Origin of the sequence: Mesorhizobium australicum WSM2073 (assembly GCF_000230995.2) — a bacterium.
GTDB classification, from domain to species: Bacteria; Pseudomonadota; Alphaproteobacteria; order Rhizobiales; family Rhizobiaceae; genus Mesorhizobium; species Mesorhizobium australicum.
The window spans coordinates 2,313,034-2,423,222 of record NC_019973.1; the positions used below are offsets into that span (position 1 = coordinate 2,313,034).

At 63.7% G+C, this 110,189-nt stretch carries 111 protein-coding genes, 1 tRNA gene and 2 pseudogenes (2 of these 114 only partly in view); 64 read left to right on the forward strand and 50 right to left on the reverse strand.

Annotated features, from left to right (window positions below):
* Both MESAU_RS11120 and MESAU_RS11125 read left to right on the forward strand, forming a co-directional pair.
* Positions 1 to 896 carry the 3' portion of a type I secretion system permease/ATPase gene (locus MESAU_RS11120; protein ID WP_015316144.1) on the forward strand. 841 nt of this gene lie to the left of the window's left edge, so the window shows 896 of its 1,737 coding nt (coding positions 842-1,737); its start codon lies beyond the left edge, outside the window; the stop codon is at positions 894 to 896.
* A 1-nt stretch (position 897) separates the two neighbouring features.
* Entirely contained in the window at positions 898 to 2,217 is a 1,320-nt protein-coding gene (locus MESAU_RS11125; RefSeq protein WP_015316145.1) for an HlyD family type I secretion periplasmic adaptor subunit, read from the forward strand.
* A gap of 67 nt (positions 2,218 to 2,284) precedes the next feature.
* Here the strand turns inward: MESAU_RS11125 and MESAU_RS11130 are convergent, their stop codons facing one another.
* Together MESAU_RS11130 and MESAU_RS11135 are read right to left on the reverse strand one after the other, a co-directional pair.
* Positions 2,285 to 3,595 carry a hemolysin family protein gene (locus tag MESAU_RS11130; RefSeq protein ID WP_015316146.1) on the reverse strand — a complete coding sequence of 437 codons (1,311 nt, stop codon included), beginning with the start codon at positions 3,593 to 3,595 and terminating at the stop codon, positions 2,285 to 2,287.
* 159 nt (positions 3,596 to 3,754) lie between these two features.
* Positions 3,755 to 4,461 (reverse strand): annotated as a pseudogene (locus MESAU_RS11135) (LssY C-terminal domain-containing protein).
* Between the two features lie 111 nt (positions 4,462 to 4,572).
* On the opposite strand from MESAU_RS11135, the gene MESAU_RS11140 reads away from it, so the two are divergent.
* A complete protein-coding gene (locus MESAU_RS11140; RefSeq protein ID WP_015316147.1) occupies positions 4,573 to 5,283 on the forward strand; it encodes a gamma-glutamylcyclotransferase in 711 nt (236 codons plus the stop codon).
* Positions 5,284 to 5,290: 7 nt separating this feature from the next.
* Here the strand turns inward: MESAU_RS11140 and MESAU_RS11145 are convergent, their stop codons facing one another.
* The 3 genes from MESAU_RS11145 to MESAU_RS11155 form a co-directional block, all read right to left on the reverse strand.
* Positions 5,291 to 6,097, reverse strand: coding sequence for an extensin-like domain-containing protein (locus tag MESAU_RS11145; RefSeq protein ID WP_015316148.1), 807 nt, complete (start codon positions 6,095 to 6,097; stop codon positions 5,291 to 5,293).
* Between the two features lie 116 nt (positions 6,098 to 6,213).
* Positions 6,214 to 7,440, reverse strand: coding sequence for an extensin family protein (locus MESAU_RS32370; RefSeq protein WP_015316149.1), 1,227 nt, complete (start codon positions 7,438 to 7,440; stop codon positions 6,214 to 6,216).
* Between the two features lie 17 nt (positions 7,441 to 7,457).
* Positions 7,458 to 7,847: a DUF3775 domain-containing protein gene (locus MESAU_RS11155; protein ID WP_051041255.1), complete on the reverse strand. Its 390-nt coding sequence runs from the start codon at positions 7,845 to 7,847 to the stop codon at positions 7,458 to 7,460.
* A gap of 178 nt (positions 7,848 to 8,025) precedes the next feature.
* On the opposite strand from MESAU_RS11155, the gene MESAU_RS11160 reads away from it, so the two are divergent.
* Both MESAU_RS11160 and greA read left to right on the forward strand, forming a co-directional pair.
* Positions 8,026 to 8,562, forward strand: coding sequence for a tetratricopeptide repeat protein (locus MESAU_RS11160; protein WP_015316151.1), 537 nt, complete (start codon positions 8,026 to 8,028; stop codon positions 8,560 to 8,562).
* A 269-nt stretch (positions 8,563 to 8,831) separates the two neighbouring features.
* Positions 8,832 to 9,305, forward strand: coding sequence for a transcription elongation factor GreA (gene greA / locus MESAU_RS11165; protein WP_015316152.1), 474 nt, complete (start codon positions 8,832 to 8,834; stop codon positions 9,303 to 9,305).
* A gap of 106 nt (positions 9,306 to 9,411) precedes the next feature.
* On the opposite strand, the gene waaC is transcribed toward greA, so the two are convergent.
* From waaC to rfaD, 3 genes are read right to left on the reverse strand one after another with little or no spacing between them, the layout of a single operon-like run.
* Entirely contained in the window at positions 9,412 to 10,392 is a 981-nt protein-coding gene (gene waaC / locus MESAU_RS11170; RefSeq protein WP_015316153.1) for a lipopolysaccharide heptosyltransferase I, read from the reverse strand.
* Entirely contained in the window at positions 10,389 to 11,396 is a 1,008-nt protein-coding gene (gene waaF, locus MESAU_RS11175) for a lipopolysaccharide heptosyltransferase II (RefSeq protein ID WP_015316154.1), read from the reverse strand. The genes waaC and waaF overlap by 4 nt, the downstream gene beginning before the upstream one ends.
* Complete coding sequence (gene rfaD / locus MESAU_RS11180) at positions 11,369 to 12,319, reverse strand: ADP-glyceromanno-heptose 6-epimerase (RefSeq protein ID WP_015316155.1); 951 nt, start codon at positions 12,317 to 12,319, stop codon at positions 11,369 to 11,371. The genes waaF and rfaD overlap by 28 nt, the downstream gene beginning before the upstream one ends.
* A gap of 143 nt (positions 12,320 to 12,462) precedes the next feature.
* Between rfaD and MESAU_RS11185 the strand changes: the two genes are divergently transcribed.
* From MESAU_RS11185 to gmhB, 6 genes are all read left to right on the forward strand, one after another.
* Entirely contained in the window at positions 12,463 to 12,699 is a 237-nt protein-coding gene (locus tag MESAU_RS11185; protein ID WP_015316156.1) for a type II toxin-antitoxin system Phd/YefM family antitoxin, read from the forward strand.
* Positions 12,692 to 13,105: a hypothetical protein gene (locus tag MESAU_RS11190; protein ID WP_041163331.1), complete on the forward strand. Its 414-nt coding sequence runs from the start codon at positions 12,692 to 12,694 to the stop codon at positions 13,103 to 13,105. Before MESAU_RS11185 ends, MESAU_RS11190 begins: the two co-directional genes overlap by 8 nt.
* Positions 13,106 to 13,147: 42 nt before the next feature.
* On the forward strand, positions 13,148 to 13,780 hold the full coding sequence (locus MESAU_RS11195) for a LysE family translocator (protein WP_015316158.1): 633 nt from the start codon (positions 13,148 to 13,150) through the stop codon (positions 13,778 to 13,780).
* 136 nt (positions 13,781 to 13,916) lie between these two features.
* A complete protein-coding gene (rfaE1, locus tag MESAU_RS11200) occupies positions 13,917 to 15,410 on the forward strand; it encodes a D-glycero-beta-D-manno-heptose-7-phosphate kinase (RefSeq protein WP_015316159.1) in 1,494 nt (497 codons plus the stop codon).
* A gap of 8 nt (positions 15,411 to 15,418) precedes the next feature.
* Positions 15,419 to 15,991 (forward strand): D-sedoheptulose-7-phosphate isomerase, encoded by a 573-nt coding sequence (locus MESAU_RS11205; protein WP_015316160.1) that lies wholly within the window; start codon positions 15,419 to 15,421, stop codon positions 15,989 to 15,991.
* Positions 15,984 to 16,622, forward strand: coding sequence for a D-glycero-beta-D-manno-heptose 1,7-bisphosphate 7-phosphatase (gene gmhB / locus MESAU_RS11210; RefSeq protein ID WP_015316161.1), 639 nt, complete (start codon positions 15,984 to 15,986; stop codon positions 16,620 to 16,622). Before MESAU_RS11205 ends, gmhB begins: the two co-directional genes overlap by 8 nt.
* 3 nt (positions 16,623 to 16,625) lie before the next feature.
* Here gmhB and MESAU_RS11215 read toward each other — a convergent pair whose 3' ends face one another.
* Both MESAU_RS11215 and MESAU_RS11220 read right to left on the reverse strand, forming a co-directional pair.
* Positions 16,626 to 17,420 carry a glycosyltransferase family 2 protein gene (locus tag MESAU_RS11215; RefSeq protein ID WP_015316162.1) on the reverse strand — a complete coding sequence of 265 codons (795 nt, stop codon included), beginning with the start codon at positions 17,418 to 17,420 and terminating at the stop codon, positions 16,626 to 16,628.
* Between the two features lie 241 nt (positions 17,421 to 17,661).
* Positions 17,662 to 18,141: an Lrp/AsnC family transcriptional regulator gene (locus MESAU_RS11220; RefSeq protein ID WP_015316163.1), complete on the reverse strand. Its 480-nt coding sequence runs from the start codon at positions 18,139 to 18,141 to the stop codon at positions 17,662 to 17,664.
* A gap of 263 nt (positions 18,142 to 18,404) precedes the next feature.
* Between MESAU_RS11220 and trxB the strand changes: the two genes are divergently transcribed.
* Entirely contained in the window at positions 18,405 to 19,379 is a 975-nt protein-coding gene (gene trxB, locus MESAU_RS11225) for a thioredoxin-disulfide reductase (protein WP_015316164.1), read from the forward strand.
* A gap of 89 nt (positions 19,380 to 19,468) precedes the next feature.
* Positions 19,469 to 20,365, forward strand: a complete 897-nt coding sequence (locus MESAU_RS11230) for a LysR family transcriptional regulator (RefSeq protein ID WP_015316165.1) — start codon at positions 19,469 to 19,471, stop codon at positions 20,363 to 20,365.
* 1 nt (position 20,366) lies between these two features.
* On the opposite strand, the gene MESAU_RS11235 is transcribed toward MESAU_RS11230, so the two are convergent.
* From MESAU_RS11235 to MESAU_RS11245, 3 genes are all read right to left on the reverse strand, one after another.
* A complete protein-coding gene (locus MESAU_RS11235; RefSeq protein WP_015316166.1) occupies positions 20,367 to 20,864 on the reverse strand; it encodes a methyltransferase family protein in 498 nt (165 codons plus the stop codon).
* A gap of 741 nt (positions 20,865 to 21,605) precedes the next feature.
* Complete coding sequence (locus MESAU_RS11240; protein WP_015316167.1) at positions 21,606 to 23,657, reverse strand: elongation factor G; 2,052 nt, start codon at positions 23,655 to 23,657, stop codon at positions 21,606 to 21,608.
* 190 nt (positions 23,658 to 23,847) lie between these two features.
* Positions 23,848 to 25,377: a putative bifunctional diguanylate cyclase/phosphodiesterase gene (locus MESAU_RS11245; protein ID WP_015316168.1), complete on the reverse strand. Its 1,530-nt coding sequence runs from the start codon at positions 25,375 to 25,377 to the stop codon at positions 23,848 to 23,850.
* 234 nt (positions 25,378 to 25,611) lie between these two features.
* Between MESAU_RS11245 and MESAU_RS11250 the strand changes: the two genes are divergently transcribed.
* Positions 25,612 to 26,007, forward strand: a complete 396-nt coding sequence (locus MESAU_RS11250; protein WP_015316169.1) for a (R)-mandelonitrile lyase — start codon at positions 25,612 to 25,614, stop codon at positions 26,005 to 26,007.
* Between the two features lie 71 nt (positions 26,008 to 26,078).
* Here the strand turns inward: MESAU_RS11250 and MESAU_RS11255 are convergent, their stop codons facing one another.
* Entirely contained in the window at positions 26,079 to 27,281 is a 1,203-nt protein-coding gene (locus MESAU_RS11255) for a pyridoxal phosphate-dependent aminotransferase (protein WP_015316170.1), read from the reverse strand.
* A 216-nt stretch (positions 27,282 to 27,497) separates the two neighbouring features.
* Here MESAU_RS11255 and MESAU_RS11260 point away from each other — a divergent pair, with 216 nt between their 5' ends.
* The 3 genes from MESAU_RS11260 to MESAU_RS11270 all read left to right on the forward strand — a co-directional run bounded on the left by MESAU_RS11260 (position 27,498) and on the right by MESAU_RS11270 (position 29,937).
* Positions 27,498 to 28,394: an EAL domain-containing protein gene (locus MESAU_RS11260; RefSeq protein ID WP_041163693.1), complete on the forward strand. Its 897-nt coding sequence runs from the start codon at positions 27,498 to 27,500 to the stop codon at positions 28,392 to 28,394.
* A complete protein-coding gene (locus MESAU_RS11265; RefSeq protein WP_015316172.1) occupies positions 28,391 to 29,245 on the forward strand; it encodes an EAL domain-containing protein in 855 nt (284 codons plus the stop codon). Before MESAU_RS11260 ends, MESAU_RS11265 begins: the two co-directional genes overlap by 4 nt.
* A gap of 83 nt (positions 29,246 to 29,328) precedes the next feature.
* Positions 29,329 to 29,937: a glutathione S-transferase family protein gene (locus MESAU_RS11270; protein WP_015316173.1), complete on the forward strand. Its 609-nt coding sequence runs from the start codon at positions 29,329 to 29,331 to the stop codon at positions 29,935 to 29,937.
* Between the two features lie 285 nt (positions 29,938 to 30,222).
* On the opposite strand, the gene MESAU_RS11275 is transcribed toward MESAU_RS11270, so the two are convergent.
* Positions 30,223 to 30,435, reverse strand: a complete 213-nt coding sequence (locus tag MESAU_RS11275; RefSeq protein WP_015316174.1) for a cold-shock protein — start codon at positions 30,433 to 30,435, stop codon at positions 30,223 to 30,225.
* A gap of 274 nt (positions 30,436 to 30,709) precedes the next feature.
* Between MESAU_RS11275 and MESAU_RS11280 the strand changes: the two genes are divergently transcribed.
* Complete coding sequence (locus tag MESAU_RS11280) at positions 30,710 to 31,036, forward strand: hypothetical protein (RefSeq protein ID WP_015316175.1); 327 nt, start codon at positions 30,710 to 30,712, stop codon at positions 31,034 to 31,036.
* 23 nt (positions 31,037 to 31,059) lie between these two features.
* On the opposite strand, the gene MESAU_RS11285 is transcribed toward MESAU_RS11280, so the two are convergent.
* A complete protein-coding gene (locus MESAU_RS11285; protein WP_015316176.1) occupies positions 31,060 to 31,629 on the reverse strand; it encodes a methylated-DNA--[protein]-cysteine S-methyltransferase in 570 nt (189 codons plus the stop codon).
* 181 nt (positions 31,630 to 31,810) lie between these two features.
* On the opposite strand from MESAU_RS11285, the gene MESAU_RS11290 reads away from it, so the two are divergent.
* From MESAU_RS11290 to MESAU_RS11310, 5 genes are all read left to right on the forward strand, one after another.
* Positions 31,811 to 32,734, forward strand: coding sequence for a lytic transglycosylase domain-containing protein (locus MESAU_RS11290; RefSeq protein WP_015316177.1), 924 nt, complete (start codon positions 31,811 to 31,813; stop codon positions 32,732 to 32,734).
* A 5-nt stretch (positions 32,735 to 32,739) separates the two neighbouring features.
* Positions 32,740 to 33,228: a GNAT family N-acetyltransferase gene (locus MESAU_RS11295; RefSeq protein WP_015316178.1), complete on the forward strand. Its 489-nt coding sequence runs from the start codon at positions 32,740 to 32,742 to the stop codon at positions 33,226 to 33,228.
* A gap of 115 nt (positions 33,229 to 33,343) precedes the next feature.
* A complete protein-coding gene (locus tag MESAU_RS11300; RefSeq protein ID WP_015316179.1) occupies positions 33,344 to 34,612 on the forward strand; it encodes an ABC transporter substrate-binding protein in 1,269 nt (422 codons plus the stop codon).
* An 80-nt stretch (positions 34,613 to 34,692) separates the two neighbouring features.
* A complete protein-coding gene (locus MESAU_RS11305; RefSeq protein WP_245263000.1) occupies positions 34,693 to 35,565 on the forward strand; it encodes a carbohydrate ABC transporter permease in 873 nt (290 codons plus the stop codon).
* 1 nt (position 35,566) lies between these two features.
* Positions 35,567 to 36,391: a carbohydrate ABC transporter permease gene (locus MESAU_RS11310; protein ID WP_015316181.1), complete on the forward strand. Its 825-nt coding sequence runs from the start codon at positions 35,567 to 35,569 to the stop codon at positions 36,389 to 36,391.
* A gap of 87 nt (positions 36,392 to 36,478) precedes the next feature.
* Here the strand turns inward: MESAU_RS11310 and MESAU_RS11315 are convergent, their stop codons facing one another.
* Entirely contained in the window at positions 36,479 to 36,817 is a 339-nt protein-coding gene (locus tag MESAU_RS11315) for a hypothetical protein (RefSeq protein ID WP_015316182.1), read from the reverse strand.
* Positions 36,818 to 36,970: 153 nt separating this feature from the next.
* On the opposite strand from MESAU_RS11315, the gene MESAU_RS11320 reads away from it, so the two are divergent.
* The 5 genes from MESAU_RS11320 to MESAU_RS11340 all read left to right on the forward strand — a co-directional run bounded on the left by MESAU_RS11320 (position 36,971) and on the right by MESAU_RS11340 (position 41,071).
* The gene (locus MESAU_RS11320) at positions 36,971 to 37,714 is read left to right on the forward strand and encodes a DUF899 family protein (protein WP_015316183.1); all 744 of its coding nucleotides are present in this window, start codon (positions 36,971 to 36,973) and stop codon (positions 37,712 to 37,714) included.
* A 203-nt stretch (positions 37,715 to 37,917) separates the two neighbouring features.
* On the forward strand, positions 37,918 to 38,916 hold the full coding sequence (locus MESAU_RS11325; protein ID WP_015316184.1) for a YihY/virulence factor BrkB family protein: 999 nt from the start codon (positions 37,918 to 37,920) through the stop codon (positions 38,914 to 38,916).
* Between the two features lie 124 nt (positions 38,917 to 39,040).
* Entirely contained in the window at positions 39,041 to 39,598 is a 558-nt protein-coding gene (locus MESAU_RS11330; RefSeq protein WP_015316185.1) for a DUF4142 domain-containing protein, read from the forward strand.
* 374 nt (positions 39,599 to 39,972) lie between these two features.
* Positions 39,973 to 40,437, forward strand: a complete 465-nt coding sequence (locus MESAU_RS11335) for a cupin domain-containing protein (protein WP_015316186.1) — start codon at positions 39,973 to 39,975, stop codon at positions 40,435 to 40,437.
* 241 nt (positions 40,438 to 40,678) lie between these two features.
* The gene (locus MESAU_RS11340; protein WP_015316187.1) at positions 40,679 to 41,071 is read left to right on the forward strand and encodes a Rid family hydrolase; all 393 of its coding nucleotides are present in this window, start codon (positions 40,679 to 40,681) and stop codon (positions 41,069 to 41,071) included.
* 101 nt (positions 41,072 to 41,172) lie between these two features.
* Here the strand turns inward: MESAU_RS11340 and MESAU_RS11345 are convergent, their stop codons facing one another.
* From MESAU_RS11345 to MESAU_RS11365, 5 genes are all read right to left on the reverse strand, one after another.
* A complete protein-coding gene (locus tag MESAU_RS11345; protein ID WP_041163333.1) occupies positions 41,173 to 41,712 on the reverse strand; it encodes a hypothetical protein in 540 nt (179 codons plus the stop codon).
* Positions 41,705 to 42,949, reverse strand: coding sequence for a hypothetical protein (locus tag MESAU_RS30020; protein WP_015316188.1), 1,245 nt, complete (start codon positions 42,947 to 42,949; stop codon positions 41,705 to 41,707). Before MESAU_RS30020 ends, MESAU_RS11345 begins: the two co-directional genes overlap by 8 nt.
* Before the next feature lie 323 nt (positions 42,950 to 43,272).
* A complete protein-coding gene (gene carB, locus MESAU_RS11355) occupies positions 43,273 to 46,764 on the reverse strand; it encodes a carbamoyl-phosphate synthase large subunit (protein ID WP_015316189.1) in 3,492 nt (1,163 codons plus the stop codon).
* Between the two features lie 427 nt (positions 46,765 to 47,191).
* Positions 47,192 to 48,025, reverse strand: a complete 834-nt coding sequence (locus MESAU_RS11360; protein WP_015316190.1) for an SH3 domain-containing protein — start codon at positions 48,023 to 48,025, stop codon at positions 47,192 to 47,194.
* A gap of 320 nt (positions 48,026 to 48,345) precedes the next feature.
* Entirely contained in the window at positions 48,346 to 48,702 is a 357-nt protein-coding gene (locus MESAU_RS11365) for an ArsR/SmtB family transcription factor (protein ID WP_015316191.1), read from the reverse strand.
* A gap of 195 nt (positions 48,703 to 48,897) precedes the next feature.
* Between MESAU_RS11365 and MESAU_RS11370 the strand changes: the two genes are divergently transcribed.
* On the forward strand, positions 48,898 to 50,076 hold the full coding sequence (locus MESAU_RS11370; RefSeq protein ID WP_015316192.1) for an MFS transporter: 1,179 nt from the start codon (positions 48,898 to 48,900) through the stop codon (positions 50,074 to 50,076).
* Positions 50,077 to 50,121: 45 nt separating this feature from the next.
* On the opposite strand, the gene MESAU_RS11375 is transcribed toward MESAU_RS11370, so the two are convergent.
* Positions 50,122 to 50,580 (reverse strand): MarR family winged helix-turn-helix transcriptional regulator, encoded by a 459-nt coding sequence (locus tag MESAU_RS11375; RefSeq protein ID WP_015316193.1) that lies wholly within the window; start codon positions 50,578 to 50,580, stop codon positions 50,122 to 50,124.
* 274 nt (positions 50,581 to 50,854) lie between these two features.
* Between MESAU_RS11375 and MESAU_RS11380 the strand changes: the two genes are divergently transcribed.
* A complete protein-coding gene (locus MESAU_RS11380) occupies positions 50,855 to 51,649 on the forward strand; it encodes an SDR family NAD(P)-dependent oxidoreductase (RefSeq protein ID WP_015316194.1) in 795 nt (264 codons plus the stop codon).
* A 20-nt stretch (positions 51,650 to 51,669) separates the two neighbouring features.
* Here MESAU_RS11380 and MESAU_RS11385 read toward each other — a convergent pair whose 3' ends face one another.
* Positions 51,670 to 52,269, reverse strand: coding sequence for a LysE family translocator (locus MESAU_RS11385; RefSeq protein ID WP_015316195.1), 600 nt, complete (start codon positions 52,267 to 52,269; stop codon positions 51,670 to 51,672).
* Between the two features lie 96 nt (positions 52,270 to 52,365).
* Here MESAU_RS11385 and MESAU_RS11390 point away from each other — a divergent pair, with 96 nt between their 5' ends.
* Positions 52,366 to 53,235, forward strand: a complete 870-nt coding sequence (locus tag MESAU_RS11390; RefSeq protein WP_051041337.1) for a LysR substrate-binding domain-containing protein — start codon at positions 52,366 to 52,368, stop codon at positions 53,233 to 53,235.
* Positions 53,236 to 53,244: 9 nt separating this feature from the next.
* Here the strand turns inward: MESAU_RS11390 and MESAU_RS11395 are convergent, their stop codons facing one another.
* From MESAU_RS11395 to MESAU_RS11405, 3 genes are all read right to left on the reverse strand, one after another.
* Positions 53,245 to 53,895: a dihydrofolate reductase family protein gene (locus MESAU_RS11395; RefSeq protein WP_015316197.1), complete on the reverse strand. Its 651-nt coding sequence runs from the start codon at positions 53,893 to 53,895 to the stop codon at positions 53,245 to 53,247.
* 111 nt (positions 53,896 to 54,006) lie between these two features.
* Positions 54,007 to 54,843, reverse strand: a complete 837-nt coding sequence (locus MESAU_RS11400; RefSeq protein WP_015316198.1) for a protein-L-isoaspartate O-methyltransferase family protein — start codon at positions 54,841 to 54,843, stop codon at positions 54,007 to 54,009.
* Positions 54,844 to 54,896: 53 nt separating this feature from the next.
* On the reverse strand, positions 54,897 to 56,261 hold the full coding sequence (locus MESAU_RS11405; RefSeq protein ID WP_015316199.1) for an Nramp family divalent metal transporter: 1,365 nt from the start codon (positions 56,259 to 56,261) through the stop codon (positions 54,897 to 54,899).
* A gap of 233 nt (positions 56,262 to 56,494) precedes the next feature.
* Here MESAU_RS11405 and mntR point away from each other — a divergent pair, with 233 nt between their 5' ends.
* From mntR to MESAU_RS32190, 4 genes are all read left to right on the forward strand, one after another.
* On the forward strand, positions 56,495 to 56,944 hold the full coding sequence (mntR, locus tag MESAU_RS11410; protein ID WP_015316200.1) for a manganese-binding transcriptional regulator MntR: 450 nt from the start codon (positions 56,495 to 56,497) through the stop codon (positions 56,942 to 56,944).
* 104 nt (positions 56,945 to 57,048) lie between these two features.
* Positions 57,049 to 57,237: a hypothetical protein gene (locus MESAU_RS11415; protein ID WP_015316201.1), complete on the forward strand. Its 189-nt coding sequence runs from the start codon at positions 57,049 to 57,051 to the stop codon at positions 57,235 to 57,237.
* Positions 57,238 to 57,263: 26 nt separating this feature from the next.
* Positions 57,264 to 57,629 (forward strand): alpha/beta fold hydrolase, encoded by a 366-nt coding sequence (locus MESAU_RS32185; protein ID WP_263489240.1) that lies wholly within the window; start codon positions 57,264 to 57,266, stop codon positions 57,627 to 57,629.
* A complete protein-coding gene (locus MESAU_RS32190) occupies positions 57,620 to 58,096 on the forward strand; it encodes an alpha/beta fold hydrolase (RefSeq protein ID WP_263489241.1) in 477 nt (158 codons plus the stop codon). Before MESAU_RS32185 ends, MESAU_RS32190 begins: the two co-directional genes overlap by 10 nt.
* Here MESAU_RS32190 and MESAU_RS11425 read toward each other — a convergent pair.
* A complete protein-coding gene (locus tag MESAU_RS11425) occupies positions 58,093 to 58,419 on the reverse strand; it encodes a hypothetical protein (protein WP_224622957.1) in 327 nt (108 codons plus the stop codon). The two genes, MESAU_RS32190 and MESAU_RS11425, sit on opposite strands and share 4 nt — an antisense overlap.
* A gap of 192 nt (positions 58,420 to 58,611) precedes the next feature.
* Between MESAU_RS11425 and ypfJ the strand changes: the two genes are divergently transcribed.
* Positions 58,612 to 59,535, forward strand: a complete 924-nt coding sequence (gene ypfJ / locus MESAU_RS11430) for a KPN_02809 family neutral zinc metallopeptidase (protein ID WP_015316203.1) — start codon at positions 58,612 to 58,614, stop codon at positions 59,533 to 59,535.
* A 157-nt stretch (positions 59,536 to 59,692) separates the two neighbouring features.
* Positions 59,693 to 60,958: a TCR/Tet family MFS transporter gene (locus MESAU_RS11435; protein ID WP_015316204.1), complete on the forward strand. Its 1,266-nt coding sequence runs from the start codon at positions 59,693 to 59,695 to the stop codon at positions 60,956 to 60,958.
* A 33-nt stretch (positions 60,959 to 60,991) separates the two neighbouring features.
* On the opposite strand, the gene carA is transcribed toward MESAU_RS11435, so the two are convergent.
* A complete protein-coding gene (carA, locus tag MESAU_RS11440; RefSeq protein ID WP_015316205.1) occupies positions 60,992 to 62,197 on the reverse strand; it encodes a glutamine-hydrolyzing carbamoyl-phosphate synthase small subunit in 1,206 nt (401 codons plus the stop codon).
* Between the two features lie 275 nt (positions 62,198 to 62,472).
* Here carA and MESAU_RS11445 point away from each other — a divergent pair, with 275 nt between their 5' ends.
* Positions 62,473 to 62,922, forward strand: a complete 450-nt coding sequence (locus MESAU_RS11445; RefSeq protein WP_015316206.1) for a GatB/YqeY domain-containing protein — start codon at positions 62,473 to 62,475, stop codon at positions 62,920 to 62,922.
* Positions 62,923 to 62,986: 64 nt separating this feature from the next.
* On the opposite strand, the gene MESAU_RS11450 is transcribed toward MESAU_RS11445, so the two are convergent.
* Positions 62,987 to 63,904: a LysR family transcriptional regulator gene (locus tag MESAU_RS11450; protein WP_015316207.1), complete on the reverse strand. Its 918-nt coding sequence runs from the start codon at positions 63,902 to 63,904 to the stop codon at positions 62,987 to 62,989.
* A gap of 100 nt (positions 63,905 to 64,004) precedes the next feature.
* Between MESAU_RS11450 and MESAU_RS11455 the strand changes: the two genes are divergently transcribed.
* On the forward strand, positions 64,005 to 64,796 hold the full coding sequence (locus tag MESAU_RS11455; protein ID WP_015316208.1) for an alpha/beta fold hydrolase: 792 nt from the start codon (positions 64,005 to 64,007) through the stop codon (positions 64,794 to 64,796).
* A 27-nt stretch (positions 64,797 to 64,823) separates the two neighbouring features.
* Here MESAU_RS11455 and MESAU_RS11460 read toward each other — a convergent pair whose 3' ends face one another.
* Positions 64,824 to 65,807, reverse strand: coding sequence for a hypothetical protein (locus MESAU_RS11460; RefSeq protein WP_015316209.1), 984 nt, complete (start codon positions 65,805 to 65,807; stop codon positions 64,824 to 64,826).
* Between the two features lie 377 nt (positions 65,808 to 66,184).
* Here MESAU_RS11460 and MESAU_RS11465 point away from each other — a divergent pair.
* Positions 66,185 to 66,894: pseudogene (locus MESAU_RS11465) on the forward strand (DNA helicase).
* 52 nt (positions 66,895 to 66,946) lie between these two features.
* Complete coding sequence (locus tag MESAU_RS11470; protein WP_015316210.1) at positions 66,947 to 67,504, forward strand: GNAT family N-acetyltransferase; 558 nt, start codon at positions 66,947 to 66,949, stop codon at positions 67,502 to 67,504.
* Between the two features lie 52 nt (positions 67,505 to 67,556).
* Here the strand turns inward: MESAU_RS11470 and MESAU_RS11475 are convergent, their stop codons facing one another.
* From MESAU_RS11475 to MESAU_RS11490, 4 genes are all read right to left on the reverse strand, one after another.
* Positions 67,557 to 68,594 (reverse strand): DmpA family aminopeptidase, encoded by a 1,038-nt coding sequence (locus MESAU_RS11475; RefSeq protein ID WP_015316211.1) that lies wholly within the window; start codon positions 68,592 to 68,594, stop codon positions 67,557 to 67,559.
* A gap of 1 nt (position 68,595) precedes the next feature.
* Positions 68,596 to 69,780, reverse strand: coding sequence for an MFS transporter (locus MESAU_RS11480; RefSeq protein ID WP_015316212.1), 1,185 nt, complete (start codon positions 69,778 to 69,780; stop codon positions 68,596 to 68,598).
* Between the two features lie 113 nt (positions 69,781 to 69,893).
* Positions 69,894 to 70,103 (reverse strand): DUF2061 domain-containing protein, encoded by a 210-nt coding sequence (locus MESAU_RS11485; protein WP_015316213.1) that lies wholly within the window; start codon positions 70,101 to 70,103, stop codon positions 69,894 to 69,896.
* A 130-nt stretch (positions 70,104 to 70,233) separates the two neighbouring features.
* Positions 70,234 to 71,898 (reverse strand): Na/Pi cotransporter family protein, encoded by a 1,665-nt coding sequence (locus MESAU_RS11490; RefSeq protein ID WP_015316214.1) that lies wholly within the window; start codon positions 71,896 to 71,898, stop codon positions 70,234 to 70,236.
* Positions 71,899 to 72,277: 379 nt separating this feature from the next.
* On the opposite strand from MESAU_RS11490, the gene MESAU_RS11495 reads away from it, so the two are divergent.
* The 3 genes from MESAU_RS11495 to rpoD all read left to right on the forward strand — a co-directional run bounded on the left by MESAU_RS11495 (position 72,278) and on the right by rpoD (position 77,177).
* The gene (locus MESAU_RS11495) at positions 72,278 to 72,646 is read left to right on the forward strand and encodes an RcnB family protein (RefSeq protein ID WP_015316215.1); all 369 of its coding nucleotides are present in this window, start codon (positions 72,278 to 72,280) and stop codon (positions 72,644 to 72,646) included.
* Between the two features lie 144 nt (positions 72,647 to 72,790).
* A complete protein-coding gene (gene dnaG / locus MESAU_RS11500) occupies positions 72,791 to 74,725 on the forward strand; it encodes a DNA primase (protein WP_015316216.1) in 1,935 nt (644 codons plus the stop codon).
* Positions 74,726 to 75,152: 427 nt separating this feature from the next.
* Positions 75,153 to 77,177 (forward strand): RNA polymerase sigma factor RpoD, encoded by a 2,025-nt coding sequence (gene rpoD / locus MESAU_RS11505; protein WP_015316217.1) that lies wholly within the window; start codon positions 75,153 to 75,155, stop codon positions 77,175 to 77,177.
* A 59-nt stretch (positions 77,178 to 77,236) separates the two neighbouring features.
* Here the strand turns inward: rpoD and MESAU_RS11510 are convergent, their stop codons facing one another.
* Positions 77,237 to 78,295: a TauD/TfdA family dioxygenase gene (locus tag MESAU_RS11510; protein WP_015316218.1), complete on the reverse strand. Its 1,059-nt coding sequence runs from the start codon at positions 78,293 to 78,295 to the stop codon at positions 77,237 to 77,239.
* 348 nt (positions 78,296 to 78,643) lie between these two features.
* Here MESAU_RS11510 and MESAU_RS11515 point away from each other — a divergent pair, with 348 nt between their 5' ends.
* From MESAU_RS11515 to MESAU_RS11540, 7 genes are all read left to right on the forward strand, one after another.
* Positions 78,644 to 78,937 carry a GYD domain-containing protein gene (locus MESAU_RS11515; protein ID WP_015316219.1) on the forward strand — a complete coding sequence of 98 codons (294 nt, stop codon included), beginning with the start codon at positions 78,644 to 78,646 and terminating at the stop codon, positions 78,935 to 78,937.
* Positions 78,938 to 79,054: 117 nt separating this feature from the next.
* On the forward strand, positions 79,055 to 79,216 hold the full coding sequence (locus MESAU_RS31815) for a DUF333 domain-containing protein (protein ID WP_224529547.1): 162 nt from the start codon (positions 79,055 to 79,057) through the stop codon (positions 79,214 to 79,216).
* Positions 79,217 to 79,219: 3 nt separating this feature from the next.
* Entirely contained in the window at positions 79,220 to 80,278 is a 1,059-nt protein-coding gene (locus MESAU_RS11520; protein ID WP_015316220.1) for a DMT family transporter, read from the forward strand.
* Between the two features lie 3 nt (positions 80,279 to 80,281).
* Complete coding sequence (locus tag MESAU_RS11525) at positions 80,282 to 80,662, forward strand: thiol-disulfide oxidoreductase DCC family protein (RefSeq protein WP_015316221.1); 381 nt, start codon at positions 80,282 to 80,284, stop codon at positions 80,660 to 80,662.
* A gap of 144 nt (positions 80,663 to 80,806) precedes the next feature.
* Positions 80,807 to 81,505, forward strand: coding sequence for a PadR family transcriptional regulator (locus MESAU_RS11530; RefSeq protein ID WP_015316222.1), 699 nt, complete (start codon positions 80,807 to 80,809; stop codon positions 81,503 to 81,505).
* A gap of 367 nt (positions 81,506 to 81,872) precedes the next feature.
* Complete coding sequence (locus MESAU_RS11535) at positions 81,873 to 82,514, forward strand: TetR/AcrR family transcriptional regulator (RefSeq protein WP_015316223.1); 642 nt, start codon at positions 81,873 to 81,875, stop codon at positions 82,512 to 82,514.
* Between the two features lie 44 nt (positions 82,515 to 82,558).
* Positions 82,559 to 82,855 (forward strand): HlyU family transcriptional regulator, encoded by a 297-nt coding sequence (locus tag MESAU_RS11540; protein WP_015316224.1) that lies wholly within the window; start codon positions 82,559 to 82,561, stop codon positions 82,853 to 82,855.
* Positions 82,856 to 82,968: 113 nt separating this feature from the next.
* Here the strand turns inward: MESAU_RS11540 and MESAU_RS11545 are convergent, their stop codons facing one another.
* Positions 82,969 to 84,003: a class I SAM-dependent methyltransferase gene (locus MESAU_RS11545; RefSeq protein ID WP_015316225.1), complete on the reverse strand. Its 1,035-nt coding sequence runs from the start codon at positions 84,001 to 84,003 to the stop codon at positions 82,969 to 82,971.
* A 285-nt stretch (positions 84,004 to 84,288) separates the two neighbouring features.
* Between MESAU_RS11545 and MESAU_RS11550 the strand changes: the two genes are divergently transcribed.
* On the forward strand, positions 84,289 to 86,289 hold the full coding sequence (locus tag MESAU_RS11550) for a putative bifunctional diguanylate cyclase/phosphodiesterase (RefSeq protein ID WP_051041256.1): 2,001 nt from the start codon (positions 84,289 to 84,291) through the stop codon (positions 86,287 to 86,289).
* An 80-nt stretch (positions 86,290 to 86,369) separates the two neighbouring features.
* Here MESAU_RS11550 and MESAU_RS11555 read toward each other — a convergent pair whose 3' ends face one another.
* A complete protein-coding gene (locus MESAU_RS11555) occupies positions 86,370 to 87,572 on the reverse strand; it encodes an MFS transporter (RefSeq protein WP_015316227.1) in 1,203 nt (400 codons plus the stop codon).
* A 175-nt stretch (positions 87,573 to 87,747) separates the two neighbouring features.
* Positions 87,748 to 88,206 carry an Lrp/AsnC family transcriptional regulator gene (locus MESAU_RS11560; protein ID WP_015316228.1) on the reverse strand — a complete coding sequence of 153 codons (459 nt, stop codon included), beginning with the start codon at positions 88,204 to 88,206 and terminating at the stop codon, positions 87,748 to 87,750.
* 171 nt (positions 88,207 to 88,377) lie between these two features.
* Here MESAU_RS11560 and MESAU_RS11565 point away from each other — a divergent pair, with 171 nt between their 5' ends.
* Positions 88,378 to 89,112 (forward strand): AzlC family ABC transporter permease, encoded by a 735-nt coding sequence (locus tag MESAU_RS11565; RefSeq protein ID WP_015316229.1) that lies wholly within the window; start codon positions 88,378 to 88,380, stop codon positions 89,110 to 89,112.
* Entirely contained in the window at positions 89,109 to 89,408 is a 300-nt protein-coding gene (locus MESAU_RS11570) for an AzlD family protein (RefSeq protein ID WP_015316230.1), read from the forward strand. Before MESAU_RS11565 ends, MESAU_RS11570 begins: the two co-directional genes overlap by 4 nt.
* A gap of 54 nt (positions 89,409 to 89,462) precedes the next feature.
* On the opposite strand, the gene MESAU_RS11575 is transcribed toward MESAU_RS11570, so the two are convergent.
* Complete coding sequence (locus tag MESAU_RS11575) at positions 89,463 to 90,098, reverse strand: FMN-dependent NADH-azoreductase (protein WP_015316231.1); 636 nt, start codon at positions 90,096 to 90,098, stop codon at positions 89,463 to 89,465.
* A gap of 107 nt (positions 90,099 to 90,205) precedes the next feature.
* Between MESAU_RS11575 and MESAU_RS11580 the strand changes: the two genes are divergently transcribed.
* A complete protein-coding gene (locus MESAU_RS11580; RefSeq protein ID WP_015316232.1) occupies positions 90,206 to 91,168 on the forward strand; it encodes a LysR family transcriptional regulator in 963 nt (320 codons plus the stop codon).
* A gap of 383 nt (positions 91,169 to 91,551) precedes the next feature.
* On the opposite strand, the gene MESAU_RS11590 is transcribed toward MESAU_RS11580, so the two are convergent.
* The 3 genes from MESAU_RS11590 to MESAU_RS11600 all read right to left on the reverse strand — a co-directional run bounded on the left by MESAU_RS11590 (position 91,552) and on the right by MESAU_RS11600 (position 96,530).
* Complete coding sequence (locus tag MESAU_RS11590; RefSeq protein WP_015316234.1) at positions 91,552 to 92,166, reverse strand: TetR/AcrR family transcriptional regulator; 615 nt, start codon at positions 92,164 to 92,166, stop codon at positions 91,552 to 91,554.
* A 141-nt stretch (positions 92,167 to 92,307) separates the two neighbouring features.
* Positions 92,308 to 95,418 (reverse strand): efflux RND transporter permease subunit, encoded by a 3,111-nt coding sequence (locus tag MESAU_RS11595; protein WP_015316235.1) that lies wholly within the window; start codon positions 95,416 to 95,418, stop codon positions 92,308 to 92,310.
* Positions 95,418 to 96,530 (reverse strand): efflux RND transporter periplasmic adaptor subunit, encoded by a 1,113-nt coding sequence (locus tag MESAU_RS11600; RefSeq protein WP_015316236.1) that lies wholly within the window; start codon positions 96,528 to 96,530, stop codon positions 95,418 to 95,420. Before MESAU_RS11600 ends, MESAU_RS11595 begins: the two co-directional genes overlap by 1 nt.
* A gap of 85 nt (positions 96,531 to 96,615) precedes the next feature.
* Here MESAU_RS11600 and MESAU_RS11605 point away from each other — a divergent pair, with 85 nt between their 5' ends.
* Together MESAU_RS11605 and fabF are read left to right on the forward strand one after the other, a co-directional pair.
* Complete coding sequence (locus tag MESAU_RS11605; protein WP_015316237.1) at positions 96,616 to 97,194, forward strand: TetR/AcrR family transcriptional regulator; 579 nt, start codon at positions 96,616 to 96,618, stop codon at positions 97,192 to 97,194.
* A gap of 35 nt (positions 97,195 to 97,229) precedes the next feature.
* On the forward strand, positions 97,230 to 98,498 hold the full coding sequence (fabF, locus tag MESAU_RS11610; protein ID WP_015316238.1) for a beta-ketoacyl-ACP synthase II: 1,269 nt from the start codon (positions 97,230 to 97,232) through the stop codon (positions 98,496 to 98,498).
* Positions 98,499 to 98,620: 122 nt separating this feature from the next.
* On the opposite strand, the gene MESAU_RS11615 is transcribed toward fabF, so the two are convergent.
* Entirely contained in the window at positions 98,621 to 99,214 is a 594-nt protein-coding gene (locus tag MESAU_RS11615) for a TetR/AcrR family transcriptional regulator (RefSeq protein WP_015316239.1), read from the reverse strand.
* 66 nt (positions 99,215 to 99,280) lie between these two features.
* Here MESAU_RS11615 and MESAU_RS11620 point away from each other — a divergent pair, with 66 nt between their 5' ends.
* Positions 99,281 to 99,706, forward strand: coding sequence for a VOC family protein (locus tag MESAU_RS11620; protein WP_015316240.1), 426 nt, complete (start codon positions 99,281 to 99,283; stop codon positions 99,704 to 99,706).
* Between the two features lie 9 nt (positions 99,707 to 99,715).
* Here MESAU_RS11620 and MESAU_RS11625 read toward each other — a convergent pair whose 3' ends face one another.
* A complete protein-coding gene (locus MESAU_RS11625; RefSeq protein ID WP_015316241.1) occupies positions 99,716 to 100,666 on the reverse strand; it encodes a S1C family serine protease in 951 nt (316 codons plus the stop codon).
* A gap of 167 nt (positions 100,667 to 100,833) precedes the next feature.
* On the opposite strand from MESAU_RS11625, the gene MESAU_RS11630 reads away from it, so the two are divergent.
* Both MESAU_RS11630 and MESAU_RS11635 read left to right on the forward strand, forming a co-directional pair.
* On the forward strand, positions 100,834 to 101,706 hold the full coding sequence (locus MESAU_RS11630; RefSeq protein WP_015316242.1) for a S1C family serine protease: 873 nt from the start codon (positions 100,834 to 100,836) through the stop codon (positions 101,704 to 101,706).
* An 8-nt stretch (positions 101,707 to 101,714) separates the two neighbouring features.
* Entirely contained in the window at positions 101,715 to 102,401 is a 687-nt protein-coding gene (locus MESAU_RS11635) for a response regulator transcription factor (RefSeq protein WP_015316243.1), read from the forward strand.
* A gap of 311 nt (positions 102,402 to 102,712) precedes the next feature.
* Here the strand turns inward: MESAU_RS11635 and MESAU_RS11640 are convergent, their stop codons facing one another.
* Positions 102,713 to 102,913: a type II toxin-antitoxin system VapB family antitoxin gene (locus MESAU_RS11640; RefSeq protein WP_157163630.1), complete on the reverse strand. Its 201-nt coding sequence runs from the start codon at positions 102,911 to 102,913 to the stop codon at positions 102,713 to 102,715.
* A gap of 179 nt (positions 102,914 to 103,092) precedes the next feature.
* Here MESAU_RS11640 and MESAU_RS11645 point away from each other — a divergent pair, with 179 nt between their 5' ends.
* On the forward strand, positions 103,093 to 103,959 hold the full coding sequence (locus tag MESAU_RS11645; protein ID WP_015316245.1) for an SDR family oxidoreductase: 867 nt from the start codon (positions 103,093 to 103,095) through the stop codon (positions 103,957 to 103,959).
* Between the two features lie 453 nt (positions 103,960 to 104,412).
* Here the strand turns inward: MESAU_RS11645 and MESAU_RS11650 are convergent, their stop codons facing one another.
* A complete protein-coding gene (locus MESAU_RS11650) occupies positions 104,413 to 106,431 on the reverse strand; it encodes an OmpA family protein (protein WP_015316246.1) in 2,019 nt (672 codons plus the stop codon).
* Between the two features lie 198 nt (positions 106,432 to 106,629).
* On the opposite strand from MESAU_RS11650, the gene MESAU_RS11655 reads away from it, so the two are divergent.
* Complete coding sequence (locus MESAU_RS11655; RefSeq protein ID WP_041163697.1) at positions 106,630 to 107,076, forward strand: YcgN family cysteine cluster protein; 447 nt, start codon at positions 106,630 to 106,632, stop codon at positions 107,074 to 107,076.
* Between the two features lie 247 nt (positions 107,077 to 107,323).
* Positions 107,324 to 107,680 carry a hypothetical protein gene (locus MESAU_RS11660; RefSeq protein WP_015316248.1) on the forward strand — a complete coding sequence of 119 codons (357 nt, stop codon included), beginning with the start codon at positions 107,324 to 107,326 and terminating at the stop codon, positions 107,678 to 107,680.
* 167 nt (positions 107,681 to 107,847) lie between these two features.
* Here the strand turns inward: MESAU_RS11660 and MESAU_RS11665 are convergent, their stop codons facing one another.
* The gene (locus tag MESAU_RS11665) at positions 107,848 to 108,558 is read right to left on the reverse strand and encodes an SIMPL domain-containing protein (protein ID WP_015316249.1); all 711 of its coding nucleotides are present in this window, start codon (positions 108,556 to 108,558) and stop codon (positions 107,848 to 107,850) included.
* 135 nt (positions 108,559 to 108,693) lie between these two features.
* On the opposite strand from MESAU_RS11665, the gene MESAU_RS11670 reads away from it, so the two are divergent.
* Positions 108,694 to 108,769, forward strand: a tRNA-Ile gene (locus tag MESAU_RS11670).
* 107 nt (positions 108,770 to 108,876) lie between these two features.
* Here MESAU_RS11670 and MESAU_RS11675 read toward each other — a convergent pair.
* Together MESAU_RS11675 and MESAU_RS30040 are read right to left on the reverse strand one after the other, a co-directional pair.
* Positions 108,877 to 110,067 (reverse strand): site-specific integrase, encoded by a 1,191-nt coding sequence (locus MESAU_RS11675; protein WP_013530176.1) that lies wholly within the window; start codon positions 110,065 to 110,067, stop codon positions 108,877 to 108,879.
* Positions 110,060 to 110,189, reverse strand: the 3' portion of a protein-coding gene (locus MESAU_RS30040) for a helix-turn-helix domain-containing protein (RefSeq protein ID WP_081285649.1). It continues 128 nt past the right edge of the window; the window shows 130 of its 258 coding nt (coding positions 129-258); its start codon lies off the right edge, out of view — the gene reads right to left on this strand; the stop codon is at positions 110,060 to 110,062. The genes MESAU_RS11675 and MESAU_RS30040 overlap by 8 nt, the downstream gene beginning before the upstream one ends.

Consider the following 110,189-nt stretch of genomic DNA (forward strand, 5'->3'; position numbering starts at 1 on the left):
TCGGCGCCTGGCGGCAGATCGCCGACGCGCGGCGGGCGTGGACGCGGCTGGAAAAAGCGCTCGCAATGCGTCCGACGGAGCCGCGAAAACTGATCCTGCCCGATCCGGCCGGCGCGATTTCCGTGCAGGACGTCTTCTTCATGGCGCCGAACGCCCAACCCGGCACGGAACCCATCCTCAAGCGGCTCAACTTTGCGATCGGCGCGGGCGAAGCGCTGGCCGTCGTCGGCCCGAGCGGGGCCGGCAAATCGACACTGGCGCGGTTGCTCGTGGGGGCCGCCCAACCGACCGGCGGCTCAATCAGGATCGACGGCGCCGACCTCAGGACCTGGGACGAGAGCCAGCTTGGAAAGCATGTCGGCTACCTTGCGCAGGAGGTTGAGCTCTTTCCTGGATCGATCGCGCAAAACGTCGCCCGCTTCGACCCGCAAGCGGACGACGCCGCAATCGTCGAGGCGGCAAGGCGCGCCCAGGTGCACGAGCTGATCCTGGCGCAGCGCGACGGCTACCAGACCATGATCGGCCCGTCGGACAGGGCGCTGTCGGGGGGCGAGCGCCAGCGAATCGGCCTGGCGCGCGCCTTCTACGGCAATCCGCGGCTCCTGGTGCTCGACGAGCCCAGCTCCCATCTCGACGGCAGCGGCGAGGCCGCGCTCGAGGCGGTGCTTTCGGCCGCGCGGGCGGCGGGCGTCACGGTGATCGTGATCACCCATCGCCCTTCGATCGCCGCCGCTTGCGACCGCGTGATGCTTTTGCGCGGCGGCATGGTCGAAGCCTTCGGCCCTGCCGACGAGGTGCTGCGGCGCTCGGTCATCGGCAAGGCCCCCCAGCAGAGCACGGTGGTGACCGGGTCATTCGTCCCGACAATCCGCGCGGGTGGCAGTTTCGGATCGTGAGATGACGACACAGAGCCTCGCCTGGGATAGCCAGCCGCGCACCGACATAAGACGCGTGGCCCTCACCGGCTACGTCGCCATAGCGGTGCTGGCGGGCGGCTTCGGCTATTGGGCCGTCAGCGCTCCCTTGTCGGGAGCGGTGATCACGCAAGGCACGATCTCGGCGACCGGCGGAAACATCCGCATCCAGCATCGCGAGGGCGGGATCATCAGGGAATTACCGGTCCATGAAGGCGATCGCGTGCAACAGGGCCAGGACCTGGTCGTGCTGGACCCAACGGCCGCGCAGGCCGAGCTCAACCGGCTGGTGAGGCAGTCGATCGCGCTCAGGGCAAGTGCGGCGCGGCTGGAGGCGGAACGCGACGGATTGGACAGGATGGCGCCCATCACCGAAGCGGCGCCGGCACCTTTCCAGCACGATTTCGAGATCCTGGTTCGCGAACAGCAAAAGGAATTCGACGCCAGGCTGGCCCGGTTCCGGTCGGAAAAATCGATCCTGGCACAACGCGTCGCCATGCATCGGCAGTCGGTGGTGGGGTTGCAGGCCCAGCAACAGGCCATTCAGCAACAAGCCGACGTCGTGAAGAACGAACTCGGCATCAAGACCGGCCTGCTGGACAAGGGCCTCACCAATCGCACCGAGTACTCCCAGCTATTGCGCAGCGAGGCCGATCTCGTCGGGCAGGCCGGGGCGTTGGAGGCCAATCTGGCGACGGCCAACACCCAGATCGTCGAGGCCCAGGAGCAGATCGAGCGCCAGACCACGCAACGCGTCGAAGAGGCGCTGACGAAGCTGGACGACGTTCGCTCCAATCTGGCCGATGTCGAGGAGCAGACCAGGGCGGCGGAGGCGGTGCTGCGGCGCACGACGATCAAGGCGCCGGAGGCAGGCATCGTGGTGTCGTCGGCCTATAATTCCAAGGGAAGCGTGATCGCCCCAGGCGAAAAGATCATGGAGATCCTGCCCACGGCATCGGGCCTCGTCGTCGATGCAAGGCTGCGGCCGAAAGACCTCGATCAGGTCCGTGTCGGCCAGCCGGCGAAGCTGCGGCTGTCGGCCTTGAATGCGCGGCTCACTCCCGAGGTCTCAGCCACGGTGGCGCAAATCTCAGCGGACCGGCTCGTCGACGAGGCAACGCATGAGCCCTATTTCCGAGCCAAGCTGAGGATCGCGGCCGACCTGCCGCCCGGCGTAAAGCCCGATCAGCTTTATCCCGGAACGCCAGTCGAGGCGTTCATCAACACCGGTGATCGGACTTTCCTGGAGTATCTGGCACGGCCGATGCTCGATTCCTTCGCCCGCGCCTTCACCGAGCGGTAGAGCTCGCGGTCCGCGCAGTATATTGGCCGCCGTCGAGGGCCGCCGGACCGAAACCAGGCATATGCCGTCAGCGCACCATCTCGCGGTGGCCGCTGGGCAGGCGGGTGGCGATCAGCTTATCGATGCGGCGGCCATCGAGGTCGACGACCTCGAAACGCCAGCCCTGCGCGTCGACACATTCGCCGGTCGCCGGCAGATGGTGCATGTGCGACAGCACGTAGCCGGCGACGGTCTCGTAGTCGCGGTTCTCCGGCAGGTCGATGCCGAGCACCTCGGCCATCTCGTCGGCCTGCATGTAGCCGGCGAGAAGCCATGAGCCGTCGTCGCGCTGGACGGCGTTTTCTTCCTCGCCGGCCTCAAGATCCGAGCGGAAGACGCCGGTGATGGCTTCTAGGATGTCGGCGGGGGTGACGATGCCTTCGAAGTGGCCGTATTCGTCATGCACCAGCGCCATCGGCACGTCGCTCTCCTTCAGCTTCTGCAACACATCAAGCGCATCGGCCTGATCGTGCACGATCGGTGCCGCGCGCACATATTTGCGCGGGTCGAGCGCGCGGCCGCCGAGCAGAGCGGCCAGCACGTCGCGCGTCTGGATGACGCCGATCATGGCGTCCACCCCGCCGTCGCCGGCGGGCAGGCGCGAATGCTGGGTGTCCATCAGAAGCTTGCGGATCGTGGCGTCATCGGACTGCAGGTTGATCCAGTCGACATCGGTGCGCGGTGACATGACGGCGCGCACGGCGCGGTCGCCAAGCCGCATGACGCCGGCGATCATGCGCCGCTCGTCGGATTCGATAGTGCCGTGATGCTCGGCCTCGGCGACCAGCATCTTGATCTCCTCATCAGTGACCTTTTCCTCGCTTTCGCCGCGCTGGCCGAGCAGCCAGAGCACGGCACGGCCCGAAATATCGAGCAGGAAGACCAGAGGGGCCGAGATGGTGGCCAGGATGGTCATTGCCGGCGCCGCCCGTGCCGCGACCCGCTCGGGATCGCGCAACGCGATCTGCTTGGGCACGAGTTCGCCGATGATCAGCGAGGCATAGGTGATGATGGCCACGACGATGCCGACGCCGAGCGGATCGGCTATGTTCTCGCGGATGCCTGCCGTAGCCAGATATTGCGCCAGCCTCTGGCCGAGCGTGGCGCCGGAAAAGGCACCCGAGAGCACGCCGACCAGCGTGATGCCGATCTGCACGGAGGACAGGAATTTGCCGGGATTGGAGCCAAGCGCCAAAGCGCGGCCGGCACCCTTGACGTTGCGGTCGATCATCGCCTTCAGGCGAGCCGGCCGCGATGAGACGATGGCGAGTTCGGACATCGACAGAAGGCCGTTCACGCAGATGAGGACGACCACGGTGGCGATTTCAACGTATAGCATGAGGGCTCAATAGCATTGCCGCACGGCTTTCGAAAATAGTCGGCGGCCATTTTAGAAAGATGACAGCGGATGCGGGTGGATCAGACAGCATCCCAGGGCGGCGCGCCTTCGAGAAGGGGCCGTTCGGCAAGATCGTCATCGCGACGACCTGACCTGCCGTCACGGCAACTGCTTCAGCACGCCGACGACCGCCTTGCCGTCGGTGAAATAAGGGTCGCCGCCGCCATTGCGGCCGCTCCGGGTGGGGCCGATGCCCGCCAGGCCGCTGGTCGAGGCCAACAGGCCGGCGGCATTGAGATCGCCGACCATAAAGTCGCGCTCGGCATCGAGGTCGGGACCGATGTGATGGGTGATGGCGCCCGTGTCATGGCTCAGACCGACGCCGCGATCGAAGCTGGCGGCACCCAGCCAGAGCGGCCTGCCATCGTCGCCAACCGTATCCGTTCGCCAAAAACGGACGTGATGGCGCCGGTCGGCACTGTCGCCGACCGGCTTTTCGAAAGCGAGTCCTGGGCGCGGCCTTCGAACAGCAGACGGCTTATCGGTGCGTCGGGATAGGGGCGGGAAAACAGGACACTTTCGCCGATGTCGATGGCGGTTCTCAAGGTGACGGCGTCGGCGGTGTCCCAGCCGGCGACGGCGAAAGCGTGCACCAGCTCCTTCTCCGTGCCGATCAGGCCGACATTGATGGGGTCGCCGGGAATGCCTTGCGACGTGTGGGTGACCATCTCGAAATGCCGATCGCGAAAGCCGCGATCACGGAATGTCCAGAATTCCGGCGCCGCGACATAGGCGAGCGCCAGATAGCCGCCCAGCACGGCCACTACCCAGATCGCAATGCGTCGCTGGAGGCTTCGTTGGCTCATAAAGGCGGCTCGATCCGAGCGCTATCTGTTGCCTGACGGTTCCCTGGAAATCAATGGCCAGAGATGAGCGGACGGTTTATCGTCAGCCATCATTTTTTCGTGGGGGCGGGAATGAAACGGAAGCCGACGGGCCCGAGAACGATGGCGTTGACCGCGGATCTTGTCGCCCGGGTCGAGCGCGTCGAACTGGATCCCGGGCCTGAGCCTGGAACGGCCGAGCACACCAACGCGGAGTTCGATGAGTTGGTCGCTCGACTGCTCGCCGAATATCGGCCCGAAATGCTATGGGTCTTCGCCTATGGTTCGTTGATCTGGAATCCCGAATTCGTTCCTGTCGAGCAGCGCCCGGCGACGGCGCCTGGATGGCACCGTTCGTTCTGCCTGAAGCTGACGCGTTGGCGGGGCACGCGCGAATTGCCTGCCCTGATGCTGGCGCTGGACCGCGGCGGCAGCTGCAACGGGATCGTCTACCGGCTTCCCGATGAAGATCATTTCGGGCAGCTCGGCCAGCTGATGCGCCGAGAAATCGATGCCAACCCACCAACCAACGTGCCCTGCTGGATCAAGGTCAAGACCAAGGAGGGTCCGCTGCGCGCTCTGGCTTTCGTCGCCGCGCCGGGTGGCAAGGCCTATGCCGGACGGTTGCCGTTGGAGCAGGTTGCGGACACGCTGGCGCGAGCCGCCGGACACTGGGGGTCGTCGGCGCAGTATCTGTTCCGGACCGTCAGCAAGCTGGAAGAAAGCGGTATTCGGGACAAGAATCTCTGGCGCATCCAGGATCTCGTGGCTCGGCAAATTATCGCGTCCACCGGTGACGCATGATCTTTTCCTACCGGCAGGCGCGGTAACCGTTCCTGCGGTTCTTGATGTCGAAATGGAAATGGTTGCGGTGGTCGTAATTGTAGCCGGGGCCGAGCACGGTGGTGAAATACTGGCAGCCGTCGGCGCGCACATTGTTGAGGAAGCCGCGGGTGCGGAAGGCGAACAGGCCGGGTTTGCGCACGTCGATGTCGTCGCCATTGTTGAGTTCGATGCTCATGACATCGAGCGCGTTGCCCTTGCCGTGCTCCGACAGCACGCCTTCGCCGGCAATGTTGCGGCAGGAGTAGCTTGAGCCCTGGTGGATGGTCCTGACGCCGGAGAAATAGCGCCAGCGGGCGGAGGGAACGAGTTCGTTCTTGGTCCAGGCGGCGAAGGTGGCGGCCATGTCGCAGGTCAGGGTCGCGGCGGGTTTCATCTCGATGCTGCCGATAGCCGTGACCTTGACCGGATAGTCGATGCCGCACTGGCCCTCATGGATCGGTGCCAGATCGGTGTAGGCGACATCGAGGCGCTTCAGCTGCTGGCGGCAATCGGTTTCGCTGGCTGGAATCTGCTCCACCGGCGACATCGGCTCGTCCATGCGCGGATAGGCGGCCTGCGTCATGTAGGGATTGGACGGAACAAGCTTCTGCATGCCCTGATATTGCGGCACGGCCGCGGTCTGCGAGCCGACATCGACGGCAGGCTGCAGCGACAGCACGCTGCCGGTGTTGCAGGCGGAAACCGCGGCCAATGCAAGACCGGCGGCCATAAGCGCCGCAGGTTTCAATTGGTGCGCGGCGGCGAGGAAAACGGCGCGAAATTTGCCGGCCATTGGCGGAATCCTACTTCTGGATATCCGGCATTTTAACGATCAAGGGTAAAGGAAAACTCAGCGTCCGCGTTCATGCCTGCGGCGGAATTGCGGCGGCGATCCTGCGTCAACCGCGTTTATTGGCAGAACGTGCCGCCATGCCGCCGGGGCTCAAGGTCGAGATGGAAGTGCAACGCGTGGTCGGCGTCGGCGCCTGGGCCGAGCACGGTCTTGAACGGGCCGCAGGCGGCCTTGCGCACGGCGTCGAGGAATTTGCCGTCTTTTTCCGGCGGCGCCGGCCCGACCTCGATCGTCCTGCCATCGGACAGCGTAAAGCTGGCAATGTCGAGCGCGTTGCCGAAAGCATGTTCCGACAGTTTGCGTGTGCCATTGCGCGGCCGGCAGACGAAGGCCGACGCCTGGCCGATCGATTTCAGGTCAGCGCCGAATTCGGCTTTAGCCGCCGGCTGGATGACGTCGGCGGCAAAACGCGCCGCCGCCTCGGCCATCGGGCAGTTGAGCTCGGTGCCCGGAGCAATCGCGATCGATTTGCCAAGCGACTTCAGCACGATGGGGTAGGGGATCGAGCAGCCGATTTCGGGGTTGCTTTCGACCTTGTGCTCCTCGAATTCGACCCCGAGTGTCTTCAGGCGCTCGCGGCAGGCGACTTCCTCAGCCGGCATCTTGTCGGCGGGAAGATCGGCCGAGCGTGGATCGGGCAGCATCTTCTCCTCGTCACCTGCTTCCGCCGGCTTTGGCGTTGGCTGCGGGGCGACGGCCGGCGGTTGAGGTTCGGGCGTCGTGGTGGCGGGCTTTGGCGTCGGCGTCGGCGCCACGGCAGGCGGCTCCGGCTCGCTTTCGGTTTCGGCTGGTGGTTCCGGTGGTTTCGGGCTTTTCTGATGGGACTCTTCGTCGCTGGGTAGATCGGGGTCCTTGGGCGGGTTGGGCGCCGCGCCGCTCCTTGGATTTTCAGCGTTCTGGTCTTGCGACTTCGGGGCGTCCACCTTCGGAGTGTCCACTGGACGTGGCTCGGGCACCGGAACATCGGCGGACGGCCGAGCATCCTGCGTTGCCGGCGGTGCCGGATTGGGCGCGAGATGCTGCCTGGCTCGCGCTCTCGACTGCCGCTTGCCTCGCGGTTTCAGCGGCTGATCGGCCCGCTGTGTCAGCGGCTGCTCCACGCGCGGGCTCAGCGGCCTATGGTGTTTGTGACGATGTCTGGCGTGGGCCGGCATGACCAGCAGAGCCGTGACGACCAAGGCCAATGCAATCCTGTACCCTCGAGAAAAGCTCAGCTTTGCCATCATCCACAAAACGGCACCGGTCGGCTGAAGTTGCCTGGACAGGCGCTTAGACCCGATCACAATCGGTTACCTCCGCGTTACGCGCCGATCGCTTCCAGTCCCTCTTCCAGCCAGTCGGCGAGCAACGGCATGCCGAGCAGGTATTTTGCCGTGCGCTTGTTGGCGCGCTCGCGTGCCGCGGTTACGGCGTCAGCCCATTCCGAGGCGTCGTAGTCGCCGCGGCCGACCCAGGCCAGCGCGATCAGCTCGGCGGCCTCGTCGATATTGAGGTCGTTGATCAGCTCGCGCAGCTCTTCCTCGGTGAGGTTTTCCGAGCTTTCCTCGGCAAGGCCGTCATGGTGGTGGTTGTCATGCGTGTCACCGTCGAACTCGACCTCGTGTTCGGCACCGTCGGCATAGTCCTCGTTGACGGCCGCGCTCAGCGCCTTGGCCTTGAGAATGAACAGCCGCACGGTATCGGGGCCGATCGTGAGATCTCAGTCCTTTTCGAGCCGTCGCTGCACGGGCCCTCTCCGTCAGTCGTTTGCCGGATGATACCGGATTTGCGGCATCCGTCACCTCATGTTCTCCAGGCGATCTTTTTCCGGGATGAAACGCGGACCGCTCGGCGTTAGTGTTGCATTGTCACACCCTCAGGAGGTTTCCATGCATAAAAGAGTGCTGATCCAGGCGGCGAGCGCGCTTATCGCTCTGCAGTTCCTTGCCGTTCCGGCGTTCGCCGCCGGCAGCAGTGGTGGTAGCGACCAGACTGTCACCCAGTGCAAGAAAGGCGAGGTCTGGGACAAGAAGAAGCAGAAATGCGTACCGCCGAAGGAAGGCATGCTGGACGACGACAGCATCTACGATGCAGGCCATGCGCTGGCGATGGCCGGCCGCTATGACGAGGCGATCTCGGTTCTCGTTCTTGCCGCCAACAAGCAGGATCCGCGCATCCTCAACTATCTCGGCTATTCGCACCGCCATTCCGGCCGCGTCAACGTCGGCCTTGGCTATTACGAGGAAGCGCTGCGCATCGATCCCGATTACACGCTGGTGCGCGAATATCTCGGCGAGGCGCATCTGCAGATCGGCGATCTGGCCGGCGCCCAGCAGCAGCTGATGGAAATCGAAAAGCGCACCGGCAAGGGTTCGCGCGAATACGGCATGCTGTCCGAGCAGATCGACCATTTCATGAGGAGCTGATCGGGCCCTCCTGATGTCTCAAAGCGGCTGCGAGCGATCGCGGCCGTTTTTGTTCGGCTCCGTCCCACGGCCGCCCCTGCTACAAAAGAAGGGATGATTTTTACAAAACCGATTTTTGGGCGTGAAAAGCCCGCAAAGATTGCTATATTCAAGGAAATTGCGGTGAAACGGTTCCGTTAGCCCGAGGCTGCCGGACCGTTTTCTTTTTGTACCCCAACGACAAGGCTTCCCCCGAAACGCGGGGGCGGCAGCAGGAAAGGTCAGGCACTATGAACAAGGTCCCGATGACAGGCGAGGGGTTCGCGTCATTGAAGGAAGAACTGCGTTGGCGCCAGCAGGAAGAGCGGCCTCGCATCATCGAGGCGATCTCCGAGGCGCGCTCGCATGGCGACCTGTCCGAAAATGCCGAATACCATGCCGCCAAAGAGGCGCAGAGCCTCAATGAAGGCCGCATCAACGAGCTCGAGGATTATATCGCGCGCGCCGAAGTGATCGACGTGACCAAGCTTAGCGGCGAAAAGGTCAAGTTCGGCGCCACCGTGGTGCTGGTCGACGAGGACACCGAGGAGAAGAAGACCTACCAGATCGTCGGCGACCAGGAAGCCGACGTGAAATCCGGCCGCATCTCGATCTCCTCGCCCATCGCGCGCGCGCTCATCGGCAAGGAAGTCGGCGACGCCATCGAGGTGAATGCGCCGGGCGGCGCCAGGGGTTACGAGATCGTCCAGGTGCAGTTCATCTGAGGGCGTCGGCTGGGCGCAGCTCCGCGCTGACAGGTGCTATTCGCGCGAGGTTGGCGCCGCCCCTGCCGGCAGGCAGATGAGGGGCAGCGCCAACCCTGCCAATCGTTCAGTCTTTCCCGGTAGTTGTCCGCCTAAGCTCTAAAAGTCGTTCAGCCTCCGCCATCACGTCCGAGGGCGTCACGCGTCTGCCACCAGGCGCCAGCAACGTCGACGCATACGGCCCGCGCGGTCCGGTCAAACCCGGCTCCGTCGCCAGGAACACGGCGACCGTCGGCAGGCCGAAGGCGCTGGCGAGATGGGTCAGCCCGGTATCGGCGCCGATGACCAGGGTCGAGCGGCCGAGGATGGCGGCGATGGCGTCCAGCGGCGACTTTGGCATCACGACCGTGGCTGGCACGGCCTTGGCGATCGCTTCGGCTACCACCTTCTCCCGTTCGTTCGACCAGGTTGTGACCGGAATCATGCCGCGCTCGACCAGCAGGCGGGCGGTTCCGATCCAGTCCTCGACCGGCCATTTCTTGTCCTCGCGGCTGGTGCCGTGCAGCAGGAACGCGGTCCTGCCGTCGACGCCGGCGATCATGCCCGCTGGCGCCACGATGCCGGAGTCGAGCGTCAAAAGGTCCGGCCGATAGCCGAGCGCCAGCCCGAACAGCCGCCGTGTCCGCTCGATGGCGTGCAGGTCGCGCGGCACCGCATAGGTGATATCATAGAACAGCGTCGCCGAGGGCTCGCGCACGCTCGACCGGTCGAAGCCGGCGATCGGCGCGCGCGCCTGGCGTGCCACCAGGGCCGACTTCAGCAGGCCTTGCGCATCGATGACGAGGTCGTAGCGGCATTTGCGCAAGGTTCGGCGCAAGGCCGCCGCCTCGCGCCAGGTGTTCGCGTCGAAGAGGTTCTTTCGCCAGCGCCTTATCGCCACAGTGTGGATGGTGCCGATAGCCGGATGCAGCGCGAGGATGCCGGCAAACGCCTCTTCCACGCACCAGTCGAAAGCGATATCGGGCCGTGCGCGGCAGGCATCCTGAAGTGCCGGAAAAGTGTGGATGACATCGCCCATCGACGAAGTCTTGACGATCAGTACCTTCATGCCGCGGCCGGCACTTCCAGCAGGCGGTCCGCTGCCGCAGCGACCTGCGCGACTTCCAATGTCTTCAGACAGTTGAGATGACCGAGCGGACAGATTTTCCGGTGGCAGGGCGAGCAGGACAGGCCGAGCCAGACCAGTTCGCGACGCTCCGCCAGCGGCGGCGTGTTTTCAGGCGAGGTCGAGCCATAGACGGCAACGATGGATGTACCGACGGCGGCCGCGACATGCATCAGCCCGCTGTCGTTGGAGACCGCGAGCCTTGCCGCCGCGATCAGGTCGATGGCGTCCTCCAGCCGCGTCTGGCCAGCGAGGTCGACGACGCCGGGGGCAAGGGCTGCGATCTCCGCCGTCACGTCGCGGTCGTTCTTCGAACCAAACAGCGCGACCTCCAGGCCCTTGGCCAAGAATTCGCGGGCAAGGCCGGCATAGCTCTCGCTTGGCCAGCGCTTGGCCGGGCCGAACTCGGCCCCGGGCATGAGGGCCACGAATTTCCGCGGCGCCAGGCCGAAACGATCGAGCAGGGCGGCCTGGTTTTTCGCGTCCACGGTCAGCCGGGGCGCGCGGAAACTGCCGCCCTGGGCGAGGCCGAAATAGGCCTGTGCGGTGCGTCGTTTCACGGCATCGGGCAACGGCACGATGTCGGTCAAGAGGCCGTAGCGCATTTCACGCAGATGGCCGAAACGGCGCGGAATGCGGGCAAAGAACGGGATCAGCGCCGACTTCCAGCTGCCCGGCAGGACATAGGCCATGTCGTAGCGGCCGCGCAGCAGACGGCCGAAACGGCGGCGATGGCTGAATTCGAGTGCGCCAGGCTTCAGCGGAAAGTCGATCTGCTGTCGGATTTCGGGCATGCGCTTGACCAGAGGTGCCGCCCAGGCGGGCGCCAGCACATCGATCGCGGCATCGGGATGGAGTTCCTTCAGCGCCGAGAACAGGCACTGCGCCATCACCATATCGCCCACCCAGCGTGGGCCGATCACGAGGATCGTTGGGCTTTCAGCCATTCGACATAGTCTCTGACGCCGGTTTCTACAGTGCGGAATTGCCCGTTATAGCCGGCCGCGCGCAAGCGGGACATATCAGCCTGGGTAAAACTCTGATAGCTGCCCTTAAGGTGGTCGGGGAAGGGGATGAACTCAATCTCGCCCTTGCCCAGCGTGTCGATGACCGTTTCGGCGATCGCACGGAACGGCTGCGCGCGGCCGGTGCCGCAGTTGAAGATGCCGCTGGCGCCGCGCTTCCACAGCCACAAATTGACGTCGGCGACATCGCCGACATGGATGAAGTCGCGGCTCTGTTCGCCCGGCCCGAAGCCATCGTAAGCGCCGAACAGCTTCGGGTTTTCGCCGCGCTCGACCTGATTGAACAGATGGAAGGCGACCGAGGCCATGGCCCCCTTATGCGCCTCGCGCGGGCCATAGACATTGAAGTAGCGCAAGCCGGCGACCTGGGAATGATCGCTGTCGAAGACCGTGCGCCTGACATAATCGTCGAAGAGTTTCTTGGAATAGGCATAGACGTTGAGCGGCCGCTCCAGCGCCGGCTCCTCGCGAAATTCGGCGCCGCCGCCATAGACCGAAGCGGAGGAGGCGTAGAGGAAGGGCACGCGCAGCGCCTGGCACGCATGCAGCAGCCGTTTCGAATAGGCGTAATTCACCTCCATCATGAACTTGCCGTTCCACTCGGTGGTGGTCGAGCAGGCCCCCTGATGGAAGACGGCCTCGACACGGCCAAGCAAGCCGGCCTCCATGCCCGACAGGAAATCATCCTTGTCGAGATAGTCGGCGATGCCGAGGTCGGCCAAGTTGGCGATCTTGTGGCCGTCGGTGAGGTCGTCGACGACCAGGATGTCGTCATGGCCTTCCGCATTGAGCGCGGCGACGATGTTGGAGCCGATCATGCCGGCGCCGCCCGTGACGATGATCATGAAGGCCTCTGGTTGCGTGCGATTCCGGTCCTTATAAGGGAGGCTGGCCGGGCTGTCGACAAAGCAGGCGGTCGCTCGGAGCTCGCCCGCTCAGGCTTGTCTGTTTTGTCCATCTTGTCTATTATGGGCAAACGGAATTTCCAGTGAAACACTATCCATCCACTGATCTGAAACAGAATCTCGGCGATGTGCTCGCGGCTGCCAGCCAGCAGCCGGTCTCCATCACTCGTCACAACAAGCCGAGATATGTCCTGATGAGCATCGAGGCCTACGAAGCGCGCTTCGGCAACGATAGCCGTCGCGTCTACGCGGCCGAGGATGCACCGCTGCAACATGTCGAGATGCTGGAGGAGTACGCCGCGGAATTGGACCGTGATTAAACCAGTGGCCGCGGACGTCTGGCGATATCCATATCTGTGGCATTGCCAACATGGAGACGGCGACACCGAAGGCCGCAAGGCGAGGCCTGTCGCCTTCGTCGCCGTTCTTCCCGGAAAAGCCGAAGGGACGAACCTTTTCATCCTTGCAATCACCTCCCCCCAGCCGGGCCGTGATCGCGTCGCGGTTGGCGTTCCTGAAATTGAACGCCGCGGCGCCGGCCTTGACGCTATCCCGCTTTGGATCATAGTCGACGAGTACAACCACGATATTCTGGAATCGTCGGCTTATTTCGAACCGGGTGCGCGTATCGGCGCATTCAGTCCGTCATTCCACAAAAAAGTCATGTCGGCTTTCATGGCAACTGTTCGCGCAGGCCAATCCAAAGCCATCCCACGGGCTGACTGAAAGGCCTGCAATCGGACAGGGCAGGAGCATGAAGGACAAGAAATGCCGCCGACCGAACTGCTGATCGCGTTTTTCGCCACTACGGCGATCTTCGCCTACATTCCGGGCCCCGCCATGCTTTATGCCGCCGCGCAGACGATGGCGCGGGGGCGCTGGTCGGGGCTGACGGCGGCACTCGGCATTCATCTGGGCGGCTATGTCCATGTCTTTGCCGCCGCCGCTGGCCTGTCGGTGCTGTTCCACGCCGTGCCGCCGCTCTACATGGCCGTCAAGCTGGTCGGCGCGCTGTACCTGATCTGGTTGGGTATCTCGCTGTTTCGCAAGCGCGTGGAGGGCGACGTGGCGCTGCCGGCGATCACCCGCAAATCGGCCCGCCGGGCGTTTTTCGAGAGCATCACCGTCGAGGTACTCAATCCCAAGACCGCGATCTTCTTCATGGCGTTCCTGCCGCAGTTCATCAATGCCTCGGCGGGGTTGCCGGTCTGGGTGCAATTCGTGGTGCTGGGCACCATCGTCAACCTGATGTTCTCGTCGGCCGATGTCGTGTGCGTGTTCCTGGCCGGCCTCGTGATCGGCCGGCTGCGGCGTTCGAGCCGTGCGCAGCGGCTGATGCAGAAGGCCGGCGGCGCGGTGCTGGTCGGGCTGGGCGTCCACGTCGCCTTGCAGAAGGCCTGACCTGTCCGGGTTTGCCTCCGCCCCGGCGTTGCGTTGGTGCCCAATTGCGGTATATCGGCAGGCATGACCGGCCGGCCTCGCAAATCTGGTGTTTCGACCTATCTGAGATCGGCGTTACCCGCGCGTGGCAGATGACATGATCAAGCACAATCCGCCTTCACCCGAACCCCTGCACCGCGCCATTGCGCGCTTCGGCGACGTCGCCGTGCTGGTGGTCGGCGATATCATCCTCGACCGCTTCGTCAATGGCGTCATCGAGCGGATCTCGCCGGAAGCGCCGATTCCGGTGCTGCATGGGCGTGGCGAAAGCTCAGCGATGGGCGGCGCCGGCAACGTCGTGGCCAACATCGTCTCGCTTGGCGCGCGCGCCATTCCGGTCTCGGTGATCGGCACCGATCCCGCCGGTGACAGTCTGGTGCGGATGCTGGGCGAGCTTGGCGCCGAGACAGTGGGCCTTTCACAGCAGCGCGGCCGCATGACCTCGTCAAAGAGCCGCTTCAGCGCGCTCAACCAGCAGGTGCTGCGTTTCGACGAGGAAGAGATCAAGCCGCTCGGCGAAGCGGAACGGGCGGAACTGATCCGCCGTTTCCGGAACGCATTGCAGCAGGCCGACATCGTTATCCTGTCCGATTACGGCAAGGGCATATTGCTGGACGGCGTCGCCGCCGAATTGATCGCCATCTGCCGTGAAGCGGGTAAGCCGGTGCTGGTCGACCCGAAGGGCCGCGACTACGCGCGCTACGCCGGGGCGACCGCCGTCACCCCCAACCGCAAGGAGCTTGGCGAGGCCGTCGGCCATGCGGTGTTCGCCGATGACGAGATCGTTGCGGCGGCACGGGAACTGATTGCGGCGCATGGCTTCGACTTCGTCGTCGCCACGCGCAGCGAGAAGGGCATGAGCGTGGTCGGTCCCGACGAGGCGAGCCACATCGCCACCCAGGCACGTGAGGTGTTCGATGTCTCGGGCGCTGGCGATACGGTGATCGCGAGCTTCGCGCTGGCGCTTGCCGCCGGTGCCGATCCTGTCGCCGCTGCCTCCATCGCCAACGCCGCCGGCGGCGTCGTGGTCGGAAAACGCGGCACCGCGCGACTGAGCGTCGAGGAACTCACCGGCGCGCTGTTCCGCTCGCACGGACCGACCGCGCACAAGGACGCTATCCTGGACGCCACTTCGGCCGCGCGCATGGTGGCGGGATGGAAGGCGGAGGGCCTGAGCGTCGGCTTCACCAATGGCTGCTTCGACATCCTGCATGCCGGCCATGTCAGCCTGCTACACGCGGCGCGCAGCCAGTGCGACCGGCTGGTGCTCGGCCTCAACAGCGACGCCTCGGTGCGACGGCTGAAAGGGCCGGGCCGACCGGTCAACGACCAGCATGACCGCGCCTGCGTGCTTGCCGCGCTCGCTTCGGTCGATGCCGTCATTGTCTTCGATGAGGATACGCCGCTGGCTCTGATCGAGGCGCTTCTGCCCGACATACTGGTCAAGGGCGCCGACTACACGGTCGACACCGTGGTCGGCGCCGATGTGGTGCAAAAGGCGGGCGGGCGCGTCGTTCTGGTCGATCTCGTCGCCGGCAAGAGCACCACTGGCACCATCGGCAAACTGCGCGCCGGCGGCGCCACCAACTGAGGGAATTCATGTCCGAATTGAACGACTACCTGGTCCGCTCGGCGGCCGCCATCACCGCCACGGTAGAGCGAGATCTGACCGGCGAAATGGACCTTGCGGTGAATGCTGTCGTGGCGGCGCTTTCCCAGGGAAAGGCCTTGCTGGTCTGCGGCAATGGCGGCTCGGCCAGCGACGCCATCCATATCGCCACCGAACTGGTCGGTCGCTTCCTGAAGGAACGCAAGGCCTACAATGTGATCGCTCTGCCGGCCAACGCCGGGATGCTGACCGCCTGGGGCAATGATTACGGCTTCGACACGGTGTTTTCGCGCCAGGTCGAAGCGCATGGCGCCGCGGGCGGCGTGCTTTTGGCAATCTCGACCAGCGGCAATTCGCCGAGCATTCTCGCCGCGGCCGAACAGGCGCGCATGATGGACATGACGGTGATCAGCCTGACCGGCGATACCGGCGGCAAGCTCAAGCCGCTCACCGACATCCTGCTCAACGTCCCCTCGACCTCGACGCCGATCATCCAGCAGGGGCATCTGTGCCTCTATCACTATCTGTGCGAGGTGGTCGAAGCGCGCCTGTCGAATGGCTGACGAAACAGCGCCGTTTCCGCTGGCCGAGCCGGGCTTGTGGGTCCAGCGGATCGGCGGGCGGGTTTTCCCCGCGCGCTCGCCGGCGCTGTTCCTGGACCGTGACGGCACCATCAATGTCGACACCGACTATCCCAGCGACCCGGACGAGATAGAACTCAGGCCGCAGATGCTGCCGGCGATCGCCGCCGCCAACCGGATCGGCATTCCGGTGGTCGTGGTCACCAATCAGTCCGGCATCGCGCGCGGCTATTTCGACTGGGGCGTCTTTGCCGCGGTAAACGACCGCGTGCTCCATTTGCTGGACAGGCAGGGCGCGTTCGTCGACATGGTGCTGGCCTGCGCCTATCACGAGGCGGGCGTCGGGCCGCTCGCCATAACGGACCATCCGATGCGCAAGCCCAATCCGGGCATGCTGATCGAGGCGGGCAGGCGCCTTGATCTTGACCTCCAGCGCTCCCTGATGGTCGGCGACAAGCTGGCCGACATGCAGGCGGCCCAACGCGCAGGGCTGGCACAGGGCTGGCTGGTCGACGGTGAGGCGGCGCTTCAGCCTGGCTTCGCCATCAGGCGCTTGCATGACGACCACGATCTCGGCGGCCTGCTCGCCGCCATCGACGCGCTCGGATCGTAGGGCCTACGCCTGGTCGTTTTGCTGCGAGGCTTCGTAGAGCTTGGCTTCGGTGGCGAAGGAATAGATCATCACAGACATCGAGTAGACGAAGCCGTGCCGGCCGCACAGGAAGTAGCGCTTGGCCAGGTAGAATTTGAGGAAGTTGCCGAACGGCGACAGCACCAGCCGCACCAGGCCGGGCTTCTTGCCTCTCTCGACCAGCGTCACCGCCTTGAGGCTGGAATAGGTGTTGGCTCGGGCAAGATCCTCCTCGACCGATATTTCACGGCGATGCAGCAAGAGACCCTCTTCGATCGTGTCGGTCTCGCCCGGCACGTGAACGGATTCATGCACCCGTGCCGTTAGATCCATGCTGGCGCCTTCCCTGCGGAAAAGCCTGAGCAGCCTGTTGTGCAGCACCCAGCGATGGGCATAACCGTAGCCCTTCAGCCAGTCGCGGCGGCGCATGTACCATCCGCTGGCCTTGCCGCCGGCCGCCTGGGTGATGGCCACGATCGACTGCCGCAATCGGTCGTCGACGCGCTCGTCCGGGTCGATCGAAAGGCACCAAGGCTGGTTGGCGTGGTCGAGCGCGAATTGCCGCTGGCGGGGGAAGCCCGGCCAGTCATTGTGCAGCAGCGTTATCGGATAGCCCCTGGCGATATAGCTTTCAACGCATTCGACGGTGCCGTCCGTCGAGCCGGAATCGACGATGATGATCTCGGCACAGAAATCGATGCTTTCCAGGCACGGGCCGATCATATCGGCCTCGTTCACGCAGATGATCAGCGCCGAGACCGGGCTTGCAAAACGGGTCATGGTCCCCTTCCCATGGCGGATTCTTCCCGGAATATACGCTGCTGGCGCCATCTGTTCTCAAGCAATTCCGGGCGGAAAACCGTTACACATGCTGGAATGCTCGGGAAACCAATGAAGCGTCAGTCGAGCGGCGAATCCGGCAGAGCCGTCCAGCCTTGTACATCAGCGTCTTTCGAATACCAACGCGGCACCTGTATGGCGAATGTCGGGAATTCGGCCATCGCGCAGGCGTTCGCCCGGCTCAGGATCGCTCGAACGACACCAGGCCCTCATCCTTGACGCGGCGGATGGTGAGCGCGGTGCGGACCGTGTCGACGTTCGGCGTCGAGGTCAGTTCCTCGATGACGAAGGTCTGGAAGGCGCCGAGGTCGCTCGCCACGCAATGCAGCAGAAAGTCGGATTCGCCCGATACCATCCAGGCATCGCGCACGACCGGCCAACCGCGCGTACGCTCGGCGAAGATGCGCAGTTCGGCATCGGCCTGGTGATGCAGCCCGACCAGGCAGAAGGCAACGACATCGAGGCCCAGCGCCGGGGCGTTGAGCAGCGCGCGGTAGCCGCGGATGATGCCGGCTTCTTCCAGCCGCTTGACCCGGCGCAGGCAGGGCGGTGCCGAAATGCCGACGCGGTTCGAGAGCTCGACATTGGTCATGCGCCCATCCGACTGAAGCTCGCGCAGGATCTTCCAGTCGATGGCGTCAAGATCGGCCTTGAGGGGCATCAGGGTTCTCGATGATCAGTGTGGCGCAAGAATCTTCCGCTATTTTGTAATTAAACGACTTTTGCGTCGAAGCCAGCCCTCGTCGACGCGATTGTGGACAGGTAACGAAAGCGGCCATCGCGCGAATATCCATAGGGGCCGAAGCTTTCCGGGGACGACGGTCCGTTCGTCTTGCTGGCGTGGTTGGCAGCCCTTACATTAAGAGCGATACTCCACGTCTTTTTCCAAGGCACACTCGCTGTCCGCCCCCGCAGAGGCTCCAAATGACCACCAAGCACGCGCCCGTTCTCATCATCGGTTCCGGTCCGGCCGGCTATACGGCGGCGGTCTATGCCGCGCGGGCCATGCTGAAGCCGATGCTGGTCGCCGGTCTGCAGCAGGGCGGCCAATTGATGATCACCACGGATGTCGAGAACTACCCCGGCTTCGCCGATCCGATCCAGGGACCGTGGCTGATGGAGCAGATGCTCAAGCAGGCCGAGCATGTCGGCACCGACATCATCAACGACATCATCACCGAGGTTGACCTCAACGTGCGGCCGTTCCGCGCCAAGGGCGATTCCGGCACGACCTACACGGCCGATGCGCTGATCATCGCCACCGGCGCGCAAGCCAAGTGGCTGGGCATTCCGACCGAGCAGGACTTCATGGGCTTCGGCGTTTCCGCCTGCGCCACCTGCGACGGCTTCTTCTATCGCGGCAAGGATGTCGCGGTGGTCGGCGGCGGCAATTCGGCGGTGGAGGAGGCGCTCTATCTGTCCAACCTCGCCAAGAGCGTTACCGTCATCCACAGGCGCTCGGATTTCCGTGCCGAACGCATCCTGCGCGAACGGTTGTTGAAAAAGGACAATGTCCGCGTCATCTGGGACACGATCGTCGATGAGATCACCGGCCGCCCCGGCAAGGCACCGCTGCCGCCTTCGGTCGAAGGGCTGAAGCTCAGGCATGCCGTCACCGGCGCCGAGAGCCACCTCAAGATCGACGGCGTCTTCGTGGCTATCGGCCATGCGCCCGCGGTCGAGCTGTTCGCGGGCAAGCTGAAGCAGAAGCCGAACGGCTATCTGTGGACAGCGCCGGATTCGACGCGCACCGACGTGCCCGGCGTGTTCGCCGCTGGCGACGTGACCGACGATATCTATCGGCAGGCCGTGACAGCGGCGGGGCTGGGCTGCATGGCCGCGCTCGAAGCGGAAAAGTATCTGGCCGGCATCGAGGTGCATCGCCAAGCAGCGGAATAGGGGCCGCCGCAGACTGTATAAAACGGCTTAGAAACGCCGTGTAAAAGCCTGATTTTTCATTCAGACGCCAACCGGAACGAGGGGAAATCATGGCGTTGGACTGGGACAAGCTACGCGTGTTTCACGCCGCGGCGGAAGCGGGGTCGTTCACCCATGCGGCCGAGACGCTGCATCTGTCGCAATCGGCGATCTCGAGGCAGGTCAGCGCGCTCGAACATGATGTCGGCGTGCCGCTGTTCAACCGCCATGCGCGCGGCCTGGTGCTGACCGAACAGGGCGAGATGCTGTTCCGCACGGCGCATGACGTGCTGATGAAGCTCGAGACCATCAAGTCGCGGCTGACCGAGACCAAGGACCGGCCGTCCGGCGTGCTCAGGGTAACGACGACCGTTGGCCTCGGCGCCGGCTGGCTGACCGAGCGGGTGCAGGAGTTCATCGAACTCTATCCCGAAATCAGCCTACAGCTGATCCTCGCCAACGAGGAACTCGACCTCACCATGCGCCAGGCGGATTGCGCCATCCGGCTGCGCCAGCCGCAACAGCCGGACCTGATCCAGCGCCGCCTGTTCACCGTGCATTTCCACCTTTACGCAGCCCCATCCTATGTCGCCAAGCACGGCAAGCCGGGCTCGGTCGCGGAGCTGAGAACCCATCGCATCGTCACCTTCGGCCTGCCCGTGCCGTCGCATCTGTCGGAGTTGAACTGGCTGGAGACGGTCGGCGATTTCGAGAGCGGCCAGCGCGTGCCGTCGCTGCAGATCAACGACATCCTGTCGATCAAGCGCGCCGTGCAGGGCGGCGCCGGCATCGCCATGCTGCCGGATTATGTGATCAGCAAGGATTCCGGCCTGGTGCAGCTGCTGCCGGAGACCGAGGTGCCGTCCTTCGACACCTATTTCGCCTACCCCGACGCGATGAAAAACCAGGCCAAGCTGCACGTGTTTCGCGACTTCATCATCGCCAAGGCCAGAAGCTGGTCGTTCTAGCTTATCCTTTCCAAGGCGTAATCCGCGGCAGCCAGCCCGGTACGTTGCGGCGGTAGGCCTCGTATTCGGCGCCATAGCGGCCGGCGAGCGTCGGCTCCTCGTAGAGCTTGACGAAGGTGACCATGGCAGCCGCCGCGATTGCCGCGTAGGCAGCGATCGACCAGCTCGAGAACAGCAGCGCCTGGCCCAGAATGATCGACAGCACGGCGACGTACATGGGATTGCGGACATGGCGGTAGACGCCGCCGATCACCAGCCTTTCGGTCGGTGCGACGGGGGCGGGCGTGCCCAGCCCCTCCAGCGCGAAGCGGGCGAAGGCATGCAGCAGCACCGCGGCCGCGGCAATGACGAGCATGCCGCCGGTGAGCGCAAACGAGGGCAGGGGCGACCATGGCAGGCCCCAGCGATCGCTAAGCAGCCAGGGAACCAGCCCGGCGACAACGCCGGGAGCCGCGATCAGGAAAATGCCGCTGCCGGCGATCGCCGAAAACCTGCGCAATGGTCGATCCTCGCTTGACTGCCTTGGAAATGAACCGCCGCTGCCTCATTCCACATCATCAGTGTTTTTCGGCATTCGGGAGCAAAATCGGTCGGGATCGGCGTTTTCGAGACGACAATGACCCGAAATCGCGCCTCATTTTCACGATTCTGCTGGTCCTATTGGCTTTCGGAATGGGTTGGACCACAGCCTGTGCCTTTTTGCATGTGTGTGTTGCAAAATAGATGCTTGTTTCTTGGGCATGAAGAGCACATATATAGATCATCTCCTGGACGCGTTCTCCTCCCATTAGCGTCCTCGAGTGTTCCCCTCTGGAGGTTAGCCTTAACAGGCACTTCCAATCAAACTCAGCCGGATCTTCGTTGATCCGGCTTTTTTGTTGCCTGCATGCCACTGGGATGGCTGAAAAATTCACCGGAATTGCCGCGTAACAGTGTCATGTAACCTCTGGTAACATGACAAGGACACCCTCCATCTGCTAAGTGGATGATAGGACGCGGTGTGGTTCGGACGGGAGATGGGGGCATCACTCGTACGGCCCGGGCTCAGGCGGCTACCGCGTCCGAACCTTTTGCGCCGAAGCGCGACGACCTCGACATGCGGCGGACCTGCCGTTTTTCCTCCCGAGAAAACGGTCCGCAAACAAAACGGCGTCCGGCCCCCCGGGCGTCGTTTTTGGTTTTCGCCCCCTCGATCGTTCGAGGGGGCTCCACATGATTCGGAATCTGGCACCGGGCGAAATCAGGCAGCCTTGCCGTTGGCGTTCATCGCTTCGTCGGCGAGACGACCAGTCAGCTCGGCCATGTGATCGAAAACGGCGCGGTAGCTGGCAACGCCTGACGTGGCCGAGCGCAGCTCGATAATCAGATCGCCGATCTCGGCCTGCGGCATGGTCGCCTCGACGACGTCCCATCCCGGCCAGTCGGGCCGCGCGTCATAGCCGAGGATCTGGCCGCGCCGCTGCGGGATCAGCGCGATGATCTTCGATGTCGCGTCCGACGGCGTGACGATCTCTACCTTCATCACCGGTTCCAGAAGCACCGGCGAGCAGGCGGCCATGCCTTCCTTCATGGCGAGCTTGGCCGCCATCTGGAAGGCCATGTCGGAGGAATCGACCGCATGGTACGAGCCGTCCGACAGGTTGACCGCGACATCGACCACGGGGAAGCCGAGCGGGCCGGATTTCAGGTAGTCACGTATGCCTGTCTCGACCGACTGGATGTAGGTCTTGGGCACGACGCCGCCGGTGATGGTGTCGGTGAACTGGAAGCCGGAGCCGCGCGGCAGCGGCTTGATCTCGATGACGACATCGCCGAACTGGCCATGGCCGCCCGACTGTTTCTTGTGGCGGCCGCGCTGCTGCACCGGCTTTCGGATCGTCTCGCGATAGGGCACCGCCGGCGCATGGCCTTCCACCGGTATCTGGTTCTTGCCCTCCAGCCGCTCGCGCACGACGCGCAGATGCATCTCGCCATGCCCTGACAGCACGGTCTCGGCCGAATCCTGGTTGTGGCGCAGGCTGAGCGAGGGATCCTCCTCTGCCAGGCGCTGGATGGCGGCCGACATCTTGACCTCGTCCTTGCGCTCCCTGGGGCGCAGCGCGAAGGCGAAGACCGGCTGCGGCGGCTCGACATCGAAGAGCTGTTTGGCACCGCCCTTGGCCGAGGTGAGCGTCTGGCCGGTCTTGACCGCGTCTAGTTTGCCGAGCGCCACGGTGTCGCCGGTCCTGGCGGCGGTCAGCTTGACCTGATCCTTGCCCAGCATCCGGTAGATTCCGGAAACCTTGGCGGTGTCGCCGCCGGGCAGCCACAGTTCCGAGCCGTCGGCGACCTGGCCGGACAGGATGCGAGACACCGACAGCTTGCCGCCATGCGGCGTGTGGATGGTCTTCATCACCTGGACCACCGTCGCATTGCCGTCCGGGGCGCCGAGCCGCTTGCGGGTCGCCTCGATGTCGGGCGCGTCATGGCGGATCGTCTTCAAGAGGCGCAGCACGCCATTGCCTTTCTCGGCGGTGCCGATCAGCACCGGCGTCACCGCGCCTTCGCGCAGATCGGCGGCGAGATCGTCGAAGATCGCGTCCTTCGGCGGCTCTATCTCTTCCAGCAGCTGCTCCATCAACTCATCGTCGTGATCGGCCAGCGTCTCCAGCATGGAGAAGCGCGCCTCCAGTTCGCGCGCCTTGTCGTCGCCCGGTATCTCGGCCACCTCGCTTTCGGCATATTCGCGGTAGATGTAGGCGCGCTCCAGCGCCAGATCGATCGAGCCGATCACGACGCCGTCCTTGCGCAGCGGGATCTGGCGCAGAAGCAGCGGCGCCGCGCTTGTCGGCTGCAGCATCTTCAGCGTATCGCGCACGCCCGCGATCGCCTTGTCGACCTTGTTGAGGAACAGGATGCGCGGCACGCCGAGATCGTCGAGCTTGCGCATGATGAGCTGCAAGGCGGGGATTTTCTTTTCGTCGGCCTCGGCCACGACCACCGCGACGTCGCAGGCGGCCAGCACCGGTTCGGCCTCGAAGGAGAATTCGATCGATCCGGGGCAGTCGATGAAGGTGAACTGCTCGCCCATGAACTCGGTGGTGGCGATCGACGCCTCGACGCTCATGGCGTGGGCGCGGGCCTCGGGCGAATGATCTGAAACAGTATTGCCTGAGGAAACCGGGTTCTGGCGGGGAATGGCGCCGGTACGGGCCAATATGGCTTCGAGAAGTGTCGTCTTACCGCTTGCGAAGGGACCGACTATGGCAATGCATTTCGGTCCCGTGCGTCGTCCTCCGGCGCGAGTACCCATGACTGACCTCCACTCAGGCGTTTCCTGGGGACCGACTGGCATTCATGGTTCAGGCCAGGGTCAATCGGTCCTGAGCGGCGGCCGGCCTGTTCGACCGTCGCGGGCGGTCTGTTTCGACCTGCCCGCGATTATCGTCCCACTTGTTTGCCGGCAGGGCAAGAAAAATAGGGAGCAGGCACGGCCGGCCCTCTCAGGCGCTGAGCGCGAGCGGTTCGGCCGAGCGCCCGTCAAGCAGCGCGAGCTTGCCGCGAGGCACCGGCCTGCCGAAGAAATAACCCTGGAAGCGATTGCACCCGGCCGCCTTGGCGAGAGCGAATTCTTCTGCCGTCTCCACGCCTTCCGCCACGATGGTGACCTCCTGGATGCGCGCGATCTGCGCCAGCGCCGAGACGAATATCTGTGCCACCTGATCGTGAGCGAGGGCGCGGATGTAGGAGCGATCGATCTTGATGATGTCGACGGGCAAGGTCTTCAGATAGTTGAAGCCGCAATGGCCGGTGCCGAAATCGTCGAGGGCGATGTGAAAGCCGAGGCCACGCAATGCCTCGAGGCGCCGCAGGATCTCGGGCGTGGCGGCGGTCGCCACCGTCTCGGTGATCTCGATGATGAACTGTGATGCCGACCGGCCAGTGTCCTTCAGCACGCGGTCGCACATGGTCACGATCTCGTCACGCTTGAGCTGCTCGCCGGAGACGTTGATGGAAATGCGGCGGCCGGCGAACTGGCCGATGTCGGCACAAGCCCGCTTGAACACCCATTCGCCGAGCATGTCGATCAACGTCGATCGCTCGGCGATCGCAATGAACTCGGCCGGCGCGATCAGCCCGCGAACCGGGTGGCGCCAGCGGATCAGCCCCTCGAACGCCTCGGTGGAACCGTCCGGGCCGACGATCGGCTGATAATGCAGTTCGAGTTCGCCCAGATAGACCGCGGCGCGCAATTCCCGTTCGACCAGCCGCCGGTAGCGCTTGTCGGACAGCATCTCCTCGTCGAAGACGGTGACGCGGCCACGGCCCGCCGCCTTGCTTTCATAAAGCGCCAGATCGGCAACCAGCATCAATTCCGTCGTGTTCGAGGCATGGGCCGGCGCCAGGGCGACGCCGATCGAAATGGAGAGCGGAATGGTCTTGCCTTCATGCGATTTGCCGGCGCGCATGGCATCCAGCAATCGTCTGACATCCTTGTTGATGGCCGCCAGGTCGCCATGGGGAATGATAACACCGAATTCGTCGCCGCCGAGGCGTCCTACCATGGCGCCGGCAAAGATGCGCTCCGCGGTCTTGACCAGATGCGCCAAGGTGAGGTCGCCGAACTGGTGTCCGAACGTGTCGTTCAACTGCTTGAAATGGTCGAGGTCGATCAAGAGCAAGGCTGCCTCGCGCCTGTCGCGCCTGGTGCCCAGGCCTTCGCGCAGCGCTTCGAGGAAATAGCGTCTCGTCGTGGCGCCGGTCATCGCATCTCTGGTGAGGAAATGATGTTTCTCGGCTTCCGCAGCGGCGGCCGACTGGAGACGATGGACGACGCTGCTGCGCATGTACATCAATGCCAGCAAGGCCAGGCTCGTGGCCAGGATCGAGATGGCGAAGGCACCGCCGGCTGACAGGTCTTGCGAGACGTCGAAAGCGCCAAGCACCGCCGCGCCGGTGCTGATCACGAGCAGCGACTGGATACCGCGATAGATCCGGCCGCTATGGTCCTTGATCGTCGCCAGTATGCTCATCCGCCAGCCCCCGCAATGCAGGCCAACGGCTAGTGCGCAGCCGTTAAGAAGACATTGAATTCCCGGGCATTTCGCTTGGCGGTCCCGTGCCGGCAAGTGTCATGGTTAAGAAATCAGGCCTTCGTCCAAGCGAGGTGACAAGGGCGGTTGCATCAGAGCCGATCCAGACCGAGAATGCGGCTCACTTCGCGGGCCGGCATCTCACCGGCAACCACCAGTTCCAGGGAACAGACGATGAAGATCATTGCTTGCGGCAGCGTGCCGACCGTTATAGCGCCGGAAAAATATTTCACCGGCCGGGTTCTGCAGACGCCAATCATCGAGAAGGAGCCGCCAGCGCGGCTCAGGGCCACGCTGGTCAGTTTCGAGCCCGGCGCGCGCACCCACTGGCACACGCATCCGCTTGGCCAGACGCTTTATGTCACCGCAGGCGCCGGCCTGGTCCAGACATGGGACGGGCCGATCCAGGAAATCAGGGCCGGTGACGTCATCTCCTTCGCGCCCGGCGAGAAGCATTGGCATGGCGCGGCGCCGAAATCGGCAATGACGCACATCGCCATGCAGGAGGCGCTCGACGGCGTCCATGCCGACTGGCTGGAAACGGTGAGCGCTGAGCAATATGGCGGCTGATTGCTGTATCCACAAAACCCGGCGGTAACGCCTGACAGCGGTGACGCCGGGTTTGTTTCGGATCTACCAGATCAGGTCAGCGATGCCGTGAAGCGCTGGATGCGCGTGCAGGCTTCCTCCAGCAGCGTCTCCGAGGTGGCGTAGGAGATGCGGAAGTTGGGGCCAAGGCCGAAGGCCGAGCCGAACACCACCGCGACGCCCTCGGCCTCGAGCAGTTCCGAGCAGAAGGCCTCGTCGGTGTCGATCATCTTGCCGGCCTTGGTCTTCTTCCCGATCAGCTGGGCGCAGGACGGATAGACATAGAAGGCGCCTTCCGGCGACGGGCAGGTGATGCCGCGCGCCTGGTTGAGCATCGAGACGACGAGGTCCCGCCTGCCTTGAAAGATCGCCTTGTTCTTGGCGATGAAATCCTGCGGGCCATTCAACGCCTCGACCGAAGCCCATTGCGCGATGGTGCAGGCGCCGGAGGTCTGCTGGCCCTGAATCATGTCCATCGCCTTGATCAACTGGACGGGACCGGCGGCGTAGCCGATGCGCCAGCCGGTCATGGCATAGGCTTTCGAGACGCCGTTCATGGTCAGCGTGCGCTCGTAGAGCTTGGGCTCGACCTCGGCGATAGTCTTGAAGACGAAGTCGCCATAGGTCAGGTGTTCGTACATGTCGTCGGTCAGCGTCCAGACCTGCGGGTGCTTCAACAGCACGTCGGCGAGCGCCCGCAGTTCGGCCTCGCTATAGGCCGCGCCCGACGGGTTCGACGGCGAGTTCATCAGCAGCCATTTGGTCTTCGGTGTGATTGCCTTTTCCAGCACCGCCGGCGTCAGCTTGAAGCCATTGTCGATCGAGGTGTCGGCAAATACCGACGTGCCGCCGCAGATCGCCACCATTTCGGGATAGCTGACCCAGTAGGGGCGGGGGATGATGACCTCGTCGCCGGGGTTTAGCGTCGCCATGAAGGCGTTGAACAGGATCTGCTTGCCGCCGGTGCCGACGATGGTCTGCTCGGGCTTGTAGTCGAGATTGTTCTCGCGCTTGAATTTTTTCGCGATCGCCTCGCGCAGCGGCACGATGCCCGAAACCGGCGGGTATTTGGTCTCGCCACGGCGAATGGCCTCGATCGCCGCATTCTTGATGTTGTCGGGCGTGTCGAAATCGGGCTCGCCGGCGCCAAGGCCAATGATGTCCCGGCCGGCATTTTTCAGCTCGCGCGCTTTCTGCGTCACCGCGATGGTGGCGGAAGGCTTAACGCGGGAAAGGGTGTCGGCAAGAAAGGCCATGACCTTTTGTCTCTCCAAAGGATCGGCGCGGCCAGGAGCGGCCGCGGCGCTTCTCATGTCGCAACATTCCCGTCAGCGCAAGCCTTGTCGGCTGGGCCAGGTGGGGCAGCGCGGTCAATGAGGCGTGATCGGCAAAAGAAAGTTCATTAACGGGCGGTAGAGGCTTGCATGGCAGGATCGCGGTTCAATTCCGCCAGGTCGCGGAGCGAGGAACCTTTGTCGCGCAGCATCGGACTTGCCCATATCACCCGTCATGATGACGGCACCTCGAGTGGTGTCTGGGGCATTTATACGCTGCAAAGCGCTTTTCAGCCGATCTTTGCCTTCAACGAGGGCAAGCTTTCGGTTGCCGCCTTCGAAGGGCTGATCCGCCCGTTTCGCGACGGCGAGCCGCAATCGCCGATGAGCTTTTTTTCCACCTGTCCGGCGGCCGACCGTCTGCATGTCGAGGCGCTGACCAGGACGCTGCATCTGCTCAATGCCGGCGCCTGCCTGCCGCAAGAGGCGTCGATCTTCATCAATTTCGACCCGTCGGTGTTCACCGAGCGCGCTGTCGCCGACAATGCCTTGCGTGACATGCGGCTGGTGCTGCAGGAAGCCGGCATCGATCCGGGCCGCGTCGTTTGCGAGGTGACGGAGCAGAGATCGGCATCGCAGGAAACCCTGCACGGCTTCGTCGCCGCGCTCAGGGCCAACGGCTTCCGGATTGCCGTCGACGACTATGGCGCCGACGATTCCGACATCACCCGCGTCAAGGAATTGCGCCCCGACATCGTCAAGTTCGATGCGCACTGGATCACGCAACTGATGGAATCGGGCGCCGGTTTCGCGCTGCTGACATCCATGGTGAGGAGCTTCGAGGACCAGGGCATCCGCACCGTGTTCGAAGGTATCGAGGAAGGCTGGCAACTGGAGCTGGCGGAACGATCGGGCGCCTCGATGGTCCAGGGCTATGTGCTGGCCCGCCCAGAACTGGCGCCGACGAGTTTCCGCGCTTTCGGCCAGGGCAGTCCCGAGCCGGTTCCTCCCCCGAGCCATGCGCCCGCTCCCCCCGCCGTCGCGCCGCGCACCGGGCGGCCCGCAAAAGCCTTCGGGCGCAAGGTGGCGCCATGAGCGTCGAGCGGCGGCGCACCGTCGGCGATGCGATCTTCGTCGACGAGATCGGCATCGAATGTGGCATCCATGGCGACTTCCGCCTGCGCAGCGCCTACCAGCCGATCTACGCCCCGCGCGGCGGCAGCTTGCATCCCGTGGCCGTCGAGGGCCTGATCGAACCGCACCGCGCCGGCCGGCCGGTGTCGCCGCGGGTGTTCTTCGACAGCGTCGCGGCTCCGGAGCGGCTGTACGTCGAAACAATGTGCCGGGTGCTGCATCTGAGGAATTTCCACAATATCGGGGTCGACGGGCTCGACCTGTTCTTCAATTACAATCCCCTGGTCAACGACCATGCTGGACGGGCGCTGGCCGAGATCCGGCTGATGAGCCGGCACCTCGATGAACTCGGCCTGGCACCGGCCATGCTGGTGTGTGAAATCACCGAGCAGGCGGCGGACGATGCGCTGCTGGCCAGGCTGGTGCGTGAAATGCGGCGCGACGGCATCCGCATCGCCATTGACGATTTCGGCACCGGCCATTCGACCGTGGAGCGGGTGAGCCTGCTTCAGCCCGACATCGTCAAGATCGATGGCGGCTGGTTCGCGGAATTCTGCCGCCACGCCGCCGCGGAACGCTTCTTCCGCCCGCTGGTGTCCAGCCTCCACGATCGCGGTGCCAAGGTGCTGGTCGAGGGCATCGAGCAGCCCACCCATTTGCGTGTCGCGCTCGAAGGCGGGGTCGATTTGCTGCAGGGCTTTCTGCTTGGGCGTCCGGCGCTGGCCGGCACCATCTTCAACGAAGAGCCGCTTGCCGTCGATGCGCTGCTGGGCTTCGACAACAAGGTCGTGCCATTGCATAAGCGGCGCTGATGGTCGCGCCAAAACAAATCATTGGTTGAGGATGGCGCCGCTGCGATAATCGGCTCGCAGAAGCAGCGCTCCGGGGAACCATGATGATACTTTACAGCATGATCGATAGCGGCAATTGCTACAAGCCGCGTTTGCTGATGGCCAAGCTCGGCCTGGCCTTCACCACTGTCGAGGTGAGTTCGCATACCGGCGATACGCGCAAGGCCGATTTCGTCGCCAAGAACCCGAACGCCATGGTGCCACTGCTGGAACTGGACGACGGCCGGCGGCTGGCAGAATCCAACGCCATCCTGCTCTATCTCGCCGAAGGCACACGCTTGCTGCCCGCGGACAAATATGAGCGCGGGCTCGCTTATCAGTGGCTGTTCTTCGAACAATACAGCCACGAGCCCTATATCGCCGTGCGCAAGGCGCTGCTGACCTTTCCGGAACGCGCAGCGGATGCCACGCCGGAGCGGCTGGCTGTGACGCTGGAGCGCGGCAACAAGGCGCTTGGCGTCATGAACACATATCTCGAAAACAACGCCTTCTTCGCCGGCCGCACATTCAGCATCGCCGACATCGCGCTCTATGCTTATACCCACACGGCGGAGCAGGGCGGGTTCCAACTCGACGCCTATCCGGCGGTGGTCGCCTGGCTCGGCCGCGTGGAGGCGGACCCGGGGCATGTGCCGATCGAATGGGTGGGGTAGGGCGGCCGGTAGTTGGCGAAAGCGGTGCCGCAGCGTCCTTCTCCCCGTATAGAGACGGGGAAAAGGACAGCAGCTTCGCCAAACCCCAGACAAATAAAAAGGCGGGATAAATCCCGCCTTCCCATTTCGGTAGCCTGATTGGGAGCGTCCGGTCCGGGCTGGCAGCTATCTGCTGTTCCAGCTTGTCGGGTCTTTCCGCTCCGGCGCGCTTCTCGCGCGACCGTCAGTACATCCGTGACTTGCCGCGCGCCCCGAACTCTCGTCCGGCGCGCGCCATTTTCAAAATCAGGCTGCCTTGCTCAGAGAACCAGCGGACGACTTGCCAGTGCGGCGGTCCTGCTCGATCTCGAAGTTGATCTTCTGGCCTTCGACCAGGGTCGACAGTCCAGCGCGCTCGACAGCCGAGATGTGGACGAAAACGTCCGCGCCGCCGCTGTCAGGCTGGATGAAGCCGAAACCCTTGGTGGCGTTGAACCACTTGACCGTTCCAGTTGCCATAAAAATAGTCCTTCACATTTGCTTTGGTATGACCGGACCGAAGTCCAGCCGGTGTGCATCGAGATTTTGGAGATAGACGTCAGCAAACGCGAAGATCGCGAGGCCCGGATCGATCGGCCGAAATATCAATGGGGCTGATATAGGCTGCTTTCGCACAAAAAACAAGACTGCGTGAAAACGTCGTGATCCGGGGCCGCCCAACGGCCGCCTCAATCTGGTGAAACCGTGGCGCAAGATCGTGCCGTCCCGGGCGGCGGATCGAGGGGAAAGGACCATGAAAACCATCCTGCTTGCCGCCTGCCTCACGCTGGTGGCCGCCCAGGCGCAGGCGATCTCGCGCTACGACCCGACACGTCTGAGCTGCGGCAAGGTCCAGTCGACGATCGCGCGCCAAGGTGCGGTTATCCTTCGCTATCAGTCGAAGCGGGTGCCGGGGCTGCCGCTCTATGACCGCTATGTGCAGAGCCAGCAATTCTGCACCATGGGCGAGGTGCGGACACGCGCCTATGTGCCGAGCGCCGACACCAAGTCCTGCCCGGTGTACAACTGCAAGCGGCCGGACAATGAGCATTTCAGGCATCGATTCATCCGGCGCCATTAGCACCCGGGAGCGGCTTACTGTTCTCAGAAGCCGAAGGACACCTGAGCCGGCGGCGGCGGGCCGACGCGCACGCCTTCCATGGCCAGCATCTTTTCCTTGGTGGTCGAGCCGCCGGGTGCGGAGAAGCCGCCGATCTTGCCGCCGGCAGCGACGATGCGGTGGCACGGGATGACCAGCGGCACTGGATTGGCGCCAAGGGCCGCCCCGGTTTCGCGCGGCAGGCCGGCATGGCCGGCGCGCTTGGCGAGTTCGCCATAGGTGGTGGTTTCGCCGTAGCTGAGTTTCCGTGCCGCGTCGTAGACGGCGAGGCGGAAATCGTCGATGCCGTCGAGGTCGACGGGAAAGCCGGTGAAATCGACGTCCTCGCCCGCGGCGTAAGCCTTGATCGAGGCGATCAGTTCGACCACCCATGACGGCTGGGCCGTGGAGGCGGAAATGCCGGCATGGCGCATCAGCCGCCGCTCCACCGCTTCGCGGCTGCGTTCGGGCAGGCAAAGCCGGATCAGGCCCTTTTCGCTCCAGGCAATGCCCATGAAACCGATCACTGTTTCTAACACTGCGTGGCCGGCCGTGATCGAAGATGTCGTTTCCATGCTGCGCTCCTTTCCACAAAGCGGCGAAATCCGGGATTCCTGCCGGTACATATCAGGAACAATATGGCATCGCTGCCTGCATCCCGCCACCCGAAAACCACCAGATGGCCCCGATTGCTACCCAGGAATCGCTGGTGTAAGGAAAATCTTAACACCCGACAAACCGGACACCGAACGCGGCTTGCCAGCAAAACAAACCCTTATCGCCATCGGCATGATCGTGGCGGCTGCCGGCATCAGCGGCTGCACCTCGACCTCGCAAATGAAGGCCGCGCCGTCGCTGACCGAAACCGCGACCGCTGCCGGTAGCGATGCCGGCTTCACCATCCCGTTGCCGGAAACGGTTTCGGTGCTGCCGCAATCCTCCGGAATCAGCCCCGTCCAGACCGCCGAGTCGACTCCAAGCGCGGGTACACCGGCCCTCGATGCCGCCGCGCAGCCGGCCGCGGCCTTTGCCGGGGCGACCCCAACCGCGCCTGCCGTGCCCGCCGTGATGGCCGCCAATGCCTGGCAGGCGCCGGCCCCGGCGAAAGCCGGCCGACCGATCCAGTCGGCGGAGACCTATACGACCGCCGGGCTCATCGTGCCGGCGGTTGCCAAGGGCGGCCAGAAACTGCCTGGCGTGCAGCAGGTGGCCTATGTCGTGCCGCAGAACCCGGCTGCCCTGGTGCAGTTCCCGTCGGAGTCGGTCGAGCCGGAGCAGCATGCGACCGGCATGCGCGGCGACGTCGACCGGCTGATCGTCAAATACGCCGCCTTCTACCAGGTGCCGGTCGATCTGGTGCGCCATGTCGTCAACCGCGAAAGCACCTACAATCCCAAGGCCTACAATAACGGCCATTGGGGGCTGATGCAGATCAAGCACGCGACGGCGCGCGGCATGGGCTATGATGGGCCGGCCAAGGGCCTGTTCGACGCCGAGACCAACCTCAAATACGCGGTCAAATATCTGCGCGGCGCCTGGCTGGTGTCCAACGGCAACGCCAAGAAGGCCGACTGGCTCTACCAGACCGGCTATTATTTCGACGCCAAGCGCAAGGGCCTGCTCGAGGCGACCGGCCTCGGCGTCGACCGCAAGCGCGGGCGCCTTCAGCCCGACGCCTGAGCGCGATGCCCGAACCGCGCCCGCCGGCTCCGAACGACATCCGGCTGCGCAAGATCCTCGACGAGACACTTGTTCCACCGCATTGGCCGGACGGCTTCGTCATGCGCTCGTTCGAGCGCGGCGACGCGCTGCCCCTGCATGCGTTGCTGGGCGAAGTGTTCGACGACGGCACGGACGGCCCCTTCGACGAATGGTGGCCACGCATATCCGAAGATCCCCAATTCGACCCGGCGCTGTGTTTCCTCATTATCGACGCCAAGGGCAGGCTGGCGGCGGCTGCACTGTGCTGGAGCTCGGCGTTCGTCAAGGATCTGGCCGTTCATCCCGAGGCGCGCGGCAAGGGTGTCGGCGAAGCGCTGATGTGGCACGCCTTCGCCATTTTTCGCGACCGGGGCGCCGCCCATGTCGACCTCAAGACCAATACGCTCGAGAACCCCGCCGCCGTGCGGCTTTACGAGCGGCTGGGCATGAGGCCCGTCGCCTGGGAAGGCTGACTGGCGGCGATGGCTGTTCGGGAACCCAAGGCGCTGCTCCGCATTCAATGAACGGTGGGGTCCTGACCGGCTGCCGGTGCCGTGCGCCGCCGGCTGCCAAGGGAGATCCACCGCGATGAAGCTTTTCCATGCATGGCTGGCGTTGAGCGTCGCTGTCGTGCTCGCGGCGGGTCCGGCGCGCGCGCTCGAGCTGTCGATCGTGTCGGGCGACACCGGCAACGGCCTCAAGGTGCTGCGCGAGATCCTCGACCGCTATGAGAAGGAGAGCGGCGACACGGTCACCATCGTCGCCATGCCGTCGTCCGGGACCGACCAGTTCGGCCAGTACAGGCTGTGGCTCGCCGCCGGCAACAGCGACGTCGACGTCTACCAGACCGATGTCATCTGGGCGCCGCAGCTCGCCAGCCAGTTCGTCGACCTGACCCAGGCGACCAGGGATGTCGTGGCCAAGCACTTCCCGTCGATCATCCAGTCGCAGACCGTCGACGGCAGGCTGGTGGCGCTGCCGATCTTCACCGATGCGCCGGCGCTCTACTACCGCAAGGACCTGCTCGACAAATACGGCGCCAAGGTGCCGGCCACCTGGAAGGAGCTGGGCGACACCGCCAGGCTGGTGATGGACAAGGAGCGGGCGTCGGGCAACAGGGATATCTGGGGTTTCGTCTTCCAGGGCAACGCCTATGAGGGGCTGACCTGCGACGCGTTCGAATGGGTGGTGTCGAATGGCGGCGGCCATATCGTCGAGCCGGATGGCGCGATTTCAATCAACAACCCCCAGGCGGCGGCCGCGCTCGACATGGCGAAGGCCTGGATCGGCACCATCGCGCCGCCGGGCGTGCTCGCCTACCAGGAAGAGGAGGCGCGCGGCGTGTGGCAGACCGGCAATGCGGTCTTCATGCGCAACTGGCCCTATGCCTATGCGCTGGGCAACAGCCAGGGGTCGCCGATCAAGGGCAAGTTCGATGTCGCACCGCTGCCGGCGGGCACGGGCGAGGGCGCCCGGCCGGCGGCGACGCTCGGCGGCTGGAATCTCGCGGTCTCGAAATATTCCAAGCACCCGGATGCCGCGATCGAGCTGGTCAAGTTCATCGCCTCGCCGGCAATGCAGAAATACCGCACGCTCAAGACCGCCAACCTGCCGACCATCCAGGCGCTCTATGACGATGCCGACATCGCCCGGCAACAGCCGATCATTCCACACTGGAAAGAGGTCTTCCTCAATGCCGGGCCTCGGCCCTCGGCGGTGACCAGGAACAAGTACAACGAGGCGTCGAGCCAGTTCTGGAACGCCGTCCACAAGACCTTGTCCGGCGAAGGCAGCGCCGCCGACAATCTGGCCGACCTCGAAGCGACGCTGACCCGGCTGAAAGGCAAGGGCTGGTGAGCGTGCATCCGGCCGATGCGCGCTCTGGTTCGAGCCTGACGCGCCAGCGTGCGCGCTCGGCATGGCTGTTCCTGGCGCCGATGCTTGTGGTGCTCGCCGCCGCTGCCGGCTGGCCGCTGGCGCGCACGGTCTATTTCAGCTTCACCGATGCCTCGCTGTCAGACCTCGATGCCCGCCAATGGGTCGGCCTGGCCAATTACGTCTCGGTCCTGCGCATGCCGAGCGGGCGGGTCATCTATGACGGGCTGCTTCTCGATCCGGTCTGGTGGGGCGCCGTGTGGAACACGGTGCGGTTCGCGGTGGTTTCGGTGACCTGCGAGACGATCCTCGGCATGGTCGTCGCCCTGGTGCTCAATGCCGAATTCGCCGGCCGCGGCATCGTCAGGGCGGCGATCCTCATCCCCTGGGCGATCCCGACCATCGTCTCGGCGAAGATGTGGCAGTGGATGCTGAACGACCAGTTCGGCATCATCAATGTCGTGCTCGTCAACCTCGGGGTGATCGACCACAAGATCGCCTGGACCGCCAGCACGGATACGGCGATGGCGGCGGTGCTGATCGTCGACATCTGGAAGACGACGCCCTTCATGGCGCTGCTGATTCTTGCCGCGCTGCAGATGCTGCCGCGCGAGATCATCGAGGTCGCCAGGCTGGACGGCGCCAATCCCTGGCAGATCTTCTGGCGGGTGACCTTGCCGCTGATCCGCCCGGCGGTGATGGTGGCGGTGATCTTCCGGGCGCTCGATGCGCTGCGGATCTTCGACCTGATCTATGTGCTGACGCCCAACAATGCGCACACCAAGTCGATGTCGGTGTTCGCCCGCGAGAACCTGTTCGAGTTCGACAAGTTCGCCTATGGCTCGGCCGCCTCGACCCTGCTCTTCCTCATCCTCGCTCTGCTCACCATGCTCACCATCCGCATCGGCCGGCTAAGCCTGGACGGAGGCCGCTGAGATGTGGCTGCTGAAGCGCATAGGTTTTTATCTGCTGGTCGGAGCAATCGTGCTGATCGCGGTGTTCCCGTTCTATTACGCCATCGTCACCAGCCTGAAATCGGGGACCGAGCTGTTCCAGGCCGACCTGTGGCCGAAGGTGCCCAGCCTCGGCAATTACCGCAACGTGGTGGCCGAAGGCGCCTTCCTGCGCAACCTGCTGAACTCGCTGGTGGTTTCGGGTGCGGTGGTGGCGCTGTCGCTGTCCCTCGGCGTCACCGCGGCCTACGCACTGGCGCGTATCCGCTTTCGCGGACGCTCGGCATTGCTGTTCGTCATCCTGTCGGTCTCGATGTTCCCGCAGGTGGCGGTGTTGGCCGGGCTGTTCGAGCTGGTGCGGCTGTTCGGCCTCTACAATTCGCTCCTCGCGCTGATCTTCTCCTACATGATCTTCACGCTGCCGTTCACCGTCTGGGTGCTCACCGCTTTCGTGCGCGACCTGCCGGTGGAGGTCGAGGAGGCGGCGATCCTTGACGGCGCGACGCCGTGGATCATCATCACGCGCATCTTCCTGCCGCTGATGTGGCCGGCGCTGGCGACCACCGGGCTGCTGGCCTTCATCGGCGCGTGGAACGAGTTCCTGTTTGCGCTGACCTTCACCTCCAACGACGCGCGGCGGACCGTGCCGGTGGCGATCGCGCTGCTTTCGGGCAATTCGCAGTTCGAAATCCCCTGGGGCAACATCATGGCCGCCTCTGTGATCGTCACGGTGCCGCTGGTAATGCTGGTGCTGGTCTTCCAGCGCAAGATCGTCTCCGGCCTCACCGCCGGCGGGGTCAAGGGGTGAGGAGTGGTCGGCGAAGCCGATCAATCGACAACGATTTGTCGATTGAAGCGACGAACGCCCGAAGCCATAGCGGAGGGCAGGGCATCCTCAGATATCGGGCGCGTTGCCGATTTTCTGCTTGATCTCCAGCGCCCAGGCGCGGCCCTCGTCGCCGCCCCATAAGAGCCAGGCGATGGTGCCGGCCGAAGGGTTTTCCTCATTGCCGTAATTCTTGCCGCGCTTGTCGACCTCGTGGCGGGCAAAGTAGCTGACCATGCGGCGGATGGTGGAAGGCGCCAGCTTCTCACGGTTCTTCAGCTCCGTCGCCCGCGCCACGCCGATCTCGGTGCCGCCACGGCCGAACTGCTTGCGCAGCCGCAGGCCCTTGGCGGCATTGTCGGCCACCACTTGCGGGCAGCGCAGGTCGATCTCGTCGGCTTCGTGCATTCTTCTCTCCACTCGCAGCTGTAGCCGATAACGGGGATGTGGCAAGGCCGGGCCTGTCCCGATGCGAAATGTCGGGACCGGTTCCGGCCAAACGTCCTTGGGTCGCAGAGCAACCGCGCCGGGACGCCGGCGCGCGGAACCAAGGAGCCGATCATGATCACCTTTCCCAACGAATCCGCCAGATACCGCACCGCGCGCGAAAAGCTGCTGAACAAGGAAATCGAGCTGCGCCGGGCCATGGAAGCCGTGGCCGAGGCACGTCGCGCGCTGCCGCCGGGCGGGCTGGTGCCGCAGGATTATGTATTCGACGGGCTCGATGAAGCCGGCAAGCCCGCCAGGATAAAACTGTCGGAGCTGTTCGCGGCCGGCAAGAACACGCTGATCCTCTACAACATGATGTTCCCGCGCCATCCGCGGGAGACGCGCGACGTCGCGACCAGCGGCGGCACGGCAAAGCTCGCCCGGCCCGACCAGCCATGCCCGTCCTGCACCGCCCTGCTCGACCAGTTCGACGGCGCGGTCGGCCATCTCGAAGCGGCCGGCTTCAACTTCGCCGTGGTGGCCAAGACGGCGCTGGAAAACCTCGTCACGCTCGGCCGCGATCGCGGCTGGCGCAACATGCGGCTGGTGTCGTCGGCCAACAACAGCTTCAAGCGCGACTACAATGCCGAGGATGCCGACGGCGCGCAGATTCCGCTGCTGTCGGTGTTCCACCGCGACGCTGACGGCATCAGGCATTTCTCGTCGTCGGAACTCGGCTTCGCGCCGACCGAGCCCGGCCAGGACCCGCGCGCCATCGGCACCTGTGAGATCCTGTGGAACCTGATGGATTTCACGCCGGAGGGCCGGCCGAATTTCGGCGAGCAGCTGCAATATGGCGAGGCGTGCTGCCACTGAAGCCGCTCGGTCCGCACGCTTCAGTTCCGAGTGGCTCTTCAGCACATGGTCGCCGTCGGCCTGTTCGATGAGGCAGGCGGGCTCGCCGGCGATGCCTTGTGTTTGACCCGTGTCCTTGATCCGCGCTTCACGTGGCTGCTGGAACATCGGAAGATCCGCTGCATTGATAGGAGACGGTTTGCGACCCCTTTCACGGATTAGACGTGCGCCCTGCAATTAAAGACGTATGGGACTTGGTGCGAGAAAGCGTGGTTGGCTTTGTCAACGACAATGCCCTTAGCCATGGCGCGGCGATGGCGTTTTATGCCGCCACGTCGCTGGCCCCGGTCCTGATAATCGTCGTCGCGATAGCCGGCATCGCTTTTGGTCATGACGCGGCACAGTTGGCCTTGTCTGCACAGACATCGGGGCTGATGGGCCGGGAAAGCGCGGCGCTGCTTCAGACGGCGCTCGAAGGGGCATCCAGCAAATCATCGGGGACCCTGGCGGCCCTGATCGGCGTGGCCACGCTGCTCGTCACCGCCTCAGCGGTGTTTGGCGAGATGCAGCAGGCCCTGAATGCAATATGGAAGGTTGAAGCGAAAGGGGATTCGCTGTCGCGTCTCTTGCGCGCGCGTGCGGCAAGTCTGGGCCTGGTCGCCGCCCTCGGCTTTATGTTGCTGATATCCCTGGCGGCGAGCGCGGCGATCTCGGCTCTGGGCAGCGTGATCAGCGCTTATCTGCCGTTCGGCCAATTTGTTCTGAGCGCCATCAACACCCTGATTTCCTTTTCCCTGATCTCGGTGATGTTTGCCGCGATCTACAAAGTGCTGCCGGACCGTGCCTTGCAGTGGCGGGATGTCGGGATCGGTGCCGTGGTGACCGCCGCTCTGTTCACGTTGGGAAAGTCGCTTATCGGCTGGTATATCGGCACGAGTGCGATCGCATCGTCCTATGGTGCGGCCGGAGGGCTGCTCGTCATACTGCTCTGGGTCTATTATTCATCGGAAATCTTTCTGCTCGGTGCGGAGTTGACGCGCGCCTATTCCGTTCGACGGGGGGGCAGGTCCGACCTGGACGGTTTGGTTCAAAATGCTCCGGCTCCGGAAAGCCTTGTTCCAATGCGCCGAAGGCCCGGCTCTTCGGGCTTCGTCCCCTTGTTGGCGGTGGCGTGCGTGAGCGCGACGATGACAGCCTTTCTGCTGGGGCCTCGTCGTCCGTAGATCCTGCCGCGGTCGCAAGGCTGCTTTCCCTTCTACGGCGCGACGGGAAGGGACACGGCTGGCAACCTCGCCGCATCTGCGGCGTTGGACTCCTCGAGGGAACCATTCCGATCGGAGACGCCAGATGAAAATGCTCCTGACCATGGCCGCCGTCGCGCTGACCGCCGTCGCGCCCGCCGCCCTTGCCCAGACGAACGGCACCAACTCGAACGCGGTCGCGCCCATGTTGCCCGACAGCAAGGTCGACACCCCGACCTTTGTCGCCACAGTGCCCAGTGCCAATGAATTCGAGATCCAGTCGAGCAAGCTGGCCGAACAGAAATCCGCCTCGGCCGACGTCAAGGCCTTCGCCGGCCAGATGATCAAGGACCACACCAAGGCCGGCGAGGACTTCAAGCAGGCGCTGAGCAAGGGGCAGACCACCGCCTCGATCAGGCCCGCCGGACCCGCGCTGCAGCCCAAGGACCAGCAGATGCTGGACCAGCTCAAAGCCGCCACCGGCAAGGCGTTCGATGAGAAATACGTCATGATGCAGACCGAGGCCCACAAGCAGGCGGTCGCCCTGTTCAGCACCTATGCGAAATCGGGCGACGACCCCGCGCTGAAGGAATTCGCCAAGAAGACGCTGCCGACGCTGAAGATGCACGAGAAGCACGTGAAAGAGCTCGGCGCGGCGCATTAGGGGCTGGGCGAGCTGTTCGGTCAAGGACAGGCCATCCTTCTGGTTGGTGGAGACCTCCTTCATTTCGTCATCCACGGGCGGAGCAAGGAGCGCAGCGACGCGGCGCAGACCCCTGGAGCTGCTCCGCAGCCCAAGGGATCCATGCCGGGACTTCAAAGCGTCGCTACAGTTCGTAATTCTGTTCCGCTGCGTCCCCGATTGATGTCGCGGCATGGATCCTGGGGTCTCCGCGACGCCGCTCCGCGGCTGCTTCGCCCTAGGATGACGAAGTTGGGGTGTCAGGCGCTCTACCTCTGGCAAACCAGCAGCCGCAAGAAGGCCCTGTGCCTCCACCGGCCATGCGCTACACTGCCGCCTCACCTCGGGAGCACCCCATGCCCAGGATCGACCTCGCATCCGTGCCCGGGCGCAAGGGCTCGGGCTACCCCGCACCCTTCGACGCCCCTTGCGCCGACCGCACGCGCCGGCGCCTTGGCGATGCCGGCGGGCTTACCGATTTCGGCGTCAACCTGACGACATTGCCACCCGGCGGCTGGTCGAGCCAGCGTCACTGGCACAGCCACGAGGACGAGTTCGTCTATGTGCTGGAAGGCGAACTGGTGCTGGTCGAGGATGGCGCGGAGACGCTGCTCAAGGCCGGCGACAGTGCTGCCTTCGCCAAGAACAGCGGCAACGGCCATCACATGATCAACCGCTCGCCGGTTACGGCGCGCTACCTGGAAGTCGGCTCGCGCAATCCAGACGATGTCATCACCTGCTCCGACATCGACATGATGAGCCCGAGTTCGGACGGGCGCTTCCTGCACAAGGACGGCACGCCTTATCCAGGGCAGGGGTGAGGGCTGGACCATGCGTCGGCGCTGGCATTCCGCCCGTGCCGGGATAAGCTGCCAATAACCGCGGGAGTCGGCGCCAGCCCCCTCATCCGGCCGCTTCGCGTCCACCTTCTCCCCGCTGGGGAGAAGAGATTGGCGCTGGCGCTCGTAATCTCCTCTCCCCTCTGGGGAGAGGTCAGCCGAGCGAAGCGGAGGCTGGGTGAGGGGGGTTGGCGCCAGCCCTGCCAACCCAGGGAGGACACCCATGAAAAAAGAAGTCATCGAAGTGCCCGTCATGTCGGACAAGGTGCGGGCGCTCGGCCTGCCCTGTTCGACGGCGGTGAGGGCCAACGGTTTCGTGTTCATCTCGGCGACGCCGCCGGTGGACATGGTGACCGGCGAGATGGTGCGCGGCGACATCGAGGTCCAGACCGAGGCCTCGCTGAAGGCGCTGAAACATTGCCTTGAAGTGGCCGGCACCTCGCTGGAAAACGTCGTGATGGTGCGCATCTATGCCGTCAATTCCGGCTTCTACAACGCGATAAACAGGGTGTATGCCCGGTATTTCAGCGTGAACCCACCGGCAAGGAGTTTCGTGCCGGTGGCGTCATGGCCGATGGAGTTTGATATCGAGATTGAGTGCGTGGCGGTGGGGTGAGGGCAGGCCGCATAGCGGACGAAAAAGCCAATTGTTTGGCTTTTCGAGCTTCGACAATCCTCAGTTCCCGATGGATAAACGATCCAGTTGCAGAGCACGACTTAGAATGAAAGTTTCGACTGCAGTGCTCGACTGGCTGCAGAAAATGGCTTTTTGTAAATAGTCTGATAGAGCGAGTCAATTGCGTCAACAATTGAACTAATTGCACTTTTTACACTGGCTATTGTAATCAGCGGGATACCTTTTGGATGTGTTAGCTTGTTTCGGAGCTTAATCGAATTCCCCAGCGCGCTCCACCAGTTCGCCTGCTTGTCGAGAGGTTGGCCAGAGAAGTGTCTATGTAAAAAAGTTATTCGGTCTTCAAGCCGGGTCATCTTCAAGCCATTAAGCTTGAATTGGCCGTTTTCAAGTCGGGCCTCTTGCTCAAGTAGAAACGCACGTTCGTGTACCGAAAATTCGGGTCGGATTGCGAGTTCCTCGCATATCGCGTTCACGTGCGCCTCAAGCGAGGAAAACCCGAGCATCAAGGCTGCATGTAAGCAGGCGTCCCGTCGAACCTCGTCATCGGTCGCGCTAGCGTTTTCGAGAAATCTTTTCGCCTCTTCCAAAAGAAGAGTAGCAAATATATCAATCTCAGCCATTGACCGCTTTGGCTTTTAGCTTTTCGACTTCCAATGTGGCTACCTTGGCGTGATATTTTGCTATTGCAACGTCAATATTGGACTTCGAAATCCCTTCTCCGTTTTCGGACTGAAGGAAAAATAATTCAGCAAACCGGCCTCGTTCTTTTGGATCTGTTCGATATCCGAGCCCGCGATATTGCTCTGTATCCGTTTTGTGTCTTCCCTTTACCAAGGCTGCGACATTCAGCGGATCATGCCCACTAGAAGCCGCTAGGTCATAGTGCCGCTTCAGTCGCACCTCGTTATTACGAAGCATGCCGGCGATAAAGGCCCAGGCCGCAACAACCGCCGGATTTGTCGCCTTTTCCGGATAGTCAGGTGGAAATTTCTTCGAGCCTTTAACGAACGCTGCTCGCTGTGCTTTAGTTAGCGCTGCGAACTCGTTTCCGGCGAGTATCAACCCAGGATCGGTCCAAAGATTATCTTTTTTAGAGTCCCTGAGAGCTTCCCACTCCGGATCAGCCACGCCTGTAGGGCAGAGTTCCGGAGTAGTCTCGGTAAGATCGAATTTTTTGGCGTCAACTCCAGCGCCGTGAAAATAGTTTAAGATAAATGTTCTTGCCAACTGAACTGATATGGGCCCGCCGCGCGAGCGCCGATCTGCGAAATCCTGACCAGAATTGAGCATTCCAACCAATTGAAACCAGTCACGCAATTGCGGACCCATTGCCGTCTCATGCATTCGATCAAAAAGATCTCCTGATATCGCGATATTAGTGTTCGAAATTAGTTGAACATCTAATCTCTGGTCCATTTTTAGATCGAAATATACCTTGACGCCGTGGTATTCATCTATTCCATTCGCAAGAGCTGATCGTATAGCTTCGAACCGATGCTGTCCGCCAATAATTTTAAGAGGATGGGGTTTGTCGAATTCAAGTGTAAATTCGCCAACTATGTTGCTGAAGCTACGACGTTGCTTTGCATCTTCCATCATTCTTGCGTACGCGGGAGCGTTTTCAACAATTTGTCGATTCGCACGATATTCCGCCTGTTCTTCTGGATCGAGAGGAACATCGGTTGTACCGAGCGCAATGATTCTGTTGGCTTTGACATGGCACTCGCAATAGCGAGCCCCAGTCCTATGGTCGGTGATCAGTAGGATGTGAGGTGCTTCGAGCGGAGAAAATTGCTCTAAGAATTTGGAAAAATTTTCGCTCTGCATTGAAGCGTTTTGATCGACCTGCGACGACATGATTCCCCCCCCAGCACTGCATCTCAGGCTCCGAGGAGAATAAGATTGCAGGCCGCCACTTTTAGGACATTGTTACTGCCGGACCTCGGGCGTGTCGAGCACAATAGGAACTACTTCAAGTAGCTGCAACAGCGAGCCGCGGCTTTTTCTACGTACTCTGCACTGTTTTTTGGTCAGCACGCCACGTATCCCAGAACATCTGCTGGGAAGCGTAGGGTTGCGTTTGGTGTAGATAAGTGGAACGAGCGCGGCGTCGGCGGGACAGCGCCCCCCTCTGGCCTGCCGGCCATCGCCCCCACGAGGGGGGAGATTAGCTAATCACCTCAAGCAAAATACTCCTGCAGCGGCCTGACCTCCAGGCTCCCCGCCTTCAGCGCCGCGATCGCCTCGGCCACCGCAGCAGCCCCAGACAGCGTCGTGTAATACGGCACCTTCTGCATCAGCGTCGCACGCCGCAGCGACTTGGAGTCCGACACCGCCTTCTGGCCGTCCGTCGTGTTGAAGACGATCTGGACCTGGCGGTTGCGGATGGCGTCTTCGATGTGGGGGCGGCCTTCCAGGACTTTGTTGATCTTCTGGGCGTCGACGCCGTTTTCGGCGAGGAAGCGTTGCGTGCCCGAGGTGGCCAGCACCTTGAAGCCGAGGCCGGCGAGGCGCTTGACCGCCGGCAATATGCCTTTCTTGTCCTCGTCGCGCACCGAGACGAACAGCGTGCCGGAGCGGGGCAGGTCGACGCCGGCGCCGAGCTGGCTCTTGGCGAAGGCGAGCGCGAAATCGCGGTCGAGGCCCATGACCTCGCCGGTGGAGCGCATTTCCGGGCCGAGCAGAATGTCGACGCCGGGGAAGCGGGCGAAGGGGAAGACGGCTTCCTTGACCGCGATGTGGCCGGGGTTGCGCGGGTCAGGCATGGCGCCGTAATGGGCGAAGGCGTCTTCCAGCGTCTCACCGGCCATGATGCGGGCGGCGATTTTCGCGATCGGACGCCCGATGGTCTTGGCGACGAAGGGCACGGTCCGCGACGCGCGCGGGTTGACCTCCAGCACATAGACCGTGCCGTCCTTGATCGCGTATTGCACGTTCATCAACCCGCCGACATTGAGCGCGCGGGCAAGAGCCGCCGTCTGGCGTTCCAGCTCATCGACCAGTTCCGAGGGCAGCGAGTGAACCGGCAGCGAGCAGGCGCTGTCGCCCGAATGGATGCCGGCTTCCTCGATGTGTTCGAGAATGCCGGAGACGAAGGTCGCCTTGCCGTCGCACAGGCAGTCGACATCGACCTCGATGGCGCCTGAGAGATAGGTGTCGAACAAAAGCGGGTTCTTGCCCAGCAGTGTGTTGATCTGGCCGGTCTTGTCGTTGGGGTATTTCTGCTTGATGTCCTCCGGCACCAGGCCGGGCACGGTGTCGAGCAAATAGGACTGCAGCATGCCCTCGTCATGGATGATCTGCATGGCGCGGCCGCCGAGCACATAGGAGGGGCGCACCACCAGCGGGAAGCCGAGCTCGCCGGCGACGAGGCGGGCCTGCTCGACCGAATAGGCGATGCCGTTCTTCGGCTGGCTGAGGTTCAGCTTATGCAGGAGCTTCTGGAAGCGGTCGCGGTCTTCGGCGAGATCGATCATGTCGGGCGAGGTGCCGAGGATCGGAATGCCGGCCTTCTCCAGCGCGTCGGCCAGCTTCAGCGGCGTCTGGCCGCCGAACTGGACGATGACGCCGACCAGCTCGCCCGAGGCCTGCTCGGCGCGCAGGATCTCCAGCACGTCCTCCGCCGTCAGCGGCTCGAAATAGAGCCGGTCCGACGTGTCGTAATCGGTCGACACGGTTTCGGGGTTGCAGTTGATCATGATCGCTTCATAGCCGGCGTCGCGCAGCGCGAACGCGGCATGGCAGCAGCAATAGTCGAACTCGATGCCCTGGCCGATGCGGTTCGGGCCGCCGCCGAGGATGACGACCTTCTTGCGCGCCGAGACCTGCGCCTCGTTGGCGAGCGCGCCGGCGAAGGGCACTTCGTAGGTCGAGTACATGTAGGCGGTGGGCGAGGCGAATTCGGCCGCGCAGGTGTCGATGCGCTTATAAACCGGATGAACGTCGAGCTTTTCGCGAGTCTTCTGAACGACTTCGGCGTCGGTCTTCGTCAGTGAGGCGAGGCGGGCGTCGGAGAAGCCCATCGCCTTCAGCATGCGCAGATTGACGGCGTCACCCGGAATGCCGTGCTCGCGAATGCGGGCTTCCATGGCGACGATGCCGGCGATCTGTTCGAGAAACCAGGGGTCGATCTTGCACATGGCGTGCACGTCTTCCAGCGAGGTGCCCATGCGGATCGCCTGCGCCACCATGCGCAGCCGGTCAGGCGTCGGCGTGCCCAGAGCGGCGCGGATGGCGTTGCGGTCATCGGCACTGTTGGTTGCGCCAAGGCCGGGGATCTCGATCTCGTCCAGGCCGGTGAGGCCGGTTTCGAGACCGCGCAGCGCCTTCTGCAAAGACTCCTGGAAGGTGCGGCCGATGGCCATGACTTCGCCGACCGACTTCATGGCCGTGGTCAGCACCGGCTCGGCGCCGGGGAATTTTTCAAACGCAAAGCGCGGGATCTTGGTCACGACATAGTCGATGCTCGGCTCGAACGAGGCGGGCGTGGCGCCGCCGGTGATGTCGTTCTCCAGCTCGTCCAGCGTGTAGCCGACAGCAAGCTTGGCGGCGATCTTGGCGATCGGGAAGCCGGTCGCCTTGGAGGCGAGCGCGGACGAGCGCGAGACGCGCGGGTTCATCTCGATGACGACGAGACGGCCATCGGCCGGGTTGACGGCGAACTGCACGTTGGAGCCGCCGGTCTCGACGCCGATCTCGCGCAGCACCGCGATCGAGGCGTTGCGCATCATCTGGTATTCCTTGTCGGTCAAGGTCAGCGCCGGGGCAACGGTGATGCTGTCGCCCGTGTGCACGCCCATCGGGTCGATGTTCTCGATCGAGCAGACGATGATGCAATTGTCCGCTCTGTCGCGGACGACCTCCATCTCATACTCCTTCCAGCCCAGCACGCTTTCCTCGATCAGCACTTCGGTGGTCGGCGAGGCGTCGAGGCCGGACTGGACGATGTCGTAGAATTCGGCCCTGTTGTAGGCGATGCCGCCGCCGGTGCCGCCCATGGTGAAGGACGGGCGGATGATGGCCGGGAGGCCGACATGGTCGAGCGCCTGGGCCGCGATCGCCATGCCATGGCTGATGTAGCGCTGCTTGCGGTCGCCTTCGCCGAGGTTCCAGCGGGTTTCCAGCGCGTCGAGTTCGGCGTCGAGATTGTCCGGCTTCTCGGCCTTCAGCGCGGCGCGCTCGGCCTCATGCGTCTTGCGGTCGGCGTTCTTGACGTCGGTGGCGTTGGCCAGCATCGACTTCGGTGTTTCCAATCCGATCGTCTTCATCGCCTCGCGAAACAGCGCGCGGTCCTCGGCCTTGTCGATGGCATGCGCGTCGGCGCCGATCATCTCTACTTGATAGCGCTCCAGCACGCCCATGCGGCGCAGCGACAAAGCGGTGTTGAGCGCGGTCTGGCCGCCCATGGTCGGCAAGAGCGCGTCGGGCCGCTCCTTGGCGATGATCTTGGCCACCACTTCGGGGGTGATCGGCTCGATATAGGTGGCGTCGGCCAGTTCCGGGTCGGTCATGATGGTGGCCGGGTTGGAATTGACCAGGATGACGCGAAAGCCCTCTTCCTTCAGCGCCTTGCAGGCCTGGGTGCCGGAATAGTCGAATTCGCAGGCCTGGCCGATGACGATGGGGCCGGCCCCGATGATCAGGATCGACTTGATGTCGGTGCGTCTGGGCATGTCTATGAATTCCGTTCGGCAGCGGGCTTGCACAAAAAACCGGGACGGGAAGACCCGGCCGGTTGTGCTCGCGATTCTGGTATCAGGCTAGGAGGGCCTTATAGGGAAGAGTTTTGCCCGATGTAACCCCGAAAATGCGGGATTGGGCGGGGCTGCACAGGCTGGGCGCGCGCGTTGGGTTTGAATAGGTATCTTGCAGTGCGTTGGCGCTGCCCCTCACCTGCCTGCCGGCATCCTCTCCCCGTATAGCGACGGGGAGAGGGGTGCTGCCGTCGCCGGTGTCGCCAATCACCGCTGTTGCAAGAAGAACGCAAGGTTGCGGCCAGCATCTTTCTCCCCGTCATTATACGGAGAGAAATGCCCGGCAGGGCAATGAGGGCGGCGCAAACTCCAGCAATCAGGCAGCCACGGCAAAAGTCGCCGAACTCTAATCCCCCAGCACCACCGTGTCCGTGATCTCGAACCGCTCCGACACGCCGATGCGGATCATGTTGAGTTTGCCTTCCCGGGTGAAGCGGAAGTCGCTGCCGGCGTCCGAGCTTGCCGGCAGGCCGGCAGTGAAGGAGATGACGCGGCTGCCGCCATCGGGCCAGGTCACGGTGACGTCGGCCTTGTCCGTGCCCTTGTGCGTCACGCTCGCCGCGCAAGGCGCCATGGGCTGTCCAACGTAGCGGGCGCAGGGAATTTGCAGGCCGGCATCGCCGGCCGTGGCCCCGGTTGGCTCTTCGGCCGCGGGTCCGTTTTCAGCCGCAGCCAGCGCCAGGCCATAGGCATCCTGCATGGCGATCTCCGCCGCGGATTTCGGCGGGGCTTCGGGGCTGGCTGGTTGGTTCGCATCACCCAGCCGAGCGGTCAGGTCGGGTGCATCGGGCGTCGCGGCGGCGTCGGTGGCCATGGCGGGCGTATCCGCGGCCTCGTCGGGCACGGTCGCCGGATTGACGGGAACGAGGTAGCGCGCGGGAGCCCAGCCGGTGGCTTTGGGATTGTCAGACTCGATCTTGCACCAGGGATGACCGTCAATGTCGTTGCAGCCGAGATTCCGTACGCTCGCACCGGCCGCCAAGCGGGCCTCGGTCTTGCCGATCGCCGACGGCTTGGCGCGCACATTGAGCAGGTCGTCGGGGGCGAGCCCGGTGACAACGGAGATAAAGGGACCTTCTTCCGCATGGGCCGGGACAACAGCCGGCCACGCCGCCATCAGCAGCGGAACCGCAACCAGCGCATGCAAACCTGTTCGGAGCGTAACTGTGCGCCTCATCATCTGGCCGTGCGCCGATACTCGAAATTCCATGCCGCGGCCATCTTGCCACACGTTAGGCCGATTCTATAAGGGACGACGCGCCGCCATGTAAGCCGGAAATTGAGGCTAATCATGACGGCGGACCGGCCCGCCGCCTCGTGGTGTACTCGACGGCGATCGTCTCGAAGCGATCCGGCTGGCCGGCGCCGCCCAAGGTAACGATGTCGTAGCGGGCTAAGCGCATTTTCGAGGGGGCTCCACAGGCTGGCGAAGGACTGGTCGAAAGGGCGACCCTGACAGGGACATGATTTCCTCCCGCTTAGCGAGGGAAAGAAAATGCGTCAGGCCGACACTTCGATGTCGTGGCCGCCGACGGCCGGCAGGGCGGCGTCGCCCGCGGCCGCGGCGATGACGCTGTCGAGCAGGCCGGGGAAGCGGGCGTCGAGATCGGCGCGGCGCAGCGTGATCATGCGGTTGGTACCGACCACTTCGGCGCGGGTGACACCGGCCTCACGCAGCTTGGCGAGGTGGTAGCTCAGATTGGTCTTGGAGCCGAGATCGAGGAAGCGGCTGCAGTTCAGCGGCACGCCTTCCTTGCTGGCGAGATAGCGCACGATCGCAAGCCGCGTCGGGTCGCCGAGCACGCCGAGCACAATGGGCAGGCTGATCTGGTCCGTATTGGGGTGTGGCAAGGTCATGGCTGGAACCTAAGCACAGTTCGGGCCGATTTCAACGCGTCGATCCTGCCCGGTCCATACACACTGTTTCTCCAGTTCATGGCCGTCCTGACACAGGGCTGTCAGCATGGTTATGCTATTTTGGCCTGGCTTCATTGACATGATGCCCTTTTATGTCCAATTGTTCAATAACTTTTGAACTAAGGACGCTTTCCCATGGACAAGAGAATTTTCTGGCTTGCGCTCGGATCGTTTGCGATCTCGACCGAAGGCTTCGTCATCTCCAGCCTCCTGCCCGATATCGCCAGGGATGCCGGCATCTCGGTGCCGCTCGCCGGCTCGCTGATCACCGCTTTCGCGCTCGCCTATGCCGTGGGCACGCCGATCCTGGCGACGCTGACCGGCGAATGGGACCGGCGCCGCGTTATCCTGTGGACGCTGGTGTTCTTCGTCGTCGGCAATGTCGTCGCCGCCTTGAGCTCATCCTTCGAAGTGCTGCTCGTCGCACGCATCATCATGGCGCTGTCGTCGGGCCTGTTCGCGGCGACCGCGCAAGGCACGGCGGTGGCGCTGGTGGACGATCATCACCGCGCCCGTGCCATCGCCGTTGTCGTCGGCGGCACCACGGTGGCCGTCGCTGTCGGTGCACCGCTTGGCGCGCTTGTCGCGGCCATCGCCGGCTGGCGTGGCACCTTCTATGCCATTGCCGGCCTTGGCGCGCTGTCCGGCGCCATCCTGTGGTACCGCCTGCCGCGCGGCATCATCGGCACCAGGCTGCCGCTGAAGCGCCGGCTGGCGGCCGCCATGCGTCCCGGCGTGATGCCGATCCTGGTGACGACATTGCTGGCGCTGGTCGGTGCCTTCACCGTCTTTGCCTATGTCGCGCCGCTTGCCATCGAGGGCGGCGGGCTGAGCGAGATCGCGCTGCCCGGCATGCTGCTCGCCTTCGGCGTCGGCGCCGTCATCGGCAACATTGCCGGCGGCCAGGCGGCCGACCGTTTCGGCGCCACGCGCACCGTCGGCTGGTCGCTGGCGTTGAGTGCCGCCATGCTGATCATGCTGTCGGTCATCCCGACCTTCCTGCCGCAGCACATTGCCGGACCGGCGCTGATGGCGATGATGGTGCCGTGGGGCATCGTCGGCTGGGCGTTCCCGCCGGCGCAGGCCAGCCGCATCATCAAGTTGGCGCCGGACGCCGCCCCGATCGTGCTGTCGCTCAATGGTTCGGCGCTCTATCTCGGCGTGGCGGTGGGCGCGGTGGTCGGTGGTGGCGTGCTGCGCTACGGCGCGCCCGCCGATCTCGGTCTGGTCGCGGCGGTGTTTCCGATCGTCGGGCTCGGCATCGTGCTGGCGGGGCGGGTGTTTGCCCGGGCCGTCACCATGCCGGCGGAATAAGGCCGGCTCCGAGGCTTGCATCCTTGTTTTTTCGCGGCCGCTTCTTCAGCTGGAAGGAGTGGCCGCGGGCAATTCCAGCTTCAACGCAGCCACTTCATCGAGCGTGGCCCGCAGTTTCGCGGCCTGCTCCGCGCCGATCATGGCCTCGAATTGCCGCTGGGCGACGCTCCATAGCTTGATCGCCTCGTCGAGCTTGGCCTGTCCTGATGACGTCAGCCGTACGCGCTTGACGCGGCGATCGTCCTTGTCGGGGAAGGTTTCGACATAGCCGTCGCGGACCAGGGGCTTCAGCGTGTGGCCGAGCGCCGACAGATCCATGATCAGCGCCTCGGCAATGGCTCCCATCGCCGGCTCGCTGCCGACACTGATCTGGAACAGCAGGCCGAACTGCGTGCCCTTCAGGCCGGAAGGCGCCAGCGCGTCGTCGTAGAACCGGCCGAGCCTGCGTGCGGTGCGCCGCAAGGTGGCATTGTTGCAACGGCTAAATCCGTCAGCTTCACTCATGGTCGCTCCTTGTGGAGCATCTCCGGCGAAACGCATCGCCTCCAATGCTCTGTCCTGTTCGCAATTCCGGACGCAAAACCGCTGGGCACTTGCTGGAATTATCCTGGCAGGTGCGCCAGCCTGCCGCAGAAATAGTTTTCGCCGCCGCCGTTGACAAGATGGTGGCATATACCTACTTCGAGAAAAGTGGCATATACCACTAATTTGAATAACAGCTTTGCCGGCCGATATTTATCCACTGCGGCCGAAGACAGCGAACACAAGGAACGTGACAATGAGCAAGAATGACAACAAGGGCACGGCGGTCGTCACCGGCGCTTCATCGGGGATCGGCGCCGTCTATGCGGACCGTCTGGCGGGGCAGGGCTACGACCTGGTGCTGGTGGCGCGCCGTGCCGACCGGCTGCAGGCGCTGGCCGAGAAGTTGCGCCATGACCACGGCCGCAACGTGAGCGTGATCAGCGCCGATCTGTCCGACGACGGCGATGTGCGCCGTGTCGAGCAGTCGATATCAGCCGACGAAACCGTGACGCTGCTGGTCAACAATGCCGGCCTTGGCGGTCAGGCAGTGGTGGCAACCGCCGATGCCGACGCGGCCGAGCGCATGATCAAGGTCAATGTCGTGGCTCTGACCCGGCTGACACGTGCCGTGCTGCCTGGGCTCCTGGCGCGCAACCGGGGCGGAATCGTCAACATCGCCTCGGTCCTGGCCTTCGACACCTCGTTCGGCGGCATCTACAGCGGCACCAAGGCCTATGTCGTCAACTTCACCGAAGCCCTGCATCGCGAGGTCGCGGGCACCGGAGTGACGGTGCAGGTGGTGCTGCCGGGCGCGACCCGAACCGATTTCTGGGAGCTTTCCGGCGGTGATATCGACCAGTTGCCGAAGGAGATCGTCATGACCGCCGACGATATGGTCGACGCCGCCCTTGTTGGCCTGGCCAGGGGCGAGGCCGTCACCGTGCCGGCGCTTGCCGACACGGGAAAGCTGGACACATTCCTCGGCGCCCGCCAGGCCTTCTATGGCAGCCTGCACGCCGACAAGCCGGCCCCGCGCTACGCGGCTTAGGCTGACGTGGCGGCCGGCCGTCAGGCCGTCCACCACATCGGGATGATCGAGGCGGCGAGCACCAGCGCCAGCGCGATGTTGAGCGCGCGCCATTGCCACTCGGCCTTGAGCAGCCTGGCCAGCACCATGCCGGCGATGCACCAGACGGACAGCGAGATGGCAGCGGTGAGGCCAAAGGTCGAGCCGAGCAGCAGTGCGAGTTGTCCGGGTCCGTCGGCGAGGGCGGCGAACGAAGCCGCCGCGCCCAGGCCCATCGCCCAGCCCTTGGGATTCATCCACTGGATGCCGGCGCCGCCCAGGAAGCTGTTCGGTTTGGCCATGGTGACGTCAAGGTTGGGTGGCCCTGCGCGACCGATCTTGATCGCCAGCCACAGAAGATAAAGCGAGCCGATCACCTTCATCGCCAGTTGCAGCGAAGGCACCGCAAGCAGCAGGCTGGCGAGGCCGGCGGCGGCCGCCCCCGTCACGGTAGCGAGGCCGGCGGCGCTGCCGATCATCAGCGGTACCGAACGGCGAAAACCGAACTGCGCTCCGGAAGCGGTCGACAAGGTCGTGGCGATGCCGGGCGTGGCGGTAGCCACGAAGGCAAACAGGATGAGCGGCAGGATCGGCTGGAGCATGGAGCATCCTTTGTCGGAGGCTTCATGGTAGACTGAGCGTGACATCAGTAAATGCAATGTTTGCGATGATGATCATTAGCATTTATAATGCTGATGATGATCCGCAATCTCGATACCAGTCTCATGCGCACCTTCGTCACCGTCGCCGACAAGGCCAGCATGACGGCGGCGGCCAACGCGCTGCACCTGACTCAGGGCGCGGTCAGCCAGCAGGTCAAGCGGCTGGAAGACACGCTCGGCTGCGGGCTGTTCGAGCGCGACCGGCGCGGTCTGCGGCTGACCCATTCCGGCGAGCGGCTGTTCGACAAGGCAAGGCGCCTGCTCAGCCTCAATGACGAGATATGGACCGAGATGGTGGGGAGCGCTGTCGCCGGACAGGTGCGGCTCGGCGTTCCCTACGACCTTGTCGGCACCTTGCTGGCTCCCGTCCTGAAGGCCTATGCCGAGGCCTATCCGCAGGTCGAGATATCGCTGGTCTGCGCCTCCTCGCCGGAACTGGCGGCGGCACTGGCGGCCGGAACCATCGACCTCGCGGTAATCGAGGAGCGGGTCGGCCCGACCTCTGGCGAATGCCTGGCCATCGATCGGTTGGTCTGGGTCGGCGCAAGGGGTGGGGTGGCTCGCGCCAAGCGGCCATTGCCCGTCTCGATCGTTGCCGACACCTGCGCCTTCCGGCCGGTGGTGCTGGCGGCACTTAACGAGCATGGGCTGGAATGGCGCAGCGTGTTCGAGAACGGCAACATCGACGCGACGACCGCGACGGTGCGTTCCGACCTCGCCGTCACCACATGGCTCGCTGCCACCGTGCCAGCCGATCTCGACATATTGCCGTTCGACACCGGCCTGCCGCCGCTGCCGAATTTTGCCATCAACCTGCACCTGCCGAGGCATGGCGTGAGCACGGCGGCGCAGGAATTCGCACGCCATATACGTGATGGGCTGGCGCGGCGATCGCAGGCTGCTTGATGCCCGAATTTACTTCCAGTTCTTGCGCCGCTCGAGTTCGGCCTGGGATGGCTCGCCCGTGACAAAGGAGCCGACCTTGATTTCGCCCGCGCGCTCATAGGTCGCGATGATGACGCCGGTGGTCGAAGTCTGCGATTTGACAAGCTTGAAAGCGGCCGGCATCGCGGCCTCGCCGAACAGCCGCTTGCCCTTGCCCAGCAACAGCGGGAAGATCATCAGCCGGATCTCGTCGATCAGCCCGTTGGCGAGCAGGGTCTGAATGAGATCGCCAGATCCCTGGATGAGCAGGTCAGGTCCATCTTCCTGCTTGAGGCGACGCAAAGCCGTGATGATATCGGGCCCAAGCGCGTGCGTGTTCTGCCAGGTCAAAGTATCCGGCCGATGGGTCGCCACATACTTGGTCGCGGGGTTGAACGCATCCGCGATCGGATCTTTCTGGTAGGGCCAGTACGCGGCGAAGATGTCGTAGGTTCTGCGGCCGAGCAGCAGGGCGAAGGGTTTGGAGAACAATTCCTCCATTGCCGCGCCTCCCACCTCGTCAAAATAGTGGAACGTCCAGCCGCCGAATTCGAAGCCACCGACCGGATCCTCTTCCGGCCCTCCCGGCGCCTGCATGACGCCATCGAGGCTGACGAAGGTCGCGGCGATGATCTTTCTCATTGTGCTCTCCCTTGCTTGCGGCCACGCCATCGCGGCCGGACTTCAACCCAAGGACGGAGCAACCGCGCCCGTCCCGACAAAGGCCGCGAGATTTGGTCCGCCCTCGATAGGTCAGCCGCGGACGCTCACGGCTTTCGACGAGAACCAGACATGCTCGAAGATCGCCGTGGCGGTGCGGTCCGGCTGCCTGTCCTCGACCAGCCAGATCGAGCGGCTGCGCGTGGCCTGCTCGCGTGTCGGGATCTTCGCCGCAAGATCCGCGAGCGAGGCGCCGAAGCATGGGATGAACCAGGCACGCATGAACGGATCGCAGGCAAAGCCCTTTTCGGTGCGGGTCACCAGCATCGCCAGCGGGACGCGCTCGGCGGGACGCCAGGGGAAGATCATGCGGCCGCCGGGGCGCAACGCTTTCAGCCATCCGGCGGGAGGGGCGACGACACCGGCATTGACATAAATGATGTCGGACGGCGGCAGCGGCGACGTCACGGCATCGCCATGGACAATGGTCGCATTGCCGTAGGTTTCGAGATTCTTGCGCGCCAACCCGGCCAGGTTTTCGTCGATCTCGAAGGCGGTGATGGTGCCGCATGGCGAAACCAGTTTGGCCAGCAAAGCTGTGTAGTAACCGCTGCCGGCGCCGATATGCGTGATGGCCTCACCAGGCTTTGGCGCGAGTTTTCCGATCCACATGGCGTGCAGGAAGGGCTCGCCATTGTTGATGCCCTTGTCGGTATCGAGCGCCACCAGAACGTTCTGGCAGATGTGGGCCGGATCGGCGCTTGGCGTGGTGACCGTGCCGTTGCCGGTGATGACCGTCCATGGGCCGGGGCCGAGGAAGGCCTCGCGCGGTACGCTGGCGAACACCTCTTCCAGGCGCGGGTCCGATGAGGCGGCGTTGACCGCCATCAGCCGCGCGTAGAATGTCCGGATGTCTTCGAGCTCGCTCATGGCATCGGGAAGATAGCGCGATCCGGCGGTTTGTCCCGTGATTAAACGGAACTTCAGCCAACCCCGAACATGGTGTCGTAGAGCAGCTTGAAATTGAGCACCAGGATGATTGCCGCGACCACCCAGGCCAGTGCGGCGACGCCGCGCGGGATGGCGAGATTGCCCATCTTCTTCTTGTCGGACACGAACTGCACCAGCGGGACGACCGCGAAAGGCAGCTGCATGGACAACACCACCTGGCTGAAGACCAGCAACTGGCCAGTGCCCTTCTCGCCATAGAGCGCGGTGACGACCACCACCGGTATGATGGCGAGGCCGCGGGTCAGCAGGCGCCGCGCCCAGTTCGGGATGCGCAGGCGCAGAAAACCTTCCATGATGATCTGGCCGGCGAGCGTCGCCGTCACCGTCGAATTCAAGCCCGACGCCAGCAGTGCCACGGCAAACAGGATCGAGGCGATGCCGAGGCCAAGCAGCGGCGACAGCAGCTTGAAAGCCTGGTCGATCTCGGCGACATCCTGGTGGCCGGTTTCGTGGAAGGCGACGGCCGCGACGATCAGGATGGCGGCGTTGACGAACAGCGCCAGCATCAGGGCGATGGTGGAGTCCGTCGTCGCCCATTTGATGGCATCTCGTTTTCCGGCCTCCGTGCGCTCATAGGCGCGGGTCTGCACGATCGAGGAATGCAGGTAGAGATTGTGCGGCATCACCGTTGCGCCGATGATGCCGATGGCGATGTAGAGCATCGCCGGATTGGTGACGATTTCGGAGGACGGCACGAACATCGAATGCAGGATCGTGCCGGCCGGCGGAGCGGCAACGAAGATCTGGATGGCAAAGCAGCTGAAGATGATGACCAAAAGCGCGACGACGAAGGCTTCGAGATAGCGGAACCCCTTGTTCATCAGGAGCAGAACCAGGAAAGCGTCGAGCGCGGTGAGCATGGCGCCGCCGATCAGCGGGATGCCGAACAAAAGCTGCAGCGCGATCGCGGTGCCGATCACCTCGGCGAGGTCGCAGGCGATGATGGCGAGTTCGCAGGCGATCCACAGCACGAGATTGACGGGGCGCGGATAGTAGGCGCGGCAGGCCTGGGCGAGGTCGCGGCCGGTGGCGATGCCAAGGCGCGCGGCCAGCGCCTGCAGCAGGATCGCCATCAGGTTGGACAGCATGATGATGAACAAAAGCGTGTAGCCGAACTGCGCGCCGCCGGCGAGGTCGGTCGCCCAGTTGCCCGGGTCCATGTAGCCGACCGAGACCATGTAGCCGGGACCCATGAAGGCGAACAAGCGGCGGAACCAGACGCCTGATGTCGGCACCGCGATGGAGGAGTTGACCTCGCGCAGGCTGGGCTGATCGTCTTCATCCCGTCTGGCGAACCGCCATGCGGACCGGGAGGTTGTGACGTCTGCTTCTGACATGAAAAGGCTTTCCGCGACTTCCGGAGGATGCCCTCAAGGTATGCCATGGCTCAACATTATGCAATAGGCTATATTTCATTGTCGGTGCTTTTTAGCATGTCGCGCTGTGCGTGCGAGGATGACGCCCCCGGAGACGCCGGTTGCGCCTCTCTCGGAATGCAAATAAACGGCCTGAAGAATCAGAGCCCGTGCTATAAAAGCAGGGACGGCAAACTCCCGAGGAGGAGCGCGCATTGGCGCTGAAGAACAGACCGGTCCCGCGTGAGCCGTTGCTCGATGCCGATGTCCATTCGGAAGGGTTCCGGCAGACGCGCGAAGCGCGCCGCAGCGCGCTGGTCGAGGATTATGTCGAACTGATCGCCGACCTGATCGAGGACGGCAACGAGGCGCGCCAGGTCGACATCGCCGCGCGCCTCGGCGTCGCCCAACCGACGGTGGCCAAGATGCTGACGCGGCTATGCGCCGACGGGCTGGTGTCGCGAAAGCCCTATCGCGGCGTGTTCCTGACCGATGCCGGCCGCAAGGTCGCAGAGGAAAGCCGCATCCGCCACCAGACGGTCGAGGCCTTTCTGCGCTCGCTCGGCGTCAGCGCCGAGACGGCGCGCATCGATGCCGAGGGCATCGAACACCATGTCAGCGCCGAGACGCTGGAAGCGTTCCGCAAGGCGATGACGGCGCGCTGAAGCGCTTCATTGCCGCGTTTTCGACCATGTTAGCCGCTGGAACCGCCGGCGCTTATGCGCGTTCCCCTCTCATTGCGCGCCTATCGCGCGCCAGGGAGGAAGCAATGGGCATCGAGCAGGCACCGACCGCAAAAGGCAAGCAGGCAGCCACAGGATTGGAACAGGCGGCCGCCAGGGACGAGCGCAAGACCGAGGCCGAAACGGGACATCCGCTGAAGAAAGGCGCCGATCGTTTCGAGGAACGCTCGAAAAGCTCCGACGGCAAGAGCGCCGGCGCCAAGCAGAAAGAGTAAGCGGCAGCAGTTCTGGACCGATGCGGATGACCATCGAGTGGCGCCCGCCTGAACGCTTTGTCTTTCAGGGACATTCGATTGCCTGGGGCGTCATGGGGGAAGGACCGCCCGCCGTCGTTCTCCACGGCACGCCATTCTCCTCGGTCGAGTGGCGCCGCATCGCGCCATGGCTGGCGAAGCAGCGACGCGTCCACTATTTCGACATGCTTGGCTATGGCTGGTCGGACAAGCCGGACGGCGATGTGTCGCGTGGCATGCAGAAAGAGCTGTTCGCGGCGCTCTATGCCCACTGGAAGCTGGAACGGCCCGACGTGGTCGCGCATGATTTCGGCGGATCGACCGCTCTGCGCGGTCATCTGCTCAACGGTTGGAGTTCCGCTCGATGGTGCTGATCGATCCAGTGGCGATCAGCCCGCAAGGTTCGCCGCTGGTCCAGGCAGCCAGGCAGAACGAGAAGGTTTTTGCCGGGCTGCCCGCATATGTCCACGAAGCGATCTTGCGGGCCTACATCGATGGCGCGACGGACAATTCGTTGCGCACAGACGAGATGCAGGCCTATCTGCGTCCATGGCTTGGCGACGAGGGCCAGAAGGCGTTCTGGAGGCAAGTCGCGCAGGTGGACGACAAGTACACGGAGGAAGTGGAGTGGCGATATGGCGAGATTCGCTGTCCGGTCACCATCCTGTGGGGCGAAAATGACGATTGGATCCCGATAAAGGACGGCCGGGAGCTGGCGCGGCGCATTCCCGGTGCGACGTTTCAGACAGTCGCCGGCGCCAAGCATCTCGTCCAGGAAGACGCGCCGGAGGCGATCGCCGCAACGGTCCTCCAGTTCTGGCGGAGCCTGGAAGGCGGCTAGGGCGGTTCAGCGTTTGATAGAACCGCCGGACCGGCCCAATTTCCTTCGCTGGTCTTCGGCTCGTCTGATATCTCGCGCTTGACCGTGTCGCGCACGCTGGCCAGCGCCGGCACCGAAAACTGGCTGCTATTGTCGGCGTCGCGGGTGAGGCCGAGCGTGGGACCGAGCAAATGGCTGATCGACAGGCCGCCGCGCTCCAGCGCCTGCAACGTGGCCGGATCGGTGACGGCGACGCTGGGATCGAGCGTCACCGCGCCGGCATTCGCAAGCCCGAGGCACGGCAACGCCACCGGCATCGACAGGAAACACCTGATCGTCCTCAAGCCTGGAACCCCCTTCCAATGCCGGCGATGCGACAGGCCTTGCGGCGCTCCCGGCCAGTGTGGTGGAGCGGCCATGCGGCGCTGCCTGGCCACAAAAATGCTGTGACTTGGAGCAACCATTGCGATACTTGTTTGTTGGATTGAGCCGGCCCTGCCGGAGCAATGGGGAAGTTTGCAGCACGAGGAGTTGCCATGCTCTGGAGAGGCCGTCGTCAGAGTGACAATATCGAGGACGACCGCAGCGATGGCGGCGGCGGCGGGATCGGTGGTGGTGGCGGCCAGTTCCGCATTCCGATCGGTGGCCGCGCCGGTGGCGGCGGTAGCATATTCCTCGTCATCCTGGTGGTGCTGGCAGGATGGTATTTCGGCTTTGATCCCTCAACGATCCTGGGCGGTGGCGACGGTGGCCTGCTGCCAGGCGGCGGTGGCCAGATATCGGACAACAGCGGCGGCCAGGACAGCGGCGCAACGCCAGCCAATGACGAGATGAAGCAGTTCGTGGCGACCGTGCTCGCCGAGACGGAAGACACCTGGACCGGCATCTTCAAGTCGCAAGGCCTGACCTATGAGGACCCGAAGCTGGTGCTGTTTTCCGGCCAGGTCCGCTCCGCCTGCGGCTTTGCCTCGGCGGCGGCGGGACCGTTCTATTGTCCGGGCGACCACAAGGTCTATCTCGACATGACCTTCTTCCAGCAGCTCGACCAGCAGTTCGGCGCTTCCGGCGAGTTCGCCCGCGCCTATGTCATCGCGCATGAGGTCGGCCACCACGTGCAGAACCTCACCGGCATCATGGGGAAGTTCAACCAGATGCGGCAAGGCATGAGCGAAGCCGATGCCAACCAGCTGTCGGTGCGCATCGAGTTGCAGGCCGACTGCTTCGCCGGCGTGTGGGCGCATTACACCGGGCAGAAGGGCATATTGGAGCAAGGCGACTTCGAAAGCGCGCTGAACGCGGCCAAGCAGATTGGCGACGATACGCTGCAGAAGAAGATGCAGGGCTATGTCGTGCCGGAAAGCTTCAACCACGGCACCTCGCAGCAGCGGCAGACCTGGCTGACACGCGGATACAAGAGCGGCAAGCTTTCGGACTGCAACACGATGAGCGGCCCGCTCTAAGCAGCCGTTTTCGGACATGGACCTGGCGGCCAACGCGCCGTCAGGGAGTGTCAGGATCAAAGCTTCCTGCCTGTTCCCGCACTGTTCCTTTCCGCGGGCTCGCCTATAAGGTGCGTCCGCCCGCGCCCCCCAGGCGGCCAGAGGAGCTTGACCCATCATGATCGATCCCAAAACCGCCAAGCGGGGCCTTGCGCTGGTTTTCACCACGCTGCTGCTCGATATCATCGGCTTCGGCATGATCATGCCGGTGCTGCCGGCCTTTCTCAGGGAATTGACCGGCGTCGGCATCAGCGAAGCGGCGATCGAGGGCGGCTGGCTGTTCTTCGTCTATGCGGCCATGCAGTTCTTCTTCGCGCCCATCATGGGCGGCCTGAGCGACCGATTCGGGCGGCGGCCGATCCTGCTCGCCTCGGTGTTGACCTTCTCCATCGACAATTTGATCTGTGCCATCGCCTGGTCCTATCCGATGCTTTTCATCGGCCGCGTCCTGGCCGGCATTTCGGGCGCCAGCTATTCGACGACGTCGGCCTTCATCGCCGATATTTCGAACGACGAGAACCGGGCGAAGAATTTCGGCCTGCTCGGCATCGCCTTCGGCGTCGGCTTCGTCATCGGGCCGGTGCTGGGCGGATTGCTCGGTACGTTCGGGCCGCGCGTGCCGTTCTTTTTCGCCGCCGGGCTCGCCTTCGTGAACTTCCTCATCGCAATGTTCTTCCTGCCCGAAACGCTCGATGAAAAGCACCGCCGCCGCTTCGAGTGGAAACGCGCCAACCCGGTCGGCACGCTTCTGCAGATGCGCCAATATCAGGGCATCGGCTGGATTGGGCTGGTCTTCTTCCTGATGACGCTCGGCCACATGATGTATCCGGCGGTGTGGTCGTTCGTCTCCAACTACCGCTACGGCTGGAGCGAGCAGCAGATCGGCTTCTCGCTCGGCGCTTTCGGCCTGTGCGGCGCCATCATCATGGGCACGGTGCTGCCGCGCGTCATCCCCAGGCTCGGCGAGTGGAGGACGGCGGTCATCGGCCTGACGTTCACCGCGGCCAGCGCCTTCGGCTATGCCTTCGCCTCGCAAGGCTGGATGGTCTACGCGGTGATCGTCGTCGGCTGCCTGGAAGCGCTGGCCGATCCGCCGCTGAGAAGCCTCGCCGCAGCCAAGGTTCCCCCTTCGGCACAAGGCGAATTGCAAGGCGCGATGACCTCGATCTTCTCGATCACCTCGATCGTCACGCCGCTGCTCTATACCGCGATCTTTTCCTGGTTCACCGGCCCCAGCGCGCCCGTCACCTTCGGCGGCGCGCCCTATCTGGTCGGTGCATGCTTCCTGGTGCTGGCGGTCATCGTCTTCGTCACCAAGGTGGCCAGGCCGGCGACGGTCATGACTGTCACGAACGATGTCGTGGAAGATGGAGCCCAGCTATGAGCCGGAGGCAAGTGAGGGGTGGCGCGACGCGTCTCAGGCCCTTTCCGCCAGCAATTCCTCGCCGCGCTTTTCGCGGATGAGGTTGACGAAGCGGCGGAACAGGTAGTGCGAATCCTGTGGGCCGGGCGAAGCCTCGGGGTGATGCTGGACCGAGAACACCGGGCGGCCGGTCAACGCGATGCCGCAATTCGAGCCGTCGAACAGCGAGACATGGGTTTCCTCGACACCCGCGGGCAGCGAGTCGGCATCGACGGCAAAGCCGTGGTTCATCGAAACGATCTCGACCTTGCCGGTGGTGTGATCCTTGACCGGATGGTTGGCGCCGTGATGGCCCTGGTGCATTTTGGCGGTCTTGCCGCCCAGCGCCAACGCCAGCATCTGGTGGCCGAGGCAAATGCCGAACACCGGAATGTCGGTCTTGAGCAGGTCCTGGATGACCGGCACGGCATAGTCGCCGGTGGCTTCCGGGTCGCCGGGGCCGTTGGAGAGGAAAATGCCGTCGGGCCGCATGGCGAGGATTTCTTCCGAACCGGTGCTGGCCGGAACCACCGTCACCTTGGCGCCCAGACCGGCGAGCAGCCGCAATATGTTGCGCTTGACGCCGTAGTCGATGGCGACGACGTGCAGCGAAGGCTCCGCCTGTTCGCCAAAGCCTTCGTTCCACGCCCAAGGCGTCTCGCGCCAGACAGAAGACTGGCCCGACGTGACCTCCTTGGCGAGATCGAGCCCGATCAGGCCCGACCATGCGGCGGCACGCCGCTTCAGGTCGTCGAGGTCGAAGACGCCGTCGGGCGCGTGGGCGATGACGGCATTGGGCATGCCCTTTTCGCGGATCAGCGCGGTGAGCGCGCGGGTGTCGATGCCCGACAGCGCGACGATGCCCCGCTTCTTCAGCCACTGGTCGAGATGGCCAGCGGCGCGGTAATTGGACGGGTTGGTGACGTCGGCCTTGAACACGGCACCGACGGCGCCGGCACGAGCGGCCGGATTGAGGTCTTCGATGTCCTCGCCATTGGTGCCGATATTGCCGATATGCGGGAAGGTGAAGGTGACGATCTGGCCGGCATAGGACGGGTCGGTGAGGATTTCCTGGTAGCCGGTAAGTGCCGTGTTGAAGCAGACCTCGGCGACCGCCGAGCCGGTGGCGCCGAGGCCGCGACCCTCGATGACGGTGCCGTCGGTCAGCACCAGAAGGGCGGTCGGCTTTTCAGTGGCCCAGGCGGGCGTCATCTCGGCCATGGCGGCACTCCTATCAAGCCGCGCGCTTCCATAGCCCGGCGGGCGTTGGCGCGGCAAACGGCGCGAAGCGGCGAATTCGCGGCCTCCACGCACCCAAGCTTCAGTTCATGCAAGGCCCAGTACATAGGGGAAGGGGACAGGGCGGTCAATGATCATGCGAAAGAGGGCCGCAATTTATTTCATTGAGGAATATCATAGGCTTGCCCGGGCATATCAGAGTTTGCGTTGGCCTGTCCCCGGCGCTATTGTCCGCGCCGACCGAAGGAGAGAGAGCAATGCGCGCGAAAATCGCCGAATCCCTGAAGACCGCGATGAAGGCGCAGGACAAGCACCGGCTGCCGACATTGCGGCTGATCCAAGCCGCCATCCACGACCGCGACATCGCCAATCGCGGTGCCGGCAAGGAACCCGCCAGCGATGAGGAAATCCTGCAGATCCTGGCCAAGATGGTGAAGCAGCGCGAGGAATCGGCCAAGGCGTTCGAGGACGGCAAGCGCCCGGAACTGGCCGCGCAGGAACGCGGCGAGATGGAGATCATCCGCGGCTTCCTGCCGACGCAGCTTGACGATGCGGCGGTCACGGCGGCGGCGCGCGAGGCGATAGCGGCGACCGGTGCGGCCAGCCAGAAGGACATGGGCAAGGTGATCGCGGCGCTGAAGCAGAAATATGCCGGCCAGATGGATTTCGGCAAGGCGAGCGGCATCGTCAAGGCGCTGCTGCAGTAGGGCTTTCTACTCTCGCATCGTCGGCTTCCAACACGGCCACTCGACGCCAAGGCGCGGCTTGCTGTTAGGCCCGAGGTTCCAATGCGCGGCGCAATGCCGGTGCTTCCTGCTGGATATGGTCCCACAAGCGATTGGCGATCGGGCCGTGCGGCCGGTCGCGGCGGCGCGCCACCACCAATTCGTCGGTGCGGCCCGGCAGATGGCTGCCGGCTATGGATATTAGCTGGCCGTCATGCAGCTCTTCAGCGATCAGGAAGTGAGGCAGGTGGCCCCAGCCGAGCCCTTGCAGGATGAGTTCCTTCTTCATGGCCTGATCGGGGACCAGGCATTGCGGCGCCCCCTCGGCTACGAAGTAATCCTGTCGTGGCGAATGCAGGGCGGTGTCGCGCATCACGCACTGGGTGAATGCCTGCATTTTCTCCAGTGTGACCGGTTGGTCGACGCGCTCCGGCAGAAAGCCCGGCGCCACGACGGGAATGAACGACACCTTGCTGAGATCGATCCATTCCACCCGTACGTCGCCCTTGTCGATCCAGTGCAGGATGAGATCGGCTTTGTCGTCAAAAAGGCGTTCCCACGGGCCGCCGACGGCTTCGAAATGGAGATGCAGCCGCGTGCCGGGGCACTGGGCGAAGAACCGCCCAAGCATGCCCAGTACGTGCGGGCGCGGGCAGAGGTCGCCGATCACGACGTGGATATCGCTTTCCTCGCCCATCGAGAGCTGGGCGGCGTGGACGCTCAGGCCTTCCAGTTCGCGCAGCAGCGATTGCGCCCGTCGATGGAACGACAGCCCCGCTTCGGTCGCCCGTACGCGATAGCCGCCGCGATCCAGGAGGACGAGATCAAGCTGTCGTTCGAGCCTGGCGACGGCGGCGAACACCGCCGGATGCGAGCGATGGAGCAGGGCCGCGGCCGGCTGAAAGCCGCCGCAGCGGATCACTGCGTCGAAGCACTGGAGGTCGTGCAAGGTGAATTCGGCCATGTCAGCTTTGATTACAGAGATTGTCTTATCTTTGTAATATCACCAAATCCCGGCCACAGCTACGCTTTGCCTCATTCAACGTTCCAAAAGGATTTTAATCATGAGTGAGCTGAATTTCGTGACTGTCGGCGACGGCACGCGCATCGCCTACCGGCTCGACGGTGACGCTGGGCAACCGGTGCTGGTGCTGTCCAACTCCATCGCCACGACGCTGCACATGTGGGATGGCCAGATCGGCGAACTGTCCAGGCATTTCCGCGTTCTGCGCTACGATTTTCGCGGCCATGGCGGATCGAGCGTGCCGGTCGGCGCCTATTCGCTCGACCGGCTTGGCCGCGACGTGATCGAACTCATCGACGCGCTCGGCCTTGGCCAGGTGCATTTCCTCGGCCTGTCGCTGGGCGGTTTCGTTGGGCAGTGGCTTGGCATCCACGCGCCCGAGCGGGTCGACCGGCTGATCCTGAGCAACACTTCATCTCACCTCTCGCCGGCAAGTTATTTCGACGAGCGGATCGCCGTCGTGCGGCAGGCGCCGGACATGTCGGAAACCGCCGAAGTGTTCCTCAACAACTGGTTCCCGGCCGGCATGGTGGCGGCCAACGAGCCCGTCATCGAGAAATTCCGCGCCATGTTGCTTGAGATCGACCGTCTGGGCCTGGCGGGTCTATTCGCCGCGGTTCGCGACGCCGACCTTCGCCGCACGGTGGCCCTGATCAACCGGCCGACATTGGTAATCGCCGGCCAGCATGACACGGTGACAGCGGCAAGCCACAGCGAACTGATCGCGGCAGCCGTGCCCGGGGCGAAGCTTGTCGTGCTGCCCGCGGTTCACCTGTCGAACGTGGAATACCCCACCGAGTTCATGCAGGCCGTGCTCGATTTCCTGCACTGAGCCGGAGCAGGGGGCCGTGGGTCCATCTCACGGCTCCTTGCAGATCGGCAGTGGCTGCGGCGGCGCCGCCGGATGGTCCTTCTTGTACTGGGCAATGACCGGCTCAAGGGTTTTTCGCGGCCAGAATTTCGGCGTACCGATCTCTTTCAGGCAGGATGCGTTCCAGTAGGTGCCTGAACCGGAATGGCCGTTTGCCACGGCGGCGATGTCGCGCGATTCCGGATAGATATAGAGCGTGGTGGGGTTGTCCTTCACCATCGAGATGAGCTGCCTGGCATCGGCCGGCGACCAGCTGGTGCAGCCATTGCTGCGGCCGCCGGCATAGTCCACCAGCTTGCCGAACGGCACGAAGCCGTCATGGTCGGCATAGGAACTGCTCGGGCTCTTGCGCAGGCACATGCCGCGCAGCACCTGCGCCGCGTGGCCGCCGATCACGCGCTGCCTTGCGTTGGCGGCTTCGCCTTCGCCGTCGAACTGGATGAAAGTGCGCTGGAAGGCCACGTCCTGTTTGGCGCCGATGCGATAATAGCCCTTGAACGAGGTTTTCGCCTCGCGGGTCATGTAGGGACCGCCGGCGGTAAGTTCCGAATCCATGGCATTGCCGAAATTCCTGGCGCAGCGCCTGCCATTGGAGAAATCCACCGTGCCTTTCAGGTTGCGGCCGCCGCCGTGACCCGACGAAATCGCGCGAAACGACTGGCTGGCTTCGCATACGACATAGTAGCGGCGCCCGAGCACGCCATTGCCCAAATCGCCGGGACGGGTGGCGTCCATGGCGAAGTAGCAGGGGTTCCGGACGACACCCTGCGCGACCTTTTTCAGGTAAAGCGCGCGCGCCCGCTCCAGCACCACTTGTGAAATCTGGCCATCGCCATCTCCGACATGGGCCTGCAGCCAGGCCGGAATGGCCGATGGCGCGGCAAAGGACCGGGCCGATGCCATCAAGGCCATGACGACGACGAGGAGACCGAGGAACGTAACGACCCCCAACGGGACAGATCTCAACCGCACCGGACCCATTCTCCTGTCGAAGCCGTTTGTGATCCCTGCGGAATCACCCGAGGCGATCATAAAACGCGGCGCGCCGTCAGGCGAAACACATCTTGTTTAGCGCACCGGCAAGTAGGCGCGAAAAGACCAGGCCGACGCGCAACCCTCCATAAACGGACATGCTGGGTCAAGGCTTGCGGCGGGAGCCTCCATATCTACGAACGCCCGATTTTCGAGCCGGCTCGATTGGGCTATGATCTGATTCTGGCGCGGCCCACGCCTCCTCCCTCCGCCGGGAAAGCATCGTTCATGCGGGGCCATCCAATCACCGCACCGACTGTTCGAGCACCAGGCATAAGGAGGGGTTGCAAAAACTGCTCGCACCAGGAGGTTTTGCGATGAGGCTGTTTTGGCCCGTCTATCATCTGAAGCGTCAAGCCAGGCTGTTGTCCCGCGAGGTGAAGATACCGCTCCACCAGGCGCTCGACCGTATCGCGGCACAAGAAGGTTTCGCGAGCTGGAGCCTGCTTGCGGCGAAGGCCGCGGAAACTGGGCCCGCAGGCAGATTGTTTGCACAACTGGCGCCCGGCGACCTCTTGCTGGTCGGCGCCCGGCCGGGCCAGGGCAAGACGCTGATGAGCCTGGAACTGGCGGTCGAAGCCATGAGGCGCGGCCGGCGCAGCGTGTTCTTCACGTTGGAATATACGCAGGCGGACATTCTCGACCGCTTCCGCGCGATCGGGGTCGAGCCACGGCAATTCGAGGGTCGGTTCGAATTCGACAGTTCCGATGCCATCTCGGCTGACTACATGGTGGCGCGGCTGACCTCGGCCGGAGCCGGCACGCTGGTGGTGATCGACTACCTGCAATTGCTCGACCAGAAGCGGAAAATCCGGATCTGATGATCCAGGTACGCAGGCTGCGATCATTCGCGCGCGACAGGGGGCTTATCCTGGTCTTCATCGCGCAGGTCGACCGTTCGTACGAACTGTCGAAAAAACCAGTCCCCGATATCGACGATATCAGGCTGCCCAATCCGCTCGACCTGTCGCTGTTCAGCAAGACCTGCTTCCTGAACAAGGGAGAGATACACTTCCAGGCGGCTTGAGCCCCCTGCTGTCCAAGGCTATGCCTGCAGCGTTTTTCAGGAGGCATCGATCATGGTCGAGATCGTCAAACCGGCGCTTGAACATCTGCCGAGCTACAAGGCGGCGCTCGAAAGCGGCTGGTCGCCGGACAATGTGCGGCTCCTGGACGCGACGCGCGAGCAGCTTGCGGCAATAGAGGAAGACCCGGCGGCGTTCCTGGCCAGCCTCGACGATCCCGAAGCCAAGGGGCCGCCCATCGCCTTGCCCGACGGGACACGGGTGCCACGCCTGCCGGGCTTCCGCCGCTGGATCTGGGACGGCGAGGCGGCGGGCTCGATCGGCTTTCGCTGGCAGAAGGGCACGGCGGAACTGCCTTCGCACGTGCTTGGTCATATCGGCTACGCCGTCGTGCCCTGGAAGCGGCAGCGCGGCTACGCCACCGAAGCGTTGCGGCTGATGCTGGACGAGGCGAGGGCGGTAGGCCTTCCCCATATCGAGATCACCGCCAAGCCGGGCAATCCGGCCTCGCACAAGGTGATCCTGGCCAATGGCGGCAAACTCGTCGAGCGCTTCTTCGAGGACGCCGCCTATGGCGGGGTGCAGAGCCTGCGGTTCCGGATCGATTTGTAAGAGGCGGTTTGGAAACTCCACGCCGGCGGCCATCTGATGGCGTTTTCCGCGCCTATCGCCTTTCGGGCTGGTCGCACAGCCAGTCGGCGAGCGATGCGCGATGCGTGCCGGCCCTGCCGGTGAATGCCTCGGCGGACAGCATGGAGTTCAACACCGCCTCCTGCGTCGCCTCCGCCGCCGCCCGGAAGAGAATATCGACGCGTGCTTCGTTGAGCGCGAGCAGCGGCACCAGATCTCGGTTTTCATCGTGGTCGACCGGGTTGCCGGTGCTGAAGGCGATGGCGATGTCCCCGCTGCCATTGCCCCAGAAGGAGCCGAGCCTGGCGATGCCGGCGCCCGCACGGCGCGCCAGGCGCTCGAGCTGGCGGTGTTCGAGCGGCACATCGGTCGCCAGAACGACGATGATCGAGCCGCGTTCGGCCTCGGCCTGCCGCCTGGGGTCGGGCCGGCGCCCATCGGGCAGGACGAGGTCGCCGGCCCTGCCGAAATTCGACAGGACGAGAACGCCAAGATGATGTCCGCCGGCGAGCGCGATTTTCCTGGAGGCCGAGCCGACGCCGCCCTTGAAGCCGAAGCAGCTCATTCCCGTTCCGGCGCCGACATTGCCCTGTTCGAACGCGCCTTCTCGGGCATCCGCCAGCGCGGCAAGGGCATGCTGCTCTGATATCGCCATGGCCTGGATGTCGTTCAAGGGACCGTCATTGCATTCACCGACCACCGGATTGACCGTTCCGGTGGTGCGGCCGATATCGGGGTTCTGGCGGATGGCGTCACGGATCAGCGCCGTGGCGCAGGTGCCGACCGAAAGCGTGTTGGTCAAGAGAATAGGCGTCTCGATGGTGCCGAGTTCCTTGACCTGCATCAGCCCGACGGTCTTGCCGAAGCCGTTGATGACATGGCTTGCCGCCATCACCTTGGTGCGGAACAGGTTTCCGCCATGCGGCAGGATCGCGGTCACGCCGGTGTTGATGTCGCCGTCGCGCAGCGTGCAGTGACCGACGCGCACGCCAGGCACGTCGGTGATCGCGTTTTGCGTGCCCGCCGGCAAGATGCCGCAGGTCAGGCCGAAATCGGCGACAGTCCTTGCCATGTTATTCGGCGGCCGCCGGTACTGGCGGGCCGATGTCGCTGCGCCGTTCCCAAAGATGGGAGATGACAGCCACGATGACGGCGACCAGCATCGCAGAGGCGCCAACAAGCGACAGGCTGCGATAGCCGTAGCCGGCATTGAGCATGGCGGCGCCCAGCGATGCGGCCAGCGCGATGCCAATATTGAAGCCGGACGGGATGAGCGAGGCGGCGAGGTTCGAGGCGTCCGCCGTCCAGGCCAGGATCCGGGTCTGGATCGGCGTGCCGATGGCGAAGTTGAGGCCGCCCCAGACGATGATCGCGACGACCATCGGCACGGGATAGGGGCTGACGGCATAGATGATGGCCAGCGTCACCGCCTGCAGGGCAAGCATGGCTATCAGCGACGGCATCAGTTTCCAGTCGGACAGTTTGCCGCCCAGGAAGACGCCAAGCGTGGCGCCGACGCCGTTGAGCAGCAGCACCCAGGGCACCAGGTTTTCATCGAGCCCGGTGACCTCCAGCAGCGTCGGGGTGATGTAGGTGAACAGGCAGAACTGGCCGAGCATCAGCATCAGCATCAGGATCAGCGAAGTCCAGACCTGCTGGCGCGCCAGGACGCGGACCTCGCTGGCAAGGCTCGCCGACCTGGCCTGATATCCGGTGGTGCGCGGCAGCAAGGCCGCCATGGCGAGCGTTGCCGCCACGCCCAGCGCGCACATCACCCAGAAGGTCGCGCGCCAGCCCCAGATGTTGCCGATGGCGGTGCCGGCCGGCACGCCGATGACGTTGGAGACGGTGAGACCCGACAGGATGACGGCGACCGCCATGCCGCGCTGATCCTCGCGCACAAGGCCGACGGCGACCACCATGGCGACGCCGAAATAGGCGCCATGCGCGACAGCCACGGCAATGCGCAGCAACAGCATCGAGGCGAAGTCGGGTGCCAGCGCGCAGGCCGCCTGGCCGAGGGTGAAGACGACGGCGAGGCCAAGCAGCAAGGTCTTGCGCGATAGGCTCTTGGTGGCAAGCGCCAGCAGCGGCCCGCCGATGGCGATGCCGCAGGCATAGCCGGAGACGAGATAGCCGGCGGAAGGAACCGAAACGCCTAGCCCCTGCGCCACCTGCGGCAGCACGCCGGCGATGACGAATTCGGTGGTGCCGAAAGCGAAGGCGGCGATGAACAGGGCGATGAGCGGCAGCGACATGAAAAGGAACCCCCGAATGCAGGGCTCAAACCATGGATGGCCGTAGCAGGCAATCCAGAAATTTTTGTCGCCGGTTTAGGTTTTCTTGACGGGACCCATCGATCGCAAGCCCATCAGGTGACGGACTTGCGTCCGTAAGGAATCTTCAGCCATGCCCGCTCATGAAAATAATAGAGCAGCGACTTGGTGAAGACCTCCGTCACCCCGATGGCGGCCGCAAGCTTGATGCTTCCGGTCACCACCAGCGAGATGATCATCGTATCGATGGTGCCGGTCACGCGCCAGGAAAGCGCCTTGGCGAAACTGCGCGAATGGGTATCCATCGATTTCCTCCCGGTGGAAACGGATGCTTAGCCGACGGATGGCTGGATAAGCAAAGGCTAAATTTGGCGCTCTTTCCCGAATGATGGAAGCGTGTTCCAAATCGGTGCGATTGCAGGAAGCTTCCGCCGGTCAGCTCGCCTTCAGCCGCGATCCCGTGAGCAGGCCGCGCTCTTCCAGAACCGGGTAGGCCATCGAGGCCAGCAGCGAGTTGATCTGCTTCAGGTCGCGGATGGTGTCGAGGTGGATCGAGCTGGTTTCGACGCTTTTGGCGGTGCCTTCGCGCAGGCGCATAAAATGGCTGGCGCTGGTTTCCTTCTCGCGGTCGCGCAGCCGGTCCTTTTCCAGCACGAGCTGGCGCGCGGTTTCGGGATCGCGCGAGACCAGGACGTTGAAGGCGAGCCGGGCATTGGCCAACACCGAGCCATGGAAGGCGCACAATTCGCTCCAGCCTTCGTCGGTGAATTCCAGCCCGCGGTCGAATTTCTTCTTCACATGCACCAGCATGTTGCGCACGATGATGTCGCCGACCTGCTCGAGCTTGACGCAGGCGCCGATCAGCTCCTGGCAGCGCAGCGCCTCGTCTTCGGTCATCGGATTCCTGGTGACCTTGGCGAGGTAGAGCTTTATGGCCGCGTGCCTGCGGTCGACACGGTCGTCGAGGGCCGCCAGCGCCTTGATCTTGTCCGAGTCGGCGTCCTCATAGAGTTCGATGATGCGCTTGAGCATGATCTCGACCGTCTCGCAGACACGCACCACCTCGCGTGTGGCGTTGGCCAGGGCCTGGCTCGGCACATCGATCGCGCTTTCGTTGAGCGCCGACAGTTCGACTACGTCGAGCGCAGCGGCCGGCGCCGGTTTGGCGCCGAGCGCCACGATCCTTTCGGAGGCTCGGTAGACCAGACCGGCCAGCGGCAGGCCGGCGAGCAGGATGACCACGTTGAACAGGATATGGGCGTTGACGATCTGATCGGCCGCCGTCGGGCCGAGGAAGGCAACATGCGGCCGGAAGATCATGAACAGGATCAGCATGACCAGCGAACCCAGGCCGCGCATCAAAAGGTTGCCGACCGGCACGACGCGCACTTCGGGACTGGCCGAGCGTGTCAGCATCGGCGCGATCAGCGACGAACCGAGATTGACGCCGAGGATGAGGACAAGGCCGAGTTCAGGGCTGATCAGCCCACGGCCGGCCAGCGTCGCCATCAACAGCACCGCCGCGATGCTCGACTGGAACAGCCAGGTGATCACTGCCGCCAGCAGGTAGGCGGTGATGGAATCGGTGGAGAAGTAATTGAGGATGACCGGCAGCAGTTGGCTGTTGCGCAGCGGCTCGGACGCCTGGCCGATCATTTCGAGGGACAGGATCAGGAGACCGATGCCGACCAGGATGCGGCCGGTCTGGCGCCAGTCGCGCCGCTCCGTGGCCATGAACATCACCGTGCCGGCAATCAGGCAGAGCGGCACCAACAGCGTGAGGTCGAAGGTCAGAAGCTTGACCACCAGAGCCGAGCCGATCTCGGCGCCACGCACGGCCAACTGACCGGCGGCGCCCGAGACGATGCCTGAACCGGCGAAGGAGCCGACCAGCAAGGTGACGGCGGTGGAGCTTTGCAGCGCGATCGCAAGGCCGGTGCCGGCCAGCACCGCCATGATCGGATTGCGCATGGTGGCGCGCAGGCGATGACGCAGCACGTCGCCATAGGCCCGCTCGACGCCGGTCTTGACCAGGCGGGTGGCAAACAGCATCAGCGCCACCGCGCCGGCCAGATGCAGAAGGACGACGGAGCCGCTCATCGCGGCGCCTGCATGCCGGCATGGCGCGTGCGGCGGGCAGCATGGCGACCGGTGGTTAAAGCGAGGGTACGAATCATGGTCATGGCAGCCTTGGAATATAGTCGGAATATTTTAGCCGGATAATAAAAATTTGTCGATTTCAAGGGCTCGCCGCGAGGCGACGGCCGGTGTCGGAAAATGGACGGGCCCCCAAATGGTTGCACGGGCTTGAGCCGTGGATCGGGCGGACCTGGGAGGGTGTTGGCGCCGCTGCTTGCGCTTATGTTCAAATATTCGGACTAAGCAGCGAGATTCATTACGCAATTGTAATGCTGACGTTCAGTTTCGGTTCATCCCTTGGCCGCTATTCCTCTGGCATCGACAACCAAGGAGACTTCCCATGAAACGCATTGTGCTTTCCGCTCTGGCTTTCTCGATGCTGGCCGCCACCTCACTCACCGGCCAGGCAGCGCCGATGAATGCTCCGGTCGCGCCGCAGTCGAACTACACGAAGGTCGACTGGCAGAGGCCCGGCGACCACCGGGATATGAAAAAGCGTGTCTTCAAGAAGAAGGTCGTGGTGAAGCGGAACAACTGGCGCAATGGCCAGAAATATTCCGGCTGGAGGCAGCACCGGCCGATCCGCGACTATGGCCGCTATGGCCTGCACCGTCCCGGCCGCGGCCAGGAGTGGATCCGCGTCGGCAACGACTATGTGCTGGTCGGCATCCTCTCCGGCGTCATCTTCGGCGCGCTTGCCGCGCAGTAAGTTCCGACTGGTGCCGGACTGAAAAAGAAAGGCGGTCCGCAATGGCCGCCTTTCTTTCTGGCCTGTGGAAACCGAGCATCGTCCGCATTAGGGGTCGTCTGAGATCGCGCGCATGATTATATGGTGGGAAAACGAGTTCTCTCAATGCGCTTTCCACCCGCCTTTCTCGACGAGATCCGCGACCGCGTGCCGATTTCATCGGTCATCGGCCAGCGCGTCGCGTGGGATCGCAAGAAGACCAATGCCTCGCGTGGCGATTATTGGGCGTGCTGCCCGTTTCATGGCGAAAAGAGCCCGTCTTTCCACTGCGAGGACAAGAAGGGGCGTTACCACTGTTTCGGCTGCTCGGTCTCGGGCGACCATTTCAAGTTCCTCACCGAACTCGAGGGATTGAGCTTTCCCGAGGCCGTCGAGAAGATCGCCGACATGGCCGGCGTGCCGATGCCGGTTCGCGATGCGCAGGAAGAGCGGCGCGAGAAGGAACGCGCCAGCCTGACCGACGTCATGGAAATGGCGACCGTCTTCTTCCAGGAACGCCTGCAAGGGCCTGAAGGCGCCAAAGCCCGCGCCTATCTGCGCGACCGTGGGCTGACGCCGGCGACGCAGCAGTCGTTCCGGCTCGGCTTCGCGCCCGACAGCCGCAATGCGCTGAAGGAACATCTGGCGGCCAAGGGCGTGCCGAAGGCCGATATCGAGGCCTGCGGGCTGGTGCGCCATGGCGACGATATCCCGGTCTCCTATGACTGGTTCCGCGACCGCATCATGTTTCCGATCCCGGATTCGCGCGGCAAGATCATCGCCTTCGGTGGCCGCGCGCTGGCGCCCGACGCGCTCGCCAAATACATGAACTCGCCCGACACCGAGCTCTTCCACAAGGGCAATGTCCTCTACAATTTCGCCCGCGCCCGCAAGGCATTGGCGAAAGGCGGTACGGTCATCGCCGTCGAGGGCTACATGGACGTGATCGCGCTGGCGCAGGCCGGCTTCGAGAATGTCGTGGCGCCCCTCGGTACCGCGCTTACCGAAAACCAGCTCGAATTGTTGTGGCGCATGGCGCCGGAGCCGATGCTGTGCTTCGACGGCGACAAGGCCGGGCTGAAGGCGGCGTGGCGGGCCGCCGACATGGCGCTTCCGTCGGTACAGGCCGGACGCTCGGCGCGCTTCGCGCTGCTGCCGGAAGGCAAGGATCCCGACGACCTGGTCAAGGCCGAGGGGCCGGATGCCTTCCGCGCCGTGCTGGCCGATGCGCGGCCGCTGGTCGACCTCCTGTGGATGCGGGAGACTGCGGGCGGTGTCTTCGACACACCGGAGCGGCGGGCGGAATTGGGACAGACGCTGCGGGAACTCAGCAGCCGCATCCGCGACGAAAGCACGCGCTACCACTACCAGCAGGAAATGCGCGAGCGGGTGCTGAGCTTCTTCGGCTCCCAGCGCAATGCGCGCCAAGGCCGCCAGGACTGGAGACCGGGGCAGGGCAAGGCAACCGCACCCGGTGGCCAATTCGCCAAGCCGGGTGGCGGCCGCATGGCGATCACCGAAAGCCTCGGCCAGTCGGCGCTGGTCAAGCGCGGCAGCGAAGGGATGTCGGTGCGCGAGGCGACGATCATCGTCGCCTTGATCAACCATCCGGCGCTGATCGACGAGAACTTCGCTCATGTCGAGTTCCTCGATCTGGCCAATTCCGATCTGACTCGGCTGCATGCCGCCATCCTCGATGCTATGGCGCATGACATGGCCAACGACCGCCACGCCGTGGTGGCGACGATCGAGCGGGCCGGCTGCGCCGAGATCTGGGAGCGCGCCGTCGGCCTGATCAAGCGGGCGCGGCAATGGCCGGCGCTGGAGACGGCGGCGCTCGAGGACGCCCGCGACGCCCTGAACCAGGCGTTGCACTTGCAGCGCAGCGCGCGCACCTTACATAAGGAACTGAAACAGGCGGAAGCGGCGCTCGAGGCGGATCCTTCGGACGAAAATTTCCGCCATCTGATCGAAATTCAGGCGCAGTTTCAGGATGTACAAGCGACGGAAGCGCTGATCGAAGGATTTGGCGTTTCGTCGGGCAGGGCTGGGCGAGCCTAAGTGCAGCTGAGTGCAGGAATGAAGGCGCGGCCGCGCTTCCCTTGGGGGCGCGGTGCGCTAAGTCGGGTAATTGATTCGCTTTTTTCATGCGAATCATGCCAGAGGCGCTTGACCTTCGGACAGAATGACGGAATCAGGACGATTCGAAACGTTAACCCGCACCCGCGTCGACGGGAAACAAGCGATGCAAGGTACTTGGTCACTGGACAGGCGGCCCGCCTGCCACAGATATCAGGGTTAATCTGGACTTAATGTATGCCGCCCAAGAGTGAAACCCGGTTTTGGGGCAACGGCATGCACCAAACAAAAGAGTGGATGCAGTTTGTGGGCCGGGTAAGGCGCGTTTAGAAAAACGGGCGTATCCGATTTGACTGGTCCGACAGCTTACGCGGCCCCGATGGCCGGCCGCTAGGAGAAGATAAAGACTATGGCGACAAAGGAAAAGGAAGAGGTCGAGACCGAACGCGAAGGCGCCACCGATGGGCCTCTGCTCGACCTTTCCGATGATGCTGTCAAGAAGATGATCAAGGCCGCCAAGAAGCGCGGCTATGTCACCATGGACGAGCTGAATTCGGTGCTGCCTTCCGAGGAAGTGACCTCCGAGCAGATCGAGGACACGATGGCGATGCTGTCCGACATGGGCATCAACGTCGTCGAGGATGACGAACAGGGCGAAGAGGCCGAGGCCGGCGACACCGCCGCCGATGCCGAGGAAGACGCCAACGAGCTGGCCGAGCAGACCGGCACCGCGGTCGCCGCCACCACCACCAAGAAAGAGCCGACCGACCGCACCGACGATCCGGTGCGCATGTATTTGCGCGAGATGGGCTCGGTCGAGCTTCTGTCGCGCGAAGGCGAAATCGCCATCGCCAAGCGCATCGAGGCCGGGCGCGAGACGATGATTGCGGGCCTGTGCGAAAGCCCGCTGACCTTCCAGGCCATCATCATCTGGCGCGACGAGCTCAACGAATCCAAGATCCTGCTGCGCGAGATCATCGACCTCGAAGCCACCTATGCCGGCCCCGAAGCCAAGCAGGCGCCGGTGGTCGAACGCGTCGAGGAAGCACCCAAGGTCGAGGAAAAGTCGCGTCGCGGACGCGATGACGAAGACGACATCACCAATGTCGGCGCCGACACGCGCGGCATCGGCGATGACGACGAGGAAGACGAAGACGAGGCGAGCCTGTCGCTGGCGGCGATGGAAGCGGAACTCCGCCCTCAGGTGATGGAGACGCTGGACGTCATCGCCGACACCTACAAGAAGCTCAGGAAGCTGCAGGACCAGCAGGTCGAGAACCGTCTAGCCGCCGCCGGCACGCTGTCGCCCAGCCAGGACCGCCGGCTGAAGGAGCTGAAGGACCAGCTGATCAAGGCGGTGAAGTCGCTGTCGCTCAACACGGCGCGCATCGAGGCGCTGGTCGAGCAGCTCTACGACATCAACAAGCGGCTGGTGCAGAACGAGGGCAAGCTGTTGCGCCTGGCCGAAAGCTATGGCGTGCGCCGCGAGGAATTCCTGAAGGAATATCAGGGCTCCGAACTCGACCCCAACTGGACGCGCTCGATCGCCAACCTGACCTCGCGCGGCTGGAAGGAATTCACCAGGAACGAGAAGGACGCGATCAAGGATTTGCGCGCGGAGATCCAGAATCTGGCCACGGAAACGGCGATCTCGATCCTGGAATTCCGAAAGATCGTCAACCAGGTGCAGAAGGGCGAGCGCGAAGCCGCGATCGCCAAGAAGGAAATGGTCGAAGCCAATCTGCGCCTCGTCATCTCCATCGCCAAGAAATACACCAATCGTGGCTTGCAGTTCCTCGACCTGATCCAGGAAGGCAATATCGGCCTGATGAAGGCCGTCGACAAATTCGAGTACCGCCGCGGCTACAAGTTCTCGACCTACGCGACATGGTGGATCAGGCAGGCGATCACGCGTTCGATCGCCGACCAGGCGCGCACCATCCGCATTCCGGTGCACATGATCGAGACGATCAACAAGATCGTGCGCACCTCGCGCCAGATGTTGCACGAGATCGGCCGCGAGCCGACGCCGGAGGAACTGGCCGAGAAGCTCGCCATGCCGCTCGAAAAAGTGCGCAAGGTCTTGAAGATCGCCAAGGAGCCGATCTCGCTCGAAACGCCTGTGGGCGACGAGGAGGATTCGCATCTGGGCGATTTCATCGAGGACAAGATGGCGATCCTGCCGATCGACGCGGCGATCCAGGCCAATCTGCGCGAGACCACCACGCGCGTTCTGGCTTCGCTCACCCCGCGCGAGGAGCGCGTGTTGCGCATGCGCTTCGGCATCGGCATGAACACCGACCACACGCTGGAAGAGGTCGGCCAGCAGTTCTCGGTCACCCGCGAGCGTATCCGCCAGATCGAAGCCAAGGCGCTGCGCAAGCTCAAGCACCCGAGCCGCTCGCGCAAGCTGCGCAGCTTCCTCGATAGCTGAGTTCATTTTTGTCGCGAACAGTTAAGGGCGCCGATCGGCGCCCTTTTTCGTTTCGGGCGTCAAAGCAACGGCACGTTCAGCCGCGCGCCCTTGACGGTGATGCCGCCCCGGTTGCCGATCTCTATCGAGCCATAGCGCTGCCGGAAGCAGTCCGGCAGCGGACGGTCGCCGGGGACCGACAGCCACAGGCGCAGCATATGGCGCCGCTTGTCGGGATCCGGCCAATCGCGAAAGCCCATGCGGTCGTGAAGCAGCGAATGATTGTAGACGAACTGCATGTCGCCAGGCCGGAGCCGCATCGACAGGTTCAGCCTGACATCATTGGCAAGGCTGTCGAAAAGATCCAGCGCCTCGACATGGGCTGGAGTGAGGCGCATGGCATCGGCGAAGCGCTGCGCGCTGTCGATGTACTGACGCTGATAGATGCCGGTCAGCAGTCCGGCATGCCAGTTGAGCACCGGGATTTCGAAGTAGGGCTTTTCGCCTTCCGGGATCTCGCCACGCCGGTCGGTGGCAATCGGATCGAACAGCAGGCGGACCAGATCGGGCCGTCTCTTGCGCATCTCGTTGTAGATCGTCACCGTGCTCACCAGCAGGGACTCGCCGCCCTGCATGGCATCGCGCAGGCAGAGCAGGCCGACGACATCGGCGGAATCGGTGTGAAATGTCTGGCGTTCCGACGTCTGGTAGATGCGTGTCCTGGGGTCCTTGGCGTCCGCGCCGATGTCGCGGACATGGCCGAGTATATGGCCCTGGGCATTCTGGGACCGAGCGCTTCCCAGATGGGCGCCAACCCCGCGGAAGATCGTTGCCGTCATCTCGGCGGAATATCTCTCGACCGGGAGACCGCGCAGCACCTCGAAGCCAATTCCGGCAATCAGTTTTTCGCGAAGCGCGGCAAGGTGGCCGGCAAGCCGGGGAAAGGGGAAATGAGCCTTGGTCAGACTGCCGATATCGTGCGAGCCGGCGAGAAAGCCGGTTGCGGCAGCTTCCAACTCCGCGACGTCCTCCGGCTCCAGGTCGACCAGCCATTTTTCAGGATGCTTCGCCATGTCCTCGCCGACCCAGGCGGCGGGAATTTCGATCTGTTCCGGCGGCAGCTCTGATGTCTCGCGCATGAAGCTCTCCTGCGGCTGGGTTGGCCCGGATGGGGTATTGCCGGCCTGGGGGCCACGACGGAGATTGCCGCAATCAGGCGGGTTTTTAAACCGGCTTTACCTGACCGCCGCCGGCTGATTTGCGGTTGATGCCTGCGAGCGCCTTTGTTGCGTCGGCTGGCGTGAGGTCGCACTCACACGGCATTGGGTTCCCGCGCGGTAGCGCTTGCAGGATGTCGGCAGTGGGAGGATACTCCGGCGTCGGATGCATTTTCGGGCGACAACCCCGGAAGCCAGCCCCGGCCGAGGCCGTGTCGACAAGCCCATGGCCTGAGTGCCGTGCTCCGTGGCCCCGGAGAGAGGCCTACCATGACGACCTACATCATGCTGATGAACTGGACCGAGCACGGCGCCAAGAACGTGCGCGACTCGCCCAAGCGCCTCGACGCCGCCAGGAAGCAACTGGGCGAGATGGGAGGATCGTTCAAGTCGTTCTACCTGACCATGGGCGAATTCGACATGGTGGCGGTGGTCGAGGCGCCCGACGATGCGGTGCTGGCGCGTTTCGCGCTGATGCTGGCCGCGGGCGGCAATATCAGGTCGCAGACGATGAAGGCTTTCCCGGAGCTCGCTTACCGCGAGATCATCTCGTCGCTTGGATGACGGTATCCGCCTTGCGCAAACAGGTCGGCACGGTCAATCCCGCATCGGTCCATTGCGCAGCGATTGGCGGACGCCTGACAATCAAGAAGGACAAGGCCCGGCAACGGGTTTTGCCACCTGCCCAACGGGCGCCTCTGTGAAGAGTGGGCGCTGTTTCGCGACAACAGACGCGTCGGGCCGTCATGCATCGGAACTGAGGCGCGGACTTCCCTTGGGCGATCTCGCAAACCGTGCCTGGCGGTGTGGTCGATGACATGGCGTGCCACCATGATAGGGTGAGCCATGACCCATTCCCATTCGCATCTTTGGCCTGGCGTACCGCTTGCCCTCGGCTCTGCCGTCTTGTTCGGCGCGACGCCGCCCCTGTCCAAGCTGCTGCTCGACAGCGTCAATCCGTTCATGCTTGCGGGCCTGCTATATCTCGGCGCGGGCCTTGGCCTTGCCCTCTATCGCCTGTTGCGCGACCGGCAAGCCAATGCCGGCGAGGCGCGACTGGCCGCCGAGGATATTCCATGGCTTGCACTGGCCATCGGCATGGGCGGCATTGTTGGACCGGTCCTGCTGATGTTCGGCCTCATCCTCAACACGGCATCCAGTTCGGCATTGCTGCTCAACCTCGAAGGGCTGGCAACGATGGCGATCGCCTGGCTCGTCTATCGCGAAAATGTCGACCGGCACCTGCTTTTCGGTGCCTTTGCCATTCTCACTGGCGCTGTTTTGCTTTCGTGGCAAGGTAATGGCGTCACTTTCAACCTTGGCGCGTTGCTGGTCGCGGGGGCGTGCCTGGCATGGGGACTGGACAACAATTTCACGCGCCGAATATCGGCCACAGACCCGGTGGTGATCGCCATGCTGAAGGGGCTCGTGGCCGGTACCGTCAATGTCGGCCTGGCATTGATCGGCGGCGCCTCGCTTCCCGCCGCGCCGATTGTCGCCTCGGCGGCGGCTGTCGGTTTCTTCGGCATCGGCGTCAGCCTGGTGATGTTCATCCTTGCGTTGCGCCATCTCGGAACGGCGCGCACCGGAGCCTATTATTCGCTGGCGCCGTTCATCGGTGCCTTGCTGGCCATCGTCATGCTCGGCGATGCCGTGACGCTGAAGCTGGCGATTGCAGGGTTGCTGATGGGCGTCGGGCTCTGGTTGCATCTGTCGGAACGCCACGATCACGAGCATGAGCACCAGGCGCTGGAGCATGAGCACAGCCATGTGCATGACGAGCACCACCAGCATCATCATGACGGGCCGGTGACGGAGCCGCATTCGCACTTGCACCGGCATGCGCCGCTGCGCCACAAGCATCCGCATTATCCCGATCTGCACCACCGGCACGATCACGGCTGACACATGTCCAGGCCCGTGCTGACCGTCTGGTACAACACGCGCTGCCCCGTCTGCGATGCCGGCATCGGTCGGCAGAAGCGGCGGCTGGTCGAGGCGGTCAAGGCCGGTCGGATCGAATTCCGCGACATCAACCTGGAGCCAGATGCGCTGTCGTCGCGTGGCATCGCGCTGGAGGACATCCGCCGCCGGTTGCATGCGACCGACGCCCAGGGCAGGCTGCTGGTCGGTGCAGACGTGGCGATCGCGGTCTGGCTGACAACGCCTGGCGAGGGATGGCTGGCGCGCCTGTTCGGCAATCGGCTCATGCTGCCGCCGACCCGCATTGCCTACGATCGCTTCGCCGATCTGCTGTACGGCTGGAATCGGCGCAAGGGCCGCTGGTAGCCCATTCACACACCATCCATTCCTGCCGCGCCTGACGCCTCGACGCCACCCCTTGGTTCAGATACATCGTAAGATATATCTTGACTCACCGACAGGGTGTTCCTAATTAAGATATATCGTGAGATAGAACTCGAGGAGCAATCAATGCACAAGCACAATTTTGGGCACAATCATTCCGACCGTCATCATTTCGGCGAGCGCATGTTCATGCACATGGCCGGCAAGTTCGGTGGTAGGGGGGGCGGCGGCTTCGGTCCGTTCGGGGGCAGGGGCGGCGGCGGCCGCGGTGGACCTGGCGACTTCTTTCGCGCCGGGCGCATGCTGGCCGACGGCGACCTCAAGCTGATCACGCTGTCGCTGCTGGCCGAGGCGCCGCGTCACGGCTACGACATCATCAAGGCGCTGGAAGAGCGCACCAGCGGCATCTACACCCCGAGCCCGGGCGTGGTCTACCCGACGCTGACCTTCCTGGAAGAGGCTGGCTATGCCGTGTCGTCGAGCGAAGGCAACAAGAAGGTGTTCTCGATCACCGAGGCCGGGCAGGCGCATCTGGCCGACAATCGCGAGATGATCGACGGCGTGCTCGATCATCTCGAGCGGTTCGGCCGCAAGATGGCCAAGGCGCGCGACTGGTTCGGCTGGAACGACGACGGCGAGGATCGTCGCGGCGGCCGGGGTGGACGTGGCGAGCGCTCCGAAACGCGCGACGAATTCCGCGCCATCCGCCACCGGCTGCGCGCGGCACTCGGCGAGATCGTCGATGCCCCGGCAGAAAAGCAGGCCGAGGCGATCGCCATTCTGGAAGCCGCCGCCGAAGCGCTGGAAGCGCTGACACATCGCTGAACCCACGATGCGGCGCGTCTCCTTAAGCGCGAAAGCTCAACAGAAAAGCCCGGGGAGATCTGGGCTTTTCTCGTCAGGGCAGGTCGGCATCATTCCTTGCCGACATGTTCACTGATCAGCTTCTCGTGCGCGCCTTCTCGATCTTGGCGGTCCCGGCGGAGATGCGCTCGTCGGTGCGGTACTTGACCAGGTTCACGAGGCTGCCGGTGAGCAGCAGGATGCCCATGGCCCAGTAGCCGATAGCAGGAATGAACCTCGTTCAAGACCTTTTGAACACTGTTCACGATACCCTGGATGTGGTAAACGAAGCGGCGTCGGGTCGAAAACAGCAGGTCATTTGCAAGGCGCGCTCATTCAGAAGGAAAGCATGGCACTCGACAAGGAAGAGACGGGCGAGCGGGTGCTGGCCATTGCCGAAGCGCTGCTCAACGAAGGCGGCATGGACAATCTGAAGGCCAGGACCATTGCCGAACAGGCGGGCATCTCGGTCGGCTCGGTCTACAACCTGTTTTCCGATCTGGACGGGGTGCACCGCGCCGTCAACATGCGCCTGCTCGACCGGCTGGGGGGCGCGGGCGCCGCGGCGATGGCCGAGCTTGCCAGGCGTGGCATCACCGACGTGCGCCAGCGGCTTTTGGCACTGGCCGGCGCCTATGTTCGCTTCGTCGAGGCGCATCCCGGCAGCTGGCCGGCGCTGCTTGCCTTCAACAGGCGGCGTCCGGCGCTGACCGAGCCCGATGTCTACGAGGCGCGGCTCGACCAGCTGTTCGAGATCATCGCCAGCGTGCTTGCCGATGGCGGCTTCGATCTCGACGAGGACACGCGCCGGATCGCCGCGCGAACCCTCTGGTCAAGCGTACATGGCATCGTCACCAGCGGCTATGCGGCCAGGTCCGACCGCCGCCAGACCGATGAGATCGGCCAGCAGATCGAGCTCCTGGTCTCCGTCTTCATCAGGGGACTGGAACGCGGCGGCACATTCGCGCATGCTGGAGGGACAACGTCGTGAATCGCACGCGAACCGCGATCGCCGGCGACAGGGAGATTTGAGCGATGTCTTTTTTGAAGCGTCTTTTCGGCGGCGGCGGTGGCGGCGAAGCGGCCGAGCCTGGAAATGCCGCGCCCGCCAAGCAGGTCGAGCACAAGGGCTTCACGATCAGCGCCACGCCCTACAAGGCTGATGGCCAGTACCAGACCTGCGGCGTCGTCTCCAAGGAAGTCGACGGCGTGGTGAAGGAGCACAAATTCATCCGCGCCGACCGTTTCGCCGGGCTGGACGACGCCGTCGACATCTCGATCAAGAAAGGCATCCAGCTCGTCGACGAACAGGGCGAGCGGATTTTCGGCTAGGGCATGCCGTTCCCGAAGCGAGCCTGGGGTGCGCGTAAGAGGACCGAAACCCTCGAGCACCGCGGTCGAAGCGCTCGAGGTCCTACGTCAGCCGGTTTGCATCCAGACGGGTATTATCCACGCTTGTGGATGACGCCGTAAAGCACGTTGCGGTTCTCGCCGAAGTAGACCTGCGCGTCGACTGCGTTGCGGTCGACGCTGGCGTTGATGATGTTCCACATGTCGACCTCCGACCGCAGCAGCAGCACCCAGTCCATGAACGTTTCCCGGTAGCCGGCGTCAGGAGTGCCCTCGGCGTAGTTGGCGAACAGGAAGGTCCCGTTCGGCTTCAGCATCTGCAGGCAGGTCTTGGTGAGTTTCACGGCGACGTTGTGCTGGAGGTAGTCGTAAAGGCCGGAGGCATAGATGAGGTCGAACTTGCCGAGCTTGTGGCCTCTGGTGAGCACAGTGCGCACCGAGCCGTCGATGGCCTCGACCGCGGTGCCCTGGAAGTCGCGCGCGATCAGTCCGACGCTCTGGGGATCCTGGTCGAGCGCGACCCAGCGCTTGAGGCCGCCCTCGGCCAATGCGGCCGAACGGTTCGCCTCGCGCAGATGGCCGGCAGCGATCGCCAGGACTTCCGTTTCGGGCCCGTTCCTGGCCGCGGTTTCATCGACATAGCGGGTCAGCAGATCGCGGCGCTCGCGTGCGGCGACGCATGACGGAACGTTCTGGGTGTGGCTGTAAAGCGCCTTGCCGACCTCCGAGGCGCTTGCGACGCTCTCGGCAACATGCGGGTCGCAATAGATGTAGTCGAGCAACTGCGCGTCGCCGGAATAACCCCTGGGCTTGGTGAAGGACCAATGCGTCAGCGGATCCTCCAGAAAGTACTTCTGGATCGGGTGGTTCTGCGCCACTGGTATCAAGGCCTGCCAAACGTCGGGATGGACCTTGGCGCGCAGCGCGTTGAGAAGCGACAGCAGGCGGCGGACGATCTCGGCGGGAAATTTTTGCTGCTCGACCTGTTGCTGTGTGGCGTGGAGGATGAGCGCCAGCTCCGCGCGAGCGGTTTCGAACGCTTCGCCATGATGCTCGGGCTTTCCTCGACGGAGACCACCGGCGATTGCTTCAGCAGTAATCAGACTCTGGCCGTCAAAGACAGTTTGCACACCAAGGCTCCATAGTTAACAGTCAGTTAACTTATTGCGTAGAATACTCGATTTGCCAACGGCGGCTCCGTTGCATTCTATCGATATGATTAATTTCCCGCTAACCATATCAATTCTTTGGGGTTTTTGAGGGCGGGATTCCGGGTTCGAGTTAACGGAAACTTGTCCTGCGTCATTGCATTTGATCGCGCGGCAAGTCGTGTCGCGCCAAGGAGTCGGTCTGCGTTGGGGGCAGAAGCTGGAAAAGAGTTCGGAACGCGAAATGTCCTTCAGTCGGGATTTGTCGTGAACGAACGCGCGTCATCCGCAGTGGCCGATGCGGTGGATGCGGAACCGCCGCGCCAGGAGCTGGGGGCGGCCGAACTTCGAACCCTTTACCGCACGGAAGCCCAGGCGAAGCGAAGGAAGGAAGCCAGGCCAGGCCTCTGGATCGCCGTCGTCATCTACGTCTTGTTTTCGGTATCGGATCTGCTGCTGATACCCGACGTGGCCGCCCTTACAATCACGGCCCGCTTCGCTGTCGGACTGACTGCACTGTTGGTCCTGGAAGCACAGCTTCGCAGGGGAGCCGCCACCGACTGGCTTGACGTAACCTGCGCCGCGGCCATCATCTTTGGCTATATCGGCTGGCTTTGCCCCGCGTCCATGGGCGCGAACAAGGAAAGCGTCGCCTATTATATGGTCTTTGGCACCATTTTCATGATGAGCGCCAATCTCTTCTTCACATTCCGCTTCAAGGTCTCGATCATAACGTCGACGATAATTTTGTGCATCTTGTATGTGGTGAACTACTTTTTACCCGCTACGCTGATATACAAGATGGTCTTCGGCACCTTCTACGTTTCGTGCTTCACATTCACGTCCTATGTGAACTGGAAGCTGAACGAAGAACGCTACAACGTCTTCCTGAACGCGCTGGAAGCCAAGATCCAGCACAAGGAGGCGACCGAGCGCGGCAAGGCCCTGCTCAGGCTGTCGCGGACGGATCCGTTGACAGGGCTGGAGAACCGGCGCGCGATCGACGAAAAACTGCGCGACTATTGGAACGACTGGCAAAAGCTTGGCCACGGTTTCGCGGCGATCCTCATCGATGTCGACTTCTTCAAGAAGTTCAACGATTGCTATGGCCATCAGGAAGGCGACCGTTGCCTGATCCAGGTCGCCGATGCGCTCAGCGACCTGATCAAGCAACATGATGGCTCCATCGGCCGTTATGGCGGCGAGGAATTCATCGTCCTGGCCCGCATGGACAAGAAGGGCGAGGTCGCGGATCTGGCGGAAGCCATTTGCCGCACGATCGAGAACCTGGCGATCGCGCATGAGTTGCGCCGGGATGGCATCTCGATCGTGACGGCGAGCGTGGGCGCGGCGTTCACCAGGAAGCAGACCGCCGCCAAGCTGGAGAAGATCATCCACGAGGCCGATCGAGCGCTCTATCTTGCAAAAGCCAGCGGCCGAAACTGTGCCCGGCTGTTCGATCCGACCGATCCCCAGAGCAGCGACGAGAGCGAGAACCTGGCGGCATTGCTGAAGATCGCCATTGGCCAGGACCTCGTTTCGCTCGTCTACCAACCCATCCAGGACGTCGCGTCGGGCGGGTTCGAGGCCGTGGAGGCGCTGATGCGCCTCAAGATGCTCGACGGCACCCTGGTTCCGCCGAGCCTGTTCATTCCCGTCGCGGAACGGACCGGCGCCATCCTCGAGCTCGGGCGCTGGGCAATAAGGACGGTGTGCGCCGAACTCCTGGCGCAGGATCACGTGCGCGTCGTCAGCGTCAACGTCTCGCCGATCCAGCTCAAGACGCCTGGCTTCGCGACGTCGGTCGCCACCATTCTGGGCGAGACCGGCGTGACCGGAAACAGGCTGGCCTTCGAGATCACCGAGGGGCTGGAGATGGAGATGCATTCCGACATCCTGCGCTGCATCAGCGACCTGAAGCTGCTCGGGATCAGGATCTGGCTCGATGATTTCGGGACGGGCTTCGCCGGCCTTTCATGGCTTCGTCTCATCGACTTCGATACGGTCAAGATCGACCGCTCGTTTCTTCACGACTGCGGCACCCCTAAGGGCATGGCAATGCTGCAGGACATCATCGCGCTGGTCAGAAATCGCGGCCACAAGATTCTAGTCGAAGGGGTGGAGACCGAAGAGCAGATGGTCCTCATGCGCCAATTCGGCATAGACAAGGTCCAGGGCTTTCACGTCGGCCGTCCCGCTCCGGCCGCGAATTTCCAGACCAAGCGGGCCATTCAAAAGCGGCCGTTCACGGTTCTCAAGTCGGCGTGACCGCGAGATAGGCGTGGCTTGACCGGCCATCGCCCGTCAAGCCCGTCTGCCCTCTGGCGACGATTGCAGCGCGGAGAAGCCTATGCCGTCTGCAACGCCCTGCGTGGCAGCGGCGGGAAGGCGATCGCTATGCCCGCGGCACCCAGGCCGATAAGCGCCGAGCCGATGAACAGCCAATGGTAGCTGGCATAGGCGTCGAAGATCATGCCGCCGGCAAGCGGCCCCAGCGCCATGCCGAGGCTGGAGAGCATGGTGGCGGCGCCGAATACGGTGCCGAGGATGCGCTGGCCGAAATATTCGCGCGCCAGCACCGCGTAGAGCGGCATGACGCCGCCATAGGTGGCGCCAAAGATGACGGCCAGCATATAGAACTGGTCGAGCTGGCTGATCGAGAGATAGGCGGCAATGACGATCGCCTGGATCGCCAGCCCGGCGATCAGCACCGGCTTCACCCCGAGCCGGTCGGCCAGCACGCCGTAGAGCAGCCTGCCGCCGAGGCCTGCCAGACCCTCGACACTGTAGATCGAGACAGCGGCCATCGGGGCGACGCCGCACAGCATGGCGTAGCTGACCATGTGGAAGATCGGGCCGGAATGAGCCGCGCAGCAGGCGAAGAAGGTCAGCCCCAGCACGATGAATTGCGGCGAGCGCAGCGCCTGGCCGACCGTGAGGCCGGCGCCTTCGGCGGCTCGTGATGCGGCGGCACCCGAGGCGACAGGCTTCGGCGGCTGGCGCACCAGAAGCACGGCGGGCAGCAGAAGCACCCAGGCCAGAATGCCGATGTCGAACATGGCGCTACGCCATTCGTAGGCGGAGATCAGCCAGCGGGCGAGCGGCGAGATCGTCATCGGCGCCACGCCCATGCCGGCCGAGACCAGCGATACGGCCAGTCCGCGATTGGTGTCGAACCAGCCTGACGTCAGCGCGATCATCGGCGCGAAGAAGGCGCTGGCCGCGAGCCCGACGAGCACGCCATAGGTGATCTGGAAGGTGAGAAGCGAACCGGCGCGGCTTGCCAGCACCAACGCCAGCCCGAGCAGCACGGCGCCGATCGTGACGACGATACGGGCGCCGAACCGGTCGGACAGGGCACCCCAGGCGAAACCGCCAAGGCCCATCACCAGGAAATTGAGTGTCATGGCGCTCGAAATGCCCGCGCGCGACCAATTGGTATCGAGCGCCATGGGTTCGAGAAAGATCGCCAGCGAAAACATCGTGCCGATGGCGACACAGGACATCAGCGCGCCAGCCGCGACGATGACCCAACGGTAGGAATGGTTCATGGTTTTCTCCCATGCCGGAACGCGGTCTTGTGGTGGCACGGTCCAGCTTCGCCGTGCCCTTGCGTCCGAAGGACGCCGGCACCAGCGCCCATCCTACAATCCGGTTGCATTTTTTATCCAGTCTGGACGTTAGGGCTTTGACGGATACAGACCCTTGGATTTGCGCTGGCTTGTCCTAGATCGGCAGTTCCGATGTGTATTTGATCGTCTGGCTCGGTACGTCGGTCTTGACGTTCTGCACGCCCTTGATGCGGCTGAGATGCTCCGACTGGAAGCGCCGGTAGTCATCGATGCCGGCGGCCACGACACGCACCATGGCGTCGCAGTCGCCGAGCATGAGATAGCACTCCATCACTTGCGGCAGCTTGGCGACCTCGGTGGCGAAATGTTCGATCGTGTCCTCGTCCTGTGCCTTCAGCCAGATGCGGGTGAAGAAGGTGAGGCCCTTGCCGATGCTGGCCGGATTGATCACGGCGACATAGCGGTCGATGATACCGGCTTCCTCCAGGAGCTTGACGCGCCGCAGGCAAGGCGAGGGCGACAGGCCGACCTCATTGGCCAGATCATTGTTGGCCATGCGGCCGTCTCGCTGCAACGCCCGCAGGATGCGTTTGTCGATGTCGTCGAGCTTCATGGCGTTGAATTCCATTTTCCTGCGGCTTCGTAACAGTGAATGCCAAAATCTGACGAAAGACAACAATCTTCGCAACCAAATTGCGGAGAGCTGTAGGTATGTTTTGCCCCTGACATCACGGGATTTTCAAACGCAGGGCAGGGCGGCTGTGGGGCCGCCCAATGGCAGGGTATGAGCATTTCACAGGCAGTCGAGACGGTCGGCAATGGTTCGGGATCGGAGTTTCGCCGTGGCGTGGCATCCTGCGCGCCGGTGCTGCTCGGCACCATCCCCTATGCGCTGGTGCTTGGCGCCCAGGCCGTGCAGAAGGGGCTGAGCACGGTCGAGTTGTCCATGATGACGGGGCTGAACTTCGCCGGCGGCTCGGAATTCGCGGCGGTCCAGCTGTGGACGTCGCCGCCGCACATCCTGCTCATCCTCGCCATCACCTTCCTGGTCAACAGCCGCCATCTGTTGATGGGAGCGGCGCTCGCGCCGTTCCTGCGCGACCTGCCGCGGCGCAAGGTGTTTCCGGCGCTGTTCTTCCTATGCGACGAAAGCTGGGCGCTGGGCCTGGCCGACGCCAAACAGCGCGCCGCCGCCGGTGTCGCACCGGCCTTCAGCCCGCGCTATTACATGGGTGCCGCGCTGGCGATGTATCTGACCTGGGTAGCCTTCACCACGCTGGGCGCCTTGCTCGGCCCGATGCTGGGCCATGTCGAGACCTACGGTTTCGACATGGCGTTTCCGGCCGTCTTCCTGGTGCTGATGCGCGGCATGTGGAAGGGCGTCGCGGCGGCACGGCCCTGGCTTGTCAGCCTGGCCGTCGCGGCGCTGGTCTATCTCTTCGTTCCCGGCGCCTGGTATGTCGCGGCGGGCGCGGTGTCGGGGCTGGCCGCGGCCTGGCTGATGGCGGGTGATGCATGATCGACGCAGCGACCCTTCTCACCATCGTGCTGATGGCCGGCGTCACCTATCTGACGCGGATCGGCGGCTATGTCGTGCTGCGCAACCGCGTGCTCAGTCCCCGCGCCACGGCAGTGATGGAGGCAGCACCCGGCTGCGTGCTGATCTCTGTCATCGCGCCGGCCTTCGTGTCGCGCAATCCCGCCGATCTCGCGGCATTGGCCATCACCTTGGTCGCCGCGACACGGCTTTCCATGCTGCCAACCGTGCTGATCGGGGTCGCTTCGGCCAGCCTGTTGAGGCATCTGATCGGCTAGAACGAAAAAAGCAGGCGCGAACGCCTGCCTTTGACAAACCATGGACCGAGAGTCTTACGCTGCAGCCGCGACATCACGGCTGGCGGCAACCAATGCATCGACCGTGGCCGTAGCCTTGGCGAGCGCGGCATCCACCGCGTCAGGTCCCTTGGAGACGCCCTCGATGCGGATGACGTCGACATCGGTCATGCCGATAAAACCGAGCACGCTGCGCAGGTAGGGGACGGCGTGATCGAACTGCACGGCCGCACCTTCGGAATAGATGCCGCCGGAGGCCAGCACGATGTAGACCTTCTTGCCGGTGACGAGACCCTTGGGGCCGTTCTCGCCATAGGCAAAGCTCTTGCCGGAGCGGGCGACGTGATCGACCCAGGACTTCAACGTCGAGGAGATGTTGAAGTTGATGAAGCCGGTGGCCAGGATCACCGTGTCGGCGGCGAACAGCTCGTCAAGCACGACATCGGAAACGCCGACCACTTCGGCCTGGCGCGGGGTGCGGGCATCGGCCGGCGTGTAGATGCCGGTCGCATAGTCGGCATCGATATGCGGCAGCGGGTTGGCGACGAGGTCGCGCACGACCAGCGTGTTCGACGGGTCAGCGGCGAGAAGCTTCTGGGCGAACTCGGTGGCGATGCGGGTCGAGTGCGAGGCAGCGCCGCGCGGGCTCGAGGTGACGAGAAGAATGGACATAGCGGGTCTCTCCAGTGGGATGAATTGTCCCGCCATATATGGGGCATCGACCAATCAGATAAACTGGTATATTTTCGATACGATCCATCCATAAAGTAGATACAACGATGCAGCCCAACCCGACCCTCGACCAGCTCCAAATCCTTGTCGCCGTTGCCGATACCGGCAGTTTCTCGGCAGCCGGCCGCAAGCTCAACCGCGCGCAATCCGTCATCAGCTACGGTATCGCCAATCTCGAGGCGCAGCTCGGGCTGAAGCTTTTCGAGCGCGAGGGCACGCGCGAGCCGCAACTGACCGAGATCGGCCGGGCGATGCTGGAAGACGCGCGGCGCATGATTGGCGTGCTGCAGCGCATGCGCTCGCGCGTCGACGGGCACCATCACGGGCTGGAGGCCGAGGTGGCGCTGGCGGTGGACGTATCATTGCCTTCCCCCGTGCTGGTGCGGGTGCTCAAGGCATTCGAGGCGCGGTTTCCGACCGTGATGCTGCGCCTGTATATCGGCACGCTCGGTCTCATCCCCGATCTTGTCGTCAGCGGACAGGCCGATCTCGGCATTGGCGGCCTGCTAGGCGATGTCGACGTGCATCTCGTGCGCATCGGCTTCATGTCGCTGGTGCCGGCGGCAGCGCCCAATCATCCGCTGGCCCTGCTGCCGAAGCCGGTGGCGCTCGAGGATGTGCGCGAGCATACGCAGCTTGTCGTGATCGACCAGTCCGAGCGCACCAAGGGACGCGATTACGGCGTCTTCGCCTACCGCACGTGGCGACTGACCGACATGCGCACCAAGCACATACTGATGCGCGAGGGGCTCGGCTGGGGCGGGCTGCCGCGCTGGCTGATCGCCGACGACCTGGCCAGCGGCCGCCTGGTGGAACTCGACCTCGAACCCTACAAGGAAGTGAGTTCGCCCCTGTTTGCCATGCACCGCAACGATCGCAGTCCAAAGCCGGCGGCGGCCTGGCTGATCGACCGGTTCAAGCGCGGGCTCGGCTGCTTCAACGAGTTCGAGCCGGGCGAGGTGCCCGAAGAGGAGCCGGACACCGACGGTGATGCGAACGCCGGCGGCTGAATCCTGGAACTCAGCCGAAAATCATTCGATCTGCGTCACCCCGGAAACCACGAGCTGCGCCGTACGGGCGGTCAATTTTCCGCATTTGCGCAGTGTCGGTTTTTCATAGGTCCTTTTCATGTGTCCATCCCAAATGTGAGCCCGCAAGGTGGGTGAGCCAGCCATAACGGGATTGGACGGTTTCGGTTGCCTCGCCATTGCATTCTCCGCTGCGTACAAGGACACGATCACCTGCCTTTCGGAGACTGTTGGGGAACTCCACGCTTCACAGCCGGTCGCGATAATGTCCTTCCACTTTGCTGGGCGTCGCGAAACCAATGTGTCGACCTCCATCTTCTGGTCGCCTTCCATCGCCAAGCCCTGCCGGACCAACGGCACGCGCCTCAGTCGGACTTTCCCAGACCTTTCAGGATAAAGCGAATCTGCTCGCGCAGGCCAGCTTCGTCATCTTCGCCGTGTCGAAGGCGGTGCTCGATCAGAATCGGGTGGAAAAACGGCGTGAAGGCGGTCTTGACCGCGCGCGCTGCTTCCACTGGATCTTCGACCTTGAATTCCCGTGTTTGGATGCCCTCGCGGATAATCGCTTCGAGGATCGTTACCACCCGCTCGGTATGCGCCTTGATGATCGCGCAGTTGTTTTGCATGGCGGCGACAACCATCTCGTGCATGCGCCTTTCCTTGACCAGTGTGGTCTTGCTGTGATGGTGCATCGCGGTCAGGAGTTGGTCGAGTTTCTCCGGGGCCGGCGCGCTCGTGCATGCGATCGCAGAGGCGATCCCGGCGACCTCGTTGACGACCCGCCCGCAGACGGACTCGATGATCGCACCCTTGGAGGGGAAGAAACGATAGACGTTTGCCGTGCTCATGCCGAGTTCGGAGGCGATATCAGCCACCGATGTCTTATGGGTGCCGAGGCGGCGAAACTGCTCGTCCGCCACAGCCAGGATGCGCGCGCGCATCTCGTCGGGAGCAGTTCGTGTTCGAACTGGACGGTTCATGCATGTCTCCAGAATTGATGAAGCGAACCGGCCGGACTCGCGTGGACGATCGTCTGTAAGCGGCAAGTTCGTGCCGTTGGCCCCGTGTCCAGGCAGAGCCAACGGGCAAGAATTCGAACCGTCTCCTGCGACAACGGAGCCCTACTCGGCCGCCATTGCTGCCGGCACTTCCGGTTCCTCCGTTGAATTCTCCTGGACCTCATCCGTGGCCGGCTTGATCCGGAACCACGCTACGTAGAGTGCAGGGAGGAACAGCAGGATCAGCACCGTGCCGGCAGCCGTGCCGCCGATCAGCGTGAACGCCATCGATCCCCAGAAGACGGAGTGCGTGAGGGGGATGAAAGCCAGAACGGCGGCAAGTGCGGTCAGGATCACCGGCCTTGTGCGTTGCACCGTGGCCTCGATGACCGCCTGATAGTCGTCAAGACCGGCGGCACGGTTCTCCTTGATCTGTTCGGTCAGGATCAGCGTATTGCGCATCAGGATACCCGCCAGGCCTATCAGGCCCAGGATGGCGTTGAATCCGAAAGGCTGGTTGAAGGCCAGCAACATCGGTACGACGCCAACGAGACCGAGAGGTGCCGTCAGCATGACCATCGCCATCGTCGAGAAGGATCGCACCTGCAGTATGATGACGATCAGCATGGCGGCGAGCATGGCCGGAAAGACCTTGCCCAGCGCTGTGTTGGCCTTGGTTGCCTCCTCGATCGATCCGCCCATTTCGATGCGATAGCCGGCAGGCAGGGATTGAATCAGCGGCTGAAGGGCCGTCATGATCTGCTTGGAAACCTCTGGAGGCTGGGTCGCCTCATTGATGTCCGAGCGGATCGTGATGACGGGTGTGCGATCGCGGCGTTTCAGGATCGGTTCTTCCAGACGGACTTCGGAGTGACCGATCTGGTCGAGTGGAATCTGGCCGCCCTCCCGGCTCATCAGCGAGAAATCCGCCAGACGCGATGGATCCAGTCGCTCGCCGCCGGCGCTGCGGGCCACGATGGGGACGTTGCGGATGTCCTCGCGGACCTGCGTGACCGGGATGCCGGTGAGGAGGAACTGGAGCTGCTGGGCCACTTCCGCCGGCGACAGGCCGATAAGGTTCAATCGGTCCTGATCCGGGATGAAGCGCAGTACCGGCGTGCGATTGCCCCAGTCGCGATTGGCCTGCCGCACGTCCGGTACGCCGCGCATGATGTCGAGGGCTTTTTCGGAGATGATGTACAATTGCCGCGGGTCTGGCCCCATGACCCGGAACTCGACCGGGAACGGCGTGTAAGGTCCGAACACGAGTTGCGTAATGCGGATGTTCGCTTCAGGGGCAAGCCCTGTCGCAACCGCTTCACGGAGCCTGTGCTTCAAGGCCTCGCGCGCGTCCGCGTCCGGTGTCAGGACGACGATCTTGGCGAAGGCGGGATCAGGCAATTCGGGCGCCATGGCGAAGAAGAAGCGGGGAGCGCCCTGACCGACATAGCTCGTGACGATCTTGGCCTCGGGCTGGCCGCCAAGCCAGTGTTCCAGTTTCTCGACCGTGGCGGTCGTCGTCTCGATGCTGGTGCCCTCCGGCAGGCGAACCTCGACCAGCACTTCGGGACGGTCGGATGTCGGGAAGAACTGCTGCTTGAGACCGCTCATGCCGACAACCGAAAGCGCGAAGACGATGCCGACGGCAGCGCAGGTCACGAACTTGTGGCGCACGGCAAAGGTGATGAGCCGGCGGAGGCGCCGATAGTTCGGTGTGTCGTATATGGCGTGAACGCCGCCTTCGACCGGTTTGATCGCGGGCAGCATCTTGACGCCCATATAAGGGGTGAAGAAAACCGCGACGACCCAGGAGACGATGAGGGCGAACCCCACGACCCAGAAGATGTTGCCGGCGTATTCGCCGGCCGTCGAGCGCGCGAAGCCCACCGGCAGGAACCCCGCGATCGTCACCAGCGTGCCCGACAGCATCGGCGCCGCGGTGTGGCTCCATGCATAGGCCGCCGCCTTGATGCGATCCATGCCCTCTTCCATTTTCACCACCATCACCTCGATGGCGATGATGGCGTCGTCGACGAGGAGGCCCAGCGCCAGGATGAGGGCACCGAGCGTGATGCGGTCGAAGAACCGGCCGGTTTCCAGCATGATGAGAAACACGACGGCGAGCGTCAGCGGGACGGCGGCCGCCACGACGATGCCGACGCGCCAGCCGAGGCTGAGCAGGCTCACCAGCAGCACCACGCCAAGCGCCATCGCGAATTTGATCATGAACTCGTTGACCGACGAGCCGATGTTGACGGCCTGATCGCTCACTTTGGCCAGCGTCATTCCGAGAGGCAGCGTCTGTGCGATCGCTGCTGACCTCTCCTCCAGTGCCTTGCCGAGTTCAAGACCATTCCAGCCCTCCTGCATCACCGCCGCGAGCATGATGGTCGGCTCACCCTGGTGACGGATGACGTAGGTGGCAGGATCCTCGTAGCCGCGCCGGACCACGGCGATGTCGGAGAGCTTCAACGTCCGTCCCGCGGCGACGATCGGCGTGTCGGCGATCGTCTGGACACTGTCATAGGCGCCGTCGACGCGGATGAAGACCTGCGGCCCCTCTGTGTCGATCGAGCCCGCCGGTGTGACGGTGTTCTGCCGCTGCAGGGCAGCGACGATATCCTGCGCCGACACGCCGAGGGTTGCCAGCTTGGCATAGGAAAACTCGACGAATATCTGTTCGGGACGTTCGCCGAGGATGTTGATCTTCTTGACGCCGGGCACATGCAGAAGGTCCTGGCGAATGGTCTCGGCCTGCCTGGCGAGTTCCCGCATGGGCAAGCCCTTCGCCTTAAGGGCGTAAAGAGCGAAACTCACATCGGAATATTCGTCGTTGACAAAGGGGCCGAGCACGCCGGGCGGCAGGTTGCGGGCTTCATCCCCGAGCTTCTTGCGGGCCTGGTAAAATTCCTCCTGCACGCTGGATGGCGGTGTGCTGTCCTTCAGTGTGACCGTCAAATAGGCATAGCCTGGCCGTGTCGTCGTCTCCACACGGTCGTACCAGGTCAACTCCTGAAGTCGCTTCTCCAACGGTTCGGCGACGAGGTCCTGCATCTCGCGCGCCGTCGCGCCCGGCCATACGGTCGTGACCGTCAGGGTCTTGATGGTGAAGTTGGGATCCTCCGCACGTCCAAGCATGAGGAAAGCGTAGGCGCCGGCGGCGACGAGCAGAATGATGAAGAAAAGGGTGACGGCTCGCTCGCGAACGGCGATCGCGGAAAAATTGAGGCTCATCAGTTGCTCCTGTTTTCAGAGGCAGTCCTGACGCGAGCGCCTTCCTGCAGGAGATGAGCACCGAGCGAAACGATCGAATCGCCCGAGCTCAGCCCGGAGATCACGGCGGTTTCGCTGGTTACACGAACAAGCTTGACGGGCCGAAAGTGTACGGTCGAGGTTGCGCCGTCCAAACTCCAAACGCCGGTCTTCTGACCGTCGTCCAGCACGGCTCCGAGCGGCACCTGGACTTCCGTTTGACTTGCCTGGCTTGCAAGCCGGATGGTTACCGTCGAGCCAAGCGGTGCTGCCGCGGCCTCACCATCGAGCACATAACGGGCCTCATAGGTACGAGTCTGGGGATCGGCAGCGTCCGACAACTGCCGGAGATGCGCCGTAAAATGCCGCCCATCGCCCCCATACAAGCCCGCCTCGGCTACCGAGCCGATCGCCGGCCGGATCGTTTCGGGAAGCGTGACCACCGCCTCACGGGGGCCGGCGTTCGCGATCCGAACCACGGTCTGTCCCGCGGCGACAACCTGTCCTGGCTCGCCAAGCGTTTCGACGACGGTTCCGTCGGCGTTCGCGTCCAGGACGGAATAGGCCGCCTCGTTTTCCGCGACCTTCGCTTCCGCTTCGGTGGCGGCAAGCTGTGCAGTCGCGGTATCGAGTGCTGCCTTCGCCTGCTCGTAACGCTGCGGGGTTGCGGCCAACTCCTTCTTGACCAGAACCGCATAGCGCTTCTCGTCCGCACTGGTCTGAACCAGGACAGCGCGCGCAGCCGCGACAGCGTTGCGCTTGGCGGTGAGGGCAAGGGCAAGATCGGTATCATCGATCCGCAGCAGCGGTTGGCCCGCCTTGACCTGTTCGCCGACATTTACAAGGCGCTCGATGATCTTGCCGGGTACGCGAAACCCAAGATTGCTCTGCACCCTCGCGGCAATTGTACCCGTGAAGCCGCGTTCGGATCCTGTCACCGCCACTGCCGTCACGAGTCTGACGATCGGTGCTTCCTGCCTCGGGTCAGCCACGACGGCGGCTGCCTGTGTGCGAATGGGAAGCGTGACGAATGCAGCCACCCCAAACCCCGCGACCAGAACGCTCCCCAGCCCAATAATGAGTTTCTTTTTCATGCCCATCGCCTTCTGTGAAAATAGATTGCATTCGTACTCTATAACTGATATAGATTATGAACGCAATCAAAAAAGGAGACGAATGATGCGTGTGACTCGCAGCCAAGCTGAGCAGAACCGGCAAACCGTGATCGATGTAGCGAGCCGGCTTTTTCGGGAGCGCGGATTCGATGGCATCGGCGTCAAGGATTTGATGGAGGGCGCCGGGCTGACCCAAGGCGGGTTCTACAAGCAGTTCGCGTCCAAGGACGACTTGGTCGCGCAGGCGTCCAGACGGGCATTGGAAAGCGCTGCGAACCGATGGTCGACGGCGGCCGCGGCGAGCCCTGAGGATCCGCTTGGCGCCGTGATCGACTTCTATCTCAGCACGGGGCATCGCGAGGAAAGGATGGACGGCTGCCCGGTGGTTGCGCTTGGCTCGGATGCTGCCAGGCAAGGCGCCGAGGTGAAGGCATCATTTGAGGCCGGCATCCGAGAATACCTCGAGATGCTGGGCTCATGGGTTGGCGAGGCGGACGGCGATGCGCCCGGCGGTAAAGCCATGGCCGTTCTCTCGACAATGGTCGGCGCGGTCGTCCTCTCGCGCGCCGTCAATGATCCCGATCTCGCGAAGGCTTTTCTGAGTGCCGCCACCGCTCAGGTTCGCAAAGCCGTCGCGGCTTGAAAGCCGCACGCGCTGGCCAAGTGATAGGAGAATAGATGCGACGGATCGTTGTTACGGGCATGGGAGCGGTCACGCCGCTCGCGGCCAATGTCGAAGCGTCATGGTCGCGCCTGCTGGCCGGCCGTTCGGGGCTTCGAAAGCTTCCGGACGACATGGTGCGAGACCTGCCGGCGAAGGTCGGTGGAATGGTTCCTTCCTTGCTGGAAGACCCCGAAGTTGGCTTCGATCCAGACATCGTCCTGGCGCCGAAGGACCAGCGCAAGGCCGACCGCTTCATTGTCTTTGCGCTGGCGGCTGCGGAAGAGGCGGTTGCCCAGGCCAGGTGGAACCCGGTCTCGGACGATGACAGGACCCGCACCGCGACGATCATCGCGTCGGGTGTCGGAGGATTTCCCGCGATAACCGAAGCGGTGCGAACCGTCGACCTGCGCGGTGTTCGGCGTCTCTCACCGTTCACGGTGCCGTCGTTCCTGGTGAACATGGCGGCGGGACAGATTTCGATCCGATATGGGTTCAAGGGTCCGCTCGGCGCTCCGGTGACGGCCTGCGCGGCCGGCATCCAGGCGATCGGCGATGCGGCGCGTCTTATCCGCGCCAACGAGGCCGACATCGCGGTCTGCGGCGGAACGGAAGCCTGCATCAATACGGTCAGCCTCGGCGGCTTTGCCGCGGCACGCTCTCTTTCTACATCCTTCAATCATCGTCCTGAGGAGGCCTCCCGCCCGTTCGACATGTCGCGCGACGGCTTCGTCATGGGCGAAGGCGCCGGCATCCTGGTCATCGAGGCATTGAGCCACGCGCTTGCGCGCGGCGCCAAACCGCTCGCCGAACTGGTCGGCTACGGCACGACGGCGGACGCTTATCACATCACCTCCGGCCCCGAGGATGGCGACGGTGCGCGCCGGGCCATGGAGATCGCGATTGCCCAAGCCGGTATTTCGGCACGGGAGGTCCGCCACCTCAACGCGCACGCGACCTCCACGCCAGTCGGCGACTTGGGGGAAATCGCCGCGATCAAAAGGGTCTTCGGAGAAGATTTCGGCATAGCCGTCAGCGCAACGAAGTCGGCGACCGGCCACCTGCTTGGCGCCGCCGGCGGGCTTGGGGCGATCTTCACGGTCCTGGCGCTCAGGGACCAGGTCGCACCGCCAACCCTCAATCTGAGCGCCCCCGATCCGGCAAGCGACGGGATCGACTTCGTCGCAAACCACGCCCGGCCGATGGAGATGGATTACGCGATTTCCAATGGCTTCGGCTTTGGCGGCGTGAACGCCAGCGCATTGTTCCGGCGCTGGACGGACTAGCCGCGGCTTGCGGCAATCGTGATGTCCTGGTCGGGCAGTGGCAGCCGGCGACAAGTTTACGCATGGCGACATCGTCGCCCCGCACCCGGGCGATGACTGCACGATACATTCGCGGGGGCACTTCAGGCGCGCGACAGTCCGTCTATCAGCGCCGTCAGCACGGCACGGTAGTCTTCGCCCGACGCACCGGCCTCGATGGCGAGCGCCGCGCGGTCGAAGGCGGCGGCAAGCAGCGCGGTCAGCGCTTCGGGCGGCAATCTTTTCATCGACTGCGTCCGCATCGCCGCGACAAGGCCCTCGCGCAGCGAGCGGTTGCCGTGGCGGTTGTCGATGGCGTCCATGGCGGTGCGGCCGAGCACGGCGGGGCCGTCGAGCAGCAAGAGCCTCGTGCGGCCGGGCGCGCGCATGGCCGTGAGGTAGGCATCGGAACTGGCAATCAGCGCATCGCGGGCGCTGAGCGAAGGCGGGGAGGCGCGGTCAATCTCTCGCGCCACCGCCGCGGCTTCCTGTTCGACCACGGCGGCGAAAAGCGCCTGCTTGTCGGCGAAATGGTGGTAGAGCGCGCCGCGCGTCACGCCTGCTGCGGCGACGATCTCCGGCGTGCCGGTCTCGGCATAGGATTTTTCCGTGAACAGTTTGCGCGCCGCCGCGATCAGGTCGGCCCGCGTCGTCTCGGTGCGATCGCGGTTGGAACGACGCGCGGATTCCTGTTGCATACATGCAGCCTGTATGTTAATTCAATTTACATGCAGACTGTATGTTAGTTGACGGGAGAAGGAAAGATGAAGACGACGAGCTACTATCCGGTGCTGATGACCGGCGATGTCGCCGGCACGGCGGCCTTCTATGTCAGGCATTTCGGTTTCCGGCCGTTGTTTGAGAGCGACTGGTACGTGCATCTGCAGTCGGTGGACAACAAGCACGTCAATCTCGGCATCGTCCAGGGCGACCACGAGACGATTCCCGAGGAGGGGCGGGGGCGGACTTCCGGGCTGCTGATCAATTTCGAGGTCCGCGATCCCGATGCGATCCATGACCGGATCCTTGCTGCCGGCCTGCCTATCCTGCGAACGCTGCGTGACGAGCCTTTCGGCCAGCGCCATTTCATCACCAAGGATCCCAACGGCGTGCTGATCGACGTCATCAAGCCGATCCCGCCCAGCGAGGAGTTCCTGGCGCGGTATGCGGAAGGCGCCGCGGGGGCTTGAACGGCAGCCTCAGCTCGCCCGTGCCACCGGCGTCACCGTCACCTGGCTGACGCCGGTGCGGCGCACCACGGTGCACAGCGTCTCGCGGCCGATGCGCTCGGCGTCGAGCATGCGCACGAGGTCGTCGACGCCGGTCACAGGGCGCCCGTCTATTGCGGCGATGATGTCGCCTTCCCTGAGACCCGCGCTGGCCGCCGGGCCGTCCTTCTCGACGCTGCGCAGCCGTACCGCCGTGCTGGTCGAGACCTGCGACAAGAGAGCCGCGCGCCGCGGCAGGTTTACCGTGTCGGCGGAGACGCCAATGAAGGCGCGGCGCACGCGGCCGAAGCGGATGATCTCGGAAATGACAAAGTTCGCGGTGTTGGAGGCGACGGCGAAGGCGATGCCTTGCGCGCCATGGATCATGGCGGTGTTGACGCCGATAACCTCGCCGGCCGACGAGACCAGCGGACCACCGGAATTGCCGGGGTTGAGCGCGGCGTCGGTCTGGATGACGTCGTCTATCAGCCTGCCGGTCGAAGCCCGCATCGAGCGGCCGAGCGCCGAGACGACGCCCGAGGTGACGGTCCATTCGAAGCCCAGCGGATTGCCGATGGCAATCGCGATCTGGCCGCGCCGCAGCCGCTTGGAATCGCCTAGCGGCGCCACGTCGGCGAAGCTGCCGTCAGCGCGCACGAGGGCGATGTCGGTGTCGGGGTCGCGGCCGAGCACGCGGCCTTCGCTGGAGGCGCCGTCCGGCATCGAGACGCGTACCGTCCTGGCGTCACCCACGACATGGAAATTGGTGACGACCAGCCCGTCGGGCGCGATGACGAAGCCCGAGCCATGGCCACCCGGCCCCCCGATGCGCTCGATGCGGCAGACAGCCGGGCCGATGCGGTCGACCGCGTCGGCAACCGTCGTCGAATAGGCGTCGAGCAATGTCTCGTCCGGTTGGAATTTTGGCGCGGCGAGGGCCATGAGGGGCTCCGTGTTTTCAGGCTTGATCGTGACTATATGTGCGGAGCGGCCGGAACCGCCGCGACCTGACCAGATGGCCAGTCGAACCCGCAACTAGCCGTCAGGCGAGTACCTCCTGGCGTACTGCCGAGCGATATCTGGGGCATGAGAAAACCCAGGAGATCATCATGAGCGACTTCAATCTGAATGCATTTTCCGATGCCATCGCCGATATTGCCGACAAGGCGACGCCGGCAACGGCAAGCTTCGCCACGCATCATCACCGCACGGCGAGCGCCTTCCATTGGGGCGACGGCTATTTCGTCACCGCCGAGGAAGCCGTCGAGGCCGGCGAGGAGATCGGACTGACACTGGCCTCCGGCGAGACGGCGAAGGCCGAACTGGTCGGCCGCGATCCTTCGACGGGTGTCGCCCTGCTGAAGCCCGCGGATGCGGCCAGCGCGCCTGTCCTCGATAGAGCCAGCCCCGTTCGGCCAGGCAATATCGCCATAGCCATCGGCAGCAGCCAGGGCTCCGTGCTGGCCGTGTCGGGCTCGGTCGGCGAAGTCGGCCCGGCCTGGCGCTCGATGCGCGGCGGCACCATCGACCGGCGCATCAACCTGGCTGTCGGTGCCGGCGGCCGCTTCGAGGGTGGCCCGGTGCTGGACGCCAAGGGCGCGCTGATCGGCATGCTTCTGTTCGGCCCGCGTGGCCGCGCGCTGGTCATGCCCTATGAGACGATCGAACGCGCGGTGGCGACGCTTCGCGAAAAGGGGCATGTCGCACGTGGTTACCTCGGCGCCGGCCTACATCCGGTGCGCGACCGCGACGCGCGTGGCGCAATGGTGATGAGCCTCGACGACAATGGCCCGGCCAAGGCCGCTGGCCTCTCGCTCGGCGACATCATCGTGGCGTGGAACAGCGAGGCCGTGCATGGTCCGCGAGATCTGATCCGCCGGCTCGGGCCCGACAGCGCCGGTGCTTCGGTGAAGCTGGGTGTCGTGCGCGGCGGCGAACAGCGCGACGTCGTGCTGACGATCGGCGAAAAGCCGCTGAGCTGAGAGGACGGATGGAAAGCGACACGCTGACAAGGCCTGACGTGGCGCGCGGCGAACGCCAGCTCGTGGTGCTGATCGCACTGCGCGATGCCGTGCGTGCCGAGCGCTTGTCCGCTTCGCTTGCCATGGCCGACGATCTGCTGCCGGTCGTGGCCGGCGGCGGGGTCGCCGATGTCGCCATCGTCGATGACGCCGTCGCCAACAGCGCGGCCTCTGTCGATCGAGCCGGCGTCGGCGGCAGCACGACCCCAAAGGTACTGCTTTCGGACCGCGCGGGCCGGCCGCAAGGCCAGGTTTTTGCGGTGCTGCCGTTGGCCGCGGATGCAGCTTTGATCGCCGCTGCCGTCAGGCTGGCCGCCGCCGGCTACCGGGTGTCCGGCGAAGGGCGTTCGATGCCGGATAGGCATGAGGATTTCGACCGCGGTGATGCGGCCAATGGGGATGGAAGCCATAGCGGGTTGTTCGGCGAGGAAACGGTCGACGATGGCGCCGCCACCCGGCCAGCGCTGTCGCCGCGCGAGGCGGAAGTGCTGGCGCTGCTGGCCGAAGGGGCGCCCAACAAGGTGATCGCGCGGCGGCTCAACATCTCCGTCCACACGGCGAAGTTCCATGTCGCCGCGATCCTGATCAAGCTCGGTGCCGCCAATCGTACGGACGCCATCGCGATCGCGATGCGGCAGGGGCTGGTTCTGGTTTAGGAGTGGATGTCGGGCAAGTCTGACGATTATCTTCAGAGATTGGCGCTGCCCCTCATCCGCCTACCGGCACCTTCTCCCCGTATAGTGACAGGGAGAAGGGAGTTGCCGCGACCTCGGCGCTCCCCTTGCAAAGGTGATGATTGGCGAAGTCCGCGATGAGAGCGTCTTTCTCCCCGTCACTATACGGGGAGAAATGCCCGGCAGGGCAATGAGGGGCGGCGCGACGGTGCGGACGAAGTATCCGTCAGCTGCTCGGTATTTCGAGTTCATCGTAACCGAGTACTTCGTCTTCGGTCATTGGGCGGTCCCGATCAGGTATTCCGGCCTGCTTGCTCTGAAATTTCCATCAGCCTCGCGATCAGGTCAGACTCGTTTTGCTGAGAAGTCAGGTGTTCGCGAGCAGTTTCGTTTTCGAGGCTCTGCCGGATCGCTTCGGTCACCGGCACACCACGGCTCTTGGCAAGTTCTCGGGCCAACCGCTCCACTTCGACATTCTTGATGAACAAAGCCATTTGGTGATCTGCCATCCGGTATGGAATCATACGCCAAATCGGTTTCGGCGCCACGTCGTTTGCAGCCGACAAGGCACGGTACCCTCCGCTACGTCACCATCGCGTCGCACCACAAGCTCTTGTATCCCGCTCTGGCGCGCGCAAGGATCGCGACACAAGACAATCCAGGCGGAGGAAAAATGTCGCTCAAGGGAAAGACGCTGTTCATCTCCGGCGGGTCACGTGGCATCGGGCTGGCGATCGCGCTGCGCGCCGCGCGCGACGGCGCCAATGTGACGATCGCCGCCAAGACGGCGGAGCCGCATCCGAAGCTGCCGGGAACGATCTACAGCGCCGCAGAAGAGATCGAGCAGGCCGGCGGCAAGGCACTGCCGGTGCTATGCGACATCCGCGAGGAGGCGCAGGTTGCCGAGGCGGTCGGCAGAACCGTCGAGAAATTCGGCGGCATCGATATCTGTGTCAACAATGCCAGCGCCATCCAGCTTACCGGCACGCTGGAAACCGACATGAAGCGCTACGATCTGATGCATCAGATCAACACGCGCGGCACCTTCCTCGTGTCCAAAATGTGCATTCCACACCTGAAGTTGGCGAAAAACCCTCACATCCTGAATCTGGCGCCGCCGCTCGACATGAAGGCCAAATGGTTCAAGAACCATGTCGCCTACACCATGGCCAAGTTCGGCATGTCGATGTGCACGCTGGGCATGAGCGCGGAATTCACCAGGGATGGCATCGCGGTCAATTCGCTGTGGCCGATCTCGACCATCGACACGGCCGCGGTGCGCAACCTTCTGGGCGGAGCGACGGTCGCGGCGATGAGCCGGTCGCCGGACATCATGGCCGACGCCGCGCACGCGATCTTCATGCGGCCGTCGCGCGAGGCATCAGGCAATTTCTATATCGACGAAGAGGTGCTGCGCGCCGAGGGCGTCAGCGATTTCTCGGTCTATGCGCCTGACGCAACCGGACCGCTGGCCGGAGATTTTTTTGTGCCGGATGAGGTGTTTGCCAGGACGGACAGCAAGATCAGGAACATCTACTGAAGGCGATCCTGCCGCCGCCGCTTGCTTTCAAAAAATGACTCGACATCGAACGGCTCCGGTTCACCTTACTGGCCGCCCTCGTCGATTGCCCGACGAAGCCGCTCAAGCCTCTGATCGCCGGTTTCTTCCGCAGGCATCAATTCGCCTCGTCCCGTTGAGCGCGTATTTCGGCCGGCAGGCCACCGTTTGCTAGGTGGACCTGAAGCAAAAAACCCCGCCGGAGAGGGCCGGCGGGGCTCAATGCGTCCCGCTGGAGTCGGGACGGGGCAGGGAACGCCCAGTCAGGAATCTGGGGTGCGAAGCCCGGTGATTCAATGAGCCGGCTCCAAGGCCTGTACAATTCTTGTTGACCCGGGCCGTGCCGTCGGCAGTTCGTCCCATCCCGGTTGACCGGGATGGGACCTTGTTGCCGACCTCGTTCCAGAAACCACTGCAAGTGGCTGGAAACGCAGGTCAGTTGTTGCTCGCCACCGGCGCCACGAGCGAGGTGATGCGGCGGATGGCGACGCGCCGGTTCTCGCGGTTGGGCGCCGAGGTGTCGACCTTCAGATACTCCTCGCCATAGCCCTGTGTCGTCAGGTTCTCGGGCGGGATGCCGAAGGCGTTGGTCAGCGCTTCGGCGACCGCTTCGGCGCGACGGTCCGACAGAGCAAGGTTTGCCTCGGGCGTGCCGACGGCGTCGGTGTGGCCCTCGATCAGGAAGGTCTCGGCCGGGTTCTTTTTCAACAGCTTCTCCATGGCGTCGGCGACACCCTGGAGCTTCTGTACCTCGGTGTCGGAGATCGAGGACGAGCCGAATTCGAAATTCAGCGTGTCGAGGTCGATCCGCCGTGCAATGTCACGCACGCGGGCCGAACGCTTGACCTCGTTGATCGAATACAGACGCTGCACTTTCTCCACCGGCGGCTGTTCGAGGAAGGTGTAGTAGTCGTCGGGACTTTCGACATCCTCGGAATCGAGGATGTAGTCCCGGCGCGGGATGGTCAGCCGCATCGGCGGCAGGTCATCGCCGGGATCGCGCCAGTCATCTTCGTCCTGGTAGCTGCGCTCGTCGACATAGCTCAGCACATATTCGCGACCGTCGGGCGCGATGCGCGACCGCTGCAGGATGTCGCCGTAGCGGTTGCGTATGGTGACGATCCGGAAGCCATTGTCGCGCTCGACCGTCTCGCGCGTGCGGCCTTGCGGCAGGTCCTCGTAGTAGACATCCTTGGCGCCGCGGGTCAGGCGCGGGCGATCGTTGCTCTGGACGAACGTCTGGTCGTTGAACTGGACGATCACCCGGTCGCCGATTTCCTTGAGCACGTCGACGCCCTTGGGCCGGCGGCGGTCACGGATGTCCTCGTCAGGCGCGCGCTCGAGCCGCTTGCCCTTCTCCTGCGTCACCGGGACGATTTTTTCCGTCTTGATCGCCTCCTGGGCGGCCCTGTCGTCGGTTGGAGGCGGACCCTGATCCACCGGCGCCACTACCGGCTTCCGGCCCTGGTCACCGCCCTGCTGGGCGTTCTGCCCACCATTCTGCTGCCCGCCGTTCTGCTGTTCGCCATTCTGGTTGGCGGGCTGGGTGGCTGGGTTCCCGCCGTCCTGGCCGTTCTCGCCGCGACCCTTGCGCCTGGCATCCTTCTGGCTGTCGAGGATGGGGGCGGCATTCTTGTCGGCGGGGGCTTCGCCCTGAACCGGGTTTTCGCCCTGGACAGGCGCGGCCTTCCCATTGGTAGCGGCCCCACCGGTGGCGGGCTGCTCTCCCGTCGCCGGCTGTTCGCCGGTGGTGGGCTGCCTACCGGTCGGCGGCTGTTCGCCGGTCGCGGGCTGCTCGCCATTCGCCGGCTGTTCGCCAGCCGGTTTCCTGCCGTGCTTCTTCGTCTTGTCTTGGGATTGCTCGCCCTGGGCGGGAACCTGCTCGCCGGCGGGAGGGGATTCAACCTTCGGCGTCGCTTCGCCGGCAGGAGCCTGCTTCGGTGTCGGAGCGGTCTCCGGCACGGCGGCCGGCGCCTCTTTCTGCTGGTCCAGCTTGTGTTTCCTGCCAGGCTTGGTCGGCTGGTTGTCGTTGGCAGGCGCGGCCTCGCCGGCGGGCGCCTGCTCGGTCTGCTGCTGCTGGTCGCGCTTCTTCCTGCGCGGCTGCTGCTCGTCGGTTGCGGGCGCGGCCTCGCCGGCGGGCGCCTGCTCGGCCTGCTGCTGCTGGTCGCGCTTCTTCCTGCGCGGCTGCTGCTCTTCAGCCGCGGGGGCGGGCTGCTGCGCGGCCGGAGCGGTCTCGGTCTGCTGTTGCTGCTCGCGCTTCTTCTTGCGCGGCTGTTCCTCGTCGCCCTGTCCCTGGTCGGTGGGGGTGTCCTGCGCCAGGATGATCAGCGGTGTCCCCCCGCGTTGCATGGGGCCGAACGCGGCTGTCCCCTGAAGCGGGGACGCGCCTAACGGCGCGGATGCCATCAACAGGCCAAGGGCTGTGCCTGCCAGAATCCGTGGTTGGCGTTTCATCGAAATTCTCCTTGTGGGGTCCCATCCTTGCCGAAACCGCTTTTAACGAAATTGGTTCCAGTTGCCCATCGTTAGGGGCTGTACAGGGCTATTGGCCGACCTTTTGAAGGCAACTTCATGTCATTCAGCCCCCTTTGCAGCCTCATTCCGGCTGTCGCCGCGCTTGACCTTGGCGGCGGCTGGGGCCACATGCCGGAAATGGAAACCCCGTTCTGGAAGACCAAGACGCTGGAAGAGATGAGCCCCACCGAGTGGGAATCGCTCTGCGACGGCTGCGGCAAGTGCTGCCTGTCCAAGCTCGAGGACGAGGACACCGGTGAAATCTACTGGACCAGCGTCGGCTGCCGGCTGTTCGACGCCGAGAGCTGCCGCTGTGCGGACTATGCCAACCGGCTGGCGCGCGTTCCCGACTGCGTCGGCCTGACGCCGCAGAATGTGCGCACCATCAGCTGGCTGCCCAGCACCTGCGCCTACCGGCTGGTGGCCGAGGGCCGCGACCTCTACTGGTGGCATCGGTTGGTTTCCGGCAGTGCCGAGACCGTGCACGAGGCCGGCATTTCCATGCGCGGCCGGGTCAAGGCGAGCGAGACCGACCTGGCCGAGCCGGAAGACTATTTTGACTTTATGCTCGACGACGAGCCCTGACGCGCGCGGTAGACCGTCAGGAGTTGCCTGTCGGGAACCCTGCGAGGGCGAGGCGCCTGGCGCGATATTGTTGAGTGCCGGCGAGGGATTTGGCCGGCGAGAGATTTGAAAGGTCGGCGCTTTGCCGTGTGGCGCCACATGAACCGCGGATGAACGGGCAGTTCGTAAATAGTTCAGACAGGCCGGTGCATTCTCCCGCCATCGGTTTCACGAGGAGGGCGCAAGCCCGCAACAAGGAGAGAGAACCATGTACACCACCATCAAGACGGCAGCGCTTTCGGCTCTGGTCGGCCTCGGCACGCTGGCGGCCATCCCCGCCCATGCCGACAGCCTCTATCTTGGCTTCGGCAACAACCAGGACCCGCGCTTCGGCGTCTATGCCGGCGACGACGGCTATCGCCACCGCCGGGACGAGCGCCGCGACGATTGGCGCCGTGGCTGCTCGCCGGATCGCGCCCTCGACAAGGCGGAGCGCATGGGGCTGCACCGTGCCCGCATCGTCGATGTCAACCGCCGCGTGGTCAAGGTGATGGGCCGTCAGTACGGCGACCGCGTCGTCATCGTGTTCGCCAACGAGCGCGGTTGCCCGGTCATCAACCGCTGAGAATCTCAGGCGTGGACCTTCTGTGAAGGTCTGGAGCCCCTTTCCCTAGGGAAAGAAGTGGCCCGAAACCCCGCGGGAGCGATTCCGCGGGGTTTTTAATGCCCGCGGCGGTCTCTCTTGAGCAGGTCCGTGGCCAAGCAATGCTCAGCCACGGCGTCCAGCGCCGCCTACTTCAGTTCGAAGGTAACGGTGACCTGGACATTGTAGGCGTTCTCGCCGGCCTGTACCGGCGCCGCGCCGGCCGCGGCGTCGAATGCCTTGGCGTTGATCGGCATCGGCGCCGGCCTGATGTTCTGATCGGTGATCTCGAGCACCCGGCCCAGGCTGACCCCGGCCGCCTCGGCCAGCGTCCTGGCCTTGGCCATGGCGTCGGCGACAGCTTTCTTTCGGGCCTCTGTGACGGTGGCCGCCGGATTGTCATTGGTGAAGGCGATGCCGCCGCCCTGGTTGACGCCGAGCGACACCGCCTTGTCGAGGATCTCGCCTGTCTTGTCGACGTCGCGCACGCGCACCGAGAGCGTGTTGGTCACCTGATAGGCGACGAGTTCGGCCTCCTGGCTGCCGTCCGGCTTGTTGGTATAGTTGTAGCGGGGGGTGATCTGGATGCCCGCGGTCTGCAGGTCGCGATCCTTGATGCCGGCGGCCTTCATCGCGGCGATCACCGCGGCCATGGCATCATTGTTGGCGTCGAGTGCGGCACGCGCCGTCTTGGCTTCGCGCATGACGCTGAGCGTCAGCACCGCCAGATCGGGGGCCACGGTTGCTTCGCCCTCGCCGGACACGATGATGCGGGGCGGGGTCGGCAGATCGGTGGCTCCAGCCATCGCCGGAAAAGCGATTGCAGCGGCGAGCGCGAGGGGCAAAAGATGTCTGGTCATGAAAATCTCCTTGGTCTGCGATCAAGTCGCAGGGGGGCGCGTAGAGCGCGATTATGGGTTGATTTGGGCGATCTGCGAAAGCCCGCCGGGAAAGCCTTGTGCCGCGATGCGAAAAACATTAATCCAGCCCGCGTGGGGCCTGTAGCTCAATGGTTAGAGCCGGCGGCTCATAACCGCTTGGTTGGGGGTTCGAGTCCCTCCGGGCCCACCATAACCGTTGATTTTGTTGACAAAAATCGCCCTGGGCCCAAAACGTTTTGGGCCCATTATGGGCCCAAAGCAAAGACCACGGTCCCGGTTTGTTCCGACTCAATTTGATTATCTGACGATGCGCAGGTTTGCTCGCCGCTTCATCGCGTCGCGTTTGGCCTCGCGCTCGTTGATGGCACGGGCAATATCAACTGCGATCCGCTTCTTGTTGGCCTCGCGCACGTAGTCATCCGTTACCGCCATGGAGGAATGGCCCATAGCCTCCATTATGGCCCGCGCTTGGATGTTGCATTCAGCGAGGTAAGTGCCGAAGGTGCGGCGCAGGCCATGGAGCGTGTAGCCGCTAGGAATTCCCGCCTGCCGCGTCCAGTGCTGCATCATGCCCGACAGGCTCTTTTCTGAAAACGGGTTGCCATAGCCGTTCTTCAAGACGGTTCCCCCCTTCGAGCGGTCAAGCGGATCCAGCGCTGCCGCCAGCTTGTCTACGACTGGGATGAACATCTCGCGCCCGCCGTGGCGGTTGCGGTTCTTCTTCTGTCGGAAATCAAAGGCCTCGATTAGCACCAGCGAGCCATCGAACAGTTCAATCTCTTCGGTTAGAAGATCATCCCACGCAAGCGCAGCGATATCGCCGCGACGATTTCCAAGCCAGAAGCCGAGTGCGTAGCAGGTGCGTGCGGCTGTCCCGACGGGGTGTCGCTCCTCGAACGTTTCGCGCATCGCGATCGGCCAGGCCGGGTTCTTGGTCGATTTGGGCACTCGCACGCGGATGGACAACGAGGGATCGTCCTGCGGCTTTATCCATTTTTCGATGTCGGTCGCGACCCATACAAGCTTCTTTATGGCCACCAACATGTGTTTGGCGACCGTACGGTTTGTTCTGAAGATGCCTTCAATTATGGCGCGAAGCCGATCCGCGTCGAGGTGTTCGACTGGCGTTTCGCGCCACGTCAGCGGATAGGCAGGATCGACCTTCAGGCTGAGAAAGCGCTCGATCAGTCGCGCATTCTTCCGCTGCGTTGCTTCATCAAAATCCAGCCACTCCATCGTGGTCTCAAGTCGACGCGCGGCATGGCCAAATGTTTTTGGCAGTGCCCGACCGGGCAAATCGATAATAACAGCATTCTTATGTTGGCCCTGCGTGGCATTCTCGTAAGCCACCTCGAACTCGGGATCTCCTGGCTTACCGGGAAGTTGGATTTCAGGCATGCCTTTTGCACGGTAGCGGTAAGTTAGCTTGCCATTCTTGATACGCGAAGAGATCCCAGGATAGCGCGCATCCTTAAAGGGCCTAGCCATCAACGTTCCTTCCAGACTTTCTCCGCCGGTGATCAGCTCGCGGGGAGTTCTCCAGCATCGCTTGCAGCGAAAGGGTTTTGCTTTCGATTGCAACGCGCAGGAGCAGAGGGTAGGGGAACCCT

What these genes read in the sequence shown, in the direction of transcription:
- MESAU_RS11125 (WP_015316145.1), top strand. Translation starts at nt 898, where the DNA reads ATGACGACACAGAGCCTCGCCTGGGATAGCCAGCCGCGCACCGACATA.
- MESAU_RS11130 (WP_015316146.1), bottom strand. Translation starts at nt 3,595, where the DNA reads ATGCTATACGTTGAAATCGCCACCGTGGTCGTCCTCATCTGCGTGAAC.
- MESAU_RS11140 (WP_015316147.1), top strand. Translation starts at nt 4,573, where the DNA reads ATGAAACGGAAGCCGACGGGCCCGAGAACGATGGCGTTGACCGCGGAT.
- MESAU_RS11145 (WP_015316148.1), bottom strand. Translation starts at nt 6,097, where the DNA reads ATGGCCGGCAAATTTCGCGCCGTTTTCCTCGCCGCCGCGCACCAATTG.
- MESAU_RS11160 (WP_015316151.1), top strand. Translation starts at nt 8,026, where the DNA reads ATGCATAAAAGAGTGCTGATCCAGGCGGCGAGCGCGCTTATCGCTCTG.
- greA (WP_015316152.1), top strand. Translation starts at nt 8,832, where the DNA reads ATGAACAAGGTCCCGATGACAGGCGAGGGGTTCGCGTCATTGAAGGAA.
- waaC (WP_015316153.1), bottom strand. Translation starts at nt 10,392, where the DNA reads ATGAAGGTACTGATCGTCAAGACTTCGTCGATGGGCGATGTCATCCAC.
- waaF (WP_015316154.1), bottom strand. Translation starts at nt 11,396, where the DNA reads ATGGCTGAAAGCCCAACGATCCTCGTGATCGGCCCACGCTGGGTGGGC.
- rfaD (WP_015316155.1), bottom strand. Translation starts at nt 12,319, where the DNA reads ATGATCATCGTCACGGGCGGCGCCGGCATGATCGGCTCCAACATCGTC.
- MESAU_RS11195 (WP_015316158.1), top strand. Translation starts at nt 13,148, where the DNA reads ATGCCGCCGACCGAACTGCTGATCGCGTTTTTCGCCACTACGGCGATC.
- rfaE1 (WP_015316159.1), top strand. Translation starts at nt 13,917, where the DNA reads ATGATCAAGCACAATCCGCCTTCACCCGAACCCCTGCACCGCGCCATT.
- MESAU_RS11205 (WP_015316160.1), top strand. Translation starts at nt 15,419, where the DNA reads ATGTCCGAATTGAACGACTACCTGGTCCGCTCGGCGGCCGCCATCACC.
- gmhB (WP_015316161.1), top strand. Translation starts at nt 15,984, where the DNA reads ATGGCTGACGAAACAGCGCCGTTTCCGCTGGCCGAGCCGGGCTTGTGG.
- MESAU_RS11215 (WP_015316162.1), bottom strand. Translation starts at nt 17,420, where the DNA reads ATGACCCGTTTTGCAAGCCCGGTCTCGGCGCTGATCATCTGCGTGAAC.
- MESAU_RS11220 (WP_015316163.1), bottom strand. Translation starts at nt 18,141, where the DNA reads ATGCCCCTCAAGGCCGATCTTGACGCCATCGACTGGAAGATCCTGCGC.
- trxB (WP_015316164.1), top strand. Translation starts at nt 18,405, where the DNA reads ATGACCACCAAGCACGCGCCCGTTCTCATCATCGGTTCCGGTCCGGCC.
- MESAU_RS11230 (WP_015316165.1), top strand. Translation starts at nt 19,469, where the DNA reads ATGGCGTTGGACTGGGACAAGCTACGCGTGTTTCACGCCGCGGCGGAA.
- MESAU_RS11240 (WP_015316167.1), bottom strand. Translation starts at nt 23,657, where the DNA reads ATGGGTACTCGCGCCGGAGGACGACGCACGGGACCGAAATGCATTGCC.
- MESAU_RS11245 (WP_015316168.1), bottom strand. Translation starts at nt 25,377, where the DNA reads ATGAGCATACTGGCGACGATCAAGGACCATAGCGGCCGGATCTATCGC.
- MESAU_RS11250 (WP_015316169.1), top strand. Translation starts at nt 25,612, where the DNA reads ATGAAGATCATTGCTTGCGGCAGCGTGCCGACCGTTATAGCGCCGGAA.
- MESAU_RS11255 (WP_015316170.1), bottom strand. Translation starts at nt 27,281, where the DNA reads ATGGCCTTTCTTGCCGACACCCTTTCCCGCGTTAAGCCTTCCGCCACC.
- MESAU_RS11265 (WP_015316172.1), top strand. Translation starts at nt 28,391, where the DNA reads ATGAGCGTCGAGCGGCGGCGCACCGTCGGCGATGCGATCTTCGTCGAC.
- MESAU_RS11270 (WP_015316173.1), top strand. Translation starts at nt 29,329, where the DNA reads ATGATACTTTACAGCATGATCGATAGCGGCAATTGCTACAAGCCGCGT.
- MESAU_RS11275 (WP_015316174.1), bottom strand. Translation starts at nt 30,435, where the DNA reads ATGGCAACTGGAACGGTCAAGTGGTTCAACGCCACCAAGGGTTTCGGC.
- MESAU_RS11280 (WP_015316175.1), top strand. Translation starts at nt 30,710, where the DNA reads ATGAAAACCATCCTGCTTGCCGCCTGCCTCACGCTGGTGGCCGCCCAG.
- MESAU_RS11285 (WP_015316176.1), bottom strand. Translation starts at nt 31,629, where the DNA reads ATGGAAACGACATCTTCGATCACGGCCGGCCACGCAGTGTTAGAAACA.
- MESAU_RS11295 (WP_015316178.1), top strand. Translation starts at nt 32,740, where the DNA reads ATGCCCGAACCGCGCCCGCCGGCTCCGAACGACATCCGGCTGCGCAAG.
- MESAU_RS11300 (WP_015316179.1), top strand. Translation starts at nt 33,344, where the DNA reads ATGAAGCTTTTCCATGCATGGCTGGCGTTGAGCGTCGCTGTCGTGCTC.
- MESAU_RS11305 (WP_245263000.1), top strand. Translation starts at nt 34,693, where the DNA reads ATGCTTGTGGTGCTCGCCGCCGCTGCCGGCTGGCCGCTGGCGCGCACG.
- MESAU_RS11310 (WP_015316181.1), top strand. Translation starts at nt 35,567, where the DNA reads ATGTGGCTGCTGAAGCGCATAGGTTTTTATCTGCTGGTCGGAGCAATC.
- MESAU_RS11315 (WP_015316182.1), bottom strand. Translation starts at nt 36,817, where the DNA reads ATGCACGAAGCCGACGAGATCGACCTGCGCTGCCCGCAAGTGGTGGCC.
- MESAU_RS11320 (WP_015316183.1), top strand. Translation starts at nt 36,971, where the DNA reads ATGATCACCTTTCCCAACGAATCCGCCAGATACCGCACCGCGCGCGAA.
- MESAU_RS11330 (WP_015316185.1), top strand. Translation starts at nt 39,041, where the DNA reads ATGAAAATGCTCCTGACCATGGCCGCCGTCGCGCTGACCGCCGTCGCG.
- MESAU_RS11335 (WP_015316186.1), top strand. Translation starts at nt 39,973, where the DNA reads ATGCCCAGGATCGACCTCGCATCCGTGCCCGGGCGCAAGGGCTCGGGC.
- MESAU_RS11340 (WP_015316187.1), top strand. Translation starts at nt 40,679, where the DNA reads ATGAAAAAAGAAGTCATCGAAGTGCCCGTCATGTCGGACAAGGTGCGG.
- MESAU_RS11345 (WP_041163333.1), bottom strand. Translation starts at nt 41,712, where the DNA reads ATGGCTGAGATTGATATATTTGCTACTCTTCTTTTGGAAGAGGCGAAA.
- MESAU_RS30020 (WP_015316188.1), bottom strand. Translation starts at nt 42,949, where the DNA reads ATGTCGTCGCAGGTCGATCAAAACGCTTCAATGCAGAGCGAAAATTTT.
- carB (WP_015316189.1), bottom strand. Translation starts at nt 46,764, where the DNA reads ATGCCCAGACGCACCGACATCAAGTCGATCCTGATCATCGGGGCCGGC.
- MESAU_RS11360 (WP_015316190.1), bottom strand. Translation starts at nt 48,025, where the DNA reads ATGATGAGGCGCACAGTTACGCTCCGAACAGGTTTGCATGCGCTGGTT.
- MESAU_RS11365 (WP_015316191.1), bottom strand. Translation starts at nt 48,702, where the DNA reads ATGACCTTGCCACACCCCAATACGGACCAGATCAGCCTGCCCATTGTG.
- MESAU_RS11370 (WP_015316192.1), top strand. Translation starts at nt 48,898, where the DNA reads ATGGACAAGAGAATTTTCTGGCTTGCGCTCGGATCGTTTGCGATCTCG.
- MESAU_RS11375 (WP_015316193.1), bottom strand. Translation starts at nt 50,580, where the DNA reads ATGAGTGAAGCTGACGGATTTAGCCGTTGCAACAATGCCACCTTGCGG.
- MESAU_RS11380 (WP_015316194.1), top strand. Translation starts at nt 50,855, where the DNA reads ATGAGCAAGAATGACAACAAGGGCACGGCGGTCGTCACCGGCGCTTCA.
- MESAU_RS11385 (WP_015316195.1), bottom strand. Translation starts at nt 52,269, where the DNA reads ATGCTCCAGCCGATCCTGCCGCTCATCCTGTTTGCCTTCGTGGCTACC.
- MESAU_RS11390 (WP_051041337.1), top strand. Translation starts at nt 52,366, where the DNA reads ATGATCCGCAATCTCGATACCAGTCTCATGCGCACCTTCGTCACCGTC.
- MESAU_RS11395 (WP_015316197.1), bottom strand. Translation starts at nt 53,895, where the DNA reads ATGAGAAAGATCATCGCCGCGACCTTCGTCAGCCTCGATGGCGTCATG.
- MESAU_RS11400 (WP_015316198.1), bottom strand. Translation starts at nt 54,843, where the DNA reads ATGAGCGAGCTCGAAGACATCCGGACATTCTACGCGCGGCTGATGGCG.
- MESAU_RS11405 (WP_015316199.1), bottom strand. Translation starts at nt 56,261, where the DNA reads ATGTCAGAAGCAGACGTCACAACCTCCCGGTCCGCATGGCGGTTCGCC.
- MESAU_RS11415 (WP_015316201.1), top strand. Translation starts at nt 57,049, where the DNA reads ATGGGCATCGAGCAGGCACCGACCGCAAAAGGCAAGCAGGCAGCCACA.
- MESAU_RS32185 (WP_263489240.1), top strand. Translation starts at nt 57,264, where the DNA reads ATGACCATCGAGTGGCGCCCGCCTGAACGCTTTGTCTTTCAGGGACAT.
- MESAU_RS32190 (WP_263489241.1), top strand. Translation starts at nt 57,620, where the DNA reads ATGGTGCTGATCGATCCAGTGGCGATCAGCCCGCAAGGTTCGCCGCTG.
- ypfJ (WP_015316203.1), top strand. Translation starts at nt 58,612, where the DNA reads ATGCTCTGGAGAGGCCGTCGTCAGAGTGACAATATCGAGGACGACCGC.
- MESAU_RS11435 (WP_015316204.1), top strand. Translation starts at nt 59,693, where the DNA reads ATGATCGATCCCAAAACCGCCAAGCGGGGCCTTGCGCTGGTTTTCACC.
- carA (WP_015316205.1), bottom strand. Translation starts at nt 62,197, where the DNA reads ATGGCCGAGATGACGCCCGCCTGGGCCACTGAAAAGCCGACCGCCCTT.
- MESAU_RS11445 (WP_015316206.1), top strand. Translation starts at nt 62,473, where the DNA reads ATGCGCGCGAAAATCGCCGAATCCCTGAAGACCGCGATGAAGGCGCAG.
- MESAU_RS11450 (WP_015316207.1), bottom strand. Translation starts at nt 63,904, where the DNA reads ATGGCCGAATTCACCTTGCACGACCTCCAGTGCTTCGACGCAGTGATC.
- MESAU_RS11455 (WP_015316208.1), top strand. Translation starts at nt 64,005, where the DNA reads ATGAGTGAGCTGAATTTCGTGACTGTCGGCGACGGCACGCGCATCGCC.
- MESAU_RS11470 (WP_015316210.1), top strand. Translation starts at nt 66,947, where the DNA reads ATGGTCGAGATCGTCAAACCGGCGCTTGAACATCTGCCGAGCTACAAG.
- MESAU_RS11475 (WP_015316211.1), bottom strand. Translation starts at nt 68,594, where the DNA reads ATGGCAAGGACTGTCGCCGATTTCGGCCTGACCTGCGGCATCTTGCCG.
- MESAU_RS11480 (WP_015316212.1), bottom strand. Translation starts at nt 69,780, where the DNA reads ATGTCGCTGCCGCTCATCGCCCTGTTCATCGCCGCCTTCGCTTTCGGC.
- MESAU_RS11485 (WP_015316213.1), bottom strand. Translation starts at nt 70,103, where the DNA reads ATGGATACCCATTCGCGCAGTTTCGCCAAGGCGCTTTCCTGGCGCGTG.
- MESAU_RS11490 (WP_015316214.1), bottom strand. Translation starts at nt 71,898, where the DNA reads ATGAGCGGCTCCGTCGTCCTTCTGCATCTGGCCGGCGCGGTGGCGCTG.
- MESAU_RS11495 (WP_015316215.1), top strand. Translation starts at nt 72,278, where the DNA reads ATGAAACGCATTGTGCTTTCCGCTCTGGCTTTCTCGATGCTGGCCGCC.
- dnaG (WP_015316216.1), top strand. Translation starts at nt 72,791, where the DNA reads ATGCGCTTTCCACCCGCCTTTCTCGACGAGATCCGCGACCGCGTGCCG.
- rpoD (WP_015316217.1), top strand. Translation starts at nt 75,153, where the DNA reads ATGGCGACAAAGGAAAAGGAAGAGGTCGAGACCGAACGCGAAGGCGCC.
- MESAU_RS11510 (WP_015316218.1), bottom strand. Translation starts at nt 78,295, where the DNA reads ATGCGCGAGACATCAGAGCTGCCGCCGGAACAGATCGAAATTCCCGCC.
- MESAU_RS11515 (WP_015316219.1), top strand. Translation starts at nt 78,644, where the DNA reads ATGACGACCTACATCATGCTGATGAACTGGACCGAGCACGGCGCCAAG.
- MESAU_RS11520 (WP_015316220.1), top strand. Translation starts at nt 79,220, where the DNA reads ATGACCCATTCCCATTCGCATCTTTGGCCTGGCGTACCGCTTGCCCTC.
- MESAU_RS11525 (WP_015316221.1), top strand. Translation starts at nt 80,282, where the DNA reads ATGTCCAGGCCCGTGCTGACCGTCTGGTACAACACGCGCTGCCCCGTC.
- MESAU_RS11530 (WP_015316222.1), top strand. Translation starts at nt 80,807, where the DNA reads ATGCACAAGCACAATTTTGGGCACAATCATTCCGACCGTCATCATTTC.
- MESAU_RS11535 (WP_015316223.1), top strand. Translation starts at nt 81,873, where the DNA reads ATGGCACTCGACAAGGAAGAGACGGGCGAGCGGGTGCTGGCCATTGCC.
- MESAU_RS11540 (WP_015316224.1), top strand. Translation starts at nt 82,559, where the DNA reads ATGTCTTTTTTGAAGCGTCTTTTCGGCGGCGGCGGTGGCGGCGAAGCG.
- MESAU_RS11555 (WP_015316227.1), bottom strand. Translation starts at nt 87,572, where the DNA reads ATGAACCATTCCTACCGTTGGGTCATCGTCGCGGCTGGCGCGCTGATG.
- MESAU_RS11560 (WP_015316228.1), bottom strand. Translation starts at nt 88,206, where the DNA reads ATGAAGCTCGACGACATCGACAAACGCATCCTGCGGGCGTTGCAGCGA.
- MESAU_RS11565 (WP_015316229.1), top strand. Translation starts at nt 88,378, where the DNA reads ATGAGCATTTCACAGGCAGTCGAGACGGTCGGCAATGGTTCGGGATCG.
- MESAU_RS11570 (WP_015316230.1), top strand. Translation starts at nt 89,109, where the DNA reads ATGATCGACGCAGCGACCCTTCTCACCATCGTGCTGATGGCCGGCGTC.
- MESAU_RS11575 (WP_015316231.1), bottom strand. Translation starts at nt 90,098, where the DNA reads ATGTCCATTCTTCTCGTCACCTCGAGCCCGCGCGGCGCTGCCTCGCAC.
- MESAU_RS11580 (WP_015316232.1), top strand. Translation starts at nt 90,206, where the DNA reads ATGCAGCCCAACCCGACCCTCGACCAGCTCCAAATCCTTGTCGCCGTT.
- MESAU_RS11590 (WP_015316234.1), bottom strand. Translation starts at nt 92,166, where the DNA reads ATGAACCGTCCAGTTCGAACACGAACTGCTCCCGACGAGATGCGCGCG.
- MESAU_RS11595 (WP_015316235.1), bottom strand. Translation starts at nt 95,418, where the DNA reads ATGAGCCTCAATTTTTCCGCGATCGCCGTTCGCGAGCGAGCCGTCACC.
- MESAU_RS11600 (WP_015316236.1), bottom strand. Translation starts at nt 96,530, where the DNA reads ATGAAAAAGAAACTCATTATTGGGCTGGGGAGCGTTCTGGTCGCGGGG.
- MESAU_RS11605 (WP_015316237.1), top strand. Translation starts at nt 96,616, where the DNA reads ATGCGTGTGACTCGCAGCCAAGCTGAGCAGAACCGGCAAACCGTGATC.
- fabF (WP_015316238.1), top strand. Translation starts at nt 97,230, where the DNA reads ATGCGACGGATCGTTGTTACGGGCATGGGAGCGGTCACGCCGCTCGCG.
- MESAU_RS11615 (WP_015316239.1), bottom strand. Translation starts at nt 99,214, where the DNA reads ATGCAACAGGAATCCGCGCGTCGTTCCAACCGCGATCGCACCGAGACG.
- MESAU_RS11620 (WP_015316240.1), top strand. Translation starts at nt 99,281, where the DNA reads ATGAAGACGACGAGCTACTATCCGGTGCTGATGACCGGCGATGTCGCC.
- MESAU_RS11625 (WP_015316241.1), bottom strand. Translation starts at nt 100,666, where the DNA reads ATGGCCCTCGCCGCGCCAAAATTCCAACCGGACGAGACATTGCTCGAC.
- MESAU_RS11630 (WP_015316242.1), top strand. Translation starts at nt 100,834, where the DNA reads ATGAGCGACTTCAATCTGAATGCATTTTCCGATGCCATCGCCGATATT.
- MESAU_RS11635 (WP_015316243.1), top strand. Translation starts at nt 101,715, where the DNA reads ATGGAAAGCGACACGCTGACAAGGCCTGACGTGGCGCGCGGCGAACGC.
- MESAU_RS11640 (WP_157163630.1), bottom strand. Translation starts at nt 102,913, where the DNA reads ATGGCTTTGTTCATCAAGAATGTCGAAGTGGAGCGGTTGGCCCGAGAA.
- MESAU_RS11645 (WP_015316245.1), top strand. Translation starts at nt 103,093, where the DNA reads ATGTCGCTCAAGGGAAAGACGCTGTTCATCTCCGGCGGGTCACGTGGC.
- MESAU_RS11650 (WP_015316246.1), bottom strand. Translation starts at nt 106,431, where the DNA reads ATGAAACGCCAACCACGGATTCTGGCAGGCACAGCCCTTGGCCTGTTG.
- MESAU_RS11655 (WP_041163697.1), top strand. Translation starts at nt 106,630, where the DNA reads ATGGAAACCCCGTTCTGGAAGACCAAGACGCTGGAAGAGATGAGCCCC.
- MESAU_RS11660 (WP_015316248.1), top strand. Translation starts at nt 107,324, where the DNA reads ATGTACACCACCATCAAGACGGCAGCGCTTTCGGCTCTGGTCGGCCTC.
- MESAU_RS11665 (WP_015316249.1), bottom strand. Translation starts at nt 108,558, where the DNA reads ATGACCAGACATCTTTTGCCCCTCGCGCTCGCCGCTGCAATCGCTTTT.
- MESAU_RS11675 (WP_013530176.1), bottom strand. Translation starts at nt 110,067, where the DNA reads ATGGCTAGGCCCTTTAAGGATGCGCGCTATCCTGGGATCTCTTCGCGT.